103 protein-coding genes and 9 pseudogenes (1 of these 112 running past the window's edge) are annotated in these 115,343 nt (G+C 34.7%); 43 read left to right on the forward strand and 69 right to left on the reverse strand.

Annotation, left to right across the window (positions count from 1 at the left end; all coding sequences use genetic code 11):
* Positions 1-574: 574 nt before the first annotated feature.
* On the reverse strand, positions 575-1,384 hold the full coding sequence (locus tag BW942_RS11020) for an adhesin OmpL37 family surface protein (protein WP_000648677.1): 810 nt from the start codon (positions 1,382-1,384) through the stop codon (positions 575-577).
* 346 nt (positions 1,385-1,730) lie between these two features.
* On the opposite strand from BW942_RS11020, the pseudogene BW942_RS11025 reads away from it, so the two are divergent.
* Both BW942_RS11025 and BW942_RS11030 read left to right on the forward strand, forming a co-directional pair.
* Positions 1,731-2,062, forward strand: a pseudogene (locus tag BW942_RS11025) (hypothetical protein).
* Positions 2,059-2,412, forward strand: a complete 354-nt coding sequence (locus tag BW942_RS11030) for an LIC10260 family lipoprotein (protein ID WP_000862499.1) — start codon at positions 2,059-2,061, stop codon at positions 2,410-2,412. The pseudogene BW942_RS11025 and the gene BW942_RS11030 overlap by 4 nt, the downstream one beginning before the upstream one ends.
* A gap of 274 nt (positions 2,413-2,686) precedes the next feature.
* Here the strand turns inward: BW942_RS11030 and BW942_RS11035 are convergent, their stop codons facing one another.
* From BW942_RS11035 to BW942_RS11050, 4 genes are all read right to left on the reverse strand, one after another.
* Entirely contained in the window at positions 2,687-3,418 is a 732-nt protein-coding gene (locus BW942_RS11035) for an NRDE family protein (protein WP_000337318.1), read from the reverse strand.
* A gap of 5 nt (positions 3,419-3,423) precedes the next feature.
* The gene (gene lsa66, locus BW942_RS11040; protein ID WP_001243368.1) at positions 3,424-5,193 is read right to left on the reverse strand and encodes a fibronectin-binding adhesin Lsa66; all 1,770 of its coding nucleotides are present in this window, start codon (positions 5,191-5,193) and stop codon (positions 3,424-3,426) included.
* Positions 5,194-5,500: 307 nt separating this feature from the next.
* Positions 5,501-6,049 (reverse strand): NUDIX hydrolase, encoded by a 549-nt coding sequence (locus tag BW942_RS11045; protein ID WP_000872605.1) that lies wholly within the window; start codon positions 6,047-6,049, stop codon positions 5,501-5,503.
* Positions 6,046-8,151 (reverse strand): carbon starvation CstA family protein, encoded by a 2,106-nt coding sequence (locus tag BW942_RS11050; RefSeq protein WP_000937116.1) that lies wholly within the window; start codon positions 8,149-8,151, stop codon positions 6,046-6,048. Before BW942_RS11050 ends, BW942_RS11045 begins: the two co-directional genes overlap by 4 nt.
* An 87-nt stretch (positions 8,152-8,238) precedes the next feature.
* Here BW942_RS11050 and BW942_RS11055 point away from each other — a divergent pair, with 87 nt between their 5' ends.
* Together BW942_RS11055 and BW942_RS11060 are read left to right on the forward strand one after the other, a co-directional pair.
* Positions 8,239-9,171: a J domain-containing protein gene (locus BW942_RS11055; protein ID WP_000410044.1), complete on the forward strand. Its 933-nt coding sequence runs from the start codon at positions 8,239-8,241 to the stop codon at positions 9,169-9,171.
* A gap of 1 nt (position 9,172) precedes the next feature.
* Positions 9,173-9,793, forward strand: a complete 621-nt coding sequence (locus BW942_RS11060; RefSeq protein WP_000466472.1) for a CBS domain-containing protein — start codon at positions 9,173-9,175, stop codon at positions 9,791-9,793.
* Between the two features lie 135 nt (positions 9,794-9,928).
* Here BW942_RS11060 and ccrA read toward each other — a convergent pair whose 3' ends face one another.
* Positions 9,929-11,176 carry a crotonyl-CoA carboxylase/reductase gene (gene ccrA, locus BW942_RS11065; protein ID WP_000078168.1) on the reverse strand — a complete coding sequence of 416 codons (1,248 nt, stop codon included), beginning with the start codon at positions 11,174-11,176 and terminating at the stop codon, positions 9,929-9,931.
* A gap of 575 nt (positions 11,177-11,751) precedes the next feature.
* On the opposite strand from ccrA, the gene BW942_RS11070 reads away from it, so the two are divergent.
* Together BW942_RS11070 and BW942_RS11075 are read left to right on the forward strand one after the other, a co-directional pair.
* Positions 11,752-12,837, forward strand: a complete 1,086-nt coding sequence (locus tag BW942_RS11070) for a metallophosphoesterase family protein (RefSeq protein ID WP_000617807.1) — start codon at positions 11,752-11,754, stop codon at positions 12,835-12,837.
* Position 12,838: 1 nt separating this feature from the next.
* Positions 12,839-15,154 carry an ATP-binding protein gene (locus BW942_RS11075; protein ID WP_000622214.1) on the forward strand — a complete coding sequence of 772 codons (2,316 nt, stop codon included), beginning with the start codon at positions 12,839-12,841 and terminating at the stop codon, positions 15,152-15,154.
* A 1,053-nt stretch (positions 15,155-16,207) separates the two neighbouring features.
* Here the strand turns inward: BW942_RS11075 and rlmD are convergent.
* Both rlmD and BW942_RS11090 read right to left on the reverse strand, forming a co-directional pair.
* Positions 16,208-17,389: a 23S rRNA (uracil(1939)-C(5))-methyltransferase RlmD gene (gene rlmD / locus BW942_RS11085; RefSeq protein ID WP_000804174.1), complete on the reverse strand. Its 1,182-nt coding sequence runs from the start codon at positions 17,387-17,389 to the stop codon at positions 16,208-16,210.
* 60 nt (positions 17,390-17,449) lie between these two features.
* Positions 17,450-17,932 (reverse strand): annotated as a pseudogene (locus BW942_RS11090) (ankyrin repeat domain-containing protein).
* On the opposite strand from BW942_RS11090, the gene BW942_RS21755 reads away from it, so the two are divergent.
* Both BW942_RS21755 and BW942_RS11100 read left to right on the forward strand, forming a co-directional pair.
* On the forward strand, positions 17,868-18,083 hold the full coding sequence (locus BW942_RS21755; protein ID WP_001210798.1) for a hypothetical protein: 216 nt from the start codon (positions 17,868-17,870) through the stop codon (positions 18,081-18,083). The pseudogene BW942_RS11090 and the gene BW942_RS21755 sit on opposite strands and share 65 nt — an antisense overlap.
* 117 nt (positions 18,084-18,200) lie before the next feature.
* Positions 18,201-20,339, forward strand: coding sequence for an adenylate/guanylate cyclase domain-containing protein (locus BW942_RS11100; RefSeq protein WP_017861746.1), 2,139 nt, complete (start codon positions 18,201-18,203; stop codon positions 20,337-20,339).
* Between the two features lie 688 nt (positions 20,340-21,027).
* Here the strand turns inward: BW942_RS11100 and BW942_RS11105 are convergent.
* Positions 21,028-21,786 carry an LIC10244 family PerRA/PerRB upregulated protein gene (locus BW942_RS11105; protein ID WP_000879539.1) on the reverse strand — a complete coding sequence of 253 codons (759 nt, stop codon included), beginning with the start codon at positions 21,784-21,786 and terminating at the stop codon, positions 21,028-21,030.
* Positions 21,787-22,100: 314 nt separating this feature from the next.
* Between BW942_RS11105 and BW942_RS21760 the strand changes: the two genes are divergently transcribed.
* The gene (locus BW942_RS21760; RefSeq protein WP_000405336.1) at positions 22,101-22,334 is read left to right on the forward strand and encodes a hypothetical protein; all 234 of its coding nucleotides are present in this window, start codon (positions 22,101-22,103) and stop codon (positions 22,332-22,334) included.
* Positions 22,335-22,368: 34 nt separating this feature from the next.
* Here BW942_RS21760 and BW942_RS11115 read toward each other — a convergent pair whose 3' ends face one another.
* The 7 genes and pseudogenes from BW942_RS11115 to BW942_RS11145 all read right to left on the reverse strand — a co-directional run bounded on the left by BW942_RS11115 (position 22,369) and on the right by BW942_RS11145 (position 29,221).
* A complete protein-coding gene (locus BW942_RS11115) occupies positions 22,369-22,812 on the reverse strand; it encodes a DUF2071 domain-containing protein (RefSeq protein ID WP_080010613.1) in 444 nt (147 codons plus the stop codon).
* Positions 22,813-23,016: 204 nt separating this feature from the next.
* Complete coding sequence (locus BW942_RS11120) at positions 23,017-23,712, reverse strand: hypothetical protein (protein ID WP_001081432.1); 696 nt, start codon at positions 23,710-23,712, stop codon at positions 23,017-23,019.
* Positions 23,713-23,785: 73 nt separating this feature from the next.
* Positions 23,786-25,219, reverse strand: a pseudogene (locus BW942_RS22115) (SBBP repeat beta-propeller lipoprotein, LipL53 family).
* An 851-nt stretch (positions 25,220-26,070) separates the two neighbouring features.
* A complete protein-coding gene (locus BW942_RS11130) occupies positions 26,071-26,757 on the reverse strand; it encodes a DNA-3-methyladenine glycosylase family protein (protein ID WP_000098063.1) in 687 nt (228 codons plus the stop codon).
* Between the two features lie 20 nt (positions 26,758-26,777).
* Positions 26,778-27,995 (reverse strand): cyclic nucleotide-binding domain-containing protein, encoded by a 1,218-nt coding sequence (locus BW942_RS11135; protein ID WP_000103068.1) that lies wholly within the window; start codon positions 27,993-27,995, stop codon positions 26,778-26,780.
* Between the two features lie 85 nt (positions 27,996-28,080).
* Positions 28,081-28,719 (reverse strand): tetratricopeptide repeat protein, encoded by a 639-nt coding sequence (locus BW942_RS11140; RefSeq protein WP_000592639.1) that lies wholly within the window; start codon positions 28,717-28,719, stop codon positions 28,081-28,083.
* Between the two features lie 217 nt (positions 28,720-28,936).
* Positions 28,937-29,221: an LIC10235 family protein gene (locus BW942_RS11145; RefSeq protein WP_000802848.1), complete on the reverse strand. Its 285-nt coding sequence runs from the start codon at positions 29,219-29,221 to the stop codon at positions 28,937-28,939.
* A 531-nt stretch (positions 29,222-29,752) separates the two neighbouring features.
* Between BW942_RS11145 and BW942_RS11150 the strand changes: the two genes are divergently transcribed.
* Positions 29,753-30,424 (forward strand): hypothetical protein, encoded by a 672-nt coding sequence (locus tag BW942_RS11150; RefSeq protein WP_000747363.1) that lies wholly within the window; start codon positions 29,753-29,755, stop codon positions 30,422-30,424.
* Between the two features lie 1,069 nt (positions 30,425-31,493).
* On the opposite strand, the gene BW942_RS11155 is transcribed toward BW942_RS11150, so the two are convergent.
* Both BW942_RS11155 and BW942_RS11160 read right to left on the reverse strand, forming a co-directional pair.
* Positions 31,494-32,171, reverse strand: a complete 678-nt coding sequence (locus BW942_RS11155; RefSeq protein WP_000052667.1) for an ABC transporter ATP-binding protein — start codon at positions 32,169-32,171, stop codon at positions 31,494-31,496.
* A gap of 1 nt (position 32,172) precedes the next feature.
* A complete protein-coding gene (locus tag BW942_RS11160) occupies positions 32,173-33,546 on the reverse strand; it encodes an ABC transporter permease (RefSeq protein ID WP_000867622.1) in 1,374 nt (457 codons plus the stop codon).
* 126 nt (positions 33,547-33,672) lie between these two features.
* Between BW942_RS11160 and BW942_RS11165 the strand changes: the two genes are divergently transcribed.
* The 3 genes from BW942_RS11165 (at position 33,673) to BW942_RS11180 (ending at position 37,222) form a co-directional block, all read left to right on the forward strand.
* Positions 33,673-34,686 carry a hypothetical protein gene (locus BW942_RS11165; protein ID WP_000097761.1) on the forward strand — a complete coding sequence of 338 codons (1,014 nt, stop codon included), beginning with the start codon at positions 33,673-33,675 and terminating at the stop codon, positions 34,684-34,686.
* A 12-nt stretch (positions 34,687-34,698) separates the two neighbouring features.
* Positions 34,699-35,703 (forward strand): LIC_10230 family protein, encoded by a 1,005-nt coding sequence (locus BW942_RS11170; protein WP_000850463.1) that lies wholly within the window; start codon positions 34,699-34,701, stop codon positions 35,701-35,703.
* 1,201 nt (positions 35,704-36,904) lie between these two features.
* Positions 36,905-37,222, forward strand: coding sequence for a phasin-related domain-containing protein (locus tag BW942_RS11180; protein ID WP_000409984.1), 318 nt, complete (start codon positions 36,905-36,907; stop codon positions 37,220-37,222).
* A 1,011-nt stretch (positions 37,223-38,233) separates the two neighbouring features.
* On the opposite strand, the gene BW942_RS11185 is transcribed toward BW942_RS11180, so the two are convergent.
* The 4 genes and pseudogenes from BW942_RS11185 to BW942_RS11200 all read right to left on the reverse strand — a co-directional run bounded on the left by BW942_RS11185 (position 38,234) and on the right by BW942_RS11200 (position 42,566).
* Complete coding sequence (locus BW942_RS11185; RefSeq protein WP_000050593.1) at positions 38,234-38,920, reverse strand: hypothetical protein; 687 nt, start codon at positions 38,918-38,920, stop codon at positions 38,234-38,236.
* Positions 38,921-38,924: 4 nt separating this feature from the next.
* Positions 38,925-40,753 (reverse strand): annotated as a pseudogene (locus tag BW942_RS11190) (CHAT domain-containing protein).
* 143 nt (positions 40,754-40,896) lie between these two features.
* Complete coding sequence (locus BW942_RS11195; RefSeq protein WP_000377029.1) at positions 40,897-41,625, reverse strand: hypothetical protein; 729 nt, start codon at positions 41,623-41,625, stop codon at positions 40,897-40,899.
* A 35-nt stretch (positions 41,626-41,660) separates the two neighbouring features.
* Positions 41,661-42,566 carry an RNA polymerase sigma factor gene (locus BW942_RS11200; RefSeq protein WP_001054050.1) on the reverse strand — a complete coding sequence of 302 codons (906 nt, stop codon included), beginning with the start codon at positions 42,564-42,566 and terminating at the stop codon, positions 41,661-41,663.
* 37 nt (positions 42,567-42,603) lie between these two features.
* Between BW942_RS11200 and BW942_RS11205 the strand changes: the two genes are divergently transcribed.
* On the forward strand, positions 42,604-43,503 hold the full coding sequence (locus tag BW942_RS11205) for a M23 family metallopeptidase (RefSeq protein WP_000714135.1): 900 nt from the start codon (positions 42,604-42,606) through the stop codon (positions 43,501-43,503).
* Between the two features lie 672 nt (positions 43,504-44,175).
* A complete protein-coding gene (locus BW942_RS11210) occupies positions 44,176-44,379 on the forward strand; it encodes a hypothetical protein (RefSeq protein ID WP_000150288.1) in 204 nt (67 codons plus the stop codon).
* Between the two features lie 98 nt (positions 44,380-44,477).
* Here BW942_RS11210 and dnaE read toward each other — a convergent pair whose 3' ends face one another.
* A complete protein-coding gene (gene dnaE, locus BW942_RS11215) occupies positions 44,478-47,987 on the reverse strand; it encodes a DNA polymerase III subunit alpha (protein WP_001150496.1) in 3,510 nt (1,169 codons plus the stop codon).
* Positions 47,988-49,155: 1,168 nt separating this feature from the next.
* Between dnaE and BW942_RS21785 the strand changes: the two are divergent.
* Positions 49,156-49,242 (forward strand): annotated as a pseudogene (locus BW942_RS21785) (transposase); the annotation flags it as partial.
* A gap of 68 nt (positions 49,243-49,310) precedes the next feature.
* Here the strand turns inward: BW942_RS21785 and gatB are convergent.
* Positions 49,311-50,771, reverse strand: a complete 1,461-nt coding sequence (gatB, locus tag BW942_RS11220) for an Asp-tRNA(Asn)/Glu-tRNA(Gln) amidotransferase subunit GatB (protein WP_000807227.1) — start codon at positions 50,769-50,771, stop codon at positions 49,311-49,313.
* Between the two features lie 113 nt (positions 50,772-50,884).
* On the opposite strand from gatB, the gene BW942_RS11225 reads away from it, so the two are divergent.
* From BW942_RS11225 to BW942_RS11240, 4 genes are read left to right on the forward strand one after another with little or no spacing between them, the layout of a single operon-like run.
* Entirely contained in the window at positions 50,885-51,661 is a 777-nt protein-coding gene (locus tag BW942_RS11225; RefSeq protein ID WP_000809562.1) for a ParA family protein, read from the forward strand.
* Positions 51,654-52,448 carry a hypothetical protein gene (locus BW942_RS11230; RefSeq protein ID WP_001074432.1) on the forward strand — a complete coding sequence of 265 codons (795 nt, stop codon included), beginning with the start codon at positions 51,654-51,656 and terminating at the stop codon, positions 52,446-52,448. Before BW942_RS11225 ends, BW942_RS11230 begins: the two co-directional genes overlap by 8 nt.
* Before the next feature lie 36 nt (positions 52,449-52,484).
* Complete coding sequence (locus tag BW942_RS11235) at positions 52,485-53,225, forward strand: toxin-antitoxin system YwqK family antitoxin (RefSeq protein ID WP_001049438.1); 741 nt, start codon at positions 52,485-52,487, stop codon at positions 53,223-53,225.
* Positions 53,226-53,232: 7 nt separating this feature from the next.
* On the forward strand, positions 53,233-53,460 hold the full coding sequence (locus BW942_RS11240) for a hypothetical protein (RefSeq protein ID WP_000691571.1): 228 nt from the start codon (positions 53,233-53,235) through the stop codon (positions 53,458-53,460).
* A 599-nt stretch (positions 53,461-54,059) separates the two neighbouring features.
* Here BW942_RS11240 and pckA read toward each other — a convergent pair.
* From pckA to BW942_RS11260, 4 genes are all read right to left on the reverse strand, one after another.
* A complete protein-coding gene (gene pckA, locus BW942_RS11245) occupies positions 54,060-55,652 on the reverse strand; it encodes a phosphoenolpyruvate carboxykinase (ATP) (protein ID WP_001148872.1) in 1,593 nt (530 codons plus the stop codon).
* 61 nt (positions 55,653-55,713) lie between these two features.
* The gene (locus tag BW942_RS11250; protein WP_000581182.1) at positions 55,714-56,745 is read right to left on the reverse strand and encodes a PIN/TRAM domain-containing protein; all 1,032 of its coding nucleotides are present in this window, start codon (positions 56,743-56,745) and stop codon (positions 55,714-55,716) included.
* Between the two features lie 41 nt (positions 56,746-56,786).
* Positions 56,787-57,332 (reverse strand): CarD family transcriptional regulator, encoded by a 546-nt coding sequence (locus BW942_RS11255; RefSeq protein ID WP_000729197.1) that lies wholly within the window; start codon positions 57,330-57,332, stop codon positions 56,787-56,789.
* Positions 57,333-57,417: 85 nt separating this feature from the next.
* Positions 57,418-58,095, reverse strand: coding sequence for a hypothetical protein (locus BW942_RS11260; RefSeq protein WP_001179446.1), 678 nt, complete (start codon positions 58,093-58,095; stop codon positions 57,418-57,420).
* Between BW942_RS11260 and BW942_RS11265 the strand changes: the two genes are divergently transcribed.
* Positions 58,060-58,263 carry a hypothetical protein gene (locus BW942_RS11265; protein ID WP_001972857.1) on the forward strand — a complete coding sequence of 68 codons (204 nt, stop codon included), beginning with the start codon at positions 58,060-58,062 and terminating at the stop codon, positions 58,261-58,263. The two genes, BW942_RS11260 and BW942_RS11265, sit on opposite strands and share 36 nt — an antisense overlap.
* Positions 58,264-58,756: 493 nt before the next feature.
* On the opposite strand, the gene BW942_RS11270 is transcribed toward BW942_RS11265, so the two are convergent.
* The 6 genes from BW942_RS11270 to BW942_RS11300 form a co-directional block, all read right to left on the reverse strand.
* Entirely contained in the window at positions 58,757-59,056 is a 300-nt protein-coding gene (locus tag BW942_RS11270) for a hypothetical protein (RefSeq protein ID WP_000751793.1), read from the reverse strand.
* Positions 59,057-60,589: 1,533 nt separating this feature from the next.
* Positions 60,590-61,234 carry a cytochrome c oxidase subunit 3 family protein gene (locus BW942_RS11280; RefSeq protein ID WP_000100797.1) on the reverse strand — a complete coding sequence of 215 codons (645 nt, stop codon included), beginning with the start codon at positions 61,232-61,234 and terminating at the stop codon, positions 60,590-60,592.
* On the reverse strand, positions 61,221-62,825 hold the full coding sequence (gene ctaD, locus BW942_RS11285; RefSeq protein ID WP_002969572.1) for a cytochrome c oxidase subunit I: 1,605 nt from the start codon (positions 62,823-62,825) through the stop codon (positions 61,221-61,223). Before ctaD ends, BW942_RS11280 begins: the two co-directional genes overlap by 14 nt.
* 10 nt (positions 62,826-62,835) lie before the next feature.
* Positions 62,836-63,837: a cytochrome c oxidase subunit II gene (gene coxB, locus BW942_RS11290; protein WP_000220059.1), complete on the reverse strand. Its 1,002-nt coding sequence runs from the start codon at positions 63,835-63,837 to the stop codon at positions 62,836-62,838.
* A gap of 10 nt (positions 63,838-63,847) precedes the next feature.
* On the reverse strand, positions 63,848-64,687 hold the full coding sequence (locus BW942_RS11295) for an SCO family protein (protein WP_000885550.1): 840 nt from the start codon (positions 64,685-64,687) through the stop codon (positions 63,848-63,850).
* 25 nt (positions 64,688-64,712) lie between these two features.
* Complete coding sequence (locus BW942_RS11300) at positions 64,713-64,865, reverse strand: hypothetical protein (protein WP_001978622.1); 153 nt, start codon at positions 64,863-64,865, stop codon at positions 64,713-64,715.
* A gap of 249 nt (positions 64,866-65,114) precedes the next feature.
* Here BW942_RS11300 and BW942_RS11305 point away from each other — a divergent pair, with 249 nt between their 5' ends.
* From BW942_RS11305 to BW942_RS22120, 3 genes and pseudogenes are all read left to right on the forward strand, one after another.
* Positions 65,115-66,062, forward strand: coding sequence for a COX15/CtaA family protein (locus tag BW942_RS11305; RefSeq protein ID WP_001087694.1), 948 nt, complete (start codon positions 65,115-65,117; stop codon positions 66,060-66,062).
* 18 nt (positions 66,063-66,080) lie between these two features.
* Positions 66,081-66,950: a heme o synthase gene (cyoE, locus tag BW942_RS11310; protein ID WP_000168719.1), complete on the forward strand. Its 870-nt coding sequence runs from the start codon at positions 66,081-66,083 to the stop codon at positions 66,948-66,950.
* A gap of 646 nt (positions 66,951-67,596) precedes the next feature.
* Positions 67,597-67,798: pseudogene (locus BW942_RS22120) on the forward strand (hypothetical protein).
* 157 nt (positions 67,799-67,955) lie between these two features.
* On the opposite strand, the gene BW942_RS11315 reads toward BW942_RS22120, so the two are convergent.
* A complete protein-coding gene (locus BW942_RS11315) occupies positions 67,956-68,921 on the reverse strand; it encodes a GDP-mannose 4,6-dehydratase (protein WP_000649925.1) in 966 nt (321 codons plus the stop codon).
* A gap of 85 nt (positions 68,922-69,006) precedes the next feature.
* On the opposite strand from BW942_RS11315, the gene BW942_RS11320 reads away from it, so the two are divergent.
* The 4 genes from BW942_RS11320 to BW942_RS11335 are packed head-to-tail and all read left to right on the forward strand — an operon-like array spanning position 69,007 to position 73,430.
* Positions 69,007-70,011: an LIC_10202 family protein gene (locus BW942_RS11320; protein ID WP_000389571.1), complete on the forward strand. Its 1,005-nt coding sequence runs from the start codon at positions 69,007-69,009 to the stop codon at positions 70,009-70,011.
* A complete protein-coding gene (locus BW942_RS11325; RefSeq protein WP_000870447.1) occupies positions 70,008-71,066 on the forward strand; it encodes a glycosyltransferase family 4 protein in 1,059 nt (352 codons plus the stop codon). The genes BW942_RS11320 and BW942_RS11325 overlap by 4 nt, the downstream gene beginning before the upstream one ends.
* A complete protein-coding gene (locus tag BW942_RS11330) occupies positions 71,063-72,112 on the forward strand; it encodes a glycosyltransferase family 4 protein (protein ID WP_000658622.1) in 1,050 nt (349 codons plus the stop codon). The genes BW942_RS11325 and BW942_RS11330 overlap by 4 nt, the downstream gene beginning before the upstream one ends.
* Complete coding sequence (locus BW942_RS11335) at positions 72,096-73,430, forward strand: glycosyltransferase family 4 protein (protein ID WP_000842678.1); 1,335 nt, start codon at positions 72,096-72,098, stop codon at positions 73,428-73,430. The genes BW942_RS11330 and BW942_RS11335 overlap by 17 nt, the downstream gene beginning before the upstream one ends.
* A gap of 6 nt (positions 73,431-73,436) precedes the next feature.
* Here the strand turns inward: BW942_RS11335 and BW942_RS11340 are convergent, their stop codons facing one another.
* The 3 genes from BW942_RS11340 to BW942_RS11350 form a co-directional block, all read right to left on the reverse strand.
* Complete coding sequence (locus BW942_RS11340) at positions 73,437-73,616, reverse strand: hypothetical protein (protein ID WP_000679353.1); 180 nt, start codon at positions 73,614-73,616, stop codon at positions 73,437-73,439.
* A 123-nt stretch (positions 73,617-73,739) separates the two neighbouring features.
* On the reverse strand, positions 73,740-74,555 hold the full coding sequence (locus BW942_RS11345) for an inositol monophosphatase family protein (RefSeq protein WP_000050899.1): 816 nt from the start codon (positions 74,553-74,555) through the stop codon (positions 73,740-73,742).
* Positions 74,552-74,866 (reverse strand): YkvA family protein, encoded by a 315-nt coding sequence (locus BW942_RS11350; protein WP_001048896.1) that lies wholly within the window; start codon positions 74,864-74,866, stop codon positions 74,552-74,554. Before BW942_RS11350 ends, BW942_RS11345 begins: the two co-directional genes overlap by 4 nt.
* 76 nt (positions 74,867-74,942) lie before the next feature.
* Here BW942_RS11350 and BW942_RS11355 point away from each other — a divergent pair, with 76 nt between their 5' ends.
* The 4 genes from BW942_RS11355 (at position 74,943) to BW942_RS11370 (ending at position 78,501) form a co-directional block, all read left to right on the forward strand.
* Entirely contained in the window at positions 74,943-75,818 is an 876-nt protein-coding gene (locus BW942_RS11355) for a 5'-methylthioadenosine/S-adenosylhomocysteine nucleosidase family protein (RefSeq protein WP_000576302.1), read from the forward strand.
* The gene (locus BW942_RS11360; protein ID WP_001257894.1) at positions 75,790-76,827 is read left to right on the forward strand and encodes an SPL family radical SAM protein; all 1,038 of its coding nucleotides are present in this window, start codon (positions 75,790-75,792) and stop codon (positions 76,825-76,827) included. The genes BW942_RS11355 and BW942_RS11360 overlap by 29 nt, the downstream gene beginning before the upstream one ends.
* Positions 76,824-77,576 carry an SDR family NAD(P)-dependent oxidoreductase gene (locus BW942_RS11365; protein ID WP_000646914.1) on the forward strand — a complete coding sequence of 251 codons (753 nt, stop codon included), beginning with the start codon at positions 76,824-76,826 and terminating at the stop codon, positions 77,574-77,576. The genes BW942_RS11360 and BW942_RS11365 overlap by 4 nt, the downstream gene beginning before the upstream one ends.
* Before the next feature lie 82 nt (positions 77,577-77,658).
* Positions 77,659-78,501, forward strand: a complete 843-nt coding sequence (locus BW942_RS11370; RefSeq protein ID WP_001069019.1) for a carbon-nitrogen family hydrolase — start codon at positions 77,659-77,661, stop codon at positions 78,499-78,501.
* Here BW942_RS11370 and BW942_RS11375 read toward each other — a convergent pair.
* Entirely contained in the window at positions 78,470-79,408 is a 939-nt protein-coding gene (locus BW942_RS11375; protein WP_001047544.1) for an RluA family pseudouridine synthase, read from the reverse strand. The genes BW942_RS11370 and BW942_RS11375 overlap by 32 nt on opposite strands.
* 135 nt (positions 79,409-79,543) lie before the next feature.
* On the opposite strand from BW942_RS11375, the gene loa22 reads away from it, so the two are divergent.
* A complete protein-coding gene (gene loa22, locus BW942_RS11380) occupies positions 79,544-80,131 on the forward strand; it encodes an OmpA family outer membrane lipoprotein Loa22 (protein WP_000239305.1) in 588 nt (195 codons plus the stop codon).
* 336 nt (positions 80,132-80,467) lie between these two features.
* Here the strand turns inward: loa22 and BW942_RS11385 are convergent, their stop codons facing one another.
* The 23 genes and pseudogenes from BW942_RS11385 to BW942_RS11495 all read right to left on the reverse strand — a co-directional run bounded on the left by BW942_RS11385 (position 80,468) and on the right by BW942_RS11495 (position 101,365).
* Complete coding sequence (locus tag BW942_RS11385) at positions 80,468-82,147, reverse strand: DUF8201 family protein (RefSeq protein WP_000879751.1); 1,680 nt, start codon at positions 82,145-82,147, stop codon at positions 80,468-80,470.
* Positions 82,148-83,197: 1,050 nt separating this feature from the next.
* Positions 83,198-84,754, reverse strand: coding sequence for a hypothetical protein (locus tag BW942_RS11390; protein ID WP_000359691.1), 1,557 nt, complete (start codon positions 84,752-84,754; stop codon positions 83,198-83,200).
* Between the two features lie 1,123 nt (positions 84,755-85,877).
* Positions 85,878-87,186: pseudogene (locus BW942_RS11395) on the reverse strand (hypothetical protein); the annotation flags it as partial.
* Entirely contained in the window at positions 87,179-87,901 is a 723-nt protein-coding gene (locus BW942_RS11400) for a hypothetical protein (protein ID WP_000412038.1), read from the reverse strand. The gene BW942_RS11400 and the pseudogene BW942_RS11395, both read right to left, overlap by 8 nt.
* 65 nt (positions 87,902-87,966) lie before the next feature.
* Positions 87,967-88,632, reverse strand: coding sequence for a hypothetical protein (locus BW942_RS11405; protein WP_001280696.1), 666 nt, complete (start codon positions 88,630-88,632; stop codon positions 87,967-87,969).
* Positions 88,625-89,755, reverse strand: a complete 1,131-nt coding sequence (locus BW942_RS11410; RefSeq protein ID WP_001052514.1) for a baseplate J/gp47 family protein — start codon at positions 89,753-89,755, stop codon at positions 88,625-88,627. The genes BW942_RS11405 and BW942_RS11410 overlap by 8 nt, the downstream gene beginning before the upstream one ends.
* Before the next feature lie 230 nt (positions 89,756-89,985).
* The gene (locus BW942_RS11415) at positions 89,986-90,348 is read right to left on the reverse strand and encodes an LIC10183 family protein (RefSeq protein WP_000564696.1); all 363 of its coding nucleotides are present in this window, start codon (positions 90,346-90,348) and stop codon (positions 89,986-89,988) included.
* The gene (locus BW942_RS11420; RefSeq protein WP_000764096.1) at positions 90,348-90,920 is read right to left on the reverse strand and encodes a hypothetical protein; all 573 of its coding nucleotides are present in this window, start codon (positions 90,918-90,920) and stop codon (positions 90,348-90,350) included. The genes BW942_RS11415 and BW942_RS11420 overlap by 1 nt, the downstream gene beginning before the upstream one ends.
* Positions 90,921-90,931: 11 nt before the next feature.
* Positions 90,932-91,963: a hypothetical protein gene (locus BW942_RS11425; protein ID WP_000497855.1), complete on the reverse strand. Its 1,032-nt coding sequence runs from the start codon at positions 91,961-91,963 to the stop codon at positions 90,932-90,934.
* Positions 91,963-92,334 (reverse strand): LysM peptidoglycan-binding domain-containing protein, encoded by a 372-nt coding sequence (locus BW942_RS11430; protein ID WP_000077479.1) that lies wholly within the window; start codon positions 92,332-92,334, stop codon positions 91,963-91,965. The genes BW942_RS11425 and BW942_RS11430 overlap by 1 nt, the downstream gene beginning before the upstream one ends.
* On the reverse strand, positions 92,331-92,876 hold the full coding sequence (locus tag BW942_RS11435) for a DUF6046 domain-containing protein (protein WP_000579065.1): 546 nt from the start codon (positions 92,874-92,876) through the stop codon (positions 92,331-92,333). Before BW942_RS11435 ends, BW942_RS11430 begins: the two co-directional genes overlap by 4 nt.
* A complete protein-coding gene (locus BW942_RS11440) occupies positions 92,873-95,029 on the reverse strand; it encodes a phage tail family protein (protein WP_002969543.1) in 2,157 nt (718 codons plus the stop codon). Before BW942_RS11440 ends, BW942_RS11435 begins: the two co-directional genes overlap by 4 nt.
* Positions 95,030-95,048: 19 nt before the next feature.
* Positions 95,049-95,204: a hypothetical protein gene (locus BW942_RS21475; RefSeq protein WP_000291181.1), complete on the reverse strand. Its 156-nt coding sequence runs from the start codon at positions 95,202-95,204 to the stop codon at positions 95,049-95,051.
* A gap of 53 nt (positions 95,205-95,257) precedes the next feature.
* Positions 95,258-95,668 carry an LIC_10177 family protein gene (locus BW942_RS11445; RefSeq protein ID WP_001068672.1) on the reverse strand — a complete coding sequence of 137 codons (411 nt, stop codon included), beginning with the start codon at positions 95,666-95,668 and terminating at the stop codon, positions 95,258-95,260.
* 45 nt (positions 95,669-95,713) lie between these two features.
* Positions 95,714-96,148, reverse strand: coding sequence for a hypothetical protein (locus BW942_RS11450; protein WP_001162965.1), 435 nt, complete (start codon positions 96,146-96,148; stop codon positions 95,714-95,716).
* A 9-nt stretch (positions 96,149-96,157) separates the two neighbouring features.
* Positions 96,158-97,645, reverse strand: a complete 1,488-nt coding sequence (locus BW942_RS11455; RefSeq protein WP_000103483.1) for a DUF2586 family protein — start codon at positions 97,643-97,645, stop codon at positions 96,158-96,160.
* 76 nt (positions 97,646-97,721) lie between these two features.
* Complete coding sequence (locus BW942_RS11460) at positions 97,722-97,958, reverse strand: hypothetical protein (RefSeq protein ID WP_000869404.1); 237 nt, start codon at positions 97,956-97,958, stop codon at positions 97,722-97,724.
* The gene (locus BW942_RS11465) at positions 97,955-98,569 is read right to left on the reverse strand and encodes an LIC10173 family protein (RefSeq protein ID WP_001222829.1); all 615 of its coding nucleotides are present in this window, start codon (positions 98,567-98,569) and stop codon (positions 97,955-97,957) included. Before BW942_RS11465 ends, BW942_RS11460 begins: the two co-directional genes overlap by 4 nt.
* Positions 98,570-98,769: 200 nt before the next feature.
* Positions 98,770-98,877 (reverse strand): annotated as a pseudogene (locus BW942_RS11475) (integrase core domain-containing protein); the annotation flags it as partial.
* An 816-nt stretch (positions 98,878-99,693) separates the two neighbouring features.
* A complete protein-coding gene (locus BW942_RS11480) occupies positions 99,694-100,263 on the reverse strand; it encodes a hypothetical protein (protein WP_001974136.1) in 570 nt (189 codons plus the stop codon).
* Between the two features lie 53 nt (positions 100,264-100,316).
* Complete coding sequence (locus BW942_RS11485) at positions 100,317-100,643, reverse strand: hypothetical protein (protein WP_000670472.1); 327 nt, start codon at positions 100,641-100,643, stop codon at positions 100,317-100,319.
* On the reverse strand, positions 100,640-100,873 hold the full coding sequence (locus BW942_RS11490; protein WP_000445979.1) for a hypothetical protein: 234 nt from the start codon (positions 100,871-100,873) through the stop codon (positions 100,640-100,642). The genes BW942_RS11485 and BW942_RS11490 overlap by 4 nt, the downstream gene beginning before the upstream one ends.
* A 189-nt stretch (positions 100,874-101,062) precedes the next feature.
* Positions 101,063-101,365, reverse strand: coding sequence for a helix-turn-helix domain-containing protein (locus BW942_RS11495; protein WP_000022528.1), 303 nt, complete (start codon positions 101,363-101,365; stop codon positions 101,063-101,065).
* Between the two features lie 582 nt (positions 101,366-101,947).
* On the opposite strand from BW942_RS11495, the gene BW942_RS21480 reads away from it, so the two are divergent.
* Positions 101,948-102,115: a hypothetical protein gene (locus BW942_RS21480; protein WP_000449989.1), complete on the forward strand. Its 168-nt coding sequence runs from the start codon at positions 101,948-101,950 to the stop codon at positions 102,113-102,115.
* Here the strand turns inward: BW942_RS21480 and BW942_RS11500 are convergent, their stop codons facing one another.
* Positions 102,116-102,514 (reverse strand): helix-turn-helix domain-containing protein, encoded by a 399-nt coding sequence (locus BW942_RS11500; protein ID WP_000278251.1) that lies wholly within the window; start codon positions 102,512-102,514, stop codon positions 102,116-102,118.
* Between the two features lie 130 nt (positions 102,515-102,644).
* On the opposite strand from BW942_RS11500, the gene BW942_RS11505 reads away from it, so the two are divergent.
* The 9 genes and pseudogenes from BW942_RS11505 (at position 102,645) to BW942_RS11540 (ending at position 105,559) form a co-directional block, all read left to right on the forward strand.
* On the forward strand, positions 102,645-102,920 hold the full coding sequence (locus BW942_RS11505) for a hypothetical protein (RefSeq protein WP_000851095.1): 276 nt from the start codon (positions 102,645-102,647) through the stop codon (positions 102,918-102,920).
* Positions 102,920-103,225, forward strand: a complete 306-nt coding sequence (locus BW942_RS11510; protein WP_000808414.1) for an LIC13344 family protein — start codon at positions 102,920-102,922, stop codon at positions 103,223-103,225. The genes BW942_RS11505 and BW942_RS11510 overlap by 1 nt, the downstream gene beginning before the upstream one ends.
* 30 nt (positions 103,226-103,255) lie before the next feature.
* Positions 103,256-103,435: a hypothetical protein gene (locus tag BW942_RS11515; protein WP_000217778.1), complete on the forward strand. Its 180-nt coding sequence runs from the start codon at positions 103,256-103,258 to the stop codon at positions 103,433-103,435.
* 6 nt (positions 103,436-103,441) lie between these two features.
* Complete coding sequence (locus tag BW942_RS11520; protein ID WP_000566133.1) at positions 103,442-103,909, forward strand: hypothetical protein; 468 nt, start codon at positions 103,442-103,444, stop codon at positions 103,907-103,909.
* Between the two features lie 36 nt (positions 103,910-103,945).
* Positions 103,946-104,095, forward strand: a complete 150-nt coding sequence (locus BW942_RS21485) for a hypothetical protein (protein ID WP_001974253.1) — start codon at positions 103,946-103,948, stop codon at positions 104,093-104,095.
* A gap of 8 nt (positions 104,096-104,103) precedes the next feature.
* A pseudogene (locus tag BW942_RS11525) lies at positions 104,104-104,696 on the forward strand (host-nuclease inhibitor Gam family protein).
* 59 nt (positions 104,697-104,755) lie between these two features.
* Positions 104,756-104,953: a hypothetical protein gene (locus BW942_RS11530; protein ID WP_000953282.1), complete on the forward strand. Its 198-nt coding sequence runs from the start codon at positions 104,756-104,758 to the stop codon at positions 104,951-104,953.
* A 22-nt stretch (positions 104,954-104,975) separates the two neighbouring features.
* Positions 104,976-105,416 carry a hypothetical protein gene (locus BW942_RS11535; RefSeq protein ID WP_001015698.1) on the forward strand — a complete coding sequence of 147 codons (441 nt, stop codon included), beginning with the start codon at positions 104,976-104,978 and terminating at the stop codon, positions 105,414-105,416.
* Positions 105,413-105,559 (forward strand): hypothetical protein, encoded by a 147-nt coding sequence (locus tag BW942_RS11540; protein ID WP_000688101.1) that lies wholly within the window; start codon positions 105,413-105,415, stop codon positions 105,557-105,559. Before BW942_RS11535 ends, BW942_RS11540 begins: the two co-directional genes overlap by 4 nt.
* Positions 105,560-105,922: 363 nt before the next feature.
* Here BW942_RS11540 and fumC read toward each other — a convergent pair whose 3' ends face one another.
* The 6 genes from fumC to yidC all read right to left on the reverse strand — a co-directional run.
* Complete coding sequence (gene fumC, locus BW942_RS11545; RefSeq protein ID WP_000857390.1) at positions 105,923-107,317, reverse strand: class II fumarate hydratase; 1,395 nt, start codon at positions 107,315-107,317, stop codon at positions 105,923-105,925.
* 86 nt (positions 107,318-107,403) lie between these two features.
* Entirely contained in the window at positions 107,404-109,482 is a 2,079-nt protein-coding gene (locus tag BW942_RS11550; protein WP_000045337.1) for a hypothetical protein, read from the reverse strand.
* Positions 109,483-110,182: 700 nt separating this feature from the next.
* On the reverse strand, positions 110,183-111,445 hold the full coding sequence (locus tag BW942_RS11555) for a malic enzyme-like NAD(P)-binding protein (protein ID WP_002969542.1): 1,263 nt from the start codon (positions 111,443-111,445) through the stop codon (positions 110,183-110,185).
* A gap of 47 nt (positions 111,446-111,492) precedes the next feature.
* Entirely contained in the window at positions 111,493-112,863 is a 1,371-nt protein-coding gene (mnmE, locus tag BW942_RS11560; RefSeq protein WP_001000160.1) for a tRNA uridine-5-carboxymethylaminomethyl(34) synthesis GTPase MnmE, read from the reverse strand.
* Entirely contained in the window at positions 112,856-113,566 is a 711-nt protein-coding gene (gene jag / locus BW942_RS11565) for an RNA-binding cell elongation regulator Jag/EloR (protein ID WP_000432936.1), read from the reverse strand. The genes mnmE and jag overlap by 8 nt, the downstream gene beginning before the upstream one ends.
* Positions 113,567-113,597: 31 nt before the next feature.
* Positions 113,598-115,343 carry the 3' portion of a membrane protein insertase YidC gene (yidC, locus tag BW942_RS11570; protein ID WP_000390190.1) on the reverse strand. The gene runs 138 nt beyond the window's last position, so only the last 1,746 of its 1,884 coding nucleotides appear in the window; its start codon lies beyond the right edge, outside the window; its stop codon occupies positions 113,598-113,600.

Genomic DNA, 115,343 nt, shown 5'->3' on the forward strand with positions numbered 1-115,343 from the left:
TGCCACCGGCCTTCTTGACTCCGTCGATTCAAGAGTATCACACTTCGACTTGTCTTACGTCCAAGAATCATACTAATCTATGAATCGCGTTGTGAGGTGGGAACTAAGTTTTACAGAGGATTTGTCGTAATTCCGACAGATCTATATTGAGATCAAATACTTGTGGGGTTGGTTATGGTCGGAAACGAGATTTGAGTTCAAAAAGCGAGATAGTGAAGTTTGCAAGAGAGCTCTGCGTTCGCCTACACTTCAATCGCTTTCTATTGGTTATGCCGAACTAAGAGATTGTCCCCAAACCTCAAAGAATTTTTTTATGAGATAATTTTTTAGAAATTTTTAATAAAATGCAGTAGTTCCTACAATTAGGCCGCATTGGCAATTTACGAACTTTCAAGCAGTTCTAATTTCGTTAAATTTTCGTAGTAGTTCCCACGTTATGAGGTTTTGAGACCGGCTCTTAGATAAAAATGGCACTTTAAGATACTCAATTTGAAAAAGATGAGTAAAGCAGTGTATGGTAAAAATTAAGGATATTCAGTTTTATAGAAATCATTGGAACCAACTCTAAATCCAATCAACGTTTTGCATTTCGTCTAGCTCTAGAATAAGCAGAATCTATTTCGCCTAAAGGTTTTTCTAATTCTTCTAAAGCGGGGGCTTGCCAATAACTATCGTATAAATTTTCACCAGAATAGGTATGAAAGTGATTGTCAAAATGGATTTTAGCGAATTCGTCCTTACGAGAAAACATAGCTCGATTGATTTCGTTTAGAATTCCAGTAAAGTCTTCGGTTTCCGGATCAGGCGGGAAATCAGAAAGATACTTCATGGAAAGAAGAACTACATACTTTCGAGATTGTTTAAGTAACTTTAAGGATTCGTAAAGTAGTTCCAATTTGATTGGCTGTAAATATGGTCTCGTATTATCCGAAATAATTTTTTTTTGTTCCGCTGCACTCAATTCTCTATACGCCATTTCGAGATGTTTTTTTGGTTTGGTTTCGGTCTCTCGGATCGCTTTTTGTCCGAGAGAATCTAATTCACCTCGGATAGTTTTTCTACTCGATTCGATTACATCGGAATAAAGAATTACAAGTAAATCTTGAGTACGTTTTAACTCAGAATAAGATTTTTCCAAATCGAATTGAAAGTATAATTGATTGGTTTCAACGTGATGTTGAATAATTCTTTTATAAAGAGCTTTGTTCGCTTCCGAACCTAAATTGGAAATAGTACTATTCAAAGCTTGGATCAAAAACTCATTTGTTTTAATTCCTCTTTCCACTCGAACAAGATGTGTAGCTCCATTACTCGCATAATCCGCAAAAACGGAAAATGGACCCGATAAAACGACGTAAATCGTAATTCCAAAAACCGCTTTCATATATTTATTTTCGGGAAACGAAGATAAGTAATTCAATCGAGTCAGGAATAATAAGAAATTAACTTTTTGAAAAATTATGTCTGTAAGTCATCTTACAAATTGAACAGAAGGCTTTGAGACGATAGTTATTTAAGCCTCGAGAAAGTTCTTGGAATTATAATTAGAATAAAATTAAATTTATGTTTTGATTTTATATCCTTTAAAAAACTGAATTCAAAAAACAGAATATAATTCCTTAAATTCTCATTTAAAAAGGAATCCGTTTGCAAAAATCTACCTTATTTTTAGATTCAAAAATAAGATTTGGTAGAATCCAAATAAAAACAATCATAGAGAGTGTTCTTTTGTGAAAAAATTATCTATTTTAGGAATAACTGCAGTTTTGGCGTTATATTGTTCCGCCTCACAGAAAATTTATCTTTTATCTTATGGAGACTGGAAGGGGAAAAACTTCCTGAAGTAGAAAAAATAAAAGGTGAAATCAAACAAGGAGAAGACTGTGGTTTTCGATTCAGTCTTTCGAAAGCTCTAGAAAACGCACTATTAAACTCGAGATATGATACGATTTTAGACGCAGAAGTTACCCACTCCGCCAGTATGTTAGCACCTTTTAACTGTATTGCGGTCAAAGGATTTGCGCTTGATAGTTCCGAAATTCAAAAGGAAAATAAAAAATGAAAGTATTTCGAATCACTACTTTAACCTTAATTTTAATGATTCTTATCAGTTGTTCCCAAAATGTAAAACGAATCTCTTATGTTTCCGTAGATAAACCCAAAGATGGAATTCTTTCCAACGAAAATAGATCTGTAGAGTTTGGGAAATTCCGATTCGGAATCGTTTATATTCCTCCGGTAGGTGTACATCCATATTTAAAAGAAGCCGAAATGCAAAGCGGAAGCACAACACTCAGAAACGTCGACGTCGTTATGCGACCCGGATTTTGTTTACTTCCTTTGATGCCGGTGGTTTGTTTTACTAGATACTCTATTATTGTAGAAAGTAATCCGGTTCAATCATCTCCTTAATCAAATAAAACTTTAGAAACTTAGAACACTCTATAAAATCCAAAAATAACAATTTTAAAGATCAATTTCTACATAAAGTCTCTGTTTGATGATCGCCAATTCATTTTGAACTTGTTCCCAAAATCTGTCGAACGCCAATAAAACAAGAGGCTGAGTTTCACAAAAATATCAAAACTCATAATATGCTATTTGTTAAAGATTCAAAGACAATTTTAGTGCAAGTTCTTTACAGAAACTTCTTTTTGTAAAATCGAATATTCTATTTTACTTATTCTTATTTTGTAAAATCAGTTTTAAAAACTTTTGCGTCCGTGGCTTCGCATGGTTGCCCTTCTTGATATGTAATCATACATTTGTTTTTCTGTAATACAATTTCTGTTTTAGAAACTGTATGAGCTTCTCTTCTATGCATACAAGATGACAACGCTCCTTTTTCAGGCAAATGAGAAGTAAGAAAATCTTTAGATAATTTCAAAAATTCATCCATATTCGGAAGTGTTTTAGGTAGATAATATTCACGAAAGACCGCTTCTCTAGAAATTTGGGCTTTCAGTCCTTGTGTAAAAGAACTTCCTAATATTTGAAAGCTTTCTGTATAAAAATCCGTTATGAGTTCCTTTCCATCCCATACAAAAGTTTCCGTTTTATCCAAAGTAATTCTTAGAAGTTTAAACGGATAATAATGATTTAAATCTTCGGATTTTAAACTTTCCGGTTTAACTTCGCCTAACAAACAAGATCTTACGAGTAAACCCCTACTTGTAGGATTTCTTAAAAGTTTAAGAGTCGCTTCATAAAAATTCAAAAGACAAAAAATTTCCCTCGAAGAGTTAATTCCAATCCAAGTACCTCCATAATCTCCATCTAAAGGGGCAATCGCAAAAATAGAACCATTCTCCAACTTCTTTGGGGCCAGGGAAGGTTTTCTTTTTACAGACTCGTCTCTATTAAATCCTATACCAAAAATTTCAAGATCTGGATTTCTATAGATGAGAGCGGTACACATATTTTTTAAAGTGAAAGATAAAAATCGATTCTCTGATTTTTATCCGCTTCGTATTTCCCGGAACCTGGAATTAAAGGTAAAGTTTCTCCATAACCCCGAAAATGAATTCTTCCGAATGGTACCGTCTTGGAAAAAAAATATTCAAGTGCTTCTCTGGCTCTTTCTTCGGTTCCTACTTGATTGACTTCCTCGTCTCCTTGATGTGAAGAATGAGATTGTAATTCGATTTTATATCCCGGGAATTCGTTTAACAACGAACGGATTTTTCCAGGTAAACTCCACCATCTCGCTTCTACTTGAGATTCAGGAATCGAAATTCGTAAGGAATGATCTTCTTCTAACACCAGAATTGTCGTTTTGAATTCTGCCCCTTTTCCATTCGATTCTCTTCCTAATACATCCGTATATTTCCATTCAAAATAAAATTCACTCAAGGAACCAATTCGAACTCCTGATTCATCCAAACCTTCCCAAAAAATTTCGGAGCCAGGTTGCCCTTCGCCATTCCAAGTTTTGATCTTACGTTTGAGAGAAGTATAAGGAGGTATTTCGTATAACGTTATTTCCCAAGATTGTAGAGGAATTCCCTGATGTGAAAGATATATTCTTAAAAGATCATTTTTTCCATCGTTGTCTGGAGAAAATTCTTTTGTCGAAAGGGATAAATCTAAATTGAAAGATTCTTTAGAAATTTCAAATGAAGAAGGTATAGATTGATAACGTTCATATCGACTATGAACCGTTAATCGACAAAAATAAGTCCCAGCCGAAACAAAATCACCGGTTTGATTCTTTAAATCCCATTTCCATTCCGTTCCGGGTTCTCCGGTTTCGCGCAAACGATAGACGGTTTTTTCTTCGTTCCCTTTCTTTTGAAAAACTTCAATTTCGTAAGAATCCGATTTAAGTTTAGGGGAAACATAAAATGTAAACCTGGCCGAATTTTTTAAACTTCCCGGCTGATAAGAATAAATTTTAGAATCGGAGAACATATCTACGCCGATCATTTCGTTACGGATCGTAAGATCAGAAATTACGGAAATAGATTCGTTTTTTACTTTGTCGCTTCCGATCAATCGATACGTATAAATTCCATTAGATAATTGTTTATTAGAAAAATCTGTTCCATCCCAAATCAAAACGGAAGGCACATCCTTAAGCTTCCACGTATAAGACTTTACGACCTTTCCTTCCGAATCTAAAAATTCTCCCGTAAAATAGTCAGAAGATTCTCCGAAAACTTTTTGAGAAATATTGATACGAGAGGAATTTCGATCTCCGTTTAAAAAAAGAACTCTTGTCTTGACGCCAATTTCAGAACTAGGCGAATGAGAATCTAAAAGAATTGTTTTTTCTTCGGATAATAAATTCTCATTATTTTCAGTAACCAATCTAAGTCTATATTTGTATTCACCATCCGGGAGTAAAAATCCTTTAGAGTCTTCTCCAAACCATAGAATCGATTCTGGAATTGTAATTTCAAGCGGAGACAGTTGTGTATCATCTTGTAACAGTCCAAAAAAAGAAAATCCTCTTTTTCTTCTATGATCTGCTTTGAAAATTTTTACTATATCATCTCCAGAATTTTTGATTACGAGTTCCCAATCAGAAAGACGAGGAAGCGCCGATTTAGAAATTCTAAACTCGAGCACGTCATTTTTTCCATCCCAATTGGGTGAGAAGGCTTCTGTATTCGTCTTTAAAAAAGTATTTGAGTAAAGTGAGAAATTAAAAAGAAAAAAAGACGTCACAATCAAACGAATTTCGTTCCGCATGAGTACACTCTAATTGAGTACGTTTTTTTTCCTATTTCTTTTTAAAATGAAGTAACTGGAATCTTATAAAATCTGCGCATACACTTCTCAATACTTACTTTCAACATTTTTTTAACATGAGTTCGGTATTACTCAACGCGAAAGGGATCGATGCGAGGTCAAGTTATTGGAAATTATAAAACTAGATCATATTTTTCTAAAATACCAATAACTTGACCAAAGCTGAGAGCCCGGTCCGGCAAAGCCGGATTCGCCAGATTTTTCAACCGCTGAACTCACGTTATTTTAGAAAGGTTTTTGGAATTCTTTAAGATTCTTTCGGAAGATTTTTACGATCTCTAGTATTCCCTAAGTGAAGCGAATTTTTAACGGAAGAATCCACGTATTTCCTAAGTGCAAAAGATACCGAAGTAAACGCTAATTCCTCCCAAGGAATTTCCTCTATAGAAAAAAGTTTTATCTCTTCAGACTCGGAACTTACTGAGAATTTTCCATTTACTAAATTCGCTAAAAAAAACATATAAATCTGACTAATGTGCGGAATGCTATAGACACTCTGCAGTCCGAGAATATTGATTTCTGCATTTGCTTCTTCTTTAGTTTCCCGAATTGCACCTTCTTCTACCGTTTCTCTGTTTTCCAAAAATCCCGCGGGTAAAGTCCAAAATCCTTTTCTGGGTTCGATAGCTCGTCTACAAAGTAGAATTCGATTTTCCCAAATCGGTATACTCCCGACTATTATCTTCGGATTTTGATAATGAATCGTTCCACATTGATCACATACGTGTCTGGACCGATTATCTCCTTCGGGTATTTTATACGTGACGGATGATCCGCAAGAACTACAGTATTTCATACTTTTCTAATGCGATTCCAAGTTAATACCGCTTCCAACAATAACCAAAGTGTCAAGAAGATCAAAGTCCCTCCTACCGTAGCAAGAAGCAAATTGGGAGAAGGTCCGGTTAAAAAATCTAAAAAGTTTTTGATCATAGCCCAAAGAGTCACTGATAATACGAATAACATCGGTATAAAAGAAACTTTGATTTTTTTCTTCAACTTTAAAAGGAAAATAGTTACTACCAAAAGTGCAAGCCCGGCTAGTAGCTGGTTCGTTGTTCCAAAAAGTTTCCAGAGCGCAAGTCCTGCAGGTTTCTTTTTTCCATCTTGTTCAATTTCTAAAAACGCAAAGAATCCTATCGCAATACAAGCGATTAGACTGGAAACATATCTGTTTCCTACAAAAGTTTGAATCCAAGAAATACGAGTTGATTCTGCAATCTCTTCGATGTTGTATCTAAGAAGTCTTGTAGCTGAATCCAAAGAAGTCAATGCAAAGCTGATTACGATGAGTGCAATAAATCCTTGTCCGAAAGTTTCTGGAATTCCTATTTGCAGTAAAAATCTTCCGGTTCCATAAATGTAAGCCCCTACTTGTGGAGCCAAACCTTGTATACCAGACCAAGAACGATAAAAGCCAGACCATTCTTCCGAAGAAGTAAATCCTATCGTACACGCAATCACAGCAGACAAACCAAGCAATGATTCTCCGATCATTCCTCCATAACCGATTGGTCTTGCGTCTGTTTCTTTATCCAATTGTTTAGCAGTAGTTCCCGAACTGACTAACGCGTGAAATCCAGAAACCGCTCCACAAGCAATCGTAATAAATACGAATGGAATCAAATCGAGTCCGATCGTTGTAGTTCGTATTACTTCCGCGTTAAAAGAATGAAAGTTTTGTAAAATTCCCCCCGTAAAAAATCCTAGATAAATCAATACAATTCCTAAATACAATAAGAAAGAATTAATATAGTCCCTACTTTGTAGTAACAACCAGACCGGAGTTACCGAAGCTAAAAACGCATAAAATAAAAGTATGTATTTCCAAGTTCCGGTAGAAGGAGAAGTTTCTACATGATTGAGTCCGGTCCAAGAAAGAACTGAATCTTGCATTCCTAAGATCATGGAACCTAACGTTCCAAATACGCTAAACACAGTAAGAGGAGTTAAATTCATTCCTTTTTTGTAATGTAAATATCCCATAATTACTGCAAGAATCATAATCACCGCAGATGGAATGACCGCTTCCGGAAAATGACTTCTCAACCGGATGGATGGTTTTTCTTCCGTTCTGATTTCTCCAGGGTGATCGTGAACTTTTTCGTTTGCGGTTTCAGAATTTGTAATCGTAGAATTTTGTGCTTGGGTGGAGTTTGTTAAAGTAGATTTCTTCTTTAAATCAATAGAATTAGAATATACGTTATCCGAAATTGATTTATGTTTCGAAGTCGTCACGGAACTAGATTTTTTTTCTTTCGTGACCGTATGAGACGCTGAGTTTACAGAAGCACGTTGTTTTTCTTCTTCTTTTAAGATTAAAGAACTTGGTTGTTTTAAAACATTCTGATCTCTAGAATTTTTTATAGAAGGAATTATTTTATCAGCCGTGTTTAGAGAAGGAAATAGTTCCACCTTTGGATCCGCGGAAAACATTTCCGCAAGTACAAGAACAAAAACTCCCATTGCCAATGAAACTAAAAAGAAAATGATCGCGTGAAACAAACTTCTAGCTCGGTGACCTAAAAGATCTTCCGCCACTTGACCGATACTTTTTCCTTGATTGCGAACCGAAACTACAAGCGCTCCAAAATCATGCACACAACCCACAAAAATACTTCCAAATACAACCCAAAGCATTGCAGGAAGCCAACCCCAAATTACTGCTACCGCAGGTCCAAGCACTGGAGCCAATCCGGCAATGGACGCATAATGATGGCCAAATAATACGACTGGTTTTGTAGGAAGATAATCTACCCCGTCGTTTAGTTTATGAGCGGGAGTATCGTTTAGACCGTTTTTTAAATCAAAGATAGATTTAGAAATATAACCCGAGTAAAATTTATATCCGAGAAAATAAACTAGAAAACATACAAGGACTGCAATTAAAGGAAGCATAATAAGAATGGATGAGTTTAGGAAACGTTACAAGCAAATCTTTTTTCTATCTTTAGGAAGATTTACGTTTTCGATTTATAAGTCTAAATGGAAAAAGAATTGATGAGCGGATTGGTATGGGTAGAAAATCTGGAAGTAGAGAACATGCAGACTCAAAGTTTTGATCAAATCCGTTCCGCTTTGGAGGATATTATTTTCGAAATTCAATCTGGATGTACCAATTGCGAATGGTATATTCCAGTAGAAAAAATCATTTCCGCTTTAAATATTCGTAAAGAAGACTATTATAGAATTTTTTATAATCTAAGAAACGAAGTGCATTTTTCTTCCAGAGCTGCTGCTGGTTTTAACGAAACACATGCGGATTCTCTGATTCAACTTCTCTCTAAAATTCTGAAAATTGAAGGAATCTCAGAAGAATTTGCAAAAAATGGAATATACTTTGACGATAACTATTTAGCAGAACTTCAAATTAGCCTGAAGGAAAATATTCAAACCCGATTAGCAAGGCACGAACTCGATCGGGAGCTTCTTTTACTTTTATCTTCTGCAACTTTAGATTTTGACGACGCTTTCGATTCTTACTTTGATGATAAATTTAATTTTGAAAGAATTGTAGAAAATGGAATTTCCGATTTTATAGAACTGAAATCCATTCAAAACGATTATGGTGCGGACGTTTTTTTAAAAAATCATATTTTTTCTATTCTCAACACAAAAGTTTTTCATCTCAGAGAAATCACGAAAGAATACAGAGACAGGGCTTATTACGATTTGTTTGGTACATTTCGCAAAAAACCAAAAAAGAAAAAATCGGTTTCGGTTTTTCAGGAGATGGACCCAGAAACACAAAGACATTTAGATGTACTCGGATTTGACGCTCCTTGTACATTAGAAGAATTGAAAAAACGATTCAAAGAATTAATTAAAAAATATCATCCGGACGTTAATAAAGACGGACTAGAAATGACTCAGAAAATTATCGCTTCGTATAACTATTTGATTTTGAGGATGAGTTAATTTGTTTTTCTGGATTACAAAAGGAGTTTCAGAAACCTACATTCCTACTGTTCAATCCGAAATCATTCATCCCTTACATTCAATTTCTCCCAACACTTCGACCAAAAAATTAGAAACGGGAGATAATTTAGAATATAAACTCGAGAAAGGAATCCATTCCGAATATAAATCTAATTCTTCTTTGAGAAAATCCGGATTGAATTCAATTGAATCCCTATCTACTTTGATGGCAAAAGATCTAATGACTTCTCCAGTAGTTAGTTTTTTAGAAGACAATCCAATAAAAAGAGCAGAAGAAATTTTCGTTCAAAAACGTTTTCGTCACGTTCCTGTTCTCAATCAAAAAAACACGTTATGTGGTATTTTATCCGATCGAGATTGGATGCGTTGGAGATTAGAGCATAATCCAGATACGACACAAACGATTGGAGAGATTATGAAAACTAAAATTCTTTCTGTACAAATTCATGCGAGAATCCTGGAAATTTCAAAAGTTCTTTTTGAAGAAAGAATCGGATGTCTTCCAATTATAAATGATAAAATTGAAGTAATCGGAATCATTACAAGAAGCGATATTTTACGAGCTATTTTAAAAATGAGTCAAATTGAATTCCTAGCCTAAAGATCTAATTTTTTCATTTCGGTATATTATCTCAAACTACGTAATAAAGTTAAAGTATCCAAGGGTCCCTTTAAAAATAAAAAACCCCGAAAGCAAAACCGCCTTCGGGGTTTGAAACCGAATTAGAAAAAGAAATTATTTCTTTCCTAATCCTGTTTTTTCAGCTCCGACCAGGATAGACATGTTTCCCGCCGGGTGTTTGTTTTCCTTCATCAATTGATGAGAATGCGCCGTCTCGTTCCAAGCGAAGGTTTTAGAAAGACAAGGATCGACTTTTTTATCGATGACTAAATCGTTCAGACCTTTTGAGTTTTCGTCGTTCGCAAAGTGAGAACCTTGCAGACGTTTTTGTCTCATCCAAAGATAACGCAAATCCACGGTTGCGTTGTATCCTGTGGTTCCCGCGCAGATCACTACCATTCCGCCCGTTTCACAAACGAACATAGAAGTAGGAATTGTGGTTTCACCCGGATGTTCGAACACGATCCTAGGATTATTTCCTTTACCCGCGATGTCCCAGATAGCCTTTCCAAATTCACGAGCGGCCTTTGTCCATTCTATGAATTTTTCGGTCTTATTGATCTCGGAAGTCAAAGCTCCCCAGTGGTTGAATTTCTTACGATTGATTACGCCTGCGGCACCGAGTTTTTTACAGAAGTCGATTTTATCGTCTTCGGAAACGACGGCGATGGGAATTCCACCGGCAGCTTTTACGATCTGAATCGCCATTGCACCCAGTCCGCCTGCGCCTCCCCAAATTAGAACCACGTCGTCTTTTTGTACATCGTTTGGTTTCCAATGGTGAAGCATTCTATAAGCGGTAGCGCCCACTAACATGTAAGCGGCGGATTCTTCCCAAGTGAGATGTTTCGGTTTTGGAAGACACTGATGATCTTGAACCTTGCAGAATTGTGCAAAGGATCCCCAGTTGGTTTCATAAGCCCAGATCAGCTGAGAAGGGGCAAACATCGGATCTTTTCCCGCTTTGACCCAAGGATCGTTCTTATCCCAGATTCCACAGTGAAGAACGACTTCGTCTCCGACTTTTACGTTCTTAACATCCGCGCCGACTTTATAAACGATCCCAGATGCGTCGGACCCGCCGATGTGAAACTTCTCGGGTTCACCTTTTTTGTTTCTGGCGCCGATTACATCTACGGGAAATCCGAGTGCGGCCCAAACGTTGTTATAATTTACACCGGCTGCCATTACCGCGACGAGAACCTCGTCCGGAGCTATTTCTGGAACATCGATGAGTTCTTCCTGAATTGCTGTGATCGGATCGCCGTAACGCTCGGGACGAACGACCTGTGCATACATTTTTTTAGGAACCTGTCCCAGGGGTGGGAGGGTTCCGATTGGAACGGATTCAATTTGGCTCATGTGCACAGATTTCTGAACTTTGGTATTTGATCTACACCAATTTCAAGAAATTCGTGATGAATTGAGATCGGTTTTTGATAAAGTTTGATTCCTATTTCAACACGTTCAATTTTGAATCTTTAAAAATTTCATTTTGAAATTTGGGTAGTTCCTAGATTGAATTTGAATCGTTAAACATTATAATTTCTAAATTTGCAAGAGTTCCCACACGTTTAAAAACCTTACAATAAAATGAGCGAAACAGTTTTATATTAAATTTCCTCGTTTCTAAAAAAGTTGTGTTTCGATTCCTAAAATGTAGGAACTCTTACAAATCACGATTTTACGAACAAATTCTAAAATTGTAGGAACTCATACTTTTAGAAAATTTTTTCTCAGTCAAATTCACCCGGCTTAGCGATGCATAGGGTATAAGTCTTCGTCGTAGACGAAGACCGAGCGAGAATTCGCGAGCCCGGAGCAGCGCGGCCGTCCGTTTTTCGGACGGCAAGCCCCCAAAAAAATCTTCAAAGATATTTATAGACTCTAAATTATGTCCGGGGGAACGGATATACTCCGAAGGCAGAAACTAAATCATGATCCGATTCTTACATACAGCAGACCTACATCTAAGTCTAAAAGAGAAAGTTTATTCTCTTTCCGTTTTAAAAGAAATTGTTTCCACGGCAAAAACTGAAAAATGCACTCATATTCTTTTTTGTGGTGACCTTTTCGATCGTAACTCTGACATCGCTTCTCTCAAAGAAGACGTAAAAGAAATCCTAACTTCTTTTTCTGGTAAAATTCTCTTTATCCCAGGCAACCACGAAGAGTTAGGAATTTCAGAAGGTTCCTATCCAATTTCTGCAGATCTTTCCCCCATATCTTATCCCCAAAAAAATGATCGTTTTAAACTTTGGTTCGAAGAAATAGACGGCGTAGACGCCGAATTTTTCGGTTTTCCGTTTCGCAGAAATTTAGATTATTCGAATATTCAATTTAACGAAAAGAAAACTCTCTATCGTATCGCTCTTTTACACGGTACAGATACAAAATTGGTGGAATACTTGGGGCCTTCTCCCGAAGACGCGGATTCTATTTTAGATTCAAAACCCTTTTTAGACGCCAAGTTCGATTACCTGGCACTCGGCCATATCCATTCAGAACGCTCTGAAAAAATCGGCTCTCTTTTGATTGCGTATCCTGGTTCTCCTAGAATTGTTTCTTCTGGCGAATTCGGTCCTCGTTCCGTCAACATTGTTACCCTCGGTAAAAATGGAACTCCAGTCCTTCAAAAAAAAATCATTTCTTCTGCGGGTGAATTTAAAGAATTTTCTCTTTCTGCAAATCTCGCAGGCCAGATTCCAGAGCTTTCTAAAATACCTGCTTTGATTTCCGAATTGGATTTTGTTCGTATTAAAATTTCTGGAATCGTAGAAGACGAACATATTGTTTCAGAAACTTTAGACAATTTCAGTAAATCTCTCATTTGTAGAAAATTAGAAATCAAAACAAATGATCTCAAAACCTCTTCTGCGCTAATCGACAACCCAATCGCAAAAGTATTTTATGATAAACTAATGGATAAAAAATCAAATTGGAACGGCCAAAATTCCCCCGATTGGAACGAAGTTTTAGTCTTAGGGTTAGAACAAATCGAAGAATTTTCTGGAAAAAAATGATATGATTTCTGCGATCCAACTTCTCAACTTCGGAAAATTTAAAGGTAAAGAATTTGAACTTTCGAACTCTGCCACCGTTTTTTTAGGTAAAAATGAATCCGGTAAAACCACGATTTTCGACGCTCTTAGACTCGCGATCGGAAGTAGATTTCTTACCGCAAGCCAAGAACCTAAAAAAAGTATTCTTTCTCGTTATGGTGAAACCTGTTTAGAAGGTTATAATATTCTGGGAAAGGTTCCAGATCTTTCCAAAGATTCCGCTCCTCAATTTGTTCACTGTGTTTCTCTCAGAGAAGGAGAATTGGAATTTGCATTTAACAACGATAAGTTGATCAAGCCAGATTTTCTTCGGAGTAAACTTTTAAACAACGGAGTCAATTTGGAAGGTATTTCTAGCTCCTTTAAAAAAATTCATTCTCCAAAAACAGGCAGCAAGGACGCGGATCATTTCAACGATCTTAAAGAGGAAATTGTAAATCTCCAAACCAAAAGATCCAAATTGATTTTAGAAATCGAAAATCTACATTCCAGAAATAAAAACAACTCCGAAAAAGAGGAAAAACATTTCAAAGATCAAAACAAAGAAATAGAAATTAAAAACAAACTTGCACAGATCGAAAAAAATTCTGCCCTGGATTTAAAGATTCAAAAGAAAATTCAAATTTTAGAATGTATTTCTGAAATTCAAAGATTAAAATCCATCGAGGAATCTATCAGAAAAAATCTTCTTTATTCCAAAGACGAATCTGCTGGTTTTGATTCTTTTCAAAAAGAAATAGAAAAATCAAAGAATAATGCCTCCTCTTTTGAGCTATTACTTAAAGATAAAGAAAACACGATTAATTCCAAAAAAAAAGAATTAAACGATTATAAAACCCAACTTTCCATCCTCCAAAAATTGAAACAAAAAGCAGAAGAATGGTTTGATAAAATAGATACAATTCTTAAAGAAGATGGCTTTTCCGAAGAAATAAAAACGACTCATTCCAATCCTTTACATCAACTTTTAGGACTTATTCTATCCGGACTTGGTTTTTGTGGAGTGTTAGGCTCCTTCGCCTTGTTTCTTTTTTCTAAATTATCTCTTACTATGTTTTTAAGTGGAGTGTTCCTTTCTGGAGGCCTAATCATTTTGGGCCTTTGGCTATTCTCTCATAAAAAAGAATCCGTCAATTTCAGATATAGTTCCGAAAAGGAAAAAAATTTTGTTCTTAAAATTTCCGGACAATGGAATTTAACATTTCCAGAATATTCCATTCCCCTTATGGAAAAAATAGAAAATCTTAGACAATTTTTTTCCAAACAAATTCAAAACTTTGATCTTAAAACGGCTCAGGTAGAATCAATTGAAAAGGAAATTCGATTTTTGACCGAAGAACTGGACCCGATTCGTTCCAACTTAAAATTAGAAGCCGAAAAAATTTCAAATCTAGAATCCAAAAGGAATTCCTGGTTAAATGATAGAAGATCAGCTACGATCCAAGATTATCATAAACAAGTCGCTGAATTTCAGACCCAATCCAAATTTTTCTCCGAAGGTTTGAAAAAAATTCTCACTGAACATTCTTCTCATAGCCTAGAAGATCTAGAAATCAAACAAAAAACTTTGATCGCAACGATGGAAGACGTTCCGAACGAATTTCCAAACGATCCAGAAAGACAATTTAGAGATTCAAAAAAAAGAGAACTTGAAAAAGAACTTCAATCCCTAGACAACGAATTAAAAAAATTGAATACTGCTATCCAAGTAGAAGATGCTAGAATCCAGGATCTACTTCCAGAAAAAGAAAAAGATCTTAAAGATACTATCCTATCACTTTTTGAAAAAGAATTAGAATTTTCTAAAATAGAATCTAAGCGTAAATCTGCTAAAATTGCTCAGGAACTTTTTGAAGAAATTTCTAAAGACCAATCTACACAATTCGTTTTGATCGCCTCCGAAATCGGCAAAGAAATCGACCTTTTACTTCCTAAAAGATCTGTCATTCTGGAAGCCATCGATAAAAAAGATTCAATTAAAATGCAAGATGAAGCGGGCACGTTTCGTTCTATTGATCATCTTTCTGGCGGAACCCTCGCTACTTTCTATCTAATTTTTAAATTGTTTTTGGCTCGCAAAACAGTTCCTAAAAAAGGAATTCTACTTTTAGACGAACCTTTTGTACATCTAGATCGTGGAAGAATTGAATCCGCTTTTTTTTATCTTAAAAAATTCCAAGAAGAAACGGAATATCAAATCTGTTTTTTTACAAAACAAGAAGAAATTGCAGATACGGTTTTACGTTTTTTTAAAGATTCAAAAAAGGTTTCTTTATAATGGCTGCTCAGAATCATACAATAAGTGCCTAAAGTTCCACGGCAAACCTATCTAAAAATTTATTATATTTCCAGAAACGAAAACTAATCAAAAATTATTTTTTAATATTCAATTTACATTAAGTTATAATTCAAAACCCATAAAAATTCAAATCATATATTAAAATAAAGAATATTACTGGGACTATAACAGAGTACCCAATCCAATAATTTACACTTCAATTATGCGAATTCTGTGTAAAAAAGTTTGGGTAAAGCCGAATTTCGTTTTTAACTTAAGTTAATAAATTGCATAAAAGAAACATTATATGATATTTTGTCTTTAGTTTTAATTTATTATAACGTGAGTTCGCGTAAAAAATTCGTTTTATAAAAACCTGATTTTTCCATAAAAAATAAATGTGAGAACTCTCCGACTTAAATCACAAAAAATGAATGTTTAAAAATCTGTAATGTGACTTAATCTGTGGGAACTCTCACAAATCATGGATTTACAGTTAAACTTTGAAAATTGTAGGAACTACTATAAAATACAAAAAAGATCATTGTCCAATTAGATTTTTACACAAAACCGCTGTTTTTACTGCCATCATCAAAATTTAAATCCTATTTTAACGTGAGTTCGGTGTAAGAAAACGAGAAAGAATTTCCTAAAAGTATGAGTTCCCACATTATTTTAAATGACAAACCTAAGTTTTGTGTAAGCTCCCACACTTGAATACGAAAGATTCAATTTTTATAAACTTCTATTTTATAAATTGTGACAGTTTCCACATTTAAAGAATCAATCTATAAAGTCCAGATTTCAGCTTCTTTCATCATGGGATTTTTACGCGGGAACTCACGTTATTATAGAACACGATTCATAAAAAGTGTTCTGTTGAATTTCACCTCAATCGTTTTCGCATTGAAACTCACTTTAATCGACATTCTATCATAAAATTTACGGGTAATCAATTTGATAGGGATGAGTAAAACTTTCAAAAACTTTAGAATGTAAAAACTCATACAAAAATAAAACAAGCTAAAACTCTTAAAATACGTTTTTACAAAATCATTTTGTAAAAACGGAAACACTTTCCAAATGACTTGTATGAGGAAATAAATCCACAGGAGTAATCTTTTCGTATTTAAAACTTTTTGTAAGCTCAATTGCATCCCTTAGAAGAGTTTCCGGATTACAAGAAACGTAAAGAATCTGATTTACTTTAGAATTTAATAATATGCTTTTAGTCTCTGCGTCAAGTCCTTCTCTCGGCGGATCCAATACTACAACATCTGAATTTTCGTTTAAGGCTGCTCGTAGAGTATCTAAAACCTTTCCCTTAATAAAATGAACGTTTTCGATTCCATTCGCCTTTGAAGCTCCAATTGCAGAACGAATCGAACTGGAATTTTCTTCAAGTCCAATTACTTTTTTAGATTTAGACGCGATATACAATGAAATTGTACCGATTCCACAATAAGCGTCCACTACACACTTATTCTCCGGAAGGTCTTCCAAAATAAGATTATATAAATTTTCTATTTGAAACGGATTTACTTGAAAGAATGTAGAAAGCCCAATCTGAAAATCAAGTTTACCGATTTTTTCTTTTACAAAATGTCTTCCGTACCAAGTGACTTCCTTTTCTCCTAAAACTACTTTAGTGTTTTTACGGTTTACATTTTGTAATATTCCTACTACATCTGCTTTTGAATTTTCTTTATATAAAAATTGTTGAATATACGAATATAATCTATCTGTGAGTTTTTTTCTTCCGGGAATCTCACTTTCGTTAGTGACAATTCCCACAAGAATTTCTTGAGTCGCATTCGCTTTTCTAAGAACGATATGTCTTAAAAGTCCACTTCCTTTTTTTTCATGATACGGTTCTAAATTTTCGTTCCGCGCCCAATGGCGGATCGCAGCGGCCACGGTAGTCAAATCTTCATCCTGAATTCTACATTCTTTCTGATCGATGATAAACGTATTTTCTTTATTATGAAGACCAAGAGTAAGTACGGATTTTTTTCCTATCTTACGATGTCCAAACGGAAGTTGAACTTTATGACGATACATTTGATCCTTTGGACTTTTTATGATCTGCCGAATTTCCAGACCTTTAAAACCCTTGAACCGTTTTTCGATCTCTTCTTGTTTATGTTGAAGTTGTTTTTCGTAACCGATATGCAATCGATCACAACCGGCACATTCCGGATAATGTTGACAAGATTGATTCACAGGAGGTTTCATTCTTCGCTCAGGCTTTTGTTCTTTTAGTACCTGTCAATTGAATTCGTTTTTTAAAAGCGATCACATCAAATAAGTTTTTCTGTACTTATCTTGGATCGTAGAATCAGCACCATAAAAGCAACTCCACAAACTCAGACATTCCTTGAGAGGATTTGGCAAGATGAATACAAGTAACTCGTCGAGATCCTGAACATTTGGATCGCCGCCTTTCTCCAAAAGGAGCCGTAAAGCTTCTAGCTTTCCTTCATTTACACAATGATGCAATTCGTCCTTTCGATCAGGGTCCGCTCCACTTTGAATTAAAACGAACATCATATCTAAAGAGAAATTGTTTTCTAATATAGAATGAATAAGAGAGGTAAAACCTGTAATCCGATCTGCAAGGTCTGGGTCGGCACGATATTCAATCAAAACTTGAACGATTTCTAACCGATGATATTTTACCGCAACTGAAAGAGATGTTATACCGTGATAAAAATTGAGATTTGGATTAAAACCGTTTTGCAAAAGATTACGAACCCGCTTTACGTTTCCATTTCGAATCGAGTTGAAAAAAAGAAATCGTTTTCACAAAGAATCGGGACAAACCTTTGTGAAATTTTTTCTTTCATTTGATTTTTTATCGTCTTTAATGGACAGCATTGTAAGAAACTTTTTGCAAATGGCAATCTCTAAAACCGATTTAGGTTTTTAAAAGACTACAGAATTAAAATGAAACATGAACTTAAGAAATAGAGTGTTAGACAACATTAAAATCGAATATTCAACTTGACCAAGTCTAAGATCGATGCAGAAAATATAGAGAAACGTCATGGTTCGATTCAATTTTTTTCAAGGGCAAATTCTATTTCTTTTAGGAATTTTTTTTGTTTTCAACCATTGTATGCAAGACTCAGAACCACCTCATGTATCTGCAATTTCAGGAGTTATCGACCTTACTTCTTGGAATTTTGAACAACACGGTCCGGTAGCTTTACAAGGAGATTGGATCTTTCGTTGGAAAGAATTTATTAAAAATCCTAAAATCGATTCTGAAAAAAACCGAATCATGCCCGTTCCTAAAGCCTGGACTAGAATCCAAGAGCCAAACGGAAAAAATTATCCAGGAACCGGAATTGCAACATATTTTTTGAAAGTAATTCTACCAGAAAACCTAAGTTCAAACAATCTTGCAATCTTAGCCGAAACTTCGGAAACAGCATACGAGGTTTGGATAGACGATAACAAAATCGGAGCCCAAGGTGTTCCTGGAGAAACAGCAGATACCTCTACTCCAGAATGGAACGTAAAAATTTTACCGTTTCAAATTAATAAGAAAGAATTTCAAATTAGAATTCCACTTTCCAATTTTTATCATGCGAGAGGAGGCTTGACCGCGCGTCTGATTTTAGGTAACGAAGATCAGATCATTCGACTACGGGAAAGAAGAATGACCATGGATGTATTTCTTCTCGGATTTTTAGTCGCGATGGCGTTATATCATTTTACTCTTTATTTTTTGAGAAAAAAAGACGCAGCACTTTGGTATTTTGGAACTATTTGTTTTGTATTTTGTTTTAGAGAAATTAGTACCGGACAAAATCTGATTCAAGTAATTGTTCCTGGTATTTCGTATAACGTTCATATGCGAATTGTATATTTAAGTTTTTATCTTCTTACGCCGATTACCGCCGCATTTTTACGCGCCTTATTTCCAGAAGAACTAAAAAAAGAAATCTACTATGGAATCGTTTTTATCTCCTCTATCTTTTCTTTGATAGTCATTTCTCAAGATCCCGTTCTGTTTACCGCAACTATAGAGTTATATTATTTATTTACATTTTTTTGTTTTGCGATTGGATTTTACGTATTAATGCTCGCGTTGATCCGAAAAAAGCCAGGAGCAATAGCCATATTAGTCGGAATGTTAGGGATCTTTCTTTCATACAGTCAGGATATTTTTTACACAAAAAGAATCATACCTACGTTTATACTTGCCCCATTTGGATTGATTGCTCTCATTTTTTCCGAAGCATATCTTTTAGCTAAAAGGTATTCACTTGCTTTTAACGCAGTAGAAGACATGTCCGAAAGTTTAAAAAAAATTAATTCTTCTTATAGGCTTTTTGTCCCTAAAGAATTATTAAAAATATTAAATAAACATGATATTCTTGACATTAAACTCGGAGATATAGCGGAAGAAGAAATGAGTCTTCTCTATAACGAAATTCGAACCTTTTCTGATTTTTCGGAAAAAATAACCGGAAAAGAAAATTTTGAATTTATTAATTCTTTTTTAGGTAAGGTCGGTCCTGCAATTCGAGAAAGGGACGGGTTTATCGATAAATATTTTGGAGAAGCGTTTTTGGCCTTATTTCCCCCGGAGCCGGAAAAGGCTTTAGAAAGCGCCATTGAAATACAACGAATTTTAAGAGAATTCAATCGAGAAAGAATCGCAAACGGAAAAGACCCCATCCGTTCCGGAAGTGGGATTCATACAGGACCGATCTTACTTGGAACGATTGGAGAAACGGAAAGAGTGGAAAGTACGGTGATCTCTTCTTCGGTAAACGTGGCTTCTAAAATTGTACAACTCTCTAGAACATACGAATCTTCACTATTGATCACCGATTCTACTCTATTTCGCTTAACAAATTCGTCCGAATACTTTTACAGAGTTGTGGATCGGATTCAAATTCGGGATCAAAGAAGTATTTACACCGTTTTAGAAGTTCTCAACGGACTTCCTGAAAACTTAATCGATTCTTACATGAAAACAAGAGAAGAATTTGAACACGGAATTCTTTTATTTCGAGAAAAACATTTTGAGGAAGCATGTCTTATTTTTAATCGTATCTTGGAAAAGAATCGAGTCGATCAAGCCGCAAGAGTCTACTTAGAAAAATCAGTTCACAATTGCAGATTTGGAGTTCCTGAAAATTGGCAAGGAATCACTCTTTTAGAAGACTAGTTTACAGTAATAATCTAAACTTGAGTGTAAGTTTTTAAATCCAACTTAAAACTGTACAATAGAGTTGTTGAAAAATTTCCCTAGTTCCAATTAACAAAACTGCTTCAATTGTCCATTTCCATAAAATAGAAACAAATGGAGAATTAATTTTTCAACAATTCTATTGTGGGAACTACTACGAAAACTTAATGAGATTAAAACTGCTCGAAAGTTCACAAATTGCACAATACGATCTAATTTGTAAGAACACTGCATTTTATTAAAAATTTTTAATATGACTTAATCTGTGGGAACTCTCACAAATCGTGAATTTACAGTTAAACTTTGAAAATTGTGGGAACTATTATAAAATACAAAAGAATCATCATCCAATGAAATTTTTGTACAAAACCGTTGTTTTACGGCCATCATCAAAATTTAAATCCCATTTTAACGTGAGCTCGGCTGAGAAAGAATTTCCTAAAAGTATGAGTTCCTACAATTTTAGAATTTGTTCGTAAAATCGCGACCTGTAGGAGTTCCCACATTTTAGAAATGAAGGTACAACTTTTTTAGAAAAATGAACCAGGTTCCTTACGTCGAACTCACGTTAATTTATGGAAACTTCTCGTTTTAGTTCAAATTACAGATAAAATTAAAACGAGATTTGGGTACAAAATCAGTTCCCATTACACTTTACAGGATTTGTTCAGAATTCTCGATTCAGTTCCTTTTTAGAAGCAACAATTCCCAAAATCTTTAATTGTGCTTCTTTTATTTTTTCAGAACTATCATGTGAATCATCCGATCTCATCAACTCTTTCATCAACCAGCGAGAAGATTCTCGATCTAGAAAACCTAATACTTGAATCACAAGTTTTTCACGTACACTCTTCAATGCTTCCGCCAAATCCGGAAGACTTACTTGTCTTAATAAATCTTTCAATTCATTATAAGATAAAGAATGGAACGCTCTACTTAAAAGTATATCTGAATCAATTTGAGGTTTGGAATTATAAAATTCAGCGTAGAAATCGTTGAGAAGAATTGTATCTATCTCTTTTCTTTTTTGATTTACGAAGTCCCAAAAATTCTTCTGATAGGATTCTCCAAAATAAGAAGCTACCCTTTCCAAAAAAACAGAAATAGGTAATTCTTTTTGAATCGTTTCGATCCCTTCGAAGATGACGATTCTATCTAAAAGTTCCTTTCCTTCATAACTTCCGGATATTATATAACCTTTTAAGATATTACCTACGTTTTCGGAATCCATTCCAATTCCCATCAAATCAAATCCTTTTCGTAAAAGAAAAGGATATTCTTCAGAATCAAAAGCATCTATAAAAAAGTATTTTCCAAATACGTAACACTTTTCACTCAGCTCCAGCATCATTCCTAACGTTCGTAAACTTTGTTCTCGATCTTTGTCTGTGCAAAAAAGTTGATTGGGGCGTATATGTGCCAGCATGTTTTAATATCTCCAAATTTTATCGTATTAATTTATTCCAATTAATCGTCTCTTTAACGCTTTAACGATCTACTCCCAAGCGATAAATTTTATTTGATTTAGGTTACATTAATAGACGCGGATTTACTTTTATTTAAAACTCTTTTCTTAAAATTTCTATATTAAAAATCAAAAAACCGTTTTTGATGTTCTTACAACTAATTCTTTTGTTTTAATTTTAAAACTTAAAGCGAAAGAATCCAAACATTTTTATACCAAAAGTTTTTTAAATTTACAAACAAATAGAAAACTTGTTTCTCGAGTAATCTAATAACGTGGAAATTCAAGCGTCAAATCACTTGAGTATATACTACAACTTTGGTTTTATTAAAGTCCAGAATAGAATCGACGTTGTTTGTATTTTTAAAACAAAGGAATTAAAGGAAAGAATGCAACTTTTAGAGATTCGGAATAATGAATTTAAGGTTCTGATTGCAATATATGAATATTATGATTTTTTAAAATTGTATTATTATAGATATAACACTCAGCCTTTTGAAGTGGCCTGATGAACTTCCCCCCGATAAAGTCTTCCCTTAAAATCTATACTATAAAGACAATATCTTTCTGTGAGCCAATTTTCCAAAGTATTTTGTTTCGATTGATAAATTTTCGAAGAAGGACATGAAATTCCCCTGGATTCGCACGAGAATCGATTCTAAAACAATGAAATTCTTTTTTAATTCCCTCTCTTTTAAAATGAATATCAGCATTCAGATACGGTAGATGAAAATATTTTCTCGCAACCTCAACTATGATACGATTTCCAGCATCCAAACTGAAAAAATAAACTCCTGGTTTACCTTGTGTTTTGACATAAGTCCTAACGTTCAATTCGGAAAAATAAGAAACCCAAGGTAAAGGTGGCAAAAAGATCGGTCTAACTCCTTTCATTCGAAAAGGAACTAAACCTACGTAAGCCTTTCCTTGAAATGTATCGGCTTCTAATCCTTGAGGTAAAATTTCATCTAAGAATTGTTTCGAAATCTCCTAATGAAGAAAAAGTAATTCTTCCCAATACTGAATCATAAACGGTTTCGATTTTGGTAAAGGCCAAGGTCGGTGGGAAATTTGACTGAGTATGTTAGCCAGTGAATTTAATTGCATCGATTGGTAGTGCTTATCCTTGAATCGTTATAATTCTTACTCTCTACAAACTATTATCATGAACCCACTGTAACTCACAGTCATTTAAGTTTGATCTAAAAAAGGGATTAAATGTTGTTCAACATACTGGATCACTTTTTGAATTCGATCAGAGGCGCCCCATTTTTCGTGAATTATACGAGGCGCGCTCCAAAGAAAAATCGTTTCCATAAAAACTTTGCGAGGATCCGGAAAGAAGGATTCAATTTTAATTTCAATTCCATGATCTTCTGGATCTTGGTTATTAAGTGGAGGCAAAACAAATCTAAGTCCTCCACCTAAAATGGGTCTTCCGAGTTGTTGTAAACCATCTCTACTTTGACGAAGCCTTTTTTCCCAAATTTCACCAAACGCGTGTTCTGTGGAAGAATCCGTTAAAAGCCGAACGGTAAGATCACTTTTTACTACATTTTTTCCTTGAATCGACCAAACCTTATCGAACGCTTCTAATACCCTTTCAAAATCCTCTTCGATGGATTCTAAGGAGACTTCTGGATTTTCGGAAACAACAAGTAATTGTGTAATATTCGGCCCTGCATTGAGTACTTGAACGGTTAGAACCGATTGTGAAAGTTGTCTCGTAAGAACATTTTGATTTGGTGCGTAGTTAGTACTGGTGATTTCAATTCCTAATTCTTCTAAATTAGATTGAAATTGAAAAATCTCGGATTTGGATCGAACTGTGATCGGTAGAAACAGATCACTGAGTCCGACATGAATGATATTTCGATTTCGGTTCATGATTTTGCCGTCCGAGTCCTTTCTCTCAAACGAATCTTTTTTGAACAGAAAAGAAACTAAATTTAGATAAGAGTTATCTGTATTTTAAAAGGAATAAATCTTGAAAACCGATTTTCGAAACTTTATTTATAGAACCGTTCGAATATCCTGTACAATAAATACTCCCCTCTGAATCTCTTGCAAGTCCTCTGCTATTTATAGATGTTTCTGCAGTTCCAACTTGTTGAAACCATTTGATTTCTCCCGAAGAATTATGTTTAGTTAAAAATAAGTTTTCATTTCCTATTGAACTTTGTACTTCATCCAAAAGATTTGCATTGCTACGACCCGTTAAAAAAACGTTTCCGACTTCATCCGTCAGAATTGCGTTCACCACAGTCTGTTTATCTAAATGAATCGGACCAAAATACCGGATCCACTGTAAAACACCGGAAGAATCATATTTAACTAAAAATCCACGAAAATTTGTTTATTCTCCTGATTCTAAATCAAAGTTAGTTTTACCACCTACAAAAACATTTGAAAGCGGATCCAGGCTGATTGAAATCCCTTCGGTTATACTAGAAGTAAAACCCAATTGAGCAAAAAACTGCCTACTTCCATTACTATTGTATTTAAAAATAAAAAGAAAACTAGTATCAGCACTGAGAGAAGAAAAAGTTTCAAAGTTTACATTTCCAGAACCGGTCATATAAATATTACCCGTTACTTTATCAATTGTGACTCCGTTTGGAATAATAATAGCACCAGTAATCACAATTTATTTTACCCAAATTTGATTACCATTGGTGTCAAACTTAAGTATAAAAGTGCAACCTCTCGTTGTATTTCCTTCAAAAGATCCGGTAGAATTTCCAATTACATAAGAGTTTCCTAATTGGTCTATGGCCATCTTATGAGGATACATATCGTAGAGTCCTCTATTGCCCACTCGTTTGGCCCAAATTTGGGTTCCCTCTGAGTTGAATTTAATTAAAAACAGTTCCGATTTACCAGATGCAGGACCCGCAAAATCGTTCCATGTAAGACCAAGAATGTATGAATTTCCATTTGGATCCACCCCAAAGTCCTTAACTTGTAACAATGCTTGCGAAGCTCCAATTTGCCTTCTCCAGATTATATTCTTATGAGAATCGTATTTACCAAGAATCACATCTCTTCTTCCAATCAATTGCTCTTGAAAAAGAGCTTCATTTGTATCTCCTGCTACGTAAATGAAATCGTTGCGATCTGTGCCGACATTTACCCCATAAGTTCTTGCACGAGGAGCACCTTGCAACAAAGTCCATTGTAAATCTAAAGAATCTAAATCTTCATCAGAGACTTCGGTTTCAAACCCAATCGTTTCCGTTCTAATTTCAGTCTCCATATCTATCTCTGAAATTATATCTCCCTGTTGAATTAAAAATCGAAACCAATATTCTCTTGTTTCTGGATTGGAAAAATTGTATAAATGTTCCGCAGAACAAGCCTGAAGTAATATAAAAACTACAATTAAATTACGCATCATTTCATTGCTCAAAAAAGACACTTTATTAATTATAATATTATAAAATATTTTTCACATATATTTCAATAAGAATAGGGAGATTTGTCCTATTGGAAATAGAAAAGGCAAATATGAAATAAGAAAGATAATTTTTAAATTATTATCCGATTGATTTTACTTGATTATAACTCAAGAAACATTTCTTAAGGGGCGCAAAGAAGTCATTTTTCAAATTCGGCCAGTAAAGATAACAGCGGTAAAAATATTCAAGTTTTTGAAAATACTTTAATCTATTACACCTAATACATGTTAAATTTTAAAATTATCTATAAATCGTATTAATTTCAGAATTTTCTTTGTGGCGGGAAAAGTAAGAAGTTAGTTAAAAAATATCAGAGTTTGTCTCAAAATCTTAAGAATTTTTACGAGATAATTCTTTAGAAGTTTTCAATAAAACGCAGTAGCTTCCTGCAAATTACTGATCTCTAGAAAATTGAGTACCGTCAATTTTATCACAAAACGCTGATTCTATGTAAAATATTAGGTACCTATTATATAGTCATGAGTAGGTCGTAATTTTCAAACAATTCTAATCTCGTTAAATTTTCGTAGTAGTTCCCACCTTTTTAATCTTACGGGTAGTTCGAAAATTTAGCAAAGACCTCCTAAGGTCGTCGGTGTTTAAGATTTGCGACAAGTTCTAAATTTAACACAGAACAATCTGTAATTTTCACAAAAGCCGTCTTTGTAATAAAATAAACAATAGAGTTGTTAAAAAATTAATTCTTGATCCGTTTTTGTTGTATTGAAATGGATAATCGAAACAGTTTTACGAATCTTCACTATAGAATCATTCAAAAACTCTAATATTACCCCCAACCCTCTCCACCGTCAATATCTGCCCAAAGATACCAGGAAAGAATTGTTCTATAAGGAGAATACGTATTTAAAAAAAGTTGAATTTCCTTTTTATTATCTTTAGAAATTCCATAGTGTTTTTCGACTGATTTTCTAAGTATGAGATCATTAATGGAGAAATGATCCCAACGATCCAAAGCAAAAATCAACACCATTTCCGCGGTCCAAGGCCCCACACCTTTAATAGAACAAAGAAGTTTTAGAACATCAGAATCTTCTAATTTGTGAAGTTTAGAATCAGTGATACTCCGTTTTAAGTAGGCCTCAGCGATACGTTTGATCGTTTCCGTCTTGGCTTGAGAAACTCCGATCTTTCTCATCTCATCGTTCGGTATTTTCAAAATCTGTTCGGGCGAAGGAATTTTTTTGCTTCCAACCAAAGAAATCAATCTACGTTCAAAAGTCAGTGCAACTTTAACGGAAAGCTGTTGTCCTAAAACGGATTTAATTAAAACTTGATAAGGGGTTCCAATGGTTTTTAATTTACAAAGACCAATAGAATCGATCAATTTTTTTGTAATCGGGTCTTTTTTACGAAGCCAACTAGATGCCTTTTTAAGACGAACTTCTCTATTTTCCAAAACGTTAGAAGAACGTTTTTTAAAATTAGTCGATTGGGAAGAATTTGGAGAAGACATTCAAACTCAAGAAAGTGTTGTTATACTCTTTTTTTGAGTTTGTTTTCCATCTGAGATTTTTTTCTATAAACATGGACTAACTTTTCTAGTTCTACTAAATCGGTACAACTCAATTTACCCTGATCCAGTTTGATCCATTTGTTTTTAGTTAAAAGATCCAAAACTAAGTTTTCGTCTTTTGGATAAGAAAGACCTACCATTTTTATCAAGTCCTTCGTACCTATTTCAAAGTTATATAAAACTTTCGGAGTAATTTTAATTCTATTTTTTTCAACAAGAGTTAACAGAGTGTCTGCAATTCTACCCTGCGGATCATTGATCATCAAATTCGCAAGTTGTTTGTAAGCGGTCCAAATTCTTTCAGAAAGAAGTGTGATCAAACGAGTTGCAAGTTGAGGTTGTGCCTTAACCATACCTTCAAAGTTGGCTTTGTTGATCGCGAGAAGTTGAACGTGGCCCCATGCAATCGCCGAAGCAGATCTAGGTTTGTTATCTAAAAGAGCCATCTCACCAAAAATATCTCCGTTCTGAAGAACCGCTAGTAATACTTCGTTTTTATCTACTATCTTAGTGATCTTCACTTTTCCGTTTTGAATGATATACAATTCTCTGCCGGGTTCGTGTTCGCAAAAGATCATTTCATTATCCGCATACATACGATTGAATTTAGTGAGATCAATTACAGGAGACTGCATCGGTTGATTCATCGTTTGCAACTTTAGTTTAGCCTGAGTAGCGAACGGCCCGTTTGGAAGATATTGAAGATATTTTTGGAAAGCGTAAGCAGCGTGGTGATTATTCTTCTGATTAAAATAATTCTCCCCGATGTTGTAGAGTTCATTCGGATCTTCTTCTACCGCAGAACGAAACGTAAGACGAGTAATCGTCTGATCAAACTGACGTAGTTTCATGGAAAAATAACGAATGATTTTCATTGCAACCGGAGTGTTTCTTTGAATGAGAGTTCCGAATTGATCGTAACTTACCTCGATTACCGAAACATCGGTCAACGCAACTGCAGACTCAATTTGAGCGTGTTGGCTCATAGCGGCGACAACTCCGAAAAAATCCCCTGGACCTTGAACCGAATTCGGATCTTCGCCAACAACCGGATTTTCTCTGCCTATTTTTACCTTTCCTTCTCGAATAATAAAAAAACTAGGGGAATCCTTTTTACCTTCTACGATAATGTAGGAGCCTTTTTGGAAATTAACGATTTGGAAGATCCCTGTGGACATGCTGTAATGTTAATATTTTTTTTGAAAATCAGAGTTCAACTGTTTTCATTATCGGCTTTCAAGAATCCAATCTCTAAAAAAAGAGCTACTTTTCTGCGCATTCCTGTATTTCCGTGTGTGAATCGTTTAAAATCTCCCTTTCAGAGAGTTCCAAAGAAGCTTTTTCGGCCAGTTCTCTGGAAAAAGACTGATTGCAAATCGATTTAAAAACCTCTTTAGCTTTATTCTCTTCACCGATTTCAAGATAGAGTTTACCGGCTTCGAAAAGAGCGTTTAACCCTAAAGAAGAAGTAGGTTCTTGAGCATATTGATATAAATTAATTTCGAGCACTTTTTCAGGACAGCCAAGTCTGGAATAATTATCTTTCAAAACCTGATAAGCCTTGTTTTTAAATTTACTAGATGGGTATAAAATCAGGAAATTTTTAATTTCCTCGATAGATTTATGAAATTTCCGATCCTTATAAGCTTCTTCGGCAATCCTAAGTAAATTTTCAGCCTGAGTTTCAAAAAGGGAATTTGCACTTAAAGAACCTGCAAAACAAAACAAAATCAAAAAAGAAACGATAACTCTAAGAAACGTTGTATTTTGACCTTTTTGCGTGGTTTTTGGAAACGTAAAAACAGTTTCCAATCGATTGCTAGGTTTGATTAGTTGAAAAGCTGAATATCCTAAAAGAAAATTGAGTTTAAAATTTATTTCCAATCCAGATTTTTTTATCATAAACTCATCTCCATAATTTTCATTCAGGTTTTGGGCAGCATACGTTCAGAAAGTTGAGATTTACAGGTAAACCCGGAGTTTGTGGATAAATGGTACGAGAAAGGTTGAAAAACTAAGGCACTTTGTAAAAGAAACAAAGGATTTTATGACCTGCAAGATAAAACTCCGGAGGAAACTCCTACTATTGAATTATCTGCAGGTTTTTCGAAAAAGTTAATTACTTTTTCTTATCGATTGTCTTGCGATGGTGCTCACAAAGCCTGTAAAGTTTTCCGGAAGAAGGGTTTTTCTTTGTAACCTTATTTCCGCATACAATACAAAGACCGTTGTTTCTTCTTTTTTGATAAAGGAGTTGAACTCTTTCAGCGCCGGACAGGTTGTATTTACTGACCTGTATTCTGAATCCTTTATATAAGTAATTTCCAACCACTTCAATGGATTGAGATTTAACGCCCGTTATTAGGGACTCAAGATCGTCGTTTGAGATTTTTTTTGGTTTCATACAAATATTTATGACGAAATCACCTAATTAAAATTACAGAAAAAAGTAAACGAGTAAATTTTTTTTATGAATGATCTAAAAACCAAAACACAGTTAAACTAGGGTAAAATTCAAAATACAAGGATATAAAATAGTTATTTTCCAGAATAAGAATTTATCTCCAAATATAAGAGATCAAATTCCCATAAAAACGGATAATCCAAAAGTTATCTATTATGGATTTGAAGTCCATTTTCAGGCAATTTTTCGATTGGTTTTGTTTTGTAGAGAGTAAAAATAAATTCTTGATAAAACAAAATTCAGTACAAATTCCAACGTTTCTCGAATATAAAAATCGATCTAAGGTTTCAATTTTTCTATCTTTTGTTTCAAAATTTTTCGCCTGTTAGAAAAATAACTTATAATCAAAAATGTTTTTAAGGGCAGTCTTATCCGAACGGTCTCTAAGAAATCTGGCAACTAAGAACGAAAAACTTGCAAAAAACGACCGAGTTCATAAAATTAAATGGATCCAGTATTCAGGAAGAATCTATGAAAAAACGAAGATCACTCTTCAATAAACCTAATTCGATTCAAAAACAAATTCTTAAAAAAATCCTAAGACTGTTTTATTTCGTTTTTATTCTTTCGATCTTATTTACGAATATAACTTGTGAACAAAACACAAAAAACAAAATTCAAAAAGTATTATCCAACCGCCAAATTCCGGTTGAAGAAAAAATACGCCAAACATCTTTTCTGCTGTTAGGCGACCGTTTAAAAGAAATAGAAATATCTCCAAACTTCGCCCCAGATGGAAGTGCAACTGGTTCGTTGGTTATAACCCTTTCCGTAGGAGGAAATACGGCTCTTACATTTTTAGGGCAAAAAGAATATAAAGAAAGAATGAAATTAGAAGCCGCGTTATTGTCTTTTCGAGTTTTACAGACCCTCAAAGGTCTACCCATAGAAAGTCTTAGAGTAAGCATCGTAAAGCCGTATTATGTAAAAAATTCCGAGACAGATTCTATAGAGGAATTTGAAGTTTTTCGAGCAAAAATGGAAAAGAATTCTCTGACTCGTATCCAAGGATTTGAAACCGTGGATTCATTTGCGGCAGATTCTTACGATTCTCCAGAACCGGAAGTTTTGGATGTAATGGTTCAAATCGTTCAAACATGGAAAGTAGAATTAGATGAACTGAACCGCGTGGAATTGAACTAGAATTTCAAATCTATAAAAACGATCCTTAATTTTCAAACGATTAAATATTCATAAAGAATAAATCGTATTAACACAAATTTAGAATTATAAAAAATGAATATTTTTATATTTGAGATACATCCTGGGGCAGAAGTAGTAAAAGATATTTTCTAAAAATAGCAATCAATCATATCGCAATTCTTTAAAATACTAATTTGTTATTGTTTTTCAGATAATAACAAGACGACATTGGCACCCAACCAGGTTACTGTGGTATTACTTACGAAAAATAGAATCATAAATTTATATTTTACAAAATAGAGTTATTGAAAATAAAATTTCTGATTTAAACAAAGAAGTAAAATTGTTTATAGATATGGATTTTTTCAAAAACTCTATTATATTTTCAATTTTCCTCAACTTACCCTTGTTTTCATTATGTAAAATATTAATATAATTCAATATTCAAATTTTCACACAAAATCCTAGTTTGACGAAGTATTAAGAGTTTGTACCAAAATCTCAAAAAATTTTACGTGATAATTCTTTAGAAATTTTTAATAAAATGTAGTAGTTCCTACAAATTAAGTCGCATTTGGCAATTTATGAACTTTCGAATAGTTCTAATGTCGTTAAATTTTCCTAATAGTTCCCACATTGGACAGGCTTTGGGACAAGTTCTAAATTAAAAATTCATTTTATAAAGATTTCCAAAATCAAAATTTATCCTAAAAAATTTGAATACGAGTTTTCATTTAAAAATGATTTTGAAAAGCCAACTCCAGTTTAATCATTTTTCTTTAAATTCCAGGAATTATCATCGATAGGTATATAATAAATTTTTGATATTTTGAATTCACGAACTGAATCATAAAAAACGAATATTTTAAACACCTGTGATTAATTTACAGGAATTCTTACAAATTAAAATTTTATAGATAAACTAGCGTGAATACTGATGCGAAAAAAAGTAAGCAGAAATTCCAAAGGAATTGAAACACTATACTGAAATCCATGAAAAGTAATATTGAGTTTTACTCTCTAAGGTTTTCTTACGCCGAGTTCCGTTAAATTATCTAAAATGAGTTAATTATAAAATCGGTTGAAGTTTACCACCGGAAAGTTGATTTCTTTTATGAACCAAAGAAGCCAACTCCATATCGTGTGTAACTATGACCATAGAAAAACGGAATTCTTTTTGTAGCTCTAAAATCAAAGCCATTAAATTACGAGAATTTTCTCTATCTAAATTACCAGTAGGTTCATCTGCAAGTACAAGCTTTTTTCCGGCCACGAGCGCCCTTGCAACTCCCACCCTCGCGCTTTCTCCACCGGAAAGTTGAGAAGGAAAATTATCATGACGTTCTCTAAGTCCAACTCGATCCAACATTTCGATCGACATTTGTCTAGCCTTACCTGGCTGAATCCCATTGATCAAAAGAGGGATACTTACATTTTCTAAAGCGGTAAAATCTGGAAGAAGAAGGTGATGTTGAAAAATAAAAGAAACTTTTTCAGCTCTAAATTTTTCTTTCCCGATTTCAGAAATTTGATCTAATAAAACTCCACAGACATTTACTTCCCCTGAATCAGAAGAATCCATAGAACCTAAAATATTTAAAAGTGTGGATTTTCCAATTCCAGACTTCCCTTCTACGGAAACGATTTCGCCTTCTTCAACGTCCAGATCTAAATGATCCAAAATCTTAAATTCTTTATCTAGAATATGATAATTTTTTACTAAATTTCTTACTTTGATCAGACTCACGTTAGTCGTTCCTTATCGTATCCACAGGATTGAGACCAGCCGCCCATCTCGCAGGAAAATAACCCGCAATTCCGGATAAAATCGTAGCGGCAGTAGTAACCATAAAAATAAATGAAATATCAATATCCACAGGAATATGATCAAAGTAATAAACGTCTTTAGGAACCAGCTCCACATTCGTCCATTCGGAATGATAAAAATAATATCCCACCATGTTGATAAGCTCGGAAAGTCCGTTTACAATCGTTTCCAAATTACTCGCAATAAAAATTCCGGAAACTCCTCCTACAAGAGAAGCAAGAACTCCGACAACCATAGCGTTCAAAGTAAAGATCAATAAAACGCCGGAAGAAGGTAAACCAAGAGCTTTTAAAACTCCGATCGATTTTCTTTTTGCCCTCACTAAACTATAAACGCTTGCAACCATTCCTAATGCAGCGAGAATAATAAATAAGAAAACTATAATAGAGATAATTGTCTTTTCCAACTTCAAAGCAGTGAAAAAATTCTCTTGCTCTTCTGCAATCGTTCTTACGCTAAAAGAAGCGGAATAACCGATCTCATTTTCAAAATCTGGATTTCTGAATTCTTTTAAAATTTCCTTTTTACAATTTTGTAAATCGTCCAAAGATTTTACTTTGATCGCGATTTGATTTACAGAATCTTTTAGATTAAAAAATTTTTGTGCAACCGGAAGCGAAAGAAAAACGTAATGTGTATCGTAGTTATAATAACCAGTTTTAAAAAAGCCCACCGTACGAAATGTTTTGATAGAAACATCCACTCCCTTTCCGAGAGAAAACCTACCTCCTGGAACGGCCATAGTCAGATTTGCCCCTAAATCAAAGTCGTAGATACCCGCCATTTCCTTTCCGATTAGAACCTGATTTTCGACGTTGTATCTTGCGATTTCTTCGCGGCTATGATGAACGATTCTAGGAAAGTTAGTAAGTTTATTTCCTACGAGATCATGAATGTTTTCAACAGGAAGAGCACGCACCATAATAGGAATAAACGAGTTTGTATTTTGAATCAAACCGTGACTCGTAATACTTCCTCCAATAGAAACGATTCTATCTTTTAGATAAGGATTCCTACTTAGCCAAGCAATTATCTTTTCATAATTTTTAATATCACCAGAATCAAATTTGTTTTCTACGGTGATATGAGGTCCACCTTGCCAAAGTGATTCTTTTACTTGTCTTTGAAAACCGTTGAATATGGATAAGACCACAATGAGAAGAGAAACCCCAACGGCCATAACGATAAACGACAATCTAGACTTTAACGAGAGAAGACCAGCAACTCGTGAACCTCGAATATAACGAGAAGTTACCAGAAATATCAAAGAGCCTCGGAACAAATTTACCTTCATCAAAAAACTCTTAAAATTAGAAGGGAAATCCTTCCTTAGTTTGACAATTCTCTGAATCCGAACCAGAATGTCAAAAATAAAGAAGAAAGTTTTTCAAGCACAACTTTCTCATCAAATCAAAAATACATGAGTTCCAATCAGGTTTATACGTTTCAATTCATCTCTAAAGATACGTCCTTATCTGTTCACATTTTATTTACAAGCGTTATTGATATACAACAAGCAAAGATAGAAAAGCTCGAAGTAGTGGCTGTTGGCAAATCTGAGAATATCGAATCTGTCCAACTTTCTGTTTCCACTCATAAAGACATCGTAAAAGTTTGTCAAAAATTAAAATACGAAGGTAAACAACTTAAAAATCTTACAAACAGATTGGTAGAATTGTTCCAAACAAACGGTAAATCAGATGATTTTATGGAACAGTTAATTCATTATTTTAATGGAAAGGATAATGATAAAATCAAATACATTCTCAATCAAGTAATTAGCCAAGCTGCAGGAAATTCAAAGCCGGACATTCAATTTTTTTACACGATCATAGATCGATCTAGATTGAATGAAGAAAATCAAAAAGATATTTTTGAAGATTCCTCTCTTGAAGAAAAAAACGAAGATACTTCTTCAGAGCCTACTTCATTTGAAATCAAAAAACCCGTAGAAACCCTGGAACAATTTATACCTTCAGGCGCCAGGGTCATTCCTATGAAATACGTTCTTTCTCCCGTTTCCGGAATTCAGATTAGCACTCTCAAACCGGGAGATAAAATTATGATTCAACTGTTAAAATCGGATTCTTCTTCTCAAAGTATCATAGAAACAATGAAACTAGAAACTCCAGAAGGGCAAATCAGGCCTTTACCTGGAACCGTAGTCGCTTCTAAAAATAACGGAGTGGAAAATGAAACGGTTATTCAAATCGGTTCAGACATATTCGGAAAAATTTATGAAGAAGAGAATTCGATCAAGGTTCGTCCTTACTCCGGAGAAAAGCCAATCTTAATCGGAGAAAAATCTTCCAGCCCCAAAAATAAAACAAAAATATCGGAAACTCAAGAAGACTCAGGATTGATGATTACGATCTTGATTGCTTTAGGAATATTAGGAATTTCAATGACTGCAATTTTTTCATTTCTTTTTTAATAAAACCAAACTATGAAAACTAAACTCGCGAAAATCATTCCTTTTATTATTTTATCTTTTTGTTTAATGAATGTTTCCTTTGAACCAATCTTTTATGATCCCAAGGATGTGGATTCTATGGAAGCGCTTTTAGAAGGTTCTGGAAGAGAACACGCAGCTCAATGGGGAATCGAGAGGGGATTAATTTCAAAAATCCAACTTACTTCTAAAGTTATGGAAGAGTTAAACGAAAAAACAATTCCATCCGATGCACAATTAGAAGCGACCGTAGATAGAATAAGCCGAATTTTGCTCGGACAAAAAATTATGTTATTTATTTATGGATTTCTAATATTTCTATCGGTAACCTCTTTTTTAGCACTTCATCATAAAGCTTGGTTTTATACATATTTAAATAGAAGTTTGTATTTGATCTCCGTTCTTCCCATTTTAATGTCTCTCCAATATCCATTGAAAAGTATTCCTCAAACTCCAATTGTCGGAACCATATCTTCTTTATTTTTGTTCGTATTAACGGTCCTATTGATTTATATGTTTTTTACGATTTCAAAAGTTTACGAAAACCAAGCAGATCGATTTGCTGTTTTTCAAACGGCGCAAAACGGAGAAGAGGGAGAGTTTCAATCCGCTTCTTCTTCAAAAATTTCATGGATACCCATGTTGTTTCATTTCAGCGGAATTATGATTACAGGAATTTTATTAGGAAATTTAATTTACATTCCTATCTTTCTTCTGCAGAAACATTATTCATTCGAGTTCGGAATTCTATTGATCGTTTTACTTCTACTAATGATGACTTTTTATATTCGAAATTATTTTAGAATGGGAAAAAACGAAGAACTAACCTCGACTGGAAATATTACTTTATCTGTAAGTTATCTTCAATTTAGAATAATTCGAAATACGATTTTTATCGTGTTTGCGGTGTTAGGGGTTACACTTTTTGTGGTTTTACTTTTTACGATCTTATCAATGAACACTTGGATCTTAGACCTAGCTTCTAGAAGAGGCTTATAATCTCTTCAAAAGTCATCTCAAGAAACTTTTGAGATAATTTTTAAGAAAACGTAATTTTATAAAGATCTTGTCCCAAAACTTCAAAGAATTTTACGAGATAATTCTTTAAAATTTTTAATAAAATGCAGTAGTTCCTACATTTTTATGAAACTCAATGCATCGCTTCTATGGCCGCTGCAGGTCGCATTTGACAACTTTCGAGCAGTTCTAATCTCGTTAAATTTTCGTAGTAGTTCCCACATTGTGTGAAATTCAATGCATTGCTTCCTGAATGCCGATTCTTAGAGAGGCATTCGCTGAGTTTTCTGAGTCGTCGTTTGCAGGTCGGGCGGTAACTCAGTAAAACGCTTTCCTGAACTCAAATCTCGCTCCCGACCATAACCAACCCCACAAATAATTGGATCTCAAGATCTACCGTCGGAATTACGACAAAATCTTCTGTAAAACTTAGTTCCCACCCCACAACGCGATTCATAAAGAGCGTTGTGTTGAGTTTTCCAACGCGACCCATAGGAAAGCGTTGTGCTGAGTTTTCCCTATTTTTGGGTGGGGAAAATTTTTCTCTATCAGAAAAACATACTTTTTGCAAGTAAGAAGACTCATTCTTGTCGGAACACTTGAAAAATGTGCCTTTTTGAGCCCAGAACGGCGATCCATAGAAAGCCCGTTCTGTTGAGTTCATTTTGATTCTAAAATCCTATTCAACTTGTGGGGTTGGTTGATGGCTCCCGACGGGTCGCGTTTTAGGATTTGGGACAAGTTCAAAATTAAAATCACGAATCTAGTTTCAAAATAAATGTAACAGTTCTGTATATTAGAAATCCAACATAAAAAGAAATGATAGAACTTTTATAAATTGGATTCTTAATCTATCACTAAACATTACATAAAAAATGTATAAAATTCTGTGCTTAAACTGGAATTTGTCTCAAAATTCATAACCTATTGGAGTTGTTGAAAAATGAGGTTATACTTCTCAAGGCTGGTTGATTTTTTAATTGGTATAACGTCAAATTTGAAACTTTATTTCACTTTTAAGACGATCAAAAGACTTTCTTGCCATTTTTCCTCATATATATTAAAAGATTTCAAATTATAGTTTCATAGTTTGTATTTATTTGCCTTAATTCTTACTTGACACATTATTGTGCGCCGCATAAAATTGGTCTATTCTCAGTGCAGAAAACAGAGGAAAAAACTTATGGAAAAAGAAATCAAAGAAGCGCTTAACTTTGCAATTGGAGCGGCAAAATCACTTCGAGAGCAAGCAGACAGCATTCTTCTGAAAGTTGAAAAAGAATTTAAAGAACTTGCATCTAAAGGAGCTCAAGATCAATCCGAGGTCGCCAAAAATCTCAGAAAATACATTGAAGACGCTCTTCACTCGGTCGAAGGAGTTGCGGGTCAAGTTAACTCCAAGGTAGAGGAAGTAAAATCGAAAGTAAATCAAGGTGTTTCATCTACAAAAGTTCCTTTAAACGGATCAAAAGGAAAAGCAGAAACCGCCGGTAAACATTAATTGTTTTCCTTCCTGTGTTTTTACATACAGGAAGGATTTTATATCTCCACAAAATCCAAAATCATATTTAAAAAGAGAATCAGTCGAATTTTAGCTTTATAAAGATGTTTTCTTATTGATCTCTACAACGTTGCAAACGTTAGTTTTTATTACTGACATTTATAAAAATAAGTATCATAAATTTTAAGACAAATTTCTGTTTTACTCAGAACTACAAAATAAAAAATCCAATCCAATAGTTTTATACATCAAGAACAGAGTTTTTGAAAAATGAATTCCCCATCTGTTTTATGAAAACGATCGATTGAAGCAGTTTTGTGAATCTCTACTTTTAACAATTCTAATGTAAATTTGGCGAAAGAAAATTTGGGCAAATTTAACGTTGACAAACTGCGCTTCCAACTCCAGTCAATAAATTTCATAAAAGAAATGTAATACAATATTTAGTTTTAAATTGCAATTTATTATAGAAGGCGATTCTTCAAATGAACTGAAGAGCAAACTGGAAAACTCAGCGAATTCCTCTCTAAGAATTAGCATTCAGAAAACGATACATTGAGTTTAGAGATTGAGGACGCTGAATTATTTCGAGCGTCAGACGCTAAGTTTGAAAGAGCGTTCTGCTGAATTTCTACGCTTCAATCGCTTTCAAATTTATCATGCCGAACTTACGTTAAGCAGCATTTTGTGATGAATATCTAGGTGCTCAATTTGGTAGGAATGATTAAGACAGTCTTTTGGATACTCTAATTACTACCCTGAGTAAAAAATCGATTCAATGCAAGAATACTCATATTTTATTATATAGATTTGAGTAGTCTCTTAAAAGTTGCAGGAATTACTATATTTTAACGTAAATTCTTGGCGAATAAAAACTCAATGTTTGCTTTCTCGAAAAGCGCATAACTACTATGGTAGCTCAAAGTGCAAGCGTCTCGATCCTACAAATCGTTCGATGAGAAATAACATAATCACCCTTTCGAATTACTCACGTTAAAGAACGATCTAAAGTTAGAGATTGATTTCGTTTAACAAATTTGGCGCAGAAATAAGATTAAGTCTTTGGGTCAATCTTTGGATCGCAGAACCACTCTTTTCTTCCATAGGAATTTCAAAAGAAGTATTCATCATCGCTACGTTTTGATTTATTTTTCTTAAAATCAATCGTTTCAAAAGATCTTTTTTAGATTGGAATAATACTTCGATAGAAATTCCTTTTTGGAAAAATGTTTCTTCGATCAAATCCAAAGTTTTATAATCGGAAGCGATCGCAGAATAAGTAAAAGAATCCAATTCCATTTCGCCTAAAAGATTTTCCCAAAATAAGGAGCTTTTACGCTCCATGTTTCTACACTCGTAACCTTGACAGATCGAAGAACCGTAAAAAGAATAATTTTGACTCAGAGGATCACCACTAAAAGTTGGATGAATCATACAGCCTATTTTTTTTTCGAAAGCTCCTAAAAAGGGACAATTGTAAGTATGTTCGTCCTTTCTACCAATGGATTCTTCTTTTTTTTCGCGAACCTTTCTATATTCAGCCATTGTCCAAGGTCTTTGAAAGTCCACGGAATTTTTAAATTCTTCCGTTCTTTCCAAAATCAATTTCTGAATTTCTTCAGGTTTTAAGTCCAGGTTAAAAATTCCACAACAGGAACCACATGAAAAATTACCCTTACCGGGTTGACAAAGACTCAATATATTAAGTATTTTGAATAGATTTTTTTTCTGATTTAAAACCTGGAAAACTAAGTTCCAAGTCCTTAGTTTCCGAATTTTCTATCACACTACAAAGCATCGGAACAATAGTCATTTTATTTTCGTTGAATACGATTACTTTACCACGGAACTTTTCAATCTGTTCACCGATATAATCCTGTTTGACTACGGGTGCGACCACAAGAGAAGTTTCAGGCTTTAGTCCGCGAAAGAAAAGATGATTGTTGGAATTTGTAGAGACCAGAAAAATACTCGTCTTTTCTAATTCTTCCAATTCCATTAGAAGATTTTCGTAATAGTATTGAAAAGAAATCAAATAACCATCCGCAGAATCCCTTAAAATCTGTCCTCGTCTATAAAGTTCGATCCATTGAATCATCTTTTGGATCGTGTCTTTGTTCACTTGTAAAACTTCTTGAATATTACTGATTAGTGGACTGATTTCTAGTTTTCTAAAATCCAAAAGGCATTGATAGATCAATTCCCACCATTTTTTAACTTCAACTGCGTCGTCAGGGTTATTCGGAATATATTTTCCCAAAGAATGATGCTGATGATCGCTAAATATAATTCCACCTACAATTTTAGAAAACTCCTCAAAGGAATCGATCAAAGACCGAATCAATTCGAAAGGAGATTCCGTTTCTTCTTTTTGTTTTTGTATAAAACTATAATAAGAAACCGCGATGTTCGAGGGATAAAATTTCGAGATTAAAGTAGGATTAATAATTTTTTGAATCGTTTTTCCCTTGGTCGGATCTAGAATCACTTGTTGATTAGGAATTCCATGAAGAGAATAGTTCGTCCAAGTCAAATCATTCGTATCAAAGGTTCTTCTTGCGTATTCCTTTGCCAAAAAAAGAGATTCTCCAATACTTTATCACTAAAAAGATATGAGTAAAACTGAATCGTAAAATCGATCGTATTTTGATTATCTATAATTTCCCAATTAGTCCCAATAAAACTTTTGATACCGGACATCAAAAAAGCTCCGGCAAAATTGTTCATTAAATCGGAATTAAGAGTTCTAGACGCGTTTGAATTGGATTGGCAGGAATTTGAAAATACTAAATCCGTATTAAATCCAGAATTTTTAATTTCTCTTGCTTTTAGGATTTTGCTTTCGGAGATTTGCCAGCCATTTTCTAAAGGATCATCCGAAAAATAAAGATGTCCCGAGTAGTGAATGATATTTTTACCTTTGATTAAAGAAAGAAGTTTTAGTTTTGTAACCTGTCTTCCTCCAATAAATTCAATCTCTAATCGAGAAGAAGAAACCTTTTCACTCAGTACTCTAAAAAGTTGTTCTCCTTCTTTTTGAGCCCATTCTAAATCTTCAGTTGGGTCTGCAACGATTAGCATTCTTAATTTTTCTTTTTCCTTAAAAAGGTTTTGACTGGATTCTCCCCGAACCGTTTTTCCTATAAAAAATTTATCCGACAAAAAACAAGTTCCATCGTGTAATAATTCCCATGGAATTACGCCAAGTTTTGGATCAATGTTTAGATGAAGATACTTTTCAGTAGTAAGTCTTAGTTTTTCTTGAATTGGAGCGGGAAAAAATTGATCGTAAAAAGTTTCTCCTAAAATTTTCAATTCATGAAGAATTTCAGTTTCTAAAGTTTTGTGGTTCATTCCTTTAGAATTAACTGCGTTAGAAACTCGAACTAAATTTTCAATTTCCTTAATATACTCTAAAATAAGATCTTCATCGATCGTAGATTGTAAATGGGATTCTGATCCGCTTCCAGACGTATCTAAAATGTTGAAAACGTTTACGCTTCCGACTCTATCTATAATTAGGTTTAGCATAGTTTAAAATTCCAGGATCAGATTATAACATTGGAACGTTTTTTCCAGAATTCTTTTTGTCCGGAAAAAATAAAAAGAAATGCTTTTTTAAGAATTTACTTCGGTTTTATACAACGTTGGAAATTTTTTTCCAAAAGACGATTTTATACTTCCAAAAGAATAAAAAGATCTAAGGACTTGGAATTTTCTTTCCCTTGAAATTCTACAGTATATTTCCCTTCTCTTAACCCTGAAAAGTTAGCGATTCCTTCATTATTGAACTGATTGGAAAGAATGAATCTGGTGTCTTTATAAAGATTCACTCGTTGAAACGAATTCGCATTTGGAGATTCAATCTTAACGCTTAAAAATGCAGTTTCAGGGGTTTCCTGGACCAATTGATAGGTAAATTTAGAATTATCTAAAACCTTTTCTTCAAAAACTACAAACTCAGAAGGATCTTTTGTTAAAGCCGAACGCATAGAAGGTGCATAATCTACTCTCGTATTAATTTGAAGAGATTCTACAAGACTTTCAAAGATTCGGGCTCCGGACTTTCCCAACTTTACTACGATCGACTCCTTAGGAGCGGATTTCCTTGCAAGTTCCAATGAAACATAACGTTTTAAATATTCAGGAATTTCCTTTGTTAAATAACCAGTTAAATCCGCCTTTTGGAGATCAATTGATTCCTGAAGTTCTGAAAATTTTCCTTTTTTAGAAGCTTCATATAAATACGACAAAGTTGAGGCATTAATCCCAGCCTGAATCGATTCTTCCATTTGTATGAGTTGATTTTGCAGTTTTATATCTATATCAGAACCAGCTTCCTCCCCGCTCAAAAGCGAAAGCAAAAGCTCGTTTTCTTGGTTTATTTCAGATCCCGAATCCATTTTAGTTCTCCAATAGCATAAAAAGACGGAAATTTCTAAAAATCCAAATCACTGAAATCCAGCTTTTTCTGAATTTTTTCAATCAAACGAAGTAAAGTAACGCTTACGTTCCCCTCAGAAATCCCAATTAATTCTGCAACTTCTCTGTAAGGGGTTCTTGCTAAAAAGTGTCCTTTCTTTTTCTTTTCCAAAAGTCTTTTACGCTGCTCATATTTCTTTTTCAAAGCGTGAGAAGTTTTATCCACTTCCATAGGAAGAATAGGAGCTATTTTAGCAGTATTTTGCTGTTTTTCTTTCAATTCTAATATATTTAGATATAAAGAGGTAATTTTATCTTCCATTCGAATATTTTCTTCTTCCCGATTGGAAAGTTCCGCTCTGAGATGAAGAATTTTCTCTTTCAATGCCTCAGGAGATAATCCTGTTTTTTCCAGAAGATACTGAACTTCATCTTCGTTTAAGTTTAAATAATAAATATAAGAAAGTTTAAAAATGACCCGTTTATCAACCCCAATTTCTTCCAGAGCCTGATTGAATCGGTCAGAAAATTCACTGGCTTCTTCCTGCATTTCAGGACGTGTATCCGGTTCGTCTTCTATGGTTGCGTATTCCTTCCCTTCTTTACTAATTTTTCCTAAATTGGTAACCTTAAGTTCTCGCTTGGTTCTTTGCCAATCAATCAGCATATTTCTAAGAACGGAATAGAACCAAGTTCTAAAACTGGATTTTCCCTTAAAACTTCCAAAACGGGAGCCTGTTTTTAATCTTTCAAATGCATAGATAAAAAAATCCCCAGCGTCGTCTTCGCTCAAATGAAAGATTTTCATTGGGAAATTGTAGATATCTTCCGAATAGATTTCGAAGAATTGTCTCAGCGCATCTTCTTCTCCATCTCCACATCGAGAAACGAGATCTAAGGTTTTATCTTTTGACAAATTCATTTTGTATGAGTTACTTGCACTTAGGTTTGTGTCCTGAATGAAAAAATTTCTACTTATTATAATCTGGACCGCGTTCCATCTGAGCATGGAAGCGGAAAATAATAAAGTACTAAATTATCTCGTCCCTGTCAAAACTGATCAACTGGAAAACAAAATTACCTCAACTTTTGGAGAATCCAGAGGAGATCACTTTCATAATGGGCTGGATATTTCCTCCGCAAACGAACCCGTCCTTGCAATGGCAGATGGAAAAGTTTTGTACAGCCGTTATACGGAGGATCATCCTTTTGAGGACGAACTAGGAACCGGAAATTCAGTTTGGTTAGACCACGGATCTGGAAATTTCACGGCTTATTATCACTTAAAAGATGGTAGAATCTCTAAATTACTAAAACCTGATGGAATCAAAGCAGGAGATAAAATCGGGATTACAGGCAATTCTGGTCATTCTAGCGGAGCTCATCTTCATTTTGTTGTACTTCGTAAGTATGGACTCGAAATTTTAGATCCTATGAAATTTCTTTCACCAATTCCGGATAGTTCTGCTCCAGAAATTTCCAGTCTTTTAGTTCACGTAAACGGAAAGTTCACGAATATTAACGACGGAGACAACATCAACCTTTCCAAAGAATTTCCTTTTACAATCTCCATCATAGACGCAGGAGAAAAAAAATCTCAGAGAAGGGGAATTACTAAAGTTCAATATTTTCTAAATGGAGAAACTCTCCAATCCGCCGATTTCAGCGCCTTACAATATTCCGCTTCCGAATGGAAAAATCCGGACGGATTCTCTTTTACAAATCTTTATTATAAAGATCAGTATTTGGTCGGAAATCTAAACTTAAAATCCGGAGAAAACACGATCAAAGTGGTGGCCTGGGATTTTAGAGGAAACGTAAGCGAAAGAAGTTTTACCTTCTATGTAAGTCGAATCTAATGTTTATGCAAGAAACTTACAGCTGTTCTTTTTTCGGTATATCTGTTAAAATTTTCATATAATAACTTTCTTAAGTGGTTTGATAATTAACGCGAGTTCTGCGCAAGAAAAAATTTTCTTAAAGTATAAGTTCCTACAATTTTAGAATTTATTCGTAAAATCGTAATTTGCAGTAGTTCCCACATCATTTTACAGACAAACCTAAGTCTTGTGGTAGTTCCTACATTTAAAGAATCGGTCTGTAGAGTTCAGATTTCATTTTTTTCAGAATGGGTTCCTTACGTCGAATTCATATTTTTTAATAAACCCTTAAGAAATAGAATATAATAGTTTCCACATTCTCGGAATAGAACCGTAAAACTTTGATTTGTAACAGTTCCCACATAAAATAACATGAGTTCAATGTGAAAGAGATGGAATGTCCAACTTACAAAACAACTCTTAGAAACTCAATGAGATGAAACTTTAAATTTCCCAAGAATGTGGAAACTCTATACTTTCGTGAAGATTCAAAATTGATTCGATAAATTCTTACTACGATTTTATTTCTAAAATCAATTTTCTGTAAATCACCAACTAACTCTAAATTTATGATTCGCGGCAGGGATCAAGGCGGAGTCAATAAATTGATCGAAAGAAAATATTTTCTAAAACGGTTAATCTTTCAATTTATTGACTATAGCCGCGAGCCCGGTTTCGGAGGAACTAAAACAAATTAAATCTTCAGAATACAATAAAATCATAAAAATACTTTCTCCGAAAGCCGCCCCCGCTTGGAGCGATAAAGCAATTTATAAAACAACCCTCATAAAACGTTTTCGACAGAATCGCGAGATGGTAAACTTCGCTTCGCTCGTTTTAGACAAAAGACAGTAATTGACAAAGGGCTAAGTGTTCCTAAACAAAAAAGAACTAAAGCGCTACATTTTTTTAGAAATATTAATTTAATATATTATAATTCTTTAAAATAATAATTAACCTGCAGCCTGGCTTTTATTGATCACTTTGAGTTGTTCTCCTACAGAATAAAATACGGAACGATCTCCTAAAAGATCTGCCAATCGTAAGAAAAGCTCATTGATCGGTTGGATCGAGTAGGTATCATGAGCACGAATTACTCTTTTTTCTTCTTGATTTTCCACAATGTGAAAATACACGGAAGATTCTCCTTTGTAACAAGCAAGCAATGCGTAAAGTTTCGGAACCAGTTCAGGATCTTCCGTATGCCTTTCTTCCAGTCTAAGATGAAGCGACTTTTCAAGTTTATCCTCGATCGTCGCGTCGTCTAAAATTTCGATACTGTTAACTTTAACCTGACCCCGAAGTTCCGCGTCTCCAACCTCAATTTTATCCAAGTCGCCTTTGATAAAGATAGCTTGATCTTCCTTTATAAATTCCTTATATTTCTGATATGTTTTTGCAAAAGCTACACATTCTATTTCGCCGGTTCTATCTTCTAGTTTGAAATTCGCAAATTCTTCGTTTCGTTTACTGAGTTTGATGTTCTTAGAAGAAATTACACCTGCAACTTCCACTTTAGTTCCGGACTTTAAATCATCGAATTTTTCGATTGGGATTGTCTTTAAACTTTTAAGTTGTTTTTCATACTTGTCCAAAGGATGACCGGAAAGATAAAGACCTGCTATTGCTTTTTCTCTTTTTAACTTTTCGTCAATTTCCCATTCAAGCGCATCTTTGGGAAGATTAAGAGAAAAAGAACTTTCTTCGTTTCCAAAAAGTGAAAACTGTCCTTCATTTGCTCTTTCTTGTTCTTTTTGTGCGAAAGTTAAAATCGAATCTACAGATTCAAAAAGACATTTTCGAGTATAACCAAAAGAATCTAAAGCTCCCGCTTGAATTAGAGCTTCAAAAACTTTTTTGTTGATCAATCTTGTATCTATATTTAATGCGAAGTCCTGTAAGGTTCTAAAACTTCCTACTTTGGTTCTCGCTTGAATGATACTGTTTGCAGCTGTTTCTCCCACTCCCTTCATGGCGGAAAGTCCGAAACGAATTGTAGTATTGTCGATCACGCTAAAAGAAGCCTGGGATTCGGAAACATCTGGATTGAGAATTTGAATTCCCATTTCTCTTGCGTTATTGATATATTTTACGATGTCAGTCGTTTTACCGTGATCGGAGGCAAGAAGAGCCGTGAGATATTCGATTGTATAGTTCGCTTTTAAGTAAGCCGTTTGATAAGTAATGATCGCATAAGCGACCGAATGCGATTTGTTAAACCCGTAACCACCAAATCTTTCCAACTGTTCAAAAAGATCCTTAGCGACCTTTTCCTGAATTCCTTGTTTGACCGCACCTTCTACAAACTGAACTTTCAGTTTGTCCATCAGATCGGCTTTTTTCTTTGCCATCGCTTTACGCAATACGTCGGAGTCTCCGACCGAAAATCCTCCGACAACACGGGAAATACTCATCACCTGTTCTTGATAAACCGGAACTCCGAATGTTTCTTTCAAAATTGGTTCACAAGATGGATGTGGATAAGTGACTTGTTTTTTTCCAGATTTACGGTCCAAGTATTCGTCCAACATCCCTTCTCCCATCGGACCGGGACGATACAAAGCGATCAAGGCTACAATTTCGTCGAAATTACTTACCTGGCTCTTTGCAACCAGATCCGTAATTCCAGTAGATTCTAACTGGAATATACCTAAAGTATTTGCTTTTCTGAGAAGAGAGTATGTATTCGCATCGTCATAAGAAATTTCATCCAGATTAATCCGAATTCCTCTTCTTTGTTCAATGAGTTTGATCGCGTAGTCTAAGGTCGTTAAGTTTTTTAGACCCAAGATATCCATCTTGATAAGGCCGATACTTTCTAAGTTATTTTTATCGTATTGAGTTACGATCGCACGAACACCCGGTTTTTCCTTTTCCGCAACCGTGGAAAGTGGAACTACTTCTTCTAAAGGATAAGGAGAAATGACCACACCCGCAGCATGTCTCCCAGGCTGACGGTAATTTCCTTCTAATCTTTGAGCGATCGCAAAAATTTTATGATTAATATCGTCTTTTTCCGAAAAGTTTTTTAACTCGGAAGAAGTGGATAAAGCTTCTGAAATAGACATTCCTAATTTATTTGGAAACGCCTTTGTCATTTCATTCGCTTCTCCGAAAGGAAGATTCAATACCCGTGCTACGTCTTTGAGAGCCGCTTTGGCTGCAAGAGAATTGAATGTGATGATCTGCCCTACTTTTTCTTCTCCATATCTTCTACGTATATAATTGATTACTTCTTCTCTGCGTTCCACACAAAAGTCAGTATCAATATCCGGCATGTCTTTACGATCCGGGTTTAAAAATCTTTCAAAAAGTAGATTGTGTTGAAGTGGTTCTACGTTCGTGATTCCGAGTGCATAAGCAACGATGGAACCTGCTGCCGAACCTCTTCCTGGTCCGACCGGAATTCCGTTTCTTTTTGCGTAGTTAATATAATCTTGAACAATTAAAAAGTAACCTGCAAACTTCATATTTTTGATCGTATTGAGTTCGAAGATCACCCTTTCTTTGATTTCCGGAGAAAGATTCAGATATTTTCTTTCGATTCCTTCCCAAATTAATTTTTCAAGATAAGAATCCGCGTCATAACCTTCCGGAACCTCGAATTCGGGAAGAAGATAATTTCCAAATTGAAGTTTCAAATTTACTTTATTACTAATTTCTAATGTATTATAAAACGCTTCCGGGATTTCGGGGAAAATTTTCGCCATCTCGTCCCCGTTTTTGACATAGAACTCTCCGTTAAAACCAAATTCCATCGGATCGGTAATACGTTTTTGCATTCCGATTCTAAGAAGAATATCTTGCGCTTCTTGGTCGTTTTTCTTTAAGAAGTGGGAATCATTTGTAACAACGAGCGGAATACCGGTCTTCTTTCCGAACTCGTAAACTTGTTTAGCGACTGTCATCTGTTCGGGAATTCCGTGATTTTGGATTTCCATATAGAAATCCTCTTTACGGAAAATCTCATTCAACTTACCAGCAAGTTGAAAAGACTCATCTATTTTACCTTCCAAAATCTTTCGATTGACTTCACCCGCAAGACAGGCGGTCAAACAAACAAGACCTTCGCTATGTCTATCCAGAAGATCATAATCGATTCTCGCTTTTTTATAAAAACCTTCCGTGTAAGATTTACTGGAAAGACGTATTAGATTTTTGTAACCTTCTTCGTTTTTTGCAAGTAGGATGAGATGGTATGCGTTCCCGTCCGCGATCTTTACCATCTCCGTTTCTTGCTTACGGTTTGGGGAAACGTAAAATTCGCTTCCGATAATCGGCTTGATGCCCTGTTTGATCGCCTCATTATAGAACTCAACAGCTCCGAACATGTTCCCGTGGTCGGTCATGGCAACGGAAGACATGCCGCATTCTTTGACATGTTGCATCAACTCCTTGATACGAATCGCTCCGTCGAGCATGGAATAATTTGTGTGCAGATGTAAATGAGCAAAATCCTGCATTGTAAGGGACATAATAGAATTTTTACGGACCCGAAGTCAAGAGTCTAATCAATTAAAAACGAATACTTAGACTAAATTCCGTAACTTTTTATAAAATAGCCAGCTCTAAAGCCCGCCGAACGATCGATCTATGGGAATGGCGCTGAGTTTCCCGAGCACCATAGAAGCGATGCATTGGGCTCAGAAAGCGAGACTCTAATGTTTTCTGAAACTCATAGAAGTGATTTTTTTAGTTCACAAAATTTGTGGGAACTACCACGAACCTATATTTTACAGTAAAACTTTAAAAATGTAGGAGCTATTACAGTTTTGAAAATTTTTCTAGTTCATCGTGTTTTCTTCGAATTCTGATACTTAAGGGGCGATCTTCAACCTTATCTTGCATAAGAGTTCCCACAGATTACGTCTCATATAGGCTTTCAAACGTGTATTTTATCGCCAGAATTTCTGGTGCGAGTTCCCACAAAAAACTCAACTTTAAAGAATACAATCGATTCGACCTATAAAAGATCAACCGAGTGATAGTTAAGGTTTGTTAGTCCTTGAAAAATCAAAACATTCAAGAGAATAGTATTTCGTTTTTAAAACAACTTATATAACTACTACAAATTATGTTCTACTGGTAGTTTGATAAATTTTTAGATAACCTTTCTATCATTAAGGTTGTATAGTTCCCACGTTGGACTTTATTAAAAAATTCTAAACTACGGGACATATCAGAATACCTAATATTTTACACTAAAACAGAATTTTGTAATAAAAATTCACAACACTAAATTTTATAGAGATCAGTAAAAAAATTTAGAGCTATTACAAAACTGTCTAATGTGGAAACTACTACAAAAATTTAACTACATTAGGCTGCTTAAAAGTTCACAAATTGTCAAATGCGACCTGTCGAACGACCCATGGGGAGTGAGACGCTGAGTTTCACAAAAATGTAGAAACTATTGCAGTATATTAAAAATTTCTAAAAATTATCGTGTAAAGTTATTTGAGGTCTTGGAACAAGCTATTAGGAAATCTTTATAAAAAGTTTTTTCATTTTTATGATAGTCACAAAAGAATGATTTAACCGAAAAACTTGATAAGACGGCAAATTCTTTGAGTTTATAGAACTTTCCTTTATTGTAGACCCAATAAAAAATTCAAAAATAAACCAGACTTTTTTAATAGAGTTGTTGAAAAATCAATTCTCCATCTGTTTTCTATTTCATGGAAACGGTCGATTCAAGCAGTTTTGTTAATTGAACTATGGAGTTTTTCAACAATTCTAATATATATAGAACCAATAGATCGCCGTCTGTCAAAGTTTTGAAACTATTAACTTTTTGGCGGCAACGGACCCAACTTTTCTAAAAGCATCTGATTTACCAATTCTGGATCGGCCTTTCCTTTGGAAACCTTCATCACATAACCCACAATGGCGCCTAACGCGCGATCTTTTCCGCTTTTGTATTTAGTTACGGCGTCTTGGTTATTCGCAATGGCTTCGTCCACAATCCTTTCAATTTCTTTATCGTCTCGAACCACAATCAGATTTTTTTCTGTGACAATAGTCTCTGCGTCCTTATCAGAAGTAAGAAGTTCTTCAAATACCGTTTTAGCAATTTTACCAGAAATTTTTCCATCAGCAATTAATTTTACAAGTTCGCCAATTCTACGAGCAGAAACAGAAAATTCTGATATTGTAATATTCTCTTTATTGACAATACCTAAAATTTCGTCCTTAACCCAGTTGGATGTTTTTTTAGCATCTCCAGAAACTTTCAAAGCGTCTTCAAAATAGTCCGCAACTTCCCTTTCCGCGGTTAAAACCTCCGCGTCGTATTTAGGAAGACCCAATTTTTCCACAAAACGATTTTTTCTTTCGTTCGGAAGTTCCGGAAGTTTGGAACGAACCGACTCCACAGTTTCTTTTTGAAGGATGATAACCGGTAGATCCGGATCGGGAAAGTAACGATAGTCGTGGCTCATTTCCTTAGTTCTCATCGTTACGGTTTTGTTAGCGACCGAATCCCAGAGTTTGGTTTGTTGTTGAAATGTTTTTCCTTCCAAAGCCATTTCTTTTTGCCATTCTACTTCATAATCGATCGCGGCTTTAACCGCTTTAAAAGAATTTAGATTTTTAATTTCAACTCTGGTCCCGAATTTGTCCGAGCCTTTGGGGCGAATCGAAACGTTCGCGTCGCAACGAAGAGAACCTTCTTCCATATTACAATCCGAAACCCGAATGTATTTCAAAACCGATTTTAAAGAATTAAGATAATAATACGCTTCGTCTGAAGAACGCATGTCCGGTTCAGAAACGATTTCGATCAAAGGAGTCCCCGCTCTATTTAAATCTACATAAGACTGAGGAATATTTGGATCTGCAGAATGAATGAGTTTGCCCGCATCTTCTTCCAGATGAATTCGAGTCAGTCTCACATAACGAGCAGAATCTTCCCCTTTGATCGTAAATGTAACTCCTCCACCAGTGCAAATGGGTTTATCAAACTGAGAAATTTGATACCCTTTCGGAAGATCCGGATAAAAATAATTCTTACGGTCGAATTTAGTAAACAGAGTAATGTCACAGCCAAATGCAAGCCCGGCCATAATCGCTTTTTCTAAAGCGAATTCGTTGAGAACCGGTAATGCGCCAGGCAACCCCAAACAAACCGGATTGGTTTGAGAATTTGGAGGAGAACCAAATTTAGTCGCGCTTGTAGAGAATATTTTCGATTCCGTATTGAGCTGAGCGTGAACTTCCAGTCCTATGATCGTTTCAAATTCTGCCAACTGTATCTCCTTTTCCGGATTGTCATCCTAAACAGATCGAGGAATCTATCCTTAATCCAACGATCTCTAAATGTAGTCTGAGGAAAGCGGAATTTACGGGCAACGGATTTTTTATGAAACAGATCCTCTGTATAGCAAACCAGAAAGGTGGAGTAGGCAAAACAACCACTGCGGTACATCTCGCTTTTGGACTCGCGCTCAAAAAAGAGAGAGTAATTCTTTTAGATTTAGATGCACAGGGAAACGCAACCTCTGTTTTTATTAAGGAGAATTCTTATTCCTTCCACTCAGAAGAAGGAAGAGAAAAAAGTCTTTATAAAATTTTTAGAGATGGTGGGGACCTACGAGAAGTCTTAATTCCGACTCGAATCCAAGGTTTAAAGATTGCCCCTTCTCATCCTTCTCTTGCAGAAGTCGATGTAATGCTTTCCGGAAAGATAGATGGTTTTTTTCAACTTAGGGATTCCCTGGAATTAATCAAAGATGATTTCGATTATGTGATTATAGATTGTCCACCAAGCCTTTCTATGATCACTCTTAACGCTTTTGTAGCTTCTACAGGTTTACTTGTCCCATTACAGGTTTCCAAATTTTCTCTAGATGGAATTGAAGCCATTTTAGAAGCACATAAGAATACCGTAAAACGATTCAATCCTTCTCTAAAAGTTTTAGGAGCCGTGCTAACTATGTTCAACCCTAGAACCACACTTTCCCAAACTCTCGAACCGATGATTGAACCCTATTTAAAATTATTTTCATCCAGAATTCCACCTTCAGTCAGCGTGGAAGAAGCTCATATGATGAAACAAACTCTCTTCGAATATCAACCAAAAGGTAAAGCGGCACAATCTTATCAAAGTTTTGTGGAAGAGGTTTTGGAGCTTGGCTAAAAAGGATCTTTTAAAGCAAGCAGCGGGCGCACACGTCCGAAAAACGTTAGGCGGAGAAGCCAAAGAAGAACAAATTCCCTCCAATCAAAAAGAAGTTCCTATACCAGAAACTTGGAAAGAGAATCCCTCCATTTTCGTAGAAACTTCCTCTCAAAAAGAAACGTTAAAAGAAGAATCCGAAAATCAAAAACAGATAACTATAAAAAATAAAATCGATTCTCCTTTAAAAACCTATAACCAAGAAACAAAAGAGTCTCCTTCAATTCAGAATTCATCCTCCGCAAGAGAGGAAAAATATTTGCCCAAAAAGAACCACCTACACAGGATAAGCAGTGTCATGAGATTGGAAGATTATACAAAACCAGAATCCCCCGAAAGAGAAGGCTCTTCACGTTTTTTGAAGATTATTGGAGTGATTCTTTTGGTCATTGCCATTTGGTTTTTCTGGCCAGCGAAACACGAAATTTATATGGATATAGATAAAATGACTCCTGAAAAAGTTTCGGGGATGAGTTCACAAAAAGAATATCATTTTTCTCATGGACAAGACTTCTTTATCTATTATAAAAAAGGTTGGTCCACTCCCAAAAAAGTTCGCCTTACCATTTATCGAACCGACGGCGGGAAAGAGGAGTTTTCAATTCAAGAAAAAGACTTTCGTAAGAATTTTGAAAAATTCCAAACTTATTATGACGATACGTTTTTTGATCAACAAGGATCTTACGAAGTAGAAATTCGTGACGAAGACGGAGAACTATTAGTAAGTAAAAAATTCACTATCGATTGAATTTGAAAAGAAGAATCAATACATAATAAAAATCGAATGAATCTCAAGTTTATCTTTTTTACTCAAAAAATATTATTCAAAAGTATAATTCTATTTTTAACAGCTATTTCTTTTTCATACTGCGTAAAAGAATCACTTCCCGCGAATATTCCCTCCAGTGCAAAGTTCCAAAAGGAATTCAATGCGTACGTACTTTCCGAGCCAGGGAGAAGAAGAGTTTATTACGATAACGGGAAAATTTATCAAGATTGTTCCATAAACGAACTCGGTTTAGAAAACGGTCTCTGCAAAATTTATTCTAAATATGAAGATCGTATATTAGCAAAAGGTAATTATGAAAACGGAGTTCGCAGAGGAGAATGGATCTGGAATTTTGATAATGGAAATCTTTATATTCGTCAAAATTTTGGCAAAGGTTCTAGAAAACCTGAAGTGATGATGAACGGAGACGAAGGAAATGAAGAAGGACTCTTCGAAAGATTTTACGAAAACGGACAACTTGAACTCAAAGGAAATTATACGGAAGGTTATAGAGACAACCTTTGGCAAAAGTATTTTCCAGACGGAGAATTAGAATACACCGGTTATTATAAAAACGGAAAGAAAGTAAAAACTTGGTTTTATTATTACCCGACTCATAAAACAGAAGCAATTGAAGTTTTTGACGATAACGGAAATTTCATTTCCAGAACTACTTATTTTCCAAATGGAACAATCAATTGCGAAATGAAAAAAGGCCTCGAGCCTGTTTGTCAAACTTCGATTTCTTCCAAATAATAAATTTGTGAAAATAATTCTTGGAGTGTTCCTTCTTATCGTAATTTATCTAAGTGTTTATTTTTCTTTAACAATATTAAATTTTTGGATTCTACTTTCTACGTTTTCAGTTGTCCACATAGGACTTTTTCAAACGTTCCGAGAAAATTTAGATTTTAGATTTTATATTTTCACTACAATTCTTCATTTGTTTATAATATTTTATTTAAATTTTTATTTTAAACAAATAAACTAAGAGCTTTATTCTAAAATTTGATGATAAAATTCACAAATATCCAGATGCGACAATTTCGGTAGAGACTTTAGCAGTTCATTAGAAATTTCTAAAGTAATGTTGTTTATATCTATTTCTAAATTTTAAGAGAAGTTTATAGTAGAGTAATCTTAAATTTTGAGACAAATCTCAGTTTGAAACTGAATTTTAGGTAAATGAATTCGATGTAAGGAATTCATGATTCATTTTTCTGAAAAAGTTGGAATCTGAGCTTTGCAGATTGATCCCTAAAATGTGGAACTCTTACAAATTAAGATTTTACGAATAAATTCTGAAATTGTAGGAACTATATTTTTAAAAATTCTTTTTCATTTCCTACGTCTAAACCACGTTAGATAGTTTATTTTAATTGAACTTGGTATAAAACTTTATTTGATAAAACCTGACTTTTCCCAAAAGTAAAAATTATAAACACTTTTTGTTAGAGATTTCAAAGAGGATTGATTTAAGACTTTGAGATAAGACTTCATAGTAAGTTTAAATTATTCTTAAAAATTCAAACATTATAAAAGATCTACGGAAAGTAGTTTTAGCTTCCGTAGATCTTACAAAGATCAAAATTAAATTTTCGGGCCAAATGCAGTAAAATCGAAATCCTTTGATCCTTCCGCATATTGTTTAAAATTCTTAATGAACATTTCCCCTAATTTTTTAGCAGTTTGATCATAAGCAGCTTTATCTGTCCAAGCTTCTCTTGGATCAAGAATAGCACTATCAACTCCGCTGATCGTTTTAGGATAAGCTACTTGAAAAACTGGATGTGTCACAAACTCAGACTTTTCTATATTCCCGTTTAAAATCTCATCGATGATTTTACGAGTAGAAGGAAGATTCATACGTTTTCCAACTCCGTAAGACCCACCTACAAGACCAGTGTTCATCAAGTAAGCCCTGACGTTATGCTTTTTCATTTTTTCACCGAGTAATTTAGCGTATTTCGTAGGATGAAGAGTCATAAACGCAGCTCCAAAACATGCAGAAAAAGTAGCGGTTGGCTCTTTGATCCCTCTTTCCGTGCCCGCAACCTTCGCGGTATAACCGGAAAGAAAGTGATACATCGCCTGTTCAATACTCAATTTGGAAACGGGAGGAAGAACGCCAAACGCATCATAAGTTAAGAATATAATGGTTTTCGGATGTCCTCCTTTAGAAGGAACTTGGATGTTATTGATGTGGAAAATCGGATAAGAAACTCGAGTATTTTCCGTTTTTGCAGCAGAAGAATAATCTACAATCTTAGTCTGAGGATCATAAACTACGTTTTCAAGAAGGGCGTCTTTACGAATGGCCTCGTAAATGTCCGGCTCAGTTTTAGGATCTAAGTTAATTACCTTAGCATAACAACCACCTTCGATATTAAAAATTCCGTTATCATCCCAACCGTGTTCATCGTCTCCGATCAATTTGCGGTTTGGGTCTGTAGAAAGAGTTGTTTTACCAGTTCCAGAAAGACCAAAGAAAAGAGCCGTATCACCATCTTGACCAACATTCGCGGAACAGTGCATGCTGAGAATTCCCTGCAAAGGAAGTTTGTAATTCATAACGGAGAAAATACCTTTTTTCATCTCTCCGCCATATTCGGTTCCGCCGATGATACAAATCTTCTTAGCAAGATGGAAGATTACAAACACTTCGGAATTCATTCCGTGCTGTTTGAAGTTTTCATTCTTAATTCCACAAGCATTGATAATCGTAAATTCAGGATCAAGACCGACAAGTTCTTCTTTTGTAGGACGAAGAAACATATTCGTACAAAAATGATGTTGCCAAGCTTTTTCGGAAACAACTCGCAAACTTACTCTGGTTTCAGGATTTGCACCTGCGTAACCATCGAAAACGTATAGTTTTTTATGACTCAGATAGTTTACACATTTCTTATAAAGCTCGTCAAAGATTGCTTCTGAAACTTTGAAATTGATATGACTCCACCAGATGTTTCCATTTGAGGAAGGCTCATCTACGAAATATTTATCTTTCGGAGATCTACCTGTAAAAATACCAGTATCTACCATCATAGTTCCATTGCTGGAAACTACAGTTTCTCCGTTTTTTTTCTCATGTTCATAAATTTCATCATAGGAAAGGTTATGGAAAATTTCAGAAGGTTCGAGTCCGAGTTCCTTCAAACCTTTTACCTGAGTCTGGGCCTGCATTTGATTGCTCCTTGGGAATTCTGTTTCAATTATTTTACTCTAAAGTGGAAAGTCAATCGATTCAAGAGGAATGGGGTTGACGATTTCCTTTCTCGGAAACTCCATTCGAATTCGCTTTTGTAAAAATCATTTTTCCAGCTGCAGTTTGGATAATAGAAGTTACTGTCACTTTGACCTCTTTCCCAACAAGATGACCACCATTTTCGATCACGACCATCGTACCATCTTCTAAATAACCAATTCCTTGATTCTCATCCTTACCCTCTTTGATCACTTGAATTCCAAGTTCTTCTCCAGGTAGAACGACTGGTTTTAAAGCGTTTGCTAAAGTATTTAAGTTTAATACCTTTACTCCTTGCAGTTCAGCCACTTTATTCAAATTAAAATCATTAGTAACGATCTTACCACCAGTATCACGAGCTAGTTTAATTAGTTTTGCATCTACTTCACGTGTATCAGAATAATCTTTATAAGTAATTTTTACTTCTATAGATCCTTTACGTTGGAGTTTATTCAACATTTCAAGACCTCTTCTTCCCCTCGCCCTTTTGATCGGATCAGAAGAATCGCTGATAAGTTGAATTTCTCTCAACACAAAGTTTGGAAGAATTAAAGGACCATCTAAGAAATGAGTATCTGCAATATCTAAAATTCTTCCGTCAATTACAACGGAAGTATCTAGAATTTTATCTCTGACTTCTTCTTTTTCGATACCAACTCCAAAGCCGTTGCCTGAACCACCACCGCCGAAAATTCCAAGACCAGGTTCTTTAGCAAACGCAACTCCAGAAAGGATTCCAAAAAGCGCAAATAAGAAATAAAAAGCTACGTTCAATTCTTCAAAATGAACAGCTGCACCTACAAACCAAGCAATCGCAAGCCCAAGAAGCGCGCCCAATCCAGCACAAAAAAGTACATCTGCTTTGAGTTTTGGAAAAAAATTAGATTCTCCGTAAAGAAGAATAAAGGAAACTAACAAAACAACCCCGGCAATTGGTCCGGCTAAATAAATATCTCCTGCTTGTTTATGTGTTACTGCAAATGTAATCCCAGAAAGGAACAGAGACGTGAGTACTTTGTAGAAATGAATCATAACTCAAATCCTTAATTTGTATTTGAGTTTTTTGCGGAACTTTACTCTTCTTCTGCCTTTTTTTCACTAGGAGAGAGGGTGCTCGCTAATACATCGGAAACTAGATTTCCCGCTTCTTCTTGCGTAACCCCTTTACTCAATGCAACTTCCATTTTCACAAGATTATAGGCGCTTTCGTAAAGCTTTCTCTCCATGATGGAGAGTTCTTTTCCACTTGCTCTGCGAAATAGATTTCTACAAACTTCTCCGACCTCATAAATGGACCCGGATTTGATCTTATTGAGGTTATTTTGGTAGCGGATCTTCCAGTCCTCTTCCGTATCTACTTCGTCTTTCTTGAGGAGTGCAATGACTTTCTTGATCTCTTTTTTATCGATGATAGGGCGAATTCGAACCTGTTCTGCTTTGTCTACAGGAATCATGACCTTCATCTTACTACCTTGAATTTCGAGAACGTAACAATCCTTCTTTTTACCCAGGATATTCTTTTTGGAGATTTCAAGAATCTCTCCAACTCCGTGGATTGGATAGACTACGTAGTCGCCTACCTTGTGTTCGATTTCGGAATTTTTCTTTTTGGCAGCCAAGTAAGTATGATAACTTCCGTTAAAACTCTGTTTTAGAAAATAGCACAAATTTGGCGAAAGTCAACAAAATTATCCGAAAAGGCTATTAAAGTTTCAGTGCGCGAACCTTAGCAGAATGAAACAAAGGATCATTGAGAGGTTGAATTTTTTCCAATGCTTCTTTTGCTTCTTCTTCAGAATAAAAATAACCCAAATAAAGTTCCCCTTTAGAAGAACGAAAAATTCTTCCTTTGAATTCGTTTCTAGCCATCAAAATCCTTCTTCCCAATCCAACGGCTTGCAAAGAATCAGATGTGCCAACTACTACAAGATAATTTGTTTCACCAGCTTGAGGAGGATAGAGAATCTTAGAATCTCCGTTCACTCCTGAAATACTCTCTTTAGAATTTAATTTTAAAAGCGATTCCTGATTTTTTAAGGGTTCTGGTTCTTCGTTCTTTTGGTTAGAAAAAAATAAAGATCGAATCTCATTCTTTTTTTCATGAGAGGGAACGTTTCTGAGTGTCGTCTGTATTTCATTTTGGGCAAAAGATTCTTCCTTTTGATCCAATTTAAGACCTACTACAATTCCAGCAGTAAACAGGGATATAGAGCCTAATAATAAAACAAAAGCAGAACGAGTGGACGAAAAAATTTGAATTGGTGATCCCGATTTTTTATGATGTTGAACCGTTTGAATCGTCCGACTAAAATCTGTATTTTCTCGAACCGGAGGTCGGACCGTGGATTGTTTGAGTCTTCTCGAATAATCAATATTCTGCATTTAGGAATCCTAAATTCTATTTCTAAAATCGGCCTAAACACTCAAATTCTTTTCAAAAAATTAAAAATTACTCTTTTGAAAATTCCACGCTTTTTTCAGTTCGATCGATTATTACTAATTCTTATAAAATTGAGTACCGTAAATTTTTATTGCAAAACCCTGTTTTAGCGCAGAATACTTGGACTTTTTATTATAATAGCTCTGAGTAATGAAGTGATTATGAATTTTAAGACAAATCCAAGATTTTAGGAATCTTATGATTACAGCGCCAATTTATAACAATGTATGTAAAGAATCGCTTTCAAGTTTAACAAAACCGTTTTTAACGTAGGTTTCCACTAAGAAGTCTTTTTAAAATTCAATTTTTCCTTAAAAAATTGAAATCAGTAAATGATCCATTCTATTTGGATTTTTTAAAACAATGGCCATAAGAAGGTATTTACTGAATTTCAAGGAAAGTTATTTGCTAAGTTTACATTGAGTTTGTAGCTATATCTAACTCGACCAAGATAATAGAGTTGTTGAAAAATTCCATAATGCCCGCTTAACAAAACTGCTTCAATCGACCGTTTTCATAAAACAGAAACAGATGGAAAATTCATTTTTCAACAACTCTACTTTATATTTTTTTGAAAACAATATCGAGTTTTCAACTGAAAAGTTACTCTACAGATTTTTTTAAAGAAGAGATGATCGCTTCATAATTGGAAGACAATCCTTGACAGGCTTGCGCATTTCGTTCCATGAGACCTACACTCTCCAACAAAATCCCAATCAATTTTCTTTTGCCGGAACGGTATTGATCTTGATCTTCGGGTGGTAAACCTGGTTTTCCCATACTTTTCCATTTTTCACACTTAGCACCTAAGTCTGTGCAAATCTTAGCTTCTAAATCAGAACAAGGTTTACAACCAATCATCGTCATCAAAAGGATGATTCCTAAAATCAAAGTTTTTTTCATGCGTATTACTCCTTCGAGTGAATCTTATTTTTAGGGAAATTTTATAAAATCTAAAGACAACAATCTTAAATTTCCGTGCAAAATCCTTTTCTTTAGAAAACGTTTATCAAATTAAAACTCATTTTATAAAAATTTCACTCACTTTATTGTAATCAAAAAGAGAGTGAAGAATGCCAACTGAAATCAAAAATTTTTAATCTTATGATATTTTTTTGAAATAGATACAAAAGAACAAAGATCCATTTTAGGTTCTTCTCAAAAAATAAATTATACAATTTTATAAAAAGCTATTATGATCTCTACATAAATTATTTTAGAACTTGTCCCAAAACCTTAAAGAATTTATATGATAGTTCTTTAGAAATTTTTAATAAAACACAATAGTTCCTACAAAAACCGTCACATTTGGTAATTTGCGAACCTTCAAGTAATTCTAATATTGTTAAATTTTTGTGTGAGTTCCCACATCTTGAGGTTTTGGGACAAGTTTTTAAGATAAATCTGTCGTTTAATACAGAATTTTGAAACGTTATTTTCACAGCGTTTATTATCTCTACAAAATTGAGTATCTTTACTATTCAGACGCATGAAAACGATACCAGAAATTAACCGTCAATTTTACAAAAATACGGAAGCCCTCGAAAATTGCATCTAATTCAGAATTATTGGTCGTTCTTAAAGAAGGTTGTATATTCTAATTTTTGAAACAATTATGATTATATTATATTAAGGTTATTGAAAAATTCCATAGTGAAGATTTGTAAAATTGCTTCAATTGTCTGTTTCAATACAACGAAAACAGATCAAGAATTCATTTTTCAACAACTCTATTTTATACATCGGAGTAATATTTTTAAGGTAAATCTGTTTGAATACAAAATATAGGTATTTTATTATATAATTCTGAACAATAAACATATAAAATATTACTAATATTATACACTCAAACACGCTTTTGTAATAAAGATCCGCAATATTTTATCAACCTGAGTTTGGCGTAAGAAAATGAGAAAGAATCTTTTAAAAGTATAAGTTCCTACAATTTAAAATTTGTTTTTACTACTCGAACGTATAAAAATGTATTAAAAATTAACGGGTAACTTTTTTAAAGATATAGAAGTCTTTGCGAAATGCGCCAAACCTAGTATTGTCGGCTTTTTTGAAAAGATCTCATATTCTAAATTTTGAAACAAACAACAGGATAGTATTCTTTTTCATGCGTCTGAATAGTAAAATCGTGACTTATAGTAAATTTTAGAAATAGATCTAAAAGTTCAGATTCCAATTTTTTCAAAAAAATGAATCAGGTAAGTCCTCACGTCAAACTCACATTTTATTATGAAGTTTATTTCAAAACATAGAGAGCCAATAAAAGTGAAACACTAAATCTAATAAAAATTTGATAAAGAATAAGTTGTGCTTATTTATCTTGAACAAAACTATCTAACCCAATAAAAAACCCCAGGTTTAAACCTAGGGTTTTGTTGAAATCGAATCGTTTTCGACTTTAATTTAGTCGGAAGTACGTCGCCGTTAACCAACCAAATAAAGAAGTGGAAAGAGATAAATCCAGATCAAATCGACTACGTGCCAGAAAAGACCTACACCTTCTACCGGTGTGTAATAAGAAGAATTCACTTCTCCTTTAATTACTTTGATCATCACCCAAATGATCAACCCTGCTCCAATCAAAACGTGGGATCCGTGAATCCCGGTCATTACAAAGTAAAAACCGAAAAACATAGCAGCGTTTTTAATATCAGCCATTTCCGTATTTGTAAAGAATTTTCCGGGAAGGAGTCCGTGATGGATCTTAGAAGTATATTCGAAATACTTTACGACCATAAATGTAAGTGCACAAAGAACGGTCACAGCCAAAGCAATGATCGCTTCTTTTTTCTTATCTACTTGGACGTAATGAATCCCCAAAGCCATCGTAAACGAACTAAATAAAAGTACGACGGTATTGAACGCACCCATAGGAACGGACAAGTGATGACTTCCCGCATGAAAAATTTCGGGATACAAAGAATGATAAATTGTATAACCCACAAATAGGGCGCCGAACATTAAAATTTCTGTAACAAGAAACAACCAAATTCCTTGTTTAGAAGCGTCGTACTGATGCTCTGCACTCTCAAAGTGATGAGCATGATGAAAGTGCTTAGCGGTACTCATAAGGTCCCCCTGTAATTACTGGAGTTTTTTCAAAATTTTCGTGTGTAGGTGGAGAAGAAATCGTCCATTCGAGAGTTTTCCCTCCCCAAGGATTATCCCCTGCCGTCTTTCCTGCAATTAGGCCGTGGATCACTGCAATTAAACCAACCAAAAATCCGGTTCCAATCAACCAAGACCCTATTGTGGAAATTTGGTTTAGGCCAGTAAATTCAGGAAGATAGTCATAATACCGTCTAGGCATTCCCATAGATCCTAAAATAAATTGAGGAAAGAAGGTTACATTAAATCCGGTAAAGATAAATACCCAAGAAATTCTTCCTAACAGGTCAGAAGTCATCTTCCCAGTTACTTTTGGAAACCAATAGATCAGAGCTCCCATCACCGCCACCAAAGTTCCCCCTACCATCACATAATGAAAGTGGGCAACCACAAAGTAGGTGTCATGAAAGTGAACATCCATTCCGGTAGAAGCGAGAAATACTCCAGTCAAACCGCCGATCGTAAATAGAAACATAAATCCGATTGCAAAAAGCATCGGTGCATCTAAACGAACAGAACCCTTATACATCGTAGAAATCCAGTTAAATAACTTAATCGCCGTTGGAACTCCCACAAGCATTGTGATAAAGGAAAATAAAACTCCTGCAAACTCAGACTGGCCGGAAACAAACATGTGATGTCCCCAAACCAAAAAGGAAACCGCGGCAATTGCAAGAGAAGAATATGCAATCGCAGTATATCCAAAGATCACCTTTTTAGAAAAGGTCGCTACAAGTTCGGAGATGACACCCATTGCAGGAAGAATCATGATATATACCGCAGGGTGAGAGTAGAACCAGAAGAAATGTTGAAACAGAACCGGATCTCCTCCCAATGTCGGATCAAAAATTCCAACACCAAGAGTTCTTTCTGCAACTAACAAAAGTAAGGTGATCGCAAGAACTGGAGTCGCTAAAACTTGTATGATAGAAGTTGCATACAATGCCCAAACCATCAAAGGAATTCGGTTCATTGTCATTCCGGGAGCTCTCAATTTGTGAGTGGTTACGATGAAATTCAATCCAGTTAAAATGGAAGAAAACCCCATCACAAACGCACCCATTACCAACATAATTACACCGTTAGAAACTGAGTTAGAAATGGAATACGGTGTATAAAAGGTCCAACCTGTATCTACTTTCTGTGTAAAAAGTGAAAATGCCGCAATTCCAGCACCAGTCATGAAAATATACCAGCTCGCTAAATTTAATCTTGGAAATGCTACGTCTTTTGCTCCTAATTGAATGGGAAGAATGAAGTTTCCAAAAATCGCAGGAATTCCCGGAACGATCACCATAAATACCATGATGGCCCCGTGATAAGTCATCATTCGATTGTAAATATCCGGTGTTACAAATCCAAGAGTTTGTCCTGGAGTAAAAAGTTCCAAACGAACCAGAAGTGCGAAAATTCCACCCAGAAGAAAGAATGACATAATCGCAAAGAAATACATGATCCCGATCCGTTTATGATCGATCGTAGTGAGCCAGGACCAGATTCCCTTTTCGTGGTTGAGGTAGTTGTCAGTATGACTTGCAGTTGCTGTAGACATATTTCCTCTCCTATTTAAGGGTTTTAATATACTCGATCAGAGCGTTGATTTCGTCGTCGGAAAGCTGTCCCTGATAAGAAGGCATAGCAGGTGGATAACCTTTTACAACCTGAGCTGTCGGTTGCAAAATAGATTTACGAATATAGTTTTCATCTGCAATTACACCAGGTCCAGACTCGAATTCTCTCGTGCTTCCAAAAAGTCCTTTGTAGGAAGGACCAACTAAACGAGAACCGTCCGTTGAATGACAACCCGCACAAGCTTTCTCTGCGTAAAGTTTTTTACCGAGTTCTGTGGGAGGAATCTTAGAAAGATCCACATTTCCAGCTTCCGCATACCATTTATCAAACGTTTCGTTATCTACAACACGAATCGCCGAAAGCATATTAGAATGAGAAGTTCCACAAAATTCGGTACAATAAACTACGAAATCTCCTTTTTCAGTCGGAGTAAACGTCAGTGTTGTATAACGTCCTGGAATTGCATCCATCTTGTTTCTAAATGCAGGGACGTAAAATGAATGAAGCACATCTTGAGAAGTCATCACCAAACGAACCGTTTTCCCAACGGGAACATAAATTCCGTTAGGTTGAAAAAGAGTATTTAATTTTTCAGTCGCGTTTGGAGAAACAATAGTTACACCATTCGGATATTTGAATGTCCATTGCCACTGTCTTGCAGTAACGTGAATTTCAATATCACCTTTTTCATGAACGCTTCTAAGATCGGCGAAAATTCTCCAGCCCCACCAAAAAATCACGATCATGATCACCAAGGGAATAAAGGACCAAAGAAATTCTGCCAATGTATTGTGTGTGATATAAGCAGTTTTATCCGAGTCCGTTTTTCTCCGGTATTTAAAAATAAACCAAGTCATTCCCCCAATGAGAATGACAAAAGAGATCAGACTGGATACGAGCAGAAAGAGATAGAGATGATCTACATTCTTTGCTACTTCGGAAGCCTGAACCGGCATAAAACTCGTTGCCGTAATGAGGTTCAACCAGGTCATTTTATTGAAGTTACTCCTTCCTAATGAGTTCGGAATTTCTGTTATGCCTGATCCAGAATGGGATCAAGAACGCCGCCATAATGAGAAGAGTGAAGAATCCACCCAGTTTCATAATATTATAAGCGTACAAAGTATATGTATTTTTGCCCGGGTCAAATTGAAAGCAAAAAAGGGCAAATTGATCTGTGAAATCCCCTATTTTACCATCGGAAGCTTCTAATAAAGAAAGTTTCAAAGTTCTTTCATCAAAAGTAATCCCATGAAGATAACGGGAAATTTTTCCCGAAGGTGTGATGATATAAGCGACAGAAGAATGTATCCATTGTTCATTTTCCGAATTCCATTTATAGGAAAACCCAACTGATTCTGCAAGTGCTGTGATCTCCTTTTGATCTCCCGTTAAGAAATGCCAACCTTGTCCGTTACCTCGAGCGTATTCTTTTAGATAAGCATTCTTTTTGGCGGAAGCGAGATCAAAAGTTTCTTTGGGATCAAAAGATACTGCAACGTATTCAAATTCGTTTCCTACTTCCCAACTTAGTTTTTTGAGTACATCTGTAACACCGTTAAGGTGAAAATTGCACAACGTAGGACATTTATAATAAACAAGAGATAGAAGTACAGGTTTATCTCGTTTAAAAAAAGAACTTAAGAGAATCGATTTTCCGGTTTCATCTCGGAAAGAAAGGGAAAGATCAAGTTGATTACCCAACTTCTCCTGAACTCCCACTCCTTCCAGCTCTTTCGGTTTTTCATTTTTATCAAACCGAGCCGCAGGATCGTATGAGTAAATGGAAACAGTAAATAAACAAAAAGCGATCCCTGAAATTAGGGATTTTCTAAAAGCCAAGATTTAACTCCGGGATTTTCCCAGATTATTTTGCCTGAATGTTCGCAGGAAGGTTGAGAGAATGTTCCTTAACACCTGGGTGTAAAAAAGAAAGATAAGCAAAGAATGCCAAGTTTCCTAATAGAACAATAATAAAAGTCCAAAACCCAGGTCGATTGTATCCACTTTGTTGTGTCATGGAAAAGACTCCTCTGTAATTGATTCTCATTCTCTTAAAGAATAAAATCAAAAGATTCCAAGGACAAAATTAGGTGAATCTATTTTTTTGAAAGTAATATTTTAATACTTTCAAAATACGTTCAGAGATTCTAATAAAAACTACAATTTTAGAAATTTCGCGCTTACATTTGTCTACACTTTCATTGCTCTTAAAAATCGATTTTCGAGTATGGTATTTCAGAACCTCTTTTGAGGATTTCAAAAAAGAATGAACTCTAACTCAGATATTTCTTCAAAATTTAGTTTGTTTTATAAAGTCTCTCTATTCTTGAGTGTACTCATCTTTTTGAATTTACTCTATGGGCCTTTGGTCAGAGCGACTGGTTCAGGTCTTGCTTGTCCTGATTGGCCGTTTTGTTTTGGAAAGATTTTTCCGACTTTTGATTTCCAGATTTTTATGGAAGTCTCTCATCGTTATTATTCTGCTTTTTTAGGACTGATTCTTCTATGTCTTACGATTTGGACATTTGCAGATAAAATTCTTAGAAAAGAATTTGGTATCTATTTAGGAATCGCAATCCTTTTACTAATCTCCCAAATCAATTTAGGAAGACTTACCGTCACTTTAAAACTCGATCCTACTTCCGTTAATCTTCACTTATTGAATGCAATCGCTTTCTTTTTAGTTATACTTACCGTTTCTATCAACTCGAGAGAAAAAGTTTTACATCAAAGTGAACATTTTATCGAAACCACTCATTTATTCAGAAAAGATAATATCCTTTATTTCATTCTTTTGATCGGAATTGTGATTCAGATTATTTTAGGTGGTCGTGTTAGTTCCCACTACGCAGGACTTGCTTGCCCAGACTTTCCAACTTGTTGGGGACAATGGATCCCAGATAATCCATTAGAAATTGTTAAAATTCAAGTATTCCATAGATTTGGTGCTTATGCAGTTGTTTTGTTACTTGTAGCAGCTCTTAGTTTTGCAATTTGGAAAAATTTTCCAACTACCTCAAGAAGATTCCTTCAAATTTCTATGTATCTTGTAGTAGCTCAAGTTATTTTAGGAATTTTGAATATATTTTTTGGCCTACCAAAACTTATAACCGCACTTCATACCGGCTTTGCTGTACTTTTACTTACCTCTACTTATTTGTCCCTAATTTCCAGAGTTGTCGTATTAACTAACGAACGGAGGGCCGAAAAATAATTTCGGCAAGCTATAATAATGGCTAGTTCCACTTTCTTTTCAGACTGGAATCAAATGCTGAAACCCAGAGTAACCTCTCTGGTTTTAGCGACAATCATTCCAGGTTTGTATCTTGCAAGCGAACAATCCCCTTCCGGATTTTTAATCGCGATTACTTTGTTTGGAACATTTTTAATGTCTTCCGCTTCGTTTATATTCAATCAGGTGATCGAAAAGGATAGAGACGCAAAAATGAAACGTACTTCGAACCGTCCAATTCCTTCGGGAAGAATTAGTGTTGTACAAGCAACATTAGTTGGAATTGCCATGATGGGATCTTCCTTTTACGTTCTAGCGGTTTACGTAAATCTTTTGACCGCCTTGTGTGCCTTTGCTGCCTTAATTTCTTACGTCTTTCTTTATACAATTTTTTTAAAACCCAGAACAACTCAAAACATAGTAATCGGCGGAGTAGCTGGATGTGTGGGACCTTTGATCGGTTACGCTGCAATCGGGAACTCTCTACCAGTGCAGGCATGGAGTTTGTTTATGATGATTTTCTTATGGACCCCGGCGCATTTTTGGGCTTTAGCAATTTTTCTGAAAGAAGAATATTCGGACGCTGATTTTCCTATGTTGCCAGTTGTCAAAGGAATCCATCAGACTACAAAGTCTATATTCTTTTATACAATTCTTTATTCTATTGCCTGTGTAAGTTTTTATTTTTTAGAATCTTCTATGGGATTTTTGTACCTCATTGTTTCTTTGATCGTCTGCATTTGGATGGGAATTCTTTCTTATCAATTGATTCAAAACCCGGAACCTCAATCTGCTAGAAAATTTTTTTTCTTTTCCATACTTCATCTTTTCATAATCAACATTACGATCGTAGTTGATCATCTTATTTAATGTAAGTTCGGCGTAAGAGATTCGTTTTATAAAAACCTGATTTTTCCATAAAGAATAAATGGGCAACCCCCCGCTCAAATCATAAAAGTTGAATTTTAGAAATTGATTATGTGACTTAATCTGTGAGAACTCTCACAAATCATGAGATTTAACGGGTAGGCATTAAGTCGGAACTACACCTAATTAGAAAGTGGGGGATTACTATAAAATACAAAAAGAATCATCATCCAATCAGATTTCTGCACAAAACCGTTGTTTTGCGACCATCATCAAAATTTAAATCCCATTTTAACGTGAATTCAGCTGAGAAAGAATTTTGAGCGTGTCCTAAAACCGTCCAATGCAGGAAGTGCTACGAAAATTTAACTACATTAAAACACTCGAAAGTTCACAACTTGCCAAATGCGACTTAATCTGTGGGAACTACTACAGTTTATTAAAAATTTCTAAAGAATTATCGTGTAAAATTTTTTGAGTTTTTGAGACAAACTCTTTCTAAAAGTAGTAGTCCTACAATTTTAGAATTGGTTCATAAAATCGTGATCTGCAGTAATTCTCATATTATTTACAGACAAACCTAAGTTTTGTGGTAGTTCCCACACTTAAATACGGCTAGATTTAATTGTTATAAACTTCTATTTTATAAATTGTAGTAGTTCCTACAAATTACGTCTCTTTTTATCTTTTTTACGATTTTAAATCATACTTTTTCCGAACGAAATCTTGCAGTAGTTTCTACATTTAAAGAATCAATCTGTAAAATTCAGATTCCAACTTTTTTCAGAATGATGGACTCCTTTTACCATAACCAACCCCACAAGTTGAATAGGATTTTAGAATCAGAATGAACTCAACACAACGCTCTTTATGAATCGCGTCGTAATTCCGACAGTTTATATTGAGATCAAATACTTGTGGGGTTGGTTATGGCTCCTTACATCATACGTTATTTAATGTAAGTTGGAGAACAACATACTGAGTCTAAGAACATTCTGTTGAGGTTATCTAGTATATTAAGCTACTATGCTCAATGCTATTATAAATATCTTGAATTGTATCCAATAATTCGAAACGAGGTTCCCAACCAAGTTGCCTAAGTTTCTGATTGTCTCCAAAAAGGCGCCTCATTTCCGCAGGGCGAAAACGAGTAGAGTCGACTTCTACCGGAATCTTCTGTCCTGAAGTAGAAATGATTCCATCTAACACATCTCTGATGATCACTTCCTTACCAGAACAAATATTATAAATTTCACCTGGTTTCCCTCTTTCTGCAAGAATTCGATACGCGCATACAACGTCTCTTACATCTAAAAAATCTCTCGAAGACGAAAGATCTCCTACTAAAATTTTTCTTTCCGATTCGGGTCTTTTAAGCGCTTTTAAAACTTGAGAACAAAAATTAGGAATCACAAAATTCAAACCTTGCTTTGGACCAGTATGATTGAAAGGTCTTGCAATTACAATTTCAAGATCTTGAATCCATCTATGATATTGTAGACAATAAATTTCCGCACAGTATTTAGAAGAAGAATACGGATTGAGAGGAGCAGGGACGACCGATTCTGTAACTGGAAGATAAGATTCCGGAACGTTTCCATAAACATCGGAAGAAGAAATATAAACGAAACGAACTTTCTTTTTTAAAGAACGCAAAGATTCTAATAGATTCAACGTTCCATGTATGTTGATCTCCAAAGTCTCGCCTGGATCTTCTACCGCTTTTGGAACAAAAGGTTGTGCCGCAAGATGAAATATAACATCCGGTGAAAATTCATGGATGATAGAACAAACCTGGTTTAAATTCCGTATATCACAAACAACGGAGCGATATGATTTCGGAAGTTCAAGATCTTCTGTTATATTAGGACCGGATTGAATGCCTATTCCTAAAAAATCGGTATAAGATCGTTTTAATTCTTTTAGTAGATAACTACCAACAAAACCTCCCGCTCCCGTTATTAGGCATTTCATAGAATTCTTGATTTTCCGTAAAAATACTGTTGTTTTAGAAAATGAATAAAAAACAATCGAATAAAATTCTTTCCCCCTTTTGAGTATGGAAGATAAATTTCAGGAACTATTTGAAATCAGAGATTCTCGGATCAACGTTCGAGAGATCATGGAAGAAATAGAATCCAAACTCAAAAAAAATCCTTCCACGAAAGAAGATATAGAAAAACTCACTCATTGGAAATTCTCTCCTCCCAGTCCGGAAGGTTATAGAGATTTCGATCCTTCAGAAATCGCCCATCTTTTCGAAAAAGGAATTTCTCCTCCTAAGTTTACCAATCCTAAACTTAGATTTGTAAAAGGACCTCTCAAATGGCTTTTGATTCGATTTGCAGAATTCTATTCCTTTTTAGATAAAAAACTTTCTGAAAACAGAACCCGCGCTTTCTACAGTGTGTTACACGAGTTAATTCTGATACGTTCCGAAAATCAGAATCTAAAAAGAAAAATGGAATCCTTTTATTCCGAATTTTTAGAATGGAACCAAGCAATTGGAAAAGAAGTGCGACCGGAATTTCTTTGGGCCAATGAAAATCTTTATTCGGAAGATTCCACACAAGAAAGCGAAAACTTTCTATTGGAATCCGTCGATCCTTCGGAAAAAGTTTTGGTTTTATCTCCTGGCTGGGGAAAAATGCTCAAACAACTTTTGAAATTAGGCGCTAAATTCGATTCAATCAGTTGGAATAAATCTTGTGCTGAGTTTATAAAAAATTCAATCACAACAAACATACAACTTGAAGAACCTGGCGAAATTCCAAAAAGTTGTTCAGAATATTCTAAAATTATAATATCAGAAAATTTGTCGATTCATCCACATTGGCTAATTGAAAAAGCACTTAAAACCCTAAGCTTAAAAGTTTCCCCCGGAACTGAAATTCGCTTTCGGTTTTCCAACGAAAATTCCAATTATCCTTCTCCTTTTTTACCCTTAAGACTTACAAGAGTTCAAGAACCTTTGATCCGAGATTATCTCAAACAACTTGGTTTTAGAAATATTATAGAAAAAAAATCAGAAGACGGTTTTACCGTTCTTTCGTTTCGAAAATGAAAGTTTATCAACACGTCACCGAATTTAAAGACGGAGACGGGATCGGAAACGATATTAAAGGGATTCGAAACGTTTTCGAAAAAATAGGCGTTTCCAGCTCGATTATATGTCTAAAAAATTTTTCTAAAGAACCATTCTCTATTGAAGTTCACCCTACTACATTACGTTTTTCTCCAAATGACATTCATATATTAAACTATGGAGGTTGTGGTTATCCACTAGATTGGTTTAGAAATTTACCCGGAAAAAAAATAGTTCGTTATCAGAGTTTTACTCCAGCAATCTATTTTAAGAATTTCTTAAGTCCCGAAATTTACAACACACTTCAACTTGAAGAAAAACGTTCTCTGTTAGAGCTCTATTCTCTCAAAAACGAAACGGATCTATTTTTACCTTCTTCCGAATTCAACGTAAATTTTTTACGATCTTTACAAATTACAAATACCTTTGTTCTTCCAATTGTCAAAAAATATCCCATTCGAGAAACGATAATAAAAGATAAAAAGGAATTTACGATTGGTTTTATTGGTAGAATTTCTCCAAATAAAAAAATCGAAGATCTTTTAACACTTTTAGAATCGATTTTAAAAATCAGACAAAACGTTCAACTTTTGATTTGTGGAAATGTCTCTTCAATTTTTAAAGAATATTATAATTTTCTTAAAAAGAATATTTTATTTAAGCGACTAATGGAAAACGTTCAAATCCGTTTAGGTTCAAGTGATACGGAAATAAATTCTTTTCTAAATTCTATGGATTTATATGTCTGTATGAGCGAACACGAAGGTTTTAACATTCCAGTTTTGGACGCATTTGGAGCCGGAATCCCAGTAATTTCTTATTGTGCGGGAGCAACTCCCGAAACGATGAAAACCGGAGGAATTATTTTCAAAGATAAATCTTCTTCCTCCATAAATCTACTTGCCTTTTTGATCGACAACCTTTTGGAAAAAAAGTCTTTACGCCAACAGATCTCTGACAAGGAACAGGAAATCGCTCAAGAGTATAATTTTTTTCCATTCGAAAGTTTTTTTAGAGAGAAAATCCTAGCATGAAAGAGATTCATCAATTTTCTGCGGGTTTTAATCCGGGTGATGCGATTAGCAATCAGATGCTTGAAATTCGCAATCACTTAAAAAATTTTGAATATAAAGGAGATATATTTTCGGAAAACATTGGAGCTTCTAAACTTACTTTTGTAAAAAAATATAAAACCTACAACAAATCTTCGAAAGATATTTTATTTTATCATCATTCGATTCATTCTAACGTGCTCGATTTTTTAAGATCTTTTCGATCTCCCAGAGTTTTAATTTATCATAATGTAACTCCTCATCATTTTTTCGAATCCTACGATTTAAAAATGAGTTATCTTCTTAAAAAAGGAAGAGAAGAATTAAAAAAAATGAATGAGAAATTTGATTTTGTTTTTGCAGTTTCTAAGTTCAACCAAATGGAATTAGAAGAATTAGGATTTCAGAATGTAGAAATTTTACCGATTACTTATCAATTGTCTGAACGTTTTCCTAAAATCGAAAAATCAAAATCTAAAATTAAAAAAATTATTTTTGTAGGTAGGATCACTCCCAATAAAAAACAGGACGATTTGATCCGTCTTGCATTCGCGTATAAGTCTATAATTTCCGATCAGTTTCAGTTTTATCTCGCAGGTTTTAGTTCTAAAGAATTATATCTTTATCGGGAAGAATTAGAAAGGATGTTGGACTTTTATGATCTCAGAAAAAACGTTTTGATCACAGGTTTTCTCTCCGACTTAGAACTAAATTCCCTTTATCAAGAAGCGGATGCTTTCGTTTCCATGAGTGAACACGAAGGTTTCTGTGTTCCTCTAATCGAAGCCATGATTTATAGAATTCCGATCCTCGCTTTTTCAGGCGGCGCGGTTTCCGAAACTTTAAGCGGAGCCGGTGTTCTTTTTAAAGAAAAAAATTTTCCGAACTTGGCTATTTTACTCAATAAAATTTTGACTGATGTTTCTTTCCAAAATCAAATTTTAACAGGCCAAGATCTACGTCTGAACGAATTTAAAAAAACGGATTATAAATCCGTCCTTAGGAAGGCACTTGAAATCATCTCTTAAAAAGATCGCGGTTGTTTGTCCGATTTTTTCGGACAAGGTTTCCGGAGGTTCGGAAAAACTTATCTTTCAATTTGTAGAATTATTAGCTTCGGATTTTGAAATCACCGTTTTGACTACTCGAAGTCTGGATTATATTTCTTGGAAAAACTCAATTCCAATCCAATCCAAAGATCTATTTCAAGACGGTTCCAATCCTTCTAAACAAATCCATTTTGAAAAAAGATCTTCATCTTTAGGTGGAAGTTATAAAATTCTTCAATTTACTGTCGAAAAACAAAGAAATATAGATCGATTCAACCGTCTTTCGAAAAAAATTTTAGAAAAACCTTCCCTACAAAATAAGGAAAACGTAAATTATTGGCTTCAAGAACAAGGTCCTTACGTTCCGGAATTAATTCAATTTATCGAATTTAGAAAAAGTGAATATGATATTTTTTTCTTTGTAAGTTATCTTTATTATCCTCTAGTTTTCGGATTACCTTTGGTCGAAGAAAAATCAATCGTTATTCCCACATTCCACGACGAAGCCCCGGCATATCTTCCCATATATAAGGAAGTTCTAACCGACCGTAGTTCCTACTCTTTTAACACTCCAGAAGAATTGGAGGTTTTTCGAAACATCTTAGGATTCAAACCTACTATATATTCAATTACTGGAATGAATCTGAATTTTGATCGATGGTCCAATTTTAAAGAGAATTCTAATTTTTTAGAAAATTCCGAAACCGTCCATTCTTCAATTAAATCAAAATCCCCTAATTCGTCCGAAAATTCTCCTTTTTTACTCTACGTTGGTCGTGTAGATCAAGGAAAAGGTTTTTTGGAAATGGTGGAATGGTTTTTAGAATGGAAAACAAAATCGTATTTTCTACACACACTTAAAATCGCCGGTAAAATCATTTCTAAAATTCCTAAAAAAATATTAGAAAATCCGAATGTAGAATTTTTAGGGTTTGTAGAAGAAAATACCAAATTAAATCTTATAGAGAATTGTTCCTGTTTAATCAACTCTTCCCCTTTGGAAAGTTTTTCCATTGTTCTTATGGAAGTTTGGTTAAAAGAAAAACCAGTTCTTGTTAATGCAAGATCGGACGTTCTCAAGGGTCATTGTCTCAGAAGCAACGGTGGTCTTTTTTATTCCGATCGTAAAAGTTTTTTCGCCGCTTTGAACTTCATTTTGGATCATCCGATAGAATCCATTGAAATGGGTAAAAACGGTAAAAAATATGTAGAACAAAACTTCAATCCGAAAATCGTAAAAGATAAATTACTTCGATTGATCGAAAAAACGATTCAGAAAAAATATTCTGGTTCGTAATACTTCTTACAATTTCAAAACTTCCACCCAATTGTCTTCTCTGGGAAAACAAACAATTCCAGATGTTTTATAATTCATTATAAAATAAAGTTTAGAATATTTTAAATGGTTAAAATTCGAAAACCCATATATAAAATCCCTTACGAATAATTCTCCAATCAAATATCTATATATAACGCCTTTCATTTCAATTTATTGACTATAGCCGCGAGTCCGGTTTTGGAAAACAAGTACAAAATAGATTTTCAGAATATAATAAAACTTTAAAGTACGAAAAATACTTTTTCCCAAAGCCGCCCAATCGTTTACTTAGGTCACGTCGTGTAAATAATCTCCCATTCTTTCTATCATCTTTTGATGAAGTAATTTGTTACTTGCAATCACATTCGGTATATAGGGAGTGAACGTATTACCGTCGTAAGTAGACATTTCTCCACCCGCTTCTGCAAGGATGATAGCTCCCGCAGCCATGTCCCAAGGTTTTAGATCTTCTTCCCAAAACGCATCAAAACGTCCTTCCGCTACCCAACATAGATCCAATCCTGCGGCTCCGGTTCTTCTAACTCCTCTCGTTTTTAATAAAAAGTTTTTATAATAGAACATAAGCCGATCGATCCTTTTTTCTCGATCGTACGGAAAGCCGGTACAAAGCAAGGATTGTTTTAATTCCTTCGTTTTTGAAACCGAAATTTGCTTTTGATTTTTAAACGCTCCTTGTCCTTTTCGAGCGTGATAGATTTCGTTCATCGCGGGAAGCGGTATAATTCCCATTACAACTTCTTGATTCTCTTGATTCTCCAAACCGATACAAGTGCAATATAACGGAAGCCTATGTGAATAATTAATCGTTCCATCCAGTGGATCTATAATCCATTTAAATATGGAACTTCCTTTTTTATTGGTTCCTTCTTCTCCTAATATACTATCCGAAGGAAAAGCTCTTTCAATTTCATTGATAATCCTTTCCTCAGAACCTTTATCCGCTTTGGTTACTAAATCGATCTCTCCTTTGTATACAATCCCAAGATCGTTCTCTTCCTGAGTAGCCGCTAAAAATTTCATCACCTCGGGAACAAAATTCAAGAAGTGTTCATATCTTATTTTAATTTCGTTGTCTAAACTCATTTTTTCTCCAAAAATTCTCTGGCCTTTATCCTATGTTCTTCACGGATCGCGGATTGAACACTTGCCAGTACGGCAGCGATCACTCCAGCGTCATCCAGAAATCCCGCACCAGGTATAAAATCCGGAATAGCGTCCAACGGGGAAATAAAATAAATAAGTGCTCCTGCAATGATAAGTTTAGTCCTAAACGGAGTTTCAGGATCCATCATGGAATAATAAAGTGCAATTAGATCTTCCGTGAACGGTATTTTAGATACTACGGTTTTCAGTTTAGGCCAAAATTCCTCTTTTACCTTTTCAATCAGATTCATAAAAGGCTCCTTTTCTTTTTCAATCGATGATTTCTCTCTTGTCCTCAATTGGACGTTAGAGTATCAAGAAAGAAAGATGATTTTTATTTCCGTTGCACTTTTTGCCGAGGCAAAACCTTTGATCGAAAACTTAGGTTTAAATATTCTGCGAAATAAAACCGTTTTTCCAATATATCAAAATGAAAACCACGCTTTAGTTATTTCTGGAACTGGAAAAATCTATTCCGCAATGTCAGTTGTATTTTTATTAAACGAATTTAAGGATCAAATCTCAGATTCCTCCTGGATCTTAAATTTCGGAGTTTGTGGCGCTCGGAAAGATATTTCCGAAATTGGTAAATCCTTTTTAATCCATAAAATCACGGATGAAGGTTCATTTAAAAACGTTTATCCGGATATTCTTTTCCATTCTCCAATTCCCGAATCAGCTCTTCGGACTTTTGACAAACCGATTTTTGACGACGTTGTTTCAGAACTTCCGAACACATTAGTCGACATGGAAGCCTTCGGCTTTTTTACTGCTTCTAGAAAGTTTTTCTCTTCGGATAAGATTCGAGTCGTAAAAATAGTTTCAGATAATTTAAATAAATTAGAATATTCTAAAATTACAAATATACCGGAAATGATTTCATTTAGGATACAAAATTCTCTTTCGGATATTCTTTCGATTTTATCTATCCCGGTTTTTCAAAAAAACAATATACAACTTTTAGCCGAAGAGACTTCTACACTTTTACAAATCTGCGAAGTATTACGTCTATCTGAAACAGAAAGGATTCAACTCAAAGATTGGATGATCGGTTACAAAATGAGAACCGGTAATTCCCCCGACTTAGGTCTTAGTATTTTAAAAAATTCGAATGGATTTTTAAAACCAGGCCAAACTAAAGTAAAAACTAGAGAATTAGGTAAAAAAGGGCTTTATGCGCTCAAGCAATTTTATCAGTCCTAAAAGATTCTCCCATATTTATGTGGAAGAATCTGCTAAAAATCATCCAAAAACTTTGGAAATTCTTTCTAAATTTCCGAAATCTTATACAATCCCTATCAATTCTTACAAAGAAGTATTCAACCCTTCGGCCCAAAATTTCCAAGCCCAAAAGAGAAGCCCTAAACTCATATTAGCAAAACGCAAAGAACAATTCTTATATTCTGGTTCGGGTGTAGCTCCAGATTTCGGCTATCGTTTTTTTTATTACAACGCACTTGTATTAAACTGTCTTTACAATTGTTCCTATTGTTACCTTCAAGGAATGTATCCTTCCGCAAATATAGTCATTTTTGTAAATAACGAAGACTTTATTTTAGAAACCAAAGAACAGCTTACATTTTCAAAACCGTTATATCTTTGTATTTCTTATGATACTGACCTTCTAGCTTTAGAAAATACATTAGGATATTGTAAAGAATGGATTTTATTTGCAAGTTCCTATCCGGATTTGATAATCGAAATCAGAACAAAAAGTGCGAATTTCAAATCAATTGCAGACCTTAAACCGGTTTCAAACGTTATTTTAGCTTGGACACTTTCTCCTGATTCAGTGATCCAAGAACACGAACCCTTAACTCCTAGGCTTTCCTCTAGATTAAAGAATATTAAAGAAGCGTTAAATTCTGGTTGGCAAGTTCGTCTTTGTATCGACCCAATTCTAAACGTTCCGGATTGGAAATCGGTTTATTTGGAGTTTATTCATAAAATTTTTGAAGAAATTCCGGGAGAAAAATTAAGAGAAATCAGTTTAGGAGTTTTTAGGATGAATTTAGATTATTTTAAAAACTCTAAAAAAAGAAGACCGGATTCTTATTTGTTTTATTTACCCATGAACACAGATTCTGGAATGAAGTCTTATCCGGAAGATTTGGAAAAAGAAATGTTTGCAGTCGTTGAAAAAGAATTAGAACTTTTCGTTTCAAAAGAAAAAATTCACAGACTCTTTGCCAACGAAATAGGATTCAAATGAAAGCACCAAACGGCGATTTAGCGATAGTTACTGGTTCTTCCAAAGGAATCGGAAAAGCCATTTCAGAATTTTTGGTTTCCGAAGGTTATAGAGTAATCGGAATTTCTAGAACAGAGCCGAATTCATATCTTTTAAAAGATTCTTCTTTATACCGACACATTTACATGGATCTTTCCAACACAAAAGAAATTGAATTCAAATTATCTAATATTCTTAAAGAAGAACGTACTCTCAAAATATTGGTGAATAACGCCGGCATGGGTAATTTTTCACCTCACGAAGAAATTTCATTTGACACATTGGAAAAAATGCTTCTTGTAAATTTTGTATCTCCGATTCTTATCACTAAATTATTTTTAAGAGATTTGAAAAAAAATGAAGGATGGATCTTTCAAATCCACTCCATCGCAGCTTTAAAAGAATCTATCCGAGGTGCCGCATACGCCGGATCCAAAGCAGGTCTTAGACATTTCGGTTTAAATTTATTTGAAGAAATTAGAAAATCGGGAGTCAAATTAGTAAACATCAATCCGGACATTACGAAAACCGAATTTTATGACCATTTAGATTTTGAAATGGATTCCGATCCTACATCGTATTTAAACGTTTCCGAAATTTTAAACGTTTTTAAATTTTCTCTTTCTAATCCGGAAAATGTAGGTTTTACCGAAATTACGATTCGTCCAAAACTTCATCGAATTTCTAAAAAACCTTTTGTTCGAAAAAATGAAAACGATTTGAAAGATTAATTAGAAATCATTTAAATTATTTGTAATTAATTTTGAGACAGGTTTTAAAAATAAGATTCCAAAGTCATTTAAGGAGGATCAATTGAATCCAAATGAATTAAACGTCGCTCTTATACAATGCGACCTTTCTTGGGAAAATCAGAAAGCAAACTATGAACACGTTCGCAATTTGATCCATTCTACTTTAGAAAAAAATTCAAACAAAAAACCAGATTTGATCTTACTTCCGGAAACCTTTGCCACCGGATTTACGATGAGATCGGAAAGAATTGCAGAAGCAGACGAAGGCCCCACGGAAACTTTTCTACAAGAAATCGCAAATTTTACACGAGCTACGATCTGCGCCGGTTGGATTCGGAAAAATCAAAATGGCAAACCTTTCAACACGGTAAGTGTAGTAAACCCCAACGGAATTATTATATTAAGATATTCTAAAATTTATCCATTTACTTTCGGAGGAGAAAATCGTCATTACAGCGCCGGTTCCGAAATTTTGAGTTACAACCTAAATGGCTTTAGAATTACTCCTTTTATTTGTTATGATATTCGTTTTCCGGAAATTTTTAGAAAGGTCGCCGGAGAAACTGATATTTTTACCATACACGCTAATTGGCCGGTTCCCAGAATTCATCATTGGGAATTAATCCTAAAAACGAGAGCAATCGAAAATCAAGCTTACATTTTTGGAGTCAACCGAATTGGTGTTGCAGGTTATAATCAAAGTATTTCTCACAACGGTCACTCTCTTGCAGTAGCACCTAATGGAGACTTTGTGGATGCAGGAGAAGGGAATGAAACGATCCTATTCTACAAAGCTCATAAAAATTCTATTTCGGATTATAGAAAAGATTTTCCCGTCCTTTTAGATCGTAAGGATCCGAATTTAATCGGAATCAAAGTAACGGAGCATTCTTCTCAAATCTAAGAAATCTTTCGCTTAGAGGCAAAATGGCTTCTATCTTTTCGTTTGTAAACGGATCTTTAAATTTAAGAAAATAAGATAAAAGTTGCAACCCATAGGATTCAAATTGAGAACCCGCTCTTGAGTATAATAAATCTCCTACAACCGGACATCTCTGATTTTGAAAATGAACTCGAATCTGATGAGTTCTTCCCGTTTCCAAACCTACTTCTATAAAACTAAATTTTCTTCCAGACCTAGAATTGATGTATTTTAGTACTTTATAATGAGTTATAGATCTTCTTCCTTTTGGAGAAACCGTCATCTTTAACCTTTCAACGGGATGTCTTGCTATCGGTAAATCGATGGTCCCCGATTCTTCCGGTGGATGTCCTTGTACCCAGGCATAATATTTTTTTTCAATTTCTCTTTTTCTAAATAACTCGGAAAGTTTCCCATGAGCCCGGTCGTTTTTTGCAATTAAGATCAATCCTTCGGTTGGCTTATCTAATCGATGTACGATTCCCGGTCTTGCTTCTCCCCCCATCTTTGATAATTCTTTAAAATGATAGATAAGTCCGTTTACCAAACTAGGAGATCGATCTCCAGGTCCGCTATGACTTGCGATCCCAGAAGGTTTATGAATGATTAGAAAATTCTCTCTTTCTAAAATGACTGGCAACTCCATTGGAATTGGTTCTAAATTGAGAGGGGGTTTTGGTGGGATGGATAGTAAATATTTCTCTCCTGTTTTTACCTTCCAGGAACTTTTATCTAAAATTTTTCCGTCTTGACCTTGAACATATCCTGCCTCGATCCATTTCTGGATCGTTGCTCTGGATATTTCATCCCCTAAAGAATATTTTAAAAATCGATCTAATCGATTTCCGGAAAATTCTTCTGATACGTCTGCTTTGAGTTCTAAGTTCATTGAAAATGAAAAAGGATTCCAGATTTTTACTTAGCACGTTTTTAGCACTCTAAAAAAACAGTTTTCATTTTCCTTCCTTAACCTTATTATGACACTCTGATACCAAACCCCTTATATTTAAGGAAGGAAAGAAACATGGTCAAAAAGATTTTGAATCTGATTCTGCTCGGTGCAATTGCATTTTCATTCACTCTCTGCTCCTCTGCTGAAAAAAAAGAGGAATCCGCAGCTCCTGAGCCTTCAACGCAAGAGCAATCCGCAGCTGCAAACAGAAATGTTGACGTCAATTCTCCGGAAGCGATCGCAGATTCTTTAAACGAAAAACTAAAAGATTTCCGATATCCAGACGGTTTAACTCGTCCTGGATTTAGTTATAAAAAAGCGGATGTTACCCCTGGTGATTTCAGCGAGTGGTCTAAAACAAACGCTCCTGTAATCAAAGAAGGTCTTGGAAAACTTCCAGATAGTTACGCTCTTGAAATTACAGGACACACCGATGCGATCGGTCCCGAACAAGCAGAAGGTGCTAAAAAAGGAAATATTTTTTACTCTGAGCTTCGTGCAAATGCAGTTAAACAAGCTTTAATCAAACAAGGGATTCCAGCAAATCGTATCGTTACTAAAGGTGCCGGTTCTTCCGAGCCAGTTTCTGGTCTTGATGCGAAAGATGCTAAAAATAGAAGAGTCACTTTCCGTTTTGCGACTTCCGCACCACAACAATAATTATTAATCGAAAATACAATTCGATCTTTCAAAAGGCCGGTGATTTTTCATCGGCTTTTTTTATTTAGGGGGATTCTATAAAACGAATTTCTAATTTAGAATCACTTCAAATTTATCAAAATCTAATAGAAATAAGATACTGAGTTTTCCACTTTATCAGAAAGATCAAGCTGTGGCAACTCAACGTCTTACGTTCGAAAAGTAACCCAACAGAATATTCCTAAACTCAAATCTCGTTCTCTATTGGCGCTAGACGGGTTCTGTCCTATAACTCTACGTCCCATAGGAAGTAGAGTTTTGAGACAGGTTCTTATCTAAATTTGTAAAAAAATATTATTAATTTTGAATATACTTAAATCCGGATTGTAAAGTTTTACCTCTTAAGATCAAACTATAATTTTTATAAGGCATACAAGGTATCTCATAGTCGTAACATCGATCACCTTCTGCAGGAATAAAAACTTCTAAATCATTCATTTGAATCTTTTTAAATTCTAGATTTTGTGGAATTTCTATTTTTTTAGGACGAACAAAAAATGCTGAGTTTTCTCGAATAAAATTCTTACATCTATTATAAGTTCTGCGATTTATTAGAAAAACGGATACTATAATAAAAATGAAAACAAGAATTATTTGTTTTGAAGTTTTCGATATTTTAATTGGAAAAAAATTAATCTTAAAATTGAAATAGAGTAGAGGTGAAATTGCAGAAACACCTAGAAAAGCTTTACCAAATCTTATATCGGGAGCAAGTAAAATCCAAAAGATTACTCCAATCCAGGAAGTGAAAAGTATTGCAAATGTTTGAAAATCTATTTTTATCTTTTTAAATAAACTATATATAAAAATAAAAATTGGAGATAAGAACGATATAACAATAAAAAGTCGATTCAATTTTGAAATTGTATTCCACCAAATCGGGAACCACTCCCAAAATTTCATCTGAGCCGCTTCTTTATATCCTTCTCCTGGATTTCTTGCCCATCCCGTGATCGATAATTTTTCGGAAACGACAGCATTTAAAGGAACTTTCCAATCAAAATTGAAAATGTCAATAGCAGAAAAAGGATAAATTAAATAACCGGATAAAATAACATTCCGTATCAGCCAGGGTAAAAGGATCAGAAAAATTATTGAAATCACAATCAATAACTTTTTTCCATCGAACTTATATCGAATTATCAAAAGTAAAATCAATATACAAAGAGGAATGGTAGCTAACTTAACGCTTATAGTATATACAGACAAAATAATGGAGGAAAAGTAATTTTCTAAATTCAATTTTGAATGAATACCATTTTCATTTTTTGGCAAGTTTGTTAGGATATACAATGGAAGTACAATAGAAATGAGATCCGGTGTAGGAGATGATAAACTCATAAACTGTTCTAAAATTAAAAATAATACGATCGAATGTAGTAAAAAAGAGTTTGTAAATCCTTCTTGTTTTAAAATTTTATATATTCTATTTATAGAATGTAATACTAATATAGAATAAATTACAAAATTAACCGAGAATATTTCTTGTTTAAAAATTTCTTTTAAAGAAGTAAGTGCAAAGATCGTAAATATATTCGGGTTAAAACCAAACCTTCCATGTAAGTTAGCCAAACCGGGAACTACTGAATATTCCTGAATCCATTTGATAGATTGAATATGATAAAGCCCCGAATCATAAGCAAATGGAGGGTTTAAGGAAAAAACCAGCGCCGATAATAAAAACGGAAATGTTATGATAACAATGATATTTTTATGAATCAATCCAAACGTTAATAACTTTAGATTTTTTCTTTCAAAGTATAAAAAGACGAAACAAAATGATAGAAAAATGAATAATACCAATATGGTTATCGGTAAGAATAAAGATACAAGAGATACTAACGTATTTGTTACGGATAAACCTACTAAAACCCTGTCCGTAAATTGAAATTTTACTTTTAAAATTTTTTCCGCTAAAATTCCAAAAGAAATAAAAATGTACAAAGATAAAATAGCGGAAATTAAAATGGCAAGCATAGATGATCTTTTGATTTTTTTTTAGATAATAAGATTCGCAACCAAATTCAATACGCTTTTACCGATTTGGATTTGATTTCTTCAATAATTTGGAGTTTTTTTTAGAATTTATTTTAAAGATGAGTTTTAATGTGGTATGTTTTGAGAAATTTAACTCAGATTTATGTAATAGAATATCTTATATTTTATACTGAAAAATAGTTTCCAAATGAAAACTTTTTCACGCAGCTTTATAAACACTGTGCGTAAATAGCTTTTTTATGTTAAAATTTTACTTAACCAATAGTTTCGAATTTTACGAAAGTTTTTGTCATTTAAAATTACAATTCTTCTTTAAAACCTTGTTTTTATTTGGAATCCAAAAATAGTCATTTCAAAAATCAACGTTGGGTAATCATCCAATAAAAAATTTACTGAATAAAAGTTTTTCAAATATAAAAGCATTATAGTAAAGATAATTACTAGAGTTGTTGAAAAATTCCATAGTGGTGATGAACCAGACTACTTCAATCGACCATTTCATACAACAGAAACAAGATGGAGAGCTAACTTTTCAACAACTTTACTTTTAAAGTGAATCATTTAAAACATTCTTTTAAATTTGAAAAGAAGAACATTACCAATTTTTTTATTAGAAAAAAATCGAGTGATAATGTCTTCAATTTTTTGTATTGGAAGTCCTACTCGTAGTTATATAGTTGAGTTCTCGATATTCTGCATTCAAGCAATTCTTTATGATAAAAATTTTCGGTGCTTATTTTATAGGAATCGATAAATTGAAAATTCTTCTTTAATTACTAAAGAAATAAATCATAAAATTTGCATATACTTGCCTATCTAAAATAGAGTTGTTGAAAAATTCCCTAGTTCCCATTAACAAAACTGCTTTAATTGCCCGTTTCCATAAAATAAAAACAGATGGAGAATTAATTTTTCAACAATTCTAATTAATATAAGTTCGTAGAAAACTTGATCCAGTAAACCTAACTTCTAATACAACTAACTCATTATTTTCGGCGCACAAAATATTTGTACGCCAACTTAATCTTCTTATAAAACCCGCTTTGCAAATATATAAGGAAATCCTGATATACCTCGCGCATCTGTAGTTTTTCCAATGCGATGGGAACCACTTGGCGAATCTGTGGTCGGACCGGTAACAGTTGTAGAAGGATAACCGTTTAGTAGTAATCCACGCGGTGTTCCATCACTATAATAACCTGCCGCAACCAAAGAACCCAATCCTCCCGTTGCACCTTGCGGAATATCAAAGGAAATAGAGGTGGAAGCACCATGTCTATGCCCTTGAAATCGATCTCTTCTTCTCAACCCACCAATCCATTCTCCTTCAAAATCCATTACGGAAACAAATCCTCTTCCTTGAACCGTAAAATGACGAACCTGATTGGTAATCGTAGTTCCTTGTACCGCATCCGGTAATCTATGTTTATAAAAACGAACCTTTACACCAGAGAGAGATCCACTTGAATTCGCCGCCGTACAAGTAAAACTAATTGTTCTGTTCGAAGCAGATAAAGCAGAAATGGCAAGTGTTGAATTTGCAGGTATTCCTCCAATTGCTTGCAAAATTGTTCCAGTCATCCAATTGGTAAAAGAACCGTGAATCAAATTATCTTCTCCTAACGCATCGATGATTTTTTGACAAGCAGTTGTATTAGGGAAAGTCACAGTCAGAACGTTACTCGCAATCGTATAACTGATCGCATCAAAATCTGTTATGTTTGTTCCCAAAGGCTCATAACGTAGTGATTGATTGAGCCAATACGAAACCAAATCGGGCATCCCTCCGTTTCCAGTCGAATTGATCAATTGATCCGGAGACGACAAACAAAATGCAGGAAAATCACTGGATGGACTTTTTAAATCGTCCATCCAAAACATTTCTCCTAAAAATTTACGTTCCTGCTTGAATGTGACATCTATAAAATTTTTTAAAAAAAGATATACCTGATTGATCGCCTTGACAAATTTCAATGGATTATTTGTATCCGGGTTAATTGCAGTGACTATATCTGTATGCAAATCCGTTAATATACCTGTTTTTACGGAACCCGCCTGCTTTTCTTCGGTAACCTCGTTGTTTTTAATACGAATTCCTTTGATACCTCTAAAAATTCTTAAGTCATTTCCCAAAGTTACTATACCTGACGTGTCCGTAGATACAGTTCTCAAAGCAACGTCTCCGGCAACCAAAACTCCTTGCCTAGCTATAATTTCAAATGAATTGTCTCTCCAGATAATCGGGCCATCTTCGGGCACATTTAGAGGATTATTATATTCTGTTTCTTGAAACTTATGTCGAACTACGATCGTACAAGCTGCATTATTTGGAATTACAATTCCGATCGTAGGTGGGATTTCAATTCTTCTACCATACTCGTCATAAGCAATCAGAGTATCGGTTAAATCGATTCTATTTGCAAGAGAACCTACTACGATATTTCCTCCTGAATCAATACCCGGCCCAAAAGCATCCAGGTCTCGATTGATGATTTCTTGACTTTTAGATTCTTGTTCTTTTTTCCAATCTTCCGGAAATACCCTTTTTCCCACACTTGGAAATTCGATTCCTGATAATTTATCCATGATAGACTCCGTTTAGTACAGTGAACTCGATTAGAATCGATTTTAATTGCTCATAAAAAAGTTTACGCATGATTTTCCATTTTATGAATCGATTCTATTTTTTTACAATTTTCAAAAAATGGTTTATACAAGTTCTTTTAATATAAAAATAACGTGCAATATTACTAATATTAGAGTTATTGAAAAATTAATTTTCCGTTTGTTTTCATTACATTGAAATGGGCAATTTTGCTAATACCCGCCATGGAATTTTTCAAAGCTCTATTATAAGATTTTTCTGAAAAGAAATCGAAACGGATTTCAAGCCGTTTATCTCGTGGATTTTCTTCAAAATCCATCGTTTTATTTGATAAATTTCCTCTCATTTTTCCCCGACAGATTCATGTTAAAAGTTTTCACTTTCAACCAGATAGATTGTAACCGCTGTGCAATATACTCTTCGAGTAAATCGAAAGAGCCAACGTTTCTTTTTTTCATATTTCTCCTTAAAAGGAAGCGGCTTTAGTAGTTTAAACATCTGATTTATTTTTATATGATGTGCTTAGAGTTTATTCTAAAACTTTAATACAAATCATCTTTAAATTCTCAACACAATGTGATAGTTCTACAAATTAGTACACCGTAATAACAAACTTTTTAATAGTTTTTTCTATCATTCAATTTCCATATATGTTCCTACATTCTTAAGTTTGAGGACAGGAGCTCTATTCCCATAAAATAAATTATCTTAAATTTTAAGATAATTTTTTATTATTCATAACTATATAATAAAGTACCCAATATTCTGCATGGAATCAGCGTTTTGTGATAAAATTAATAGTACTCAATTTTATAGAGATCAGTAAAACATAAAATTTAAGACACTCTATCATACAAATTTAAGTAGTATTTAATACTAGTTAGAAAACATAAAAAGTTTCTTATAAAACTCTCCTTACAAATATATAAGGAAATCCTGATATACCTCTGGCGTCTGTGGTCTTTCCGGTACGAGGGGACCCGTTGTTATTGGCGACGGCGCCACCAGTAGTATAAATCCTAGTTGTTCCTATCCAGTACGGTCCACCGCCTGGTGTGCTGCTCGTCGTGGTATTATTCGGAACGGTTTGGGGCAAATCGTGAGCATGATCGTGGAGCCGATCCCTTCTTCTCAAACCACCAATCCAATCACTATCAGAGTCCATCACAGAAACAAATCCCCTTCCTTGAACCGTAAAATGACGGACCTGATTGGTAATCGTAGTTCCAGGAGTAATGTCCGGCAATCTATGTTTATAAAAACGGATCTTCACTCCTGAAAGTGATCCACTTGAATTCGTCGCAGTACAACTAAAACTGATCGTTCTACTCGCAGAAGAAAAGGCAGTAATCGCCAAAGTAGAGTTAGCCGGAATTCCACCAATTGTTTGCAAAATTGTTCCAGTCATCCAGTTCGTAAAAGAACCCTGAACTTGATAATCTTCTCCCAATGCATCGATGATTTTTTGACAAGCAGTTGTGGTAGGGAAAGTTACAGTTAAAACGTTACTCGAAATCGTATAGCTGATTGTATCAAAATCGGTTATGTTATTTCCCAAAGGATCATAACGAAGTGGTTTATTGAGCCAATACGAAACTAAATCGGGCATTCCTCCAGTTCCACTTACACTAATCAATTGATCCGGAGAAGCTAAACAAAATGCAGGAAAATCAATGGAAGGACTTTTTAAATCGTCCATCCAAAACATTTCTCCTAAAAACTTACGTTCTTGTTTGAACGTTACGTCTATAAAATTTTTAGAATATAGATAAGTCTGGTTAATTCCTTGTACAAGTTTAAGAGGATGATTCACATCCGGATTGATAGCTCCGATCAACTCCGCGTGTAAATCTGTAATCAATCCTGTTTTTACAGAAGAGGCTTGTTTTTCTTCCGTAATTTGTCCGTCTTTAATATTGTTTGTAAAAATTCCTCTCCAAGTTCTTAAGTCGGTACCTAAGGTTACAACTCCAGAAGCGTTAGACGAAATTAATCTCAAAGGAACGTCACCGGTAACGAGCAAACCTTGTCTTGTTAAAATCTCAAAAGAATTATCTCTCCATAAATTCGTACCATCACTCGGAAGATTAGAAGGACTATCATATTGTGTTTCTAAAAACTTATGTCGAACTACGAGAGTACAAGTAACGTTATTCGGAACCGGAATTCCAGCAATTGGTGTTACTTGAATTCTTTTTCCTTCTTCGTCATAAGCAATTAAAGTATCAATTAAATCCACACGATTTGGTCCCGAACCGATTACAATCGTCCCGCCATTCTGAATCCCAAATCCCAAAAGGTCCAAATCTCGATTGATGATCTCTTGACTTTTAGATTCTTGTTCTTTTTTCCAGTCTTCTGGAAAAACTCTTTTACCTACGCCTGGAAATTCGATTCCTGATAATTTATCCATGATTATCTCCTTCGAAAGACGGAAAATCTATTACAATCGCTTCTAACTCGTTATAAAGAACATTCACGTTCGTTTTTGTATTATTTTCGATTTGTAAAATCATTTCTCTTTTCAGTTTTTTACATACACCACTGAAAGATTCATATGCATTCGACTTAATCAAAACAGAACTTGCAAGTTCTGTAATATCTTCATCATTTTGACTTTTAGATTCGCTTATTAAAGAAATGAACTCAGACTTAAGACTCTCTTTTTCTTCAGCACTTGCATAAATCCATCTTTTAGCCTGTGGGGCCAAAATCGGCCAAGAAAGTGGCTCCGTCTTTGGATATTTGGAAAGGATTTGATCCATGGCTTCGTCAAACTTAGTTTTGATTTTTTGAATCTTCTTTTCTTTATAAGCCGAAATCGTCAAAAAACCACATTGTAAAAGTTCGAGTTCCGTTTTTGGAACCAACGTTTCCTCCTCTATTTTCATATTTTCCGGAACGGAAGTCAAACCTCGATCCGCCTTTTCTGAAAGAGAAAGTTCCTTCAATGCTCCGCATTCAAATTTAAAACCTTCCGGAGGAAACGCAATTCCCTGATGAATTTTTTTCTTCTTCTCTTCTGATTTATCCCGGTTGAAGAGTTCTACTTCCAATTCTATGGATGATAAATTGGAATAAGGATATTCTTCCAAAGACTCAGAAGAATAAACATAGATCTTTTCCATTGATGCTCCTTGAAGGAGTGATTAAGTAGTTTTAAAAATATTAAAATATTTTATTATATGTATATTTAATAAACCGAATATTCTCTAATCTTTTCGGCTCGGCGGGAATGAAATTGACCCGTAAGATTCCCTCCCATCACGAACGGATCAAACTCTCCTTGATTCTCCCAAAGTTCACATACATTTCCGCCTATATTCACGTTCTCAATGGATTGAACAAGAGCAGATCGATTGAAAGAGTCGGAAAGTTTGGGAAAGAAAAATCGATACCTAAATAAAACGTATTTTCTAGACATCATTCTTTGATCCAAAATGCCCCCCATCGTAAAACAGTTCTTAGCTTCCTCCGACTTATAAATTTTAGAATAACGAATCTCTTCCGGGTCAAGTCCTGTCGAAAATTGAATGACCTGTCTTTTAGAAGACACAGAAGCAATTGACATTTTAAAAAGTTTAGCGAGCAAAAGTCTGTTCCGATATAAATCGTCCGTTTCTCCTGGAAGTTTTTCGATCTTGTATCTAGTTCCCCATAAAATCAAACCAAAACCGTCGCTTGTTTCGAGCCACATTTGCCTATAAAGCCAACTGAGTCTTACCGCCCTTTCGTTTAGAATTGAGAGAATCGATTTTAAAACTTTATACCAAAGACTATCAACTCCCAACTTTCGTATTAAACTTCTCTGATTTTTCCAAACGGTCGAATCGAAATTGAAAGTAAATTTATCAGACATAGACCACACCGATTACTTGAAAAGCCGGGCCGGCATTTGCCAATGAACCCGCAGGAACATCAATATTTCCTAATGGATTAAATTCTACATCGATACAATTTGGAAGAGCTTGGTATAAAGCTTTTAACTGTGCGTCTACAAAGTCCTGGCCTTCTTCGAGCGAAAGAAAGTATTCGTCCTTTATCTGATCCAAAACAACCTGACTTGGAATCGTGTCCGAAGAAGAAAACTTTACAGTAACAGTTTTATTGATTATAGTTTCAGAAATATTCTCGACGAGTACGTGAGCGACTCCACCTGGATCATTTTCTTCCGAATTGAAATAGTTTATAATTTGTGTAAGTTGAGAATCGGTCAAAGAAGCTACCGTTCCTTGAACTAAAATTTTTACCTCTCCATCCATTTTTAAATTTTTAGAGCTCTTAAAAATGGCTCTTTTTACAAAAGCAAACGTCTCCGCCTCTCCCACATACCAAGTGGGAGTCCATTTAGAAGAAACACCTTCTGCATTTCTTAAACGTGCTCTAACCGAAGTTCTTGTCTCTCTATATTGACCTTGTTGAATTGGATTGATTTCTATGTTAGAAACGTAATCAATTCCATCTGGAGGATTTTCGATCAAATTGATAGAACGCGAAACAACGTTTCCTATCGGGCCGTCAACCGTACATTGAGCGAGTGCTTCTACTGTATATTTTCCTTGGGCGTCCGCTGCCGTACCTGCAGGAAGTATTAAAGATTCTTGAAGAAAAAATTTTACTCTTTGATCTTCCTTTCCAGAAGTAGTAACGATTAAAGATTGTGGAATTTCACGATTGATTATCGATGGAACGGAAGAACCGATTCTAACTTTAATGATCGCGGGAAGTGAAGGTTTCCATTGCATCCCCCTACGAATTAGATGTTCGTGTAAGGCATCGTCCTCCGCCGTATGAGGATGGATCGCTTTCTGGATAGAAACTAGATTATCATCTATGAACAAAAAAATGGCATTGGAAACAGCCCGCAAAATCGAAAAAGTTTTGGAAGTAGGACTAAACGTATGATTTTTGAATACTCCAGAAGCTTTTACACTTTGAAGATGTTCATTAAGAACTTGTTCTTTAGTTATATTTAAATTCACTGATTACCTCCACCATAAATTTAATATTTTAATTTTATGAAATATTAATATACTTATCATTTTTGAAACAAGCAATAAGATTTCATAAACTCTAAACCATCCCTAAAATTTTCAGTATATCATCACACAATAATTAACAAAAATATTATTGATATATTATAATTGTTAAAAATTAAAGCAGCTTCGCCAATCCCTTCTATAAAATTTTTAAACAATTATAATATTTAAATTTAATTCATCAAAATCCCTTTGACAGATTCTCCCGTTTTTAATCTGAAATCGACTACGAGTCTTCTTTCCTCGTCGAGAATTATATTTATAGATTGAGGATTTATAATGGGATGAAATTTAAGAATTCTCTCCGCGTCTTGAATCCGTTCCGATAACTCATCGTATTCAGTAGAGTTTTGAGCAATTCTTTGTCTGCTGTAAATTTCTGGATAGTCGATGTCGTCGGCTACAGTCATTTCAAACATCTCACGAATTTCGGACAAAACAATACGAACTGAATTACTGTCGCTTAACAAATCATTATCGGAAGGATCCAATGTTAAGTCTCCGAATTGTACAGAATCATTTGCAAAATCGATCATTAGGTGCCTGCCTTAGGTTTGTTAGAAACAGAAGGACCAACTGGAGTATCTACGTAATCGGTTAAATGTGTAGATAAACTTACTGAATTAGAGGACTGAGCAAAAGCGGTTACTTCTTTTTCTGCTTCTATCTTTCCGGTAGTTTTAAAATCTCCGTCTTGTTCTATATTTCCCCGAATCTTAAACGGCTTTCCACCCAGATCCAAAAGAAAACCTTCATCGTTTATAGTTAATTTAATTATATTATTATAATTTAAAAAAGTCTTACTTTCATTTACTTCAATTTCTACTTTATCAGCAATTTTCGTTTTAATTGAATCGATCTTTTCGAAACCGAACGCGGTGTATCTTTTTTCAATATTATCTCTTGCGATCAAAAGACATTTGGAACCCTGCATCGGAACCACTGGTTCGGTCCAAATAACATCATGAATAAAATCTTCCGCAACTTTTACGATTAGAAGTTTTTTTTCGGAATCGACAGAGTCTACAATTCCCAACTTAGGAAAGAAAATAGGAAAACCTATTTTCCATGCCTGAACGATTGCTTGTATGATGGTTTTATCAGCCATTAGATCCTACTTTATTTTTTTCCATTTGATTTTGAAGATCCTGTCTTCGGAGGTTCATAATAAAAACCTGGAAAAATTTCTTGCCTATAACCATCCTTATTGAATTTTTTAATCACTTTATCTACGAACGCTTTAGCACTTCTAGAAAGATCATCCGGATCTTGAACTTCAATAATCTGAGAATGAGTGATCGAAGGAAAACCGAAAGAAACGAACTTTCCTTTAAAACCAGAGCCACATTTCTCATTAAAAATTTCTTTTGCTCTTTTTTCAGCTCCTTGAGAATCCAATCCATCGATTTCGTAATAACAAGTTTCACCTGTTCCATAAGCCCCTCTATATGTCTGTCCGGTTTTGGGATTTTCTCCTCTTACAATAATTTTGAACGGCTTGCTTTCTAAAGGAGTAAGTTCGTCTTGGATAATATTTTTTCCAAAGCGAAAGATAGGAAATGTCTCCTGAGATTCATTTGAATTTTGAGTTTTATTTTTTTTAGAAGAAAAACTTAAATCAGTATGTTTATAAGCTTTTTGAACCACCAATTTCCAATCGTGAAAAAAAACGTCCACACCATGAGTTTTTTTTAATTCATATAACGCATAACGTGCCGATTTTTTTGCACATCTAATATCTACTGTTTGTTTAATATCCGAATCACGAACGATAATCGAAATATCTGATTTAATTTGAGGATGAATACAATCATTCAAAAAAACCATCAAGGGTTTTTGATGATAATCCTGGGTCATCATCTTACGTTGACAAAAGAAAAACGGGTCCACACATTTTAACTCAAGTGGAACTTTTGGACTAATCTCTAATATATAACCGTTAAACTCATTTAAAAGTCCATACTGAAAATATCCAGCTTTCCAGGTAACTTTCGAAAACTTAACGATCGAATCTTTTTTTAAGTTCTTGTACTTAGGAAGTTTAATCGTAAGTATGTCGGTAGGAATTTCTCTCGAAGACTCTAATACAGCTTCAGTTATTGCTGGAAATTTTATATTCGATATTTCTAATTCTTGATTTAAAACAAACATTACAAATTCATCCTTCTTTTTGCGTTTTGCAGTTCGGCTTTGGAAACGAGGGCCTCTATAAAAAGAGTCGATCCTATATTTTCATAAGGTTGTATATTAGAATTATTCTCACGAATTTTACTCGAAAAATGTTCTGTTCCGTAATAAAGAAAACTGATGGATTCATACGTTTCTCCATCGGCAATCGTATGCAGACGATCTTCCGCCAAGGGTTCCGGAATTTCTATTAAAACCCCTGCTCTAAGATTGTTCCAATCTTCGATCTGAGGGTTGTTATCCAGGATCAATCTCCAAATTTCCCATTTTCCGTAATAACGAGCAGAAAGCCTTTGTAGAGTATCGTTGTTTTTAAGAACGTAAAACTGACTCATAAAGAAGACTCCACTACACCGTTTTTAGCTTCTATAGAAGCAAGATCCAAATCGTATTCGTCGTCGGACAAAAAAGTGATGATAATGCCTTGTTCATATTGAATCGGAGCATTCAAAAGTTCGAACTTTTGACAAACTACATTCGTAATTCCTAATACTCTTAACATTGCATGGGATAACCAAAGAGTTTCTTCTTGTTCCCAAAGATCCCTCAATTCTCTCATTTTTTGCCTCATAGTTTTAATCAAAGGATTTGAAGGAGCCGAAAAACTCCCAGCTCCATAAATCGAAGCAAGAAGAGTGAATTCTACCGTAATCGTCCAATCTTTGTATCCGGTAAGTTCTTTAACAGTTCCGTTCTTTCCTCCTGGAATAGGAGTCATTACGATTTCTTTTTCTCGATGCGCTTTGATTTTAGTGCCGGAAGGAAACTCATATCTATTACCGGACCAACTCACTTTCAAACGATCTATATCCCCCGTTATTGCCTCCAAAGGAAGATACCCTGCGGGAAGCGCAGGTGGTGTAATTCCTCCGATCATATTAGTTCCATCTCCTCAAAACGGTCCAATTCTTGAAAAATTGCATCCGTAATCATCTCGCTGATTTTTTTCTTATCCGTAATTTTATTTCCGATCACCAGTTGACCGATGATAGATCCTATATTCGTGTTTGAAACTACATTCGATTTTCCTGATATACTTTCGGAACTTTCTTTACTTTCTAATGTTCGTTTAATAATTCCTTTGGAATCGTTCGTTAAAACCTGATTGAATCTTTGAAGAATCGGATTGATCTTAGGAATTTCCGATTCCAATCCCGCAGAAAACTCTGCAAAGGTAGCCTTACCCGATTTGGTCAAAGTCGAAAACGGTCCTTCTTTAGCGTCCGAATTTGGAAACAACCTTCTTGTTTTTTCCAATACATCCATTACTTTATTATAAACTACTGACTTACCGGAAGAAATTCCCTCCGAAAATGTAGTGACTGTTTTAGTTCCACTTTGTTGGATCAAATTCAATCCAGATTTAAATCCGTTAGACATTTCTCCTAAAAATCCGACTAATGTATTATTTTTTTGTTTCATCCCTAAAATGAAAGTATCGACAAACGCAGAACCTGAATGAGTAAGTCTGGAAAGAGGTCCTTCCAAAGCGTTGGAATGAGGTAAATACCTATCGATAACCTGCATCACATTGTAAATCGTGGATTTTAAGTCCGCGACCGAATCCAGGATTCCTTCAGAAAAAGCGGTAAAAAGACTTTTACCGGAATCTTTCATACGATTACGGATATTTCCGATTACATTACTAAGCGCTTGCCAAATCAAACTGTATAAACCGAAGATCGGATTGACCATAGCAAGAACTAAAATTTCTTGAATTCCAGAAGGAAGATTGGCAAATATTCTAAAAATTGAATTTACTATTTTTCCAAAAAAATTAGTCAAAGAATTCCACGCAGAAACAATCCAAGAAGGAGCATTAATGATCGGTTGAATATATGGATAAATATTAGAAAATCCTTTTGTAATTCCAGTCCCTACCAACAAGAAAATATCTTTAATTTTATTCCAATTTTCATAGATCATTAACGGAATGCCTACGATCGGCATCAACCAAACAACCAATAATTTACCAAAACCGGAAAGATTACTCCAAGTATTTACGATCCAATTCCATGTTTCGACTGCAGTTGTTTTTATATCATCCCAATACGTAATGATCAAAGCCAGTGCCGTAACAATACCTACTACCGCCAGTCCTATCGGATTAGACATTGCAGCGACTTTCAAAGCGGCGAACAAACCAAGTGCGGCCGATTTTAAAACCATCAAAGAACCCGCTGCAATCAAAACCCCACCACCTAACATCAAAAAAGTGCCAGCGAACTCTGTGAGTTTCGGACTTTCGCCAAGAAATGCGTTTACTTTGCCTATTCCGTCAGCCAGTGTTCTAAAGATATTTTTAAGAACAGATTCTATAATTCCAAATTTTACAAGACCAGAATTTTCAATTCCTTCTCCTAAAAGAATTTTAAAATTTTTCCAAACTTCGGAGACTCGATCGAGTTGAAACGAAAACATATTCATTTTTTCCGATGATAATTGAAAATCTGTTATATTACCAAAATCTAATTGTTTGACATCTCCGTTAAAATTTTTGATTTGTTTACCGCTAGAAATTAGCCGTTCCGTTAAATCCGAAAAATTTCCATCTGTTGCTAAAACGGCATTTGTAACAGTACCGACTAATACATTTAAATCGGCTGTATTCAAATTTTTGAATGAAGATTTAATTTTATTTACGCTGGAAAGAATTGTTTCCACTGAAATACCAGTTTCGTCTGAAAGTTTAAAAGCGGATTTGGAAACGTCTCCGACCTCTTTAGCAGACAAACCGAGTATCTTGAGATTTTTTTCTAATTTAGAGGATTCCGTTCTTGCATCATATAATTCCTTACAAGTCTTAGCGAGCGACAAACCCAGATCCAATATTGCAAAACCTTTTTTCATATTCATAAAAGAAGAATCCACTTCTTGAATGGATTGTTTAAATTGTTCTGAATACTTCTTATTTTCACCGATCAACTGCTTCATATTATCCCATTTGCCATTGATCTCGTTGATTTTACTGGAGGCGAGATCCGCTATCGTAAAAACAATTTTCAATTCGTTTGTATTCGTATCGGCCATACCTCGCCTCCCGTAATGTCTAATCCCCGTTAAACGCTTTAACGATCGCACGCGTCAATGTGTTGATCTCTATTTGTTGCACAAATTCTAATTCTGCAACCAATTGAGCCTCGTAATTTTCGCGTTCGTCTCCGTCTTTTGGGTATTCTATTTTTCTTCCAGGGAAATAGTACATCAGAAGAACGTCTAACGCACCATTCCCGACCTTCAGAAGCCTAAGCTTCTCTCCTATAACTTTTTTGCCGTTACCTCTTGGGTTGTGGCAGTCAACTCAATCAGTTTATTACTAATCGGGATAAAGATACCCGGAGAATCCTGGGCCCATCCGTTTACGACTTCGAAACTAGGATATAAACAACACTGACCTGTAAGACGTTGTGCGACATCGGTTTGCTTTTCTTTCCTAGCTTTTTCTAAAGTTTCATCTACTTGAGTTTTATTTGGCACTCTACAGATTATCTTTCTACCTTCGCCCGCATCTAGAACATGAAGACCTCCTTTATCCGCAAAATGGGATTTGATCATATCGATCACGTCCTTGTTGCGTGCAATAAAATCGTCGTCTATGTTCTGATACGGTTGAGGAAGTTTTTCAAAAGCTTCCTTAAGAGCAGGAATTGAACTAATTAATGGATTCATTATATACACTTATTTCCTTGATTTTTAAATGACTATTCAACGCCATTACGCAAACGAAATGATAGGAATCGAAAGCAAAGCGATTTCCAAAGGAACAGCTACCGCTCCCGAATTTCCACTTTTGAAATCCGCGACGTACTTAGTAATTTTTGCGGCGGGCGCGAGGTATTTGAAGTCGGGTCTTCCCTCTGCTTTCAAGACTGCTGTCAAGGGAGCAGGTGGAAGTTTTTCAATCAAACCTCCATAAGGAGCAGCAAGAAGAGTTAAACGATCTAACTCTTCAAAATAAATTTCCGCACTGATACTGCGTTTGTAATTCTTAGTAGTGTATCCTACTATCTCACCCGATTTTCCGTATGTTAATTCAATTTCAACTGCGTGATCAAATTTGAATCCGGAAAAACTTACCATATCGTATCCGAAAAGTTTCAGCTCAAGATTGGTGAAGCTATAATTTTCCTTTACTACTTCTAATGCCATTGTTAACTCCTATTTGGGTGTGGCGAAAGAGGTTTCCCACTCGATCGCTTTGGTTCGATTACTAACGTACATCTTGCACTTCGCTTTTAAGATCCGATCAGTATTAAACGTTTTATTCGGATCTAAAACAATTTCATGACCTGAAATTTCTTTTCTACCAGGAGATTCCATTTCCGCTGAAATTTTGGAATCGATGTATGCTTTTAAATAATCTAAACCCCCCGACCCAGAATCTACTTCCGTATCCATATTCAAAAATTGAAGAGACTCACGATAAAGAATACGATGCATCTTATCTGCACGTCTTCTTTCAGGAAGTTCCTTAAAATCAGAATCACTTCCAGCTTTAATTTTATCTCTGGCGATAAAAATCCCGTCGTAGTCGTCGTATTGTTTGAGAACCATCAGACCCATATCATGAAGAAGATCCATGTAGTTTCTATATCCTTCGTCCCAATAACGGATTTCTGAAAATGTAAGAGAACGCATATCCTTAACGTAGCCGATAGAAACGTTAACCGGAGTTGCGGCAATTTTTGCGGTAGCCATCGTTGCAAAGTTTCTCCAAGCTCCAATAGAATCACCTGCAGATTTAACGGCAGAATAACCTCCGGAAGCATTAACTCCACCTTTGATATAGCGCGCCTCGCCGACTGCGATCATCACTCTACCTTTAGGAGAAACGAAAGGCTCAAACTCATCTTGGATATATTGAAAATATTGTGGAATCGTTTCCGATTCGTTCTTACTTCTTGCTTCCAAGATCATAAAAGAAGGAAGGTGGTGTTCCGTTTCCATCTCTTCTAAAATAACGTTACACGACATCGCAAAAGCTCTAGAAGCTGGACCCAAAACATGAATCCAATAGGAACCGTATTCTCTTTTTAAAACCTCAATTGCCGCAAGCCTTGAAGCGTTAGACGCACTTGGACCGGTAATTATAAAAGTGAATGTATCACCTAACTGAAACGTATTTGCAGGAGTAGAAGCATTCGTAAAAGTAGTGCTAACTCCCACGTCCAAAGAAATCGCAGAACCACTTGAAGGAATGATCAAAGGAGTGGAAAAGTTTGCTCCTGCATCTACGGATTTACGATATTCCGCGATACCACAAGCACCTGCTTTTGTAATTTTAAGTACTACAACTCTACTACCTGTTGGAATTCCGGAAGTTGTAGGAAGAGCCGCTTCTCCTCCACCAACTTTGGTAGGAGTTCCTACACTCCCAGCCAAATCGTTGAATGGACGAACACAAAGAACCGGCACTGGTTTTTGACCTTTTGATTCGTCAAATTCTTCGAAAAATTGTTCTAAGGCATCCACAAGCTCCCCTCTTCCAAAAACATCCTTGGCTTGAGGTGTGTTATTGATGACGTAAACTCTGTTAGCATCTCCGGTCTCAGCGGTACCCACTTTAGAACCTACATGATCCGGTTTTACGTCATTGAAATTGATCCCACCATCCTGATGATAGGTAGTCACGTTACCTGTTGACATTGATACGCTCCTGATAAAAAGAGCAACTGAGTAGAGTGGCGGACGAGCCGCTTTTTATATAATTACTTTCAAGATTCTAATTCGATTCTCTCACATTTGCTTTGGTAAAAATTTTTTCTTCTATGTGAACGGCTACTTGTTCCCAAGTAGAATTTTTTATTTTATCCAAATTTATACCTGAAAATTCTTGGTAAACGTTCCTAAGAATTTCTTCTTTTACGTCTTCCTCCGGCACTCTACGCAAATGATCCAAAAAACCGGCTGCTAAAACCGGTGTAATTTCGTACTTTTTAATAAACTCAACTACTTTCATTGTTCCCCCGATGTTCCTATTTCTGTTGGCTCTTCGATTTGAAAGGTTCCCTGAGCCAGAGTAGGAACCGATTCCGTTTCAAAAAGTCCGTCGTTAAAAAAAAATTCCGTAGTTAATTTATAAAATCCTAAATTTTCAGAAGGATTGGCTATAATAGAAAAAGAACCCGGTTTCACTTCAACGGTAACTCCGTGAAGAGTAATAAATTTCCGCTGATTAGAAAGGAAAATTAAAATCTGATCAAAAATTCCCAAAGCCCCTGAATTAAGATGACCTGAAGAAGGAATATCTTTTAAAGAATCTTGCATCCAAAAATCAATAGTATATTTAAATTCTTGAATATAATGTCTTTTTAAAAAACGAATATTTTTAATACCATTCACAAATTCAGAATCTAATCTTTGAAACCGTCTCCCATCCGGAACCGAAACGAGTGGAGATTGAAAAATTATACAGAAAGGAAATAAGTTCGGATAATCGCTTGCATTTGGAGCAGATTGAAAAATTTTATTTTCGGAAAATAAAGAAATCGGATCCGCAGAAGGCGACTCTGGTAGAGTTTTGATCGATAAAATTAAGGATTTCAAATAATCTAAATGACTAATTCTCATAAAATAATATTACCCAAACGTCAGATAGAATACGTTTTTTTTCGATAATAAACAAGAACGGAACCGCCTCTAATGTTTCTAAACTGCTCAATTTAAAGTCTTGGACACCTACTTTTGATCTGCGATCTAAAAGATAACACCTATCATGATAGGTTCTGACATGCCCCGTTTTTAGTGCCAATACAATGTGTAAAATTCTCTTAAGCAGATCGTCTTAAATATTCCTCCGGAGTCAGACCTCCGAGTGAACTATGTGGTCTTTCTGAATTGTAAAATATCTTCCAGTCTTCGATAAGGCGCTTGGCTTTTGCATTCTGAACTACAAATAGACTTATATAACTATCTATAGATTGATCTTATAAAACCCCTCTTTTGGCTATTATATGATTTTTTAAAATGGTAAAATTTATTGAAAAGTAAATAAAATAGCTAAATTAGTATATTAAAAATATATAATTTATTAAAATCACCATAATAATATCTGATATTTTATTATGAAATAGGCTTTATAATAAAACTTAAAGACTGTTCTAAAATCATCAGCTTTTTTAAAATTTTATGGAAACTTTAGAACACTTTCTTAGGTTACTTAACCTTATAAGAATCTATAAACAAACTTTTATATATCCAAAAATCAAATTCCCGCACAAAGGGTCTTAAATTTATAAACTATTACAAAAATGTGAGAAATCATACAGAAATTACAATACTATCATCCATACAAAATCGAGTATCGTAAATTTTTATTGCAAATCGCTATTATAGTACAAAAAACTAAACACTTAATAGCTCTGAACAAAGAGTCATAAATTATATAACACGAAGTTTTTGCAGGAACTACAGAAGTTTATTAGAAATTTCTAAAGAATTATCATTTATGTTTTTTGAGACTTTGAGATAAGTTTATATCTTTACTTCAAAATACAGAAACTTCAGTAACAAGAGATAAAATTCTTGGGAACCACCAAGTTTTATAGAACATTCAAAATCAATTCTAAATTTTTGAGCAAGTCCTAAATGTAATAATTCCTACATCTTAGGCTCCTTCGCAAAAAATTTACAAAAATAAATATTCTAAATTGATGGGTAGAATACTTTATCCTAAACCGAAAAAATCAATGGAATTAAAAATTTTCCAAATAGAGAGCAGTAGGAACACCTAAATCAAACAAGACGTCTAATTCATATTGAATCATATAGCCATAAGGATCTAAATAAGAAGGCCCAACTCCATAAGGGTCCGAAACCTTTAAAAATTTTTTACCTTCGTCATTGATCACAATACCAATACCCCGAATGATATGTCCTTTTTTAGTAAGATACGTTCCTAAGCCGCAAGGAAAATTTCCATTTTCAAAATAACTACAAAGCTCTTCCTTGTCTCCCTTTTTCTTAACAATCTTAAAAGGAATGTTATTTGAATTCATTAGAATATTAAAATATTCAGAATGGTCTCCAGAATCATATACATTTTTTTTATTTTTAATCGCCCAATCTTCAAAAAGAGCATAATAATTATAGGTAGTAAGATGAATAAAGTCTGGTATTCTATAAATTAGACCTATGTAAATTATAAAATCTTGAAATATATTTCCCATACACTGCTGGTAATCTTTTAAAAAAAGACGAGGAGTAATTGGGTCCTTTCTCTGAGGATTCCAAGGAGCAATTGGATGAGATATGTAAGAAATCATTTCAATCAACAAACTAATTATTTAAGATCATAATCTTTTTAGATCGAAAACATTTACAGCTGCCTACTTTCTACATCTTGAACAGTTGCATCCGATCTTTTTGGATCTTGAAATCGATCCAAGAATTCACCCAAAATTCTTTTTTTAGAATTTAAATTTTCGTTAATTCTTTTACCCAAATAAAGACTTCCGACTGCACCATAAAACACAATCAACCATTGAATAATATCCATCTGAAGAGGTCTTAAAGAGTCCGGAGAAAAAACGGATAAAATCGACAAAACAATCAGATAAGAAACGACCAAAAAGAAAACAATCCAAGTACGAAGAGTTGTATCTGAAGATTTTCCAGTTCGATCATCTTTTAATAAAAATTTCATTCTATTCTCCTTCCTTTAGCAGAAGTAAGTTTGATGAGATCTTTGACATCCGCTTTTATTTCCGCAAGATCTTCAGCGATAGAAGCCATTTCGGTTTCTATTTTAACGATCCGGATTTCATGCTCTTTATACATCGTATTGTATTGAATCACTCCAGAAATTACAAAGCCCAAGATGACTAGAAAGTCTTTGATACCGAGTTTTATTTGACTAATTTTTGAAGATTCCATTCTTCCTCACAAAAACGGCCCGCACAAGGCGGGCCAAATGACTACTCAATCGCTTCCGATTGTAAACAAAGAATAGCACAATTTTTTTCTAGACAAAGAACAGAACAGAATCGTATAGAATCGTTCTGCCGCTAACTTTTAAATAAGTCAGCATAAGACGTTATTCACCTTGTAAAATAAAAAAGAAAATCAATAGATCTGCTTTTTTGTTCTACGAGCAAGAACAACCTTATCCAAATCTCCAACCATAAATCTTCGAACTCTAGGACTCCATTGAATAAAAGGAATCTCATGATCGATTACATATTGATTGAAAGTTCTTACCGAAAGATTTAAGTATCGAGCGGCTTCCTTGGTTTTTAAAATTTGAGTTTTATCCTTTATAGGCAAAAGTTCAGTTGTTTCTAAAATCGGTTTTTCTTTTTCCGAGCCAAGAGATTGTGAGCTTTTGAGTAATGATCCTTTTTTTGTGTTACCGTTAATTATAGACATAGCGTCCTGTTTGGATCGAATACCAGCTTTTTGTCAAACACTTTCTAAATTTTTAAAATTCATAGGGACCAAATAAATAATACATATTTTGAATATTCTATTTTATTATAATAGCAATTTCAAAAAAATTAACATTCTGTATTCAAACGGATTTTTGCGGTATTTATTATATAACTTTGAGCGATAAAATTTAGGACCAAAAATTTATTATTTCAAAATTGAATATTTTAATTCCCATATACATTTAAAAATTCAGTCTTTATTTTATATTTCTTGAATATACTAATTAATATTCGTTCTTTTACGTTTTAACGATCTAATAATTAACATACAAAATTTTAGATAAGGTACGAATAAATGGATTAATACAATTGAAATTCAAATCATGTCACTAGAAAGGATCTACAAATTCAATCAATGAGACATATCGAAATTATTGTCATTTGGAGTCACTGCGATTTTGAATTTAAAAACCCAAACGATTTAGGACAAAAAAAAGTCATATTTACGGATTTAGGTTGGATTTTGTCAGGGGTAAAAATATACTAAACATATATATAGCTATTTTGTTGGAGTACTAAATTGGAAACAAGGGAAGATTTACGCGAATTTCTTTACTGGAAAGTAGAAAGAACTTTGAAAAAATTCGAATACGACTTTCAAGTTTCACCACAGCCAATTCAAATTCTTAGGCACACATACGCACAAGAAATCGTAAATCTTGTGTTTGAGTCTCTGGAAAAAAAATAATTATTTTTTCTTTCTAAATTTTTCTATGACTACGCGCAAGGCCTCCAACTCAGAATCAGAAACCTCCATAAGACTTTCCAACAAAACTTCTATCTGCGGACGTGTTTTGATTTTTCTAAGAAGCGATCTATAATGATCCGTTTCAAGATCCGTCTTTATTTCCAACTCAGTAATCAACATCTGACCTTCTCCCGAAATCAGCCAAAGAGGGTTAACATTATGCGCAACTCGAAGTTTCAGTAAGGATTCTTGAGAAAAACTTTTTGCTCTTTGATTGATAAGATCACTGATAAACGCAGGTTTTAAATCAATCGAACGAGCAAATTCAGCCTGAGAAAGTCCAAGAATTTCGATGAGTTTTTTGAGACGATCCGGAAATTTTTTATCCGATTTATACATTTTTATCGTATTAATTCTTGACATTTATACATTTTTAACGTATATTGTATCAAGCGAGATTGAACTCGCCGAAGTTAAAAATCGATTTTGAAGCGAGATTGGAACATTCAACACAACCCAATCTTTGCAAATGAAAACAAAATCGCAATCACAAAAAGGAGGTTCAATGATTATCATCAACGGAGACGAATGTAAGGACTTCATTTGTATCACATTGAAAATGAAAACCCTAGCAAAATTCGCAAGAGAAGCGGAAGTAAACTATGATTATCTTTCGAAAAGTTTAAACGGACAACATTCATATACCGAAATCAGGGAAGCATTCAAAAAATGGAATGTTCCGTACCGTATGGGTCGTCGTTCTACACAGCTTCACAATAAACGAAAAAACAGGAGAGCCGCCTAATGAAACAAGAAGTTTTGACCACTATCGCGGAAAAGAATCCGATCCTTAGCAGGGACAATTTGGATCCGATCGTTCTTTCTGATATAGAGGAAAAAATGATCGTTCAAATCGCGGAGTATGTAAGGGAACAATTTACAACTTTCGACTGGAGATGGGACGATCACAGCGAGATGCACGATAAAACGGTTACTTCTCTTTTTTTAGTAAAAAATGACATCTTGCAAATCTGCGGAAAAAATCAGAGTAAAACTCAAGAGTTCATTAGGATTCTTGAATATATTTTAGAAGAAGAATTCGACGAGTAAATAGATCAAAATACCAAGGAGAATTTCATTATGACAGTTAATCTATGCGTTCAGTGTAATCAAAATGAATCTATGCGCCAAACGGACCTTTGTGAAGAGTGCCTGATTCAAAACTTTAAACCTTTGATTTCTCTTTCCGATAAAATTCGTTCGTTTCATGCAAACAACGAAAAATCCGCGTTACACGAAGAGCCAAAAGGAGCAGCGTAAAATCAAATGATAGATCTGGAAAAAATCAAAAGATATATCGTAAACGGTGAAGTCGTTCATAAAGGAGAATTCTGGAGAAGAGGAAGAAAACTTTCTCAGAGATTGGAACAAATAGTCATAGAGTCAAAACTCAATCTAAGAGATATAGCTTTCAAATACTCGGCAAAAATCGAAGAGGGGACTCAATGTGGTCCACTATACCGCGAACATCTTGCAGACGTAATAAAAGGAATCAGGAATACAAAACGTTATGTGAAAGCAATCGAAGAATCATGGGGACTTCCTATAGAAACGATCCGCTCCATTTATCGAGAAGACAAAGAAACAGAAAAAAGAATGGAAAAGTTAGATTCTAATTCAATTCAAGAATTTGCGATTTGGTATAAAAATATTTTAAATTCTAAAAAAGAAACTTATAATATTATAAAAATTGCAAATATAGAGGACCAAAATGTAAGTGAAATTGCAATCTAAAAACGAAAATTGCAATTTCATTCAGGAGAATTTAAAATGATAAAACAAAAATCTATAAAATCGAAAATTCAAAAAAACAAAAAGAAACCTTCTGTAAAAAAAATCCCTTCCGTTGCAGTATTATCTTCATCGACTAACGCAATTGCTGTAGATATGACACCACAAAAAGCCAAACCGTCCAATTAGGAGGAAAGATGTTAAAATCAAAAGATTCGCCTAACAAAACAATTCGTATGGAATTACCAAATAATCGATACAAAGAACGTCCCGACATAGCTCTGGCCGTTCAACAAATCGGAGAAATTAAAAGGGAAAAAGATAGAATCAAAAGTAAAACAGACGACCAAATTGCCAAACTACTATTAGATCTTCAGAACGAAATGGATCCTTTGGATTTAAAAATCCAACATTTAGTTTCTGGAATTAAATTTTATGTAGATCACCATTTAGAAGAACTATTTCCAAATCCAGAATACAAAACCTGTAAACTGGCAACTGGAACTTTAAAACTTCGTAAAGTTCCACCTTCAGTAAAAACCAGAGGAACGGCAAAATTTTACGAAAAAGTTTTAACCGATAATAATCTTTTAGAAAAGTTCAACAATCTGGTAAATTAAGCGGAGTTTATCTAAGAATCAAACTAGAATTAAATAAAGAGCAAATACTGGCCGAACCAATAAAGGCAATACAAAAGCTTGGAATTCAATTAAACGAAGAGAAAGAACGTTTGTACATCTCTCCAAACGAAACTGAGTTGGAAATCGAAGCCGTAGAAAACGTCGCTTAATCATAGTTATATTTTAAATGTCTTTGGTTCCTTGAAAGTAAGCAAAAGAAGGAAATATCATGTTATCAACGTTTAAAGCACAACTGAAGATTCAATTTGAAGATTTAGAATTTAATGATTTTTCAGACGCAGTTCAAGAAGAATTCGGAATTGTAAACGTCACAACGATGACGTTGTACACAAAGAAGAGATTGGGAGTTAAACAATCTACAATTGAAAAAATAAAAGAAACACAACAGAATCATTTAGCTTATTAAACATTCTTAAAGAAGGAAAAAAATGAATCATATCGTTTATAAAAATTTAAAGAACTATAAGTATCAACTCGTAAAATCTTATAATTTCCAAACTGAAATCAAAACGGATCTTTCACTTAAGATCAGAAAATCCGAAGTAAAGGTTTTTGTAAATTTAGATCCGGAAGGTCTGTTAAAAATCGAAGCAGGATACGCCTGGGATGGGCCGAGTGGTCCAACAATCGACACAAAAACGTTTATAAGAGGTTCTCTTATACACGACGCACTTTATCAGTTGATGCGAGAAGAAAAATTAGATCGAATAAAATATCGTGAAAACGCAGACCAGCTTTTAAAAAAAATTTGTTTAGAAGATGGAATGAATTCTTTTAGAGCTTCATACGTTTACCAATTCGTTCGCTGGTTTGGAGAATCTGCAGCAAGACCAAAAGACGAATCCAAAGAATGGGAAGTTGCACCTTGAAAATTTTCGATATAGTCGTTTTAGTTTTGGGTTATACTTTGTTTTGGACTTTTTTGATTTGGACTTTAATGGGAATTGTAGCGGTACTTTTTTGGTATTCTTTGTTTCTTCCTAAAAAGAAAAAATTTTTTCAAAGAAAATAGAATCTAACAAAAAATAATTTATAAAATTAGAATATTATTTTTATTAGTTATGTAATCTCAAGGAAACCACATAGAGCAGATTTTTTAATTTTCGTGATAAGTATAAAATGAAAATTCTATTAAGATTTTGAGAAAACTTTTTAATAAAGTAGAACTGCTAAAAAATTAAATTTTTAACCTTTTCGATTGTATTGAAATAAATAATTAAATCAGTTTTTCTAATCTTTACTATAGAATTTTCAACGACTCTAATGTAAGAATTACTACTTTTTAAAAATATAATATTTTTTTGAAGTTGAAACGAAAACGATCAAAAAATTAGATAAGCGAAGGGACTAACTTCCCTTCGCCTAACACCTTGAATTAATCCACCGAAGGATGGATCATCTTTTCGGGAAGAACCCACTGATCAAATTGTTCACTTGTTAAAAGTCCCAATTCAATTCCGGACTCTTTCAGAGTTGTTCCTTTTTTATGCGCGTTCTTGGCAATTTTAGCAGCGTTATCATAACCTATATGAGGATTCAAAGCGGTCACAAGCATCAAAGAATTATTTAAGTGTTCGTTTAACTTTTCCTTATTCGGAATAATTCCACGAGCACAATGTTCTTCAAAAGAAACACAAGAATCAGAAAGTAATCGAATCGAATTCAAAACGTTGTGGATAATCAAAGGTTTAAAAACGTTCAACTCGAAATTTCCAGAAGCACCGCCTATATTTACTGCAACGTCATTTGCAATTACTTGAGCCGCGACCATCGTCATCTGCTCTGATTGTGTTGGATTCACTTTACCCGGCATGATAGAAGAACCTGGTTCATTTTCCGGAATACTAATTTCACCAATTCCACAACGAGGACCAGAAGAAAGCCAACGTATATCGTTTGCAATTTTCATTAAAGAAGCAGCGATCGTTTTCAACACACCGCTCGTTTCTACAAGAGAATCGTGAGCCGCGAGTGCCTCGAACTTATTTTCCGCGCTTACAAAAGGAAGTCCAGTTTCTTTAGCGATTTGAGCCGCTGCTTTTACCGCAAACTGAGGGTGAGTATTTAATCCGGTTCCGACAGCTGTTCCGCCTAACGCAAGTCTATAAACGGAAGGTAAAACTGCCTTTACCCTTGCAATATTGTATTCCAATTGTTGAACATAGCCAGAAAATTCTTGGCCTAAAGTCAGAGGAGTCGCGTCTTGAAGATGAGTTCTACCGATTTTTATAATATTCTGAAATTCATCTGTTTTTTTCTTGAACGTTTCTTTGAGTTGTATCAGAGCAGGAATCAACTTTTGGTTTAACTGTTCCGCCGCAGCGATATGCATGGCTGTAGGAAACGTATCGTTTGAGGATTGAGCCTTGTTAACATCGTCATTTGGATGAATCGGTTTTTTAGAGCCCTTCACCCCACCTGCAATTTCGATCGCACGGTTCGAAATCACTTCATTAGAATTCATGTTAGTCTGAGTTCCGGAGCCGGTCTGCCAAACCGAAAGCGGAAAATGCTCATCCAATTTTCCGGAAATCACTTCGTCGGCGGCTTGAACAATCAGTTTCTTTTTATCTTCGCTTAAAAGACCAAGTTCCGCATTAACAACCGCTGCAGATTTCTTTAAAATTCCTAAAGCACGAATCATTTCTCTTGGAAATCGATCGTTTCCGATATGAAAATGATGTAAGGAACGTTCTGTTTGTGCGCCCCAATATTTGGAATCGTCTACTGCAATTTCGCCCATCGAATCCGTTTCGATTCTGGTTTTCATGAATCCTCCGAAAACTTAAATATTAATTGAAATAAAAAATCTTTTTAAATAAAATATTAGAATTTAATAAAATTCTAATGTAATTTTCATTCGTTTTGGAATCGTCTCAGAGTATCCGCAAGTGCGGAAAACTCTGGTTTTTTGGCAGAAACATTATCAAGATAATCCAGAGTGGTTTGAATCCAAGCAGAATCTGATTCCAACTCTTTTCGTATAAAAACGTGTCTAACTTGGTTCATGGCCCTGATTTCCATATATCTCCGCTTCTGGTCATAGTATATAAGGTCAGCCACTTTGTCTTTTCCGAATTCCGGAGAAGAGATCGCAACCACAACTTCATCCAACCAAATTAATCCGTTGTTTTTACGATCCACATAGTCGATCGCTTTTTGAACTCGAGAAGGAATCATCAACTCTTTTTCTTTTGGACCGACAATGACTCCGAGAGACTTTTTCTTTTTTGGTTTGGAAGGCTCTTGAGAAGAATGATCCGATTCTATATTTTTAAAATCCTTCTTAACTTGGCCCTTATTCGTAGTATCCCGTTCTTTAGGAGCAACTTTAATTCCGAACAAACTAAGAATGAATTCGATGATCCTTTCTAAAATCGACTTGGAAGCCCTTTCGGAACGAATTCTTTCTTTTTCGGTATCTTCTTCCCATTCCGCGATTGCCTTACTCAAACGAATCTGCTCGTCTACTGCAACTTGACCGTCCTTTACATCGGAAACTTCTTTTAAAAATTCATAAATTCCGCGTGGAAATCCGTTTTGGCGAATCAGGTTATGAATCGAAGTTCTTTTCTGGCGAACTTCTATAAATGCCCGAAGAATCATACTCTTCGCCAAGATCATCAACCCAATCGTTTCACCTCCGGAACCTTTTCTTTCTTTTTTTAGAAAGTCTTCTCTGGATCGAATCCGTTCTAAAACCTCACGAAACAATTCGGTCCTACTCATACCAACACTTTTGATACTTGCATCATCTACTTCAAAATTAGAAAGATCGAAATGGATTGGTTCTTTAGATTCTTTAAAACGAACTAAATTCTCTCCGGTAATTAGATTGATCAAAGATTCTTTTTTAAGATGTTCTAAAGTTCTTACTGTTTGAAGTAGAACTTCGTAAGATCTAATAAAATCTCCACCGCCCGCCCAACTTTTCCCGGAAGTAAAAGCTGGATGTTTTTTTAATTCCTGTAAATATCTTTCAGCTTGAGAATGCCCTGTCAATTCTATCCAAGAAGATTCTTCTCCAGGAAGAATTTGAAGAAGAATTTTACGTGCAATTACATTAAATAATTCGAATATAATTTCCAATTCCGTACTTTTGTTTTGTTCATTTTTTTCTTTGGAAGTATGTCTAAAACTCAAAAGTTCTTCAAAAGAAGGCTGAAACAAATGAAAACGAGGATGTAATTGTAAAAGAGGAGATCTAGAACCTCTTTTTTCAAGAACTGGTAAAACTTCGGGTTCTACTTTTATAAGAGAAAGTTGATTTAAAATCTCTCCTGGTTTTTGATTCAAAATTTGAAAAATATTACTGAATAAATCACCTCGAACCTTTAATCGATCTAAAAGAGATTCTAAAGAAAGGGATTCCAAATTTTGCATGGATTTTTCCAAAAACTTAGAATCTGATAAATTGATTTGAATTCCCTTATCGTCAACGTTGATATAATTTTGATGAACCCAATCTTCTACATCTGAATTTTTAGAAATATTCAAAATAAATTGATCTCTTGCGTATAACATTTCAAGAATTGCGGCCACACTTTGAAGAACACAACCGCGTTTAACTTTTACGATTTGATCTGCCTTTAAAGAAGCGGGACGGATGATTACATTTGCAATTTGAAGTTCTCTGATTTCTTTTTGAAATAGAAGAAACTGATAAGATTGAATTCCCCTTCTTTCTTCTAAAAATTTAAGATCGTTTAGTTTAAGATGTTGTAATTGTTCAATTTTAGTAAGTGCAAACGGAGATTGATTAAATAAGAAATAATTTTCCACTCCTTTTTCAATCAAATCTATATCTTTAAACGCGCCCGGATTATATTGAAGCATCAGAACCTTAAGCTCCTGATCTCCGATCATATCCTGAGTATCCTCCGAACTCAAAACGAAGGTTTCAGGAGTCGGGACTTGATTTTCAGATTTGGACATAACCCACCGCGCCCATATCATAAAGGGACTGTAGAAAATTAGAAAAGTCTATTACTCTTTGTTTCAAAGTAAGATTTTTCATTCTTGAAAAATTAAATTCCATTCCACAAGAAACCCTAAGCACAACTACTTTTACATTTTTATAGATTCGTTTTTTTTACGAATTTTATGTCGATAGTTTTTGTGGAAGTTCCCACATTCTAAGATTTTGGAACTCTTTATAAATATCGGGACCTTTTTGAGAATAACTGAGAATCTTTTCCAGAAAGAAGATTTATGGAAGTTTTAGTTCAATGGATACAAAAAATCCAGGTAAAACTCCATTTCTTAGGACCTATTCTTTATGATTTAAAATAACCTTTACAAACGCTCCAATATTTGAAACTCGGTTGCGATAATAGCACAATTTGGATGAATCATCGATCATTGGAAATAAATATTTGAATAGAATAAGCCAGTTTTCAATTACTTTCAAATTCAATCACAGATCAAAAATGTCTAGAAATTTGTAGAGTATCACACACTTTCATTAGTAAATCGTAAGAAATAAAAAGTATGTATTAGAGTTGTTGAAAAATTCCCTAGTTCCGATTAACAAAACTGCTTTAATTGCCCATTTCCATAAAATAGAAACAGATGGAGAATTAATTTTTCAACAATTCTATTTGTTATTTCGTTCTAAAAACAAAATTGGACAATGCTAACTTTTAATAATTCCTTCGAGAAAACCTAAATATTTTTCTCTTCCCAAATAAGGAATACGGGCAGAGCCACTTGCAACTGCAGCCTCTGCAACTGCCGGGGCCACATGAAATAAAACTCGTTTATCAAAAGGTTTTGGAATCAGATATTCCGGACCAAACGTAAATTTCTCTCCGCCATAAGCTTTACTAACCACTTCAGGAACTTCCAAACGAGCCAATTCCGCCAAAGAACGAGCGGCCGCAAGTTTCATCTCTAAAGTAATATGACGAGCTCTAACATCTAGAGCGCCTCTAAAAATAAAAGGAAATCCTAATACGTTATTCACCTGATTTGGATTATCACTTCTTCCAGTTCCCATAATTAAATCGGAACGAACTGCCTTTGCAACACGATATGGGATTTCGGGATCAGGATTTGCAAGAGCAAAGATCACTGGATTTTTAGACATAGAACGAACCATATCTTCATCTACCATATTCTCAACGGAAACACCAATAAAAATATCTGAACCTTTCATTACATCTCTGAGTGTGGTAGAATCTGTTTTTTGAATATACTTCTTTTTAGAATCGTTTAGATCGTTTCTATTATGATGAATCACACCTTTGGTATCGACCAGAAAAATCTGCTCTTTTTTGATTCCTATATGTTGAATGAGTTCTGCAATTGCAATTCCTGCAGCACCCGCTCCACAAATCACTACTTTAACGTCGTCCGGATTTTTACCGGTGAGTTTAAACGAGTTCAATAAACCAGCGACAGTGATGATCGCGGTTCCATGTTGATCGTCGTGAAAAACAGGAATGTTCATCTTTTCGATAAGTTGTTCTTCAATATAAAAACTTTCAGGAGCTTTAATATCTTCTAGATTAATACCGCCAAAAGTTGGCTCCAGAAGTTTCACCGCACGAATGAATTCATCCGGATCTTTTGTATTGATCTCTATATCAAATACGTCTATCCCCGCAAATTTTTTAAAAAGAACCGCCTTTTCTTCCATAACCGGCTTACCGGCAAGAGCACCTATATCACCTAATCCTAAAATGGCGGTCCCGTTTGTAATGATCCCAACAAGATTTCCTTTGTTTGTATATTCATAAACGAGTTCGGGAGAATCCTTAATTTCCAAACAAGGATAAGCGACACCGGGAGAATAAGCCAGAGAAAGATCGTAAGAATCTTCAGTAGGTTTTGTAGGAACTACTTCAATTTTTCCCTTAGGATGAAGCGCGTGATATTGTAACGATTTTTCCCTCATACGATTTTTCCCATGTTTTTCAAATTCAACCTTGCGACGATAAAATTTCATTTACCAACGCAGAACTTACTGAAGATTCTCCCGAGAACTTCTTCCGTATCCACTTTACCGTTAACCTCTCCGATTTCGGCAAGAGCATAATTGATTTCTTGAATATAAATCTCCGCAGGAGCTCCTTCTTTAAGCAAATGGAGGGTTTTATCAAGACATCTGACAATGGTTTCGAAATGATATCTTTGACGTTCTTCCAAAAGGACATAATCTTCAGAATGACCTAGTTTACCCGTCCTTTCTTTGATCGCATCTAAAAGGTTTGAAATTCCTTCTTTGGTTTTACAGGAAATTTCTAGTACGATTAAATCTTTTACGTCTGAAAATAAATTTCGGTCCCAGGAAGAATTCAAAATATCAATTTTATTTGCGATAAGAATAGAACCTTCTAATCTTTCTCTAGATTTATTAATAAACTCTTTCCAATTTTCTTTTTTAGAAACGTCTACGAGAAAAAGTCGAACATCAGCGGATTGAAATTCTTTTTCACTTCTTTCGATTCCTAGTTTTTCGATATGGTCCGTCGTTTCTCTAACACCAGCAGTGTCCACAAGTCGAACAGGAATTCCTTCGAGAAAAATTTCTTCACTGATATAATCCCGAGTCGTTCCAGGGATTTCAGAAATGATAGAACGTTCTTTACCAAGAAGAACGTTCATCAGGCTAGACTTACCGGTATTTGGTTCTCCATAGAGAACAATTCTAAATTGCTGAATTAATTTTTCCGCAGAACTTGATTTTGAAATCAAAGTTTGACAAAGAGATTTAACATTTTCAATCCGAGTCTTTCTTTCTTCCAAAGATTCATACGTGAGATCTTCTGTGGAAAAATCAATCTCCGCTTCACATTCCGCTTTGAGAGAAATCAACTGGCTTCTTAAATTGGAAGTAAAACGAGTAACTTCACCAAAAACGTTCTTTTGTGCAAGTTCCAATTCAAAACGAGAACGTGCAGAAATAAGTCTACCGATTGCCTCAACTTCGGTCAGATCCAACTTTTCGTTTAAAAACGCTCTACGAGAAAACTCACCTTGTTTTGCAGGACGAGCACCCGCTCTAAAGATGGCGTCTAACGCTTCTCTTAACAAAATTGGATTTCCGTGAAAGTGAAATTCACAAAGATCTTCGCCCGTATAAGAATTCGGAGACTTAAAATAAAAGAATAATATTTGATCTATCTTTCGATCGCCGATTTGAAAAACGCATTGAATTGCCGTTCTAGGTAGAATTTCGGAGGGAGAGAGAAATTTATTTTTCGAAAAAAGAAAAGAAGAGGAAATCGTAAGCGCTTCCGGACCGGACATTCGGATGATTCCGATGGCTCCGGCACCGGAAGAAGTAGATACAGCGGCTATCGTATCATTCAAAGTTCACTTCTTCGAGAAGGTCGTTGTTTGGACCTTTTTCGACAACGTCTTTGTATTTGTGTTTATCTTTCATCGGAATGATTCTTACTTTTTTGTAAGTACCGTTTCCTTCCGATCTAGTAAAAACTTTTTCATTTTCTTGAAGAGCCATGTGAATAATCCTTCTTTCAAAAGGATTCATCGGTTCCAATAATTTTGATTTGCCGGTTTTGGCGACAGTTGCAGCAACAGATTTTCCAAGACGAACTAAAGAAAGCTCTCTCTTATCTCTGTAAGATTCTATATCCAAAACAATTTTCCTACCATGTCTGATCTTGGAATCTACCATCAAATTCAAGATAAATTGAATTGCGTCTAACGTAGATCCTCTTTTTCCGATCACGAGCCCGGACTCTTTACTGGCAACTTCGACGTAAATTTTTCCGTCCACGTCACCCATACCAACCACTTCCGCTTCAATCCCCATCTTTTTCAAAACGGTAAGAACGACCCCATGAATGATTTTTTCAGCGGGAAGATCTCTAGAAATAACGTAAGCCCGAACGATAGCTGGCTTTTTTTGAGAAATTCCGAAAAAGCCTCCTTTTCCAGAATCTACGGTTTCAAAACGAACCTCGTCCGAGTTTAATCGGAGAGTTTTGAGAGTGTACTCTTCGGCTTCGGACTTTGATTTAGCCTCGGCTTCAAAGATGTAATTTTCCATGTGTATATCCTCGATAATGAGTTCGTTGCGATTAAACTTTCGCTTTTTTCTTTTCTTCGGTTTTTTTTAGATGATTTGTAATCCACTGTTGACCAATAGAAAGAACATTTTGGAAAGTCCAATAAAGAGTAACTCCGGAAGGCATATTCCAAAAAATATAAAGCATCATAACCGGCATCACATACATTAGCATTTTTTGATTTGGATCCATAGATACGGAAGTCATTCTCGTTTGAAAGACCTGTGTCCCTACCATCAAAAGAGCAAGAAGGTTTAAACCAATTCCGGTTTGAGTAAAGTAAGGAATCGCGGGAGAAGTCCAGATTACGTCTGGTTCGCTGAGATCCTTGACCCATAAAAACGGTGAATTCCAAAGATCTATTGTATCAGAGAAAGCGGTATAAAGTGCTATAAAAATCGGAATTTGAATCACCATAGGAAGACAACCGCCAACTGGATTTACGTTATTCTTTTTATAAAGTTCCATCGTTTTTTGCTGACGCATCTTAGGATCATTGGCAAACTTTTCATTGATCGTTTTAAGTTGCGGACTCAGTTCTTGCATTTTTTTCATACTATCCGCTTGTTTCTGGTTTAACGGATAAAAAACGAGTTTGAAAAGGATCGCAAAAATAATGATGCTCCAACCGTAATTTGGAATCGTAAAACGATAGATTTGTTTTAAAATCCAGATAATTCCATTTCGAAAAGGAGTAGTAATACCTTGATTGAAGGATTTATTTAAATCGGAACTTAGACCAACAAAAGGACTGTTTTTAGATTGACTCGGATCGAACTCAGGATTTTTAAAAGCCATACCTTCGCTTTCTCTAATACCTATGTAGGATGCAAAATCCAAGTTGTAATTTTCGCCAGGATTTAAAAGTATATTATCATATACTAAAACAGCTCCACTTTCGTTTTTAGGTCTATTATCTAAAACGATTCCATGTGGTTTATGATCAAGAGGATCGGCCACCGCAATAAAATAACGAGAACCAGTTCCTGCAAAATCCACTCCAGATTCTTTATCTGTTTTAATACTAAAAGATTCGTCAGTTCCCGAATTTCCCGTAAAAAAATTGCCAACCGAAGACCAAAAACCAACGGAAGAACTTCCGTCTAGAGTATCCTGAAAAGAGCCGCCTAAATAATAAAAACGAAAAAAGTTTGCGGTATCCCTATCGCTCAAAGGTCTATCCTTTGGATAAGGTCCAAGACTTCCAAAGGTTCTCAAATATCGAACATTTTTTTGGGAGGCAAATGAAAGTTTTTCTTTCGAAAAATTTATGATAGAAATGGAAAGTTTAAAATAATTTTCACTCGGATAAAAACGAAATTCTTTTTTCAGTTGATAACTCCTATCTGGAGAAACTGCTGAAAAAGAAATGGAATGATTGATTTTATCTTCAGTTAAGGAAAATTGAATATAGTTCCAAGGTGAATCAGAAATTTCTACAAGAGAATCTGAAAAATTGAAATCAAATCCTTTATCTCTGGATAATTCCACCGCTTGATAACTTTTGCCATCTACAACAACCGTTTCGGGATTTTTACGAGCAACTTGAATGAGTTCTCCGTTAGGACCCGTAAAATCTTTCATGTAAAATTTGGAAATTTTTCCGCCTAACGACGAAAACTCGACTATATAAGAATCTGTTACGATAAAACTTTTTTTCGTATCAAAAGGAGTTATTTTTTCTTTCTGAACAACAGGATCAGCTGAATTGGATTCTTTTGTTTTTCCAGAAGTGATTTGTTGTTTTGTATTTTCGGA

Origin of the sequence: Leptospira interrogans, assembly GCF_900156205.1 — a bacterium.
Classification (GTDB): domain Bacteria; phylum Spirochaetota; class Leptospiria; order Leptospirales; family Leptospiraceae; genus Leptospira; species Leptospira interrogans.

Bases quoted from the DNA above. Each gene is read 5' to 3' on its own strand.
- BW942_RS11205 (WP_000714135.1), top strand. From the start codon at position 42,604: ATGAAAAAATTTCTACTTATTATAATCTGGACCGCGTTCCATCTGAGC.
- BW942_RS11415 (WP_000564696.1), bottom strand. From the start codon at position 90,348: ATGATCGATTTTGCAAATGATTCTGTACAATTCGGAGACTTAACATTG.
- BW942_RS11305 (WP_001087694.1), top strand. From the start codon at position 65,115: ATGAACTCTAACTCAGATATTTCTTCAAAATTTAGTTTGTTTTATAAA.
- BW942_RS11280 (WP_000100797.1), bottom strand. From the start codon at position 61,234: ATGAGTACCGCTAAGCACTTTCATCATGCTCATCACTTTGAGAGTGCA.
- loa22 (WP_000239305.1), top strand. From the start codon at position 79,544: ATGGTCAAAAAGATTTTGAATCTGATTCTGCTCGGTGCAATTGCATTT.
- BW942_RS11315 (WP_000649925.1), bottom strand. From the start codon at position 68,921: ATGAAATGCCTAATAACGGGAGCGGGAGGTTTTGTTGGTAGTTATCTA.
- fumC (WP_000857390.1), bottom strand. From the start codon at position 107,317: ATGAAAACCAGAATCGAAACGGATTCGATGGGCGAAATTGCAGTAGAC.
- BW942_RS11225 (WP_000809562.1), top strand. From the start codon at position 50,885: ATGAAACAGATCCTCTGTATAGCAAACCAGAAAGGTGGAGTAGGCAAA.
- BW942_RS11435 (WP_000579065.1), bottom strand. From the start codon at position 92,876: ATGATCGGAGGAATTACACCACCTGCGCTTCCCGCAGGGTATCTTCCT.
- BW942_RS11420 (WP_000764096.1), bottom strand. From the start codon at position 90,920: ATGGCTGATAAAACCATCATACAAGCAATCGTTCAGGCATGGAAAATA.
- BW942_RS11160 (WP_000867622.1), bottom strand. From the start codon at position 33,546: ATGAAGGTAAATTTGTTCCGAGGCTCTTTGATATTTCTGGTAACTTCT.
- BW942_RS11510 (WP_000808414.1), top strand. From the start codon at position 102,920: ATGAAACAAGAAGTTTTGACCACTATCGCGGAAAAGAATCCGATCCTT.
- ccrA (WP_000078168.1), bottom strand. From the start codon at position 11,176: ATGAGCCAAATTGAATCCGTTCCAATCGGAACCCTCCCACCCCTGGGA.
- BW942_RS11400 (WP_000412038.1), bottom strand. From the start codon at position 87,901: ATGGAAAAGATCTATGTTTATTCTTCTGAGTCTTTGGAAGAATATCCT.
- BW942_RS11100 (WP_017861746.1), top strand. From the start codon at position 18,201: ATGGTTCGATTCAATTTTTTTCAAGGGCAAATTCTATTTCTTTTAGGA.
- pckA (WP_001148872.1), bottom strand. From the start codon at position 55,652: ATGCAGGCCCAGACTCAGGTAAAAGGTTTGAAGGAACTCGGACTCGAA.
- BW942_RS11520 (WP_000566133.1), top strand. From the start codon at position 103,442: ATGATAGATCTGGAAAAAATCAAAAGATATATCGTAAACGGTGAAGTC.
- BW942_RS11445 (WP_001068672.1), bottom strand. From the start codon at position 95,668: ATGAATCCATTAATTAGTTCAATTCCTGCTCTTAAGGAAGCTTTTGAA.
- BW942_RS21475 (WP_000291181.1), bottom strand. From the start codon at position 95,204: ATGTACTATTTCCCTGGAAGAAAAATAGAATACCCAAAAGACGGAGAC.
- BW942_RS11235 (WP_001049438.1), top strand. From the start codon at position 52,485: ATGAATCTCAAGTTTATCTTTTTTACTCAAAAAATATTATTCAAAAGT.
- BW942_RS11480 (WP_001974136.1), bottom strand. From the start codon at position 100,263: ATGATTTCTTACATATCTCATCCAATTGCTCCTTGGAATCCTCAGAGA.
- BW942_RS11385 (WP_000879751.1), bottom strand. From the start codon at position 82,147: ATGCTTGCCATTTTAATTTCCGCTATTTTATCTTTGTACATTTTTATT.
- BW942_RS11325 (WP_000870447.1), top strand. From the start codon at position 70,008: ATGAAAGTTTATCAACACGTCACCGAATTTAAAGACGGAGACGGGATC.
- BW942_RS11500 (WP_000278251.1), bottom strand. From the start codon at position 102,514: ATGTATAAATCGGATAAAAAATTTCCGGATCGTCTCAAAAAACTCATC.
- BW942_RS11505 (WP_000851095.1), top strand. From the start codon at position 102,645: ATGAAAACAAAATCGCAATCACAAAAAGGAGGTTCAATGATTATCATC.
- BW942_RS11425 (WP_000497855.1), bottom strand. From the start codon at position 91,963: ATGTTTGTTTTAAATCAAGAATTAGAAATATCGAATATAAAATTTCCA.
- BW942_RS11430 (WP_000077479.1), bottom strand. From the start codon at position 92,334: ATGAGTCAGTTTTACGTTCTTAAAAACAACGATACTCTACAAAGGCTT.
- BW942_RS11135 (WP_000103068.1), bottom strand. From the start codon at position 27,995: ATGTCCACAGGGATCTTCCAAATCGTTAATTTCCAAAAAGGCTCCTAC.
- BW942_RS11145 (WP_000802848.1), bottom strand. From the start codon at position 29,221: ATGAAACCAAAAAAAATCTCAAACGACGATCTTGAGTCCCTAATAACG.
- BW942_RS11195 (WP_000377029.1), bottom strand. From the start codon at position 41,625: ATGGATTCGGGATCTGAAATAAACCAAGAAAACGAGCTTTTGCTTTCG.
- BW942_RS11350 (WP_001048896.1), bottom strand. From the start codon at position 74,866: ATGAATCTGATTGAAAAGGTAAAAGAGGAATTTTGGCCTAAACTGAAA.
- cyoE (WP_000168719.1), top strand. From the start codon at position 66,081: ATGGCTAGTTCCACTTTCTTTTCAGACTGGAATCAAATGCTGAAACCC.
- BW942_RS11030 (WP_000862499.1), top strand. From the start codon at position 2,059: ATGAAAGTATTTCGAATCACTACTTTAACCTTAATTTTAATGATTCTT.
- BW942_RS11070 (WP_000617807.1), top strand. From the start codon at position 11,752: ATGATCCGATTCTTACATACAGCAGACCTACATCTAAGTCTAAAAGAG.
- BW942_RS11345 (WP_000050899.1), bottom strand. From the start codon at position 74,555: ATGAGTTTAGACAACGAAATTAAAATAAGATATGAACACTTCTTGAAT.
- BW942_RS11340 (WP_000679353.1), bottom strand. From the start codon at position 73,616: ATGAAAGGCGTTATATATAGATATTTGATTGGAGAATTATTCGTAAGG.
- BW942_RS11035 (WP_000337318.1), bottom strand. From the start codon at position 3,418: ATGTGTACCGCTCTCATCTATAGAAATCCAGATCTTGAAATTTTTGGT.
- BW942_RS11330 (WP_000658622.1), top strand. From the start codon at position 71,063: ATGAAAGAGATTCATCAATTTTCTGCGGGTTTTAATCCGGGTGATGCG.
- BW942_RS11365 (WP_000646914.1), top strand. From the start codon at position 76,824: ATGAAAGCACCAAACGGCGATTTAGCGATAGTTACTGGTTCTTCCAAA.
- coxB (WP_000220059.1), bottom strand. From the start codon at position 63,837: ATGACCTGGTTGAACCTCATTACGGCAACGAGTTTTATGCCGGTTCAG.
- ctaD (WP_002969572.1), bottom strand. From the start codon at position 62,825: ATGTCTACAGCAACTGCAAGTCATACTGACAACTACCTCAACCACGAA.
- BW942_RS11535 (WP_001015698.1), top strand. From the start codon at position 104,976: ATGAATCATATCGTTTATAAAAATTTAAAGAACTATAAGTATCAACTC.
- BW942_RS21485 (WP_001974253.1), top strand. From the start codon at position 103,946: ATGATAAAACAAAAATCTATAAAATCGAAAATTCAAAAAAACAAAAAG.
- rlmD (WP_000804174.1), bottom strand. From the start codon at position 17,389: ATGAAACCTCCTGTGAATCAATCTTGTCAACATTATCCGGAATGTGCC.
- BW942_RS11140 (WP_000592639.1), bottom strand. From the start codon at position 28,719: ATGATAAAAAAATCTGGATTGGAAATAAATTTTAAACTCAATTTTCTT.
- BW942_RS11270 (WP_000751793.1), bottom strand. From the start codon at position 59,056: ATGAAAAAAACTTTGATTTTAGGAATCATCCTTTTGATGACGATGATT.
- BW942_RS11460 (WP_000869404.1), bottom strand. From the start codon at position 97,958: ATGAAAGTAGTTGAGTTTATTAAAAAGTACGAAATTACACCGGTTTTA.
- BW942_RS11130 (WP_000098063.1), bottom strand. From the start codon at position 26,757: ATGTCTTCTCCAAATTCTTCCCAATCGACTAATTTTAAAAAACGTTCT.
- dnaE (WP_001150496.1), bottom strand. From the start codon at position 47,987: ATGCAGGATTTTGCTCATTTACATCTGCACACAAATTATTCCATGCTC.
- BW942_RS11530 (WP_000953282.1), top strand. From the start codon at position 104,756: ATGTTATCAACGTTTAAAGCACAACTGAAGATTCAATTTGAAGATTTA.
- BW942_RS11260 (WP_001179446.1), bottom strand. From the start codon at position 58,095: ATGCAGAATATTGATTATTCGAGAAGACTCAAACAATCCACGGTCCGA.
- BW942_RS11515 (WP_000217778.1), top strand. From the start codon at position 103,256: ATGACAGTTAATCTATGCGTTCAGTGTAATCAAAATGAATCTATGCGC.
- BW942_RS11455 (WP_000103483.1), bottom strand. From the start codon at position 97,645: ATGTCAACAGGTAACGTGACTACCTATCATCAGGATGGTGGGATCAAT.
- BW942_RS11055 (WP_000410044.1), top strand. From the start codon at position 8,239: ATGGAAAAAGAATTGATGAGCGGATTGGTATGGGTAGAAAATCTGGAA.
- BW942_RS11105 (WP_000879539.1), bottom strand. From the start codon at position 21,786: ATGCTGGCACATATACGCCCCAATCAACTTTTTTGCACAGACAAAGAT.
- BW942_RS11165 (WP_000097761.1), top strand. From the start codon at position 33,673: ATGAGTTCCAATCAGGTTTATACGTTTCAATTCATCTCTAAAGATACG.
- BW942_RS11485 (WP_000670472.1), bottom strand. From the start codon at position 100,643: ATGAAATTTTTATTAAAAGATGATCGAACTGGAAAATCTTCAGATACA.
- BW942_RS11075 (WP_000622214.1), top strand. From the start codon at position 12,839: ATGATTTCTGCGATCCAACTTCTCAACTTCGGAAAATTTAAAGGTAAA.
- BW942_RS11390 (WP_000359691.1), bottom strand. From the start codon at position 84,754: ATGGATAAATTATCAGGAATCGAATTTCCAAGTGTGGGAAAAAGGGTA.
- BW942_RS11360 (WP_001257894.1), top strand. From the start codon at position 75,790: ATGCGCTCAAGCAATTTTATCAGTCCTAAAAGATTCTCCCATATTTAT.
- BW942_RS11550 (WP_000045337.1), bottom strand. From the start codon at position 109,482: ATGTCCAAATCTGAAAATCAAGTCCCGACTCCTGAAACCTTCGTTTTG.
- BW942_RS11450 (WP_001162965.1), bottom strand. From the start codon at position 96,148: ATGGCATTAGAAGTAGTAAAGGAAAATTATAGCTTCACCAATCTTGAG.
- BW942_RS11300 (WP_001978622.1), bottom strand. From the start codon at position 64,865: ATGACACAACAAAGTGGATACAATCGACCTGGGTTTTGGACTTTTATT.
- BW942_RS11180 (WP_000409984.1), top strand. From the start codon at position 36,905: ATGGAAAAAGAAATCAAAGAAGCGCTTAACTTTGCAATTGGAGCGGCA.
- BW942_RS11355 (WP_000576302.1), top strand. From the start codon at position 74,943: ATGATTTTTATTTCCGTTGCACTTTTTGCCGAGGCAAAACCTTTGATC.
- BW942_RS11465 (WP_001222829.1), bottom strand. From the start codon at position 98,569: ATGAGAATTAGTCATTTAGATTATTTGAAATCCTTAATTTTATCGATC.
- BW942_RS11200 (WP_001054050.1), bottom strand. From the start codon at position 42,566: ATGAATTTGTCAAAAGATAAAACCTTAGATCTCGTTTCTCGATGTGGA.
- jag (WP_000432936.1), bottom strand. From the start codon at position 113,566: ATGGAAAATTACATCTTTGAAGCCGAGGCTAAATCAAAGTCCGAAGCC.
- BW942_RS11045 (WP_000872605.1), bottom strand. From the start codon at position 6,049: ATGAAATACTGTAGTTCTTGCGGATCATCCGTCACGTATAAAATACCC.
- BW942_RS11490 (WP_000445979.1), bottom strand. From the start codon at position 100,873: ATGGAATCTTCAAAAATTAGTCAAATAAAACTCGGTATCAAAGACTTT.
- BW942_RS11405 (WP_001280696.1), bottom strand. From the start codon at position 88,632: ATGTCTGATAAATTTACTTTCAATTTCGATTCGACCGTTTGGAAAAAT.
- BW942_RS11020 (WP_000648677.1), bottom strand. From the start codon at position 1,384: ATGAAAGCGGTTTTTGGAATTACGATTTACGTCGTTTTATCGGGTCCA.
- BW942_RS11120 (WP_001081432.1), bottom strand. From the start codon at position 23,712: ATGAACCGAAATCGAAATATCATTCATGTCGGACTCAGTGATCTGTTT.
- BW942_RS11170 (WP_000850463.1), top strand. From the start codon at position 34,699: ATGAAAACTAAACTCGCGAAAATCATTCCTTTTATTATTTTATCTTTT.
- lsa66 (WP_001243368.1), bottom strand. From the start codon at position 5,193: ATGCGGAACGAAATTCGTTTGATTGTGACGTCTTTTTTTCTTTTTAAT.
- BW942_RS11495 (WP_000022528.1), bottom strand. From the start codon at position 101,365: ATGTCTATAATTAACGGTAACACAAAAAAAGGATCATTACTCAAAAGC.
- BW942_RS11320 (WP_000389571.1), top strand. From the start codon at position 69,007: ATGGAAGATAAATTTCAGGAACTATTTGAAATCAGAGATTCTCGGATC.
- BW942_RS11250 (WP_000581182.1), bottom strand. From the start codon at position 56,745: ATGATTCATTTCTACAAAGTACTCACGTCTCTGTTCCTTTCTGGGATT.
- BW942_RS11440 (WP_002969543.1), bottom strand. From the start codon at position 95,029: ATGGCCGATACGAATACAAACGAATTGAAAATTGTTTTTACGATAGCG.
- BW942_RS11375 (WP_001047544.1), bottom strand. From the start codon at position 79,408: ATGAACTTAGAACTCAAAGCAGACGTATCAGAAGAATTTTCCGGAAAT.
- BW942_RS11150 (WP_000747363.1), top strand. From the start codon at position 29,753: ATGAAAAAACGAAGATCACTCTTCAATAAACCTAATTCGATTCAAAAA.
- BW942_RS11555 (WP_002969542.1), bottom strand. From the start codon at position 111,445: ATGAGGGAAAAATCGTTACAATATCACGCGCTTCATCCTAAGGGAAAA.
- BW942_RS11050 (WP_000937116.1), bottom strand. From the start codon at position 8,151: ATGCTTCCTTTAATTGCAGTCCTTGTATGTTTTCTAGTTTATTTTCTC.